The following is a 115,343-nucleotide window of genomic DNA, read 5'->3' as shown; positions in this document are numbered from 1 at the left end:
GCGTGCGCTTTGTGTTAGAGGTTAATGGGAAGAGTGCTCATTCTTCTACACCGTGGGAAGGTGATAATGCGATTGAGAAAATGACGGATATTATTACCATAATTAAGGAACATGTAAAACCAAGTGTTGAAAATAATTGTCATCCACTATGTGGAAAGAGTTCATTAAGTATTACCTTAATTTCCGGAGGAGAGCAGGTAAATATCATTCCTAGTAATTGTTCGATACATATTGATCGTCGACTAAATCCCCAGGAAAATTGGCAGGATGCAATAGAAGATATTAAAGAAAGAGTCCAAAAAGCTATAAGCCCTAATCTCTGGGAAGATATCATTTGGAATGAGCCGTATCTTATCGATCCTCCGTTAGAAAATAATTTAAATACAAAGGAATTATTAGCTTTAACCGAGGTTCTAAAAAAACTAAATCCGAACATTGAATATAGTGGCTTACAGTTCGGGTGCGATGCAAGCAAAATTCAACCTAAGGGGATCCCTACAGTGGTGTTTGGTCCAGGAAGTATTCAGGAAGCTCATACAGAAGACGAGTGGATAGCAGCCGAACAAATGGTACAGGCTATTAACATGTACTCATTTATCTTTACAGAGATTCATAAATCAGGTCATTGGAGTAGTAATAGTGATGAATAATCTTATTTATGGAAAGTAGTTGAGTGTAAATGAATAAACAAGAAATTGAAAAGTTTAGAAAAGAGATTCCACTTCTAAGCGAAAAAATTTATTTAGATAATGCAGCCATGGGGGCATTGCATAATACAGTCGTAAATCGCATTCAAAACTTCCACATAGAGAGACAGATAAAAGGTTCCAATTTCCCAGCCTGGTGGGGTGTAGTTGAAGAAACTCGTAAGTTTATTGCAAATTGGATTAATGCGAAGCCTGAAGAAATTACCTACTTATGGAATACCACTGCTGGAATCAATGTAGCTTCACAAGGTTTAGAACTCACAGATGGGGATGAGGTAATAATTCCCGATAAAGAATTCCCCGCGAACATATATCCTTGGTTGGCATTAAAAGAAAAAGGAGTCAAAACAAAGATTGTGCCTTTTGAGAATAATGAATTGACCGCGGAACATATAATCGCTATGGTAACAGAAAGAACAAAAGTCATCAGTGTTAGTTGGGTTAGTGCAACTAATGGTAATAAAATTGATATTCAGACGCTAGGGAGATACTGTAAAGAGAATAATATCTTTTTTGTAGTTGACGCAATTCAGGGATTTGCTATGACTGAGTTAGATCTAGCGAAATGTTATGTTGATCTTTTGGTAAGCGGATTTTACAAATGGGCAATGGGTCCTGATGGAGTTTCATTTGTCTATATTAATGAAAAATCAATGGATAAATTAAAGATGCCTTGGATAGGGTGGGCAAGTATGGAAAATCCCTTTGAATATGAGAGGGTAGAATACCTCCTAAGCAAAAGTGCAAGACGGTACGAGACTGGTAATATGAATTTTTCTGCTATTTCAGGTGTGAATGAAACATTAAGTTTACTACAACCTATGCAAAAGGAAATTTATCATAGGGTAGCCAGATTAACTCAGCGATTAAGAAAAGGAATCGATGCTATTCCAAGTCTAACCTTGTTATCTCCAACTTCTAATGAATCTGGAATTACATTATTCTCAGGAAGAGGAATAGAAACCTTTGAAAGAAATAATTTTAAAGTTAACTTTAGATCGGGGATACGGGTTTCGCCTCATTTTTATAATACAGAAGAGGAAATTGATAGATTTCTGAATCATTTGTAAATTTGTGTGCCAGGTCTACAAAAAATTCGGATTTGTATATATCCTAGTGAACAGGTAACTATACTGAAAAGTTGTCTGTTCGCTGTTTAATAAACAACAGTTATTGAAGGATCCTAAGTTTTATAATAGCTTCAAAGCGATTCTGAATTGTTCTGAATTTGTGTTTGGACCTGTTACTTTCCTATTTCACTGTATTAATGCTCCAAGCTTAGTTTCCTTCCCGAAAATTATCCCTATAAATTTTGAAACTTACTTTACAATCTCCGTCTATACACTGCAGCTACTGTTAAGGCTGTCTAGAGATAATCAAATGAAGAAGAAAATATCACGGCGCTTGGCGCTATTATTAATGTGCGGGTGAGCGGGTCTATGATGCCGGATCATTAAGAACTATTTGCGGACTATCCAGGATGGTTTTGCGATTAAAAACCTATATAACTAATGCTTCTGTGCTGAAGGCGTTCACCTTGTATAAGCTGCGGCTTTTAAAACGAAGTGGATGGCTTTAGGATCAGAAGCATTTATTTGTTTCATAGATGATAGAGAGAATTTGCAATGATACAAGCAAGGGTAGGTAATGTTAGAGTCAAGGATACCTATTTGACAAACATCCATGAGTGTTTAAATAAACGCAAAAATTTCATGTACATGAACACTTCAATGAGTGAGTGCCTATAGCACAATATCTTCTACATAAATTTCCGGGGGCTATTGAATCATTTTTAAATAATACTCTTTCTTTAATGAGTCTGAAATGACTCATTAATGATGTTGTTTTGAGTGTGCAATGGTAGAAGTGTTTAATTTATCGGTTCATTATGAGTATTACGTCAAATTCAAGGTACCTGTGTGGCAAACATTCATGATTGTTTGATTAAACGCAAAAGTTTTATCGAACGTAATAGTTTCATGCACAGGTACCTTACACATGTTTTTTAACGTTTTCCCACTGTGATATTTCCATTTTTCGAAGAAAGATTGATAGGGATTTCACCTTTTCCAAATACAGCATGTGATTTTTTTTCATTGAAAATCGTGCTATTCCCATTAGCGGCTTCTGCAATGATTGTCGCATTTGTAGGCGTGTTTGCCGTTTGAATATCGATGCGTCCATTGTCTGTAATCAATTCAGTTGGGTCATCGAGTGAATCTGTCTTTACCTCAATTCGCCCGTTATTCGCTTGTACAGTAAGTTTCCCTTTTACGTCTTCCAGCTTCGTCTTTCCGTTATCCGAGCGAACTGAAATCGAATCGGCTGACGTGTCTTTAAGCGCAATCAGACCATTATTTGATTGTACCTTGAGTGTAGTATTTGTTAAACTTGTCGCTTTTACTTTTCCGTTATCTGATTCCAACGTCATATAATCTGCGTTTACGTCTCTCACGTCAACGGTTCCATTATCGCTTTGAATTCGTAGCGAGTCATAATCCTTGTGAGGTATGTGTACTTTCAGGATAGTTGGCTTTAACCCGAAATTGACTGAGATCAGCTTCTGTTTCTTCTTTTTAAGTACAATGACCAAACTAGAATCCTTTACCATAGCGGATACATCGTTCTTTATATCGTGTCCCGAAGCTTCGATAAAAGCCTTTGATCCGTCTGTTGGAACTAGTTCAACTTGACCGTCATCGGCGTTGATATCGATGCTTGTAAAGTTATCATCTTGAATAGTGAATTCCTGGGTAACCGCCTTTGGCTTTTGGATAAGCTGATAGGTGATGAGACTCCCTACGATACCAACTAGCAGAAGAAGAGAAGCAATTATCGATAGTCCTTTAATGTTCAACATGCGTTAAGCCCCCTTTGACGAGTTTCCCATTAAATTTCATATAGCGTATAAACCCATTCATAAAGTACTTCGTGGCGTATAACATTCCGATTGAGATAAAGAGACCGAGTCCGCACAAGGCGAGTGAGTTAAATAAGTCGAACAACTCAAATGTACCAGGAGCTAGAATGGGGTTTAGCAAAATAAGAAGAGGTGCCGCAGTGAATCCAATGCCTGTGACCCAACCAGACACAATCAAGGCGACCAATGCGATAAATGGTCCAAGTACAATAATCAGGTTAAAGAAACCTAAACCAATAACTGCCCATATAGCTCGCAATAGATTTCCCGTGCTGCCGGTTGTTTCTGCTTTTTCAAGGTGGTACGCAGCAGATAACTCTTTTCCTATTGTTTTTGGAGAACCAAGGGAGGTTGCAATTTGCTCTTCAGATTTTCCGTCTAACTGCCCAATTGCAAAGTATTCTTCGTAGTCCTGCAAAATTTCTTGTCGTTCTTCGTGTGGGAGTTTTGTTAAATTATTCTTTAGATGAGTAAAAAATTTTTTCTTATTCATTTTACTACTCCTTTCTTTTCGTTTGCTAACCGACTATGGTCATATGATTGAAATCCGTTCATTCTCCAGTTTTCAGTCATTCCTGTACACCCTCCTTGATTAATGCATTCACTCCATCCGTGAAAGTCCGCCACTCGGCCAATTGTTCATGAAGATACGCACGACCTGCATCTGTCAATTTGTAATATTTGCGAGGAGGGCCTTCTGACGATTCTTGTAAATACGTCGTAAAATAGCCTTCCTTCGTTAAACGACGGAGCAGGGGGTAAACCGATCCTTCCGAAATGGAAATTTGATCCGAAATCTTCTGCACAAGCTCATAACCATAGCGATCCTGCTTATCAAGTAAGACAAGCACACATAAATTTAGGACACCTTTTTTGAATTGTACATTCATTCCAATTAATCTCCTTCCGCTAGTGATCAATGAATAGTACTGTCTTTTGCTAAGTACTTGGTAACAGTAATATATCATATGGTATTGTTCATAGCAAGGTACCGATTAAGAAAGTATATGAATGTCTGTTAACATAAATTCTGAACTAATCAAAAAGGGAGTTATCTTTTTCTGTAAGTATCATTTATCCATAAAAACATGTTTGGTTTTCGCAGATCTTTTGTTGTGTCAAAAAAGTTTTCACAACATGAAACTATTACTGAAAAACTCCGTCTATACGATACTTACATAGTAAAAGTAGGAGGGATCCCAATGAATAAAAACAAGCTATTCCATCTTATATTAGCCGCAACAGTTGCTGTTCCTACCATCTTGGTACCGATACAGGCAGAAGCAGAAGTGGTTAGTCCGTTTAAGGATGTATCCAAAAACAGTCCGTATCTTGAGATCATTCATGAAATGCGCGATCAGCAAATTATCAGTGGTTATGCTAATGGGGAATTCAGGCCGAGTGAGGTTATCTCCCGAAAACATGCGGCTGCGCTCGTTAACCGTACAGTGAACTTGCCTGTCGTCGAAAAGTTTGTTCCATTTAAGGATGTATCTACAAAGAATACTTTTTTTTATGATATAAAAAAATTGCAGCAAGCAGGGATTTTTGAACCGGACGCAAAAGGCAATTTTTATCCGAATCAACCAATCACCCGTGCAGAGATGGCGAAGGTGTTGACCGCGGCGTTTGATCTAAAAGTGAAAGTGGATTTGGATTTCGTGGATGTGCCGAGAACCCATCCTGCGAGCAAGTATATTAAGGCGCTTTATTCGAATGGCATCACAACAGGTGATTTCGGAACGTTCAGTCCTGACCGACCGGTTACCAGAGTACATTATGCCGTATTTCTGCATCGTCTGCTGCATATGAACGATCCTGTTGATCCGAATGAACCGGCGCAGAAAATCCGCGGACAGTTTGCGAGGATTACTGAGCAGGAACTGAGAGAGCCCAATTTAATGGCTTTAACGATGCTTGGTATGCTTGAGCAGAAAATTACACACGACCCATCCGATTATCTGATTACAGAACCTACGAAAGATGGGTGGGCGACAGTTCAGATGTACATGGCAGGCCATTCACTTGGACAAATGGCGAAAGAAAATATTCTTTATCTCAAGCGTTTTGTAAAGAATGGCTCTGAGCTGGAAGCGATTTTGGACGGATGGCTGCAAGGGGATTTTTCAAAAATCAAAGAAGAATTTTTTACATTAAAAGCGATAGGAGATCCGGATTTCTTTAATTGCGCTGTATGTGAGCAAAAATTTGCCATGAATATCCGGACAAAACGTGCAGAAGAAGACTTTGTGCGTGCCCTCTATGGTGAGGAAGGATTACAGAGGCACCGGACGCAATGGGAATAAAATAAGAATGAGCAGGGAACCGCATGCAGCCGGTTCTCTTTTTGGCTGGAGTTATCTGCGCATAAAACTCCCTGCAACGCTTCTTCAGGTAAGGATGAAGTGCAAAAACACTCATGTTCGTTTGAATAAACTTTACAACTGTTGGGGTGAAGCAAGGATTGATCAAACGACAGATTGCTTTTTCTGCAAACCTGCTAAAAATAAAGTCTGTACGTCATGCACTTCAACTTCAACTTCAACTTCAACTCGGATCTGATATTGAATTATGTCTCACACATTAACATGGTTTATTCAGATTTCAAGCTGATTAGAATGAGAACAATTCCGGAAAACAGGCAAACCATCCGGGTCAATGAAATTTTCTCCGTCAGGCCGAATAAGGCGATTCCCGTTGTGATGATCAGTACGGTAGGACCGACGAGCGCCAGTAACGTGTTGATGTAAAAGGCTTTCTCTAAATCATTGAACTTGTACATAAAAAAGGCAGCCGTAATATCTATGCTTCCTGAGAAAATCCGTAGCAAAATAATCATAAGGAGAGATGTTTCGATCACATTATGAACCCCTTCCGTATTAGATAAAACTTACCTAAGTGTATGTGGGCACATTGCTCTTTATCATCATAATCTCACAGTGACATTGGGTTTGAATTTAAAATTTGGACATCTTCATGAGCATGTTCAAAAGCTGGTACGGTCAATGATTTTGAAGCGGAAGTTCAGGCTGGAAATTTGTCTAATTCAGTGGAAATGAAACAGGTTCGTTTACATCAAGGGATAGACTTTGAATTGGAGATGGGGGACCAGTTACTTTATCCAAGTTACAAGGAAGGTGTAATAGGTACATTAGAAAAAAAACATACTATTTGCTATTTTATCACATACATGTTATTCTTAAGAAGAATTATTTTTGTTCTTCTTTCAACCGAGAATATATTTTGTTTTTCGTCTAAGACATTTGAGCAAGGATAGTAACATATTGTGTGGATATCCGCACTAGGAGGCAACAACAATGGAACAAGGTAACGTTAAGTGGTTTAATGCAGAAAAAGGTTTTGGATTTATCGAGCGTGAAGCAGGAGAGGACGTATTCGTACATTTCTCAGCTATCCAAAGCGAAGGTTTCAAATCTTTAGACGAAGGTCAAAGTGTAACATTTGAAATTGAACAAGGACAACGTGGCTTACAAGCTACAAACGTTCAAAAAGCTTAATAATAGCTTTAAAAAGGCCCTACATGTAGGGTCTTTTTTTTATGTCCTTAAATTTGTTTTTATAAGTAGTTAACTATGTCACTTCGGCCGTTAGCCTTCGGGAAAAGCCTTCATAATTGTTTGGGGAAAAGTGAATTTATAAACAAACAGAGTTGTTTCATGCCTAGGCATGCATTTCAAATGTCATCCGTTCTGTTGTTATACCAAAACCTTACTTAAAAATGCTTTTGTCCGTTCATTTTGCGGATTGTTAAATAATTGTAAGGGTTCATTTTCTTCTACAATTAACCCCTCGTCAATATAGATTACACGATCTGCAACTTCCTTGGCGAACCCCATTTCGTGAGTAACGACGACCATCGTCATTCCTTCTTTCGCTAATTGCTTCATGACTTGCAATACTTCTCCAACCATTTCTGGGTCGAGTGCTGAAGTTGGTTCGTCAAATAGCATAATCTTTGGATTCATTGCTAGCGACCGGGCGATGGCGACTCGTTGTTTTTGTCCGCCCGAAAGGGAAGCGGGATAGACCTTTTCTTTCTCACTCAATCCGACTTTTCCAAGTAGTTCACGTGCCTGTTGCTCTGCTTCAATTTTGGGAACTCCTCTTGCTTTCATTGGACCGAGAATGATGTTTTCAATTACTGACTTATGGGGAAATAGGTTGAAATGCTGGAACACCATTCCGACTTCTTGCCGCACTTTATTAATATTTGTTTTTTTACTAGTAATATCTACATTTTGAATGAGCACATGGCCAGATGTAATATCCTCTAAACGATTTAAACATCTTAGAAAGGTACTCTTTCCTGAACCCGAAGCCCCAATGATACACACTACCTCTTTTTCAGCGATGTCGATCGAAATATCTTTAAGCACATGATTCTCTCCAAAACTCTTCATTAATTTTCTTACTTGAATCATCGTCATGAAAGTTTAAATCTCCTTTCCAAAAAGCTCGAAAGTAAGGACAATAAATAAATAATGATAAAGTATAGAACGCCGACAACAATCCAGATTTCAAACGCCTTGAAGGTAGCCGCAATTTGCACTTGTCCGCGTTGAGTTAAATCGGCAATCCCTATAACGGACAATAAAGATGTATCTTTCAAACTAATGATGGCCTGATTGGTGAAAGTAGGTAACATTCTTCTGAAAGCTTGTGGTAAAATGACGAATTTCATGCTTTGTATGTTGGTTAATCCAAGGGATCGTGCCGCTTCGTCTTGTCCGCGATCAATGGACTGGATGCCGGCTCTCATGATTTCGGCATAATAAGCGCCCGCATTGATGGCAATTGTTAATATACCTGCATTCATTCGATCTAAGGAAATGAATTCTAACGTGTTTAATCCAAAATAAATAAAAAATAGTTGCACTAAGATTGGCGTTCCTCTTATCGCATCTACAAAGAATTTAGCAATCCAACGTAGTATGAAAAACGGAGATAATCTCAGCAATGCAACAATTAAACCGAGAAAAAATCCAATTATAATAGCAATGACAAATACCTTGAGTGTCACTTGAAGCCCATCAAATAAATACGGAAGTGATTTCATTATAACTTCCACTCACATTTGCCTCCTTTGAAAAAAATTAAGTGCGAAACATATCGCACTTAATTTTCATGAGAATTAATCTAAATATTCATTTAAAATCTCATCATACTTACCGTTCTCTTTTAAGTTTGTTAATCCCTTATCAATCATTTCCAATAACTCATCGTTTTTGCCTTTTAAGACGGAGATGCCATAGTTGTCTCCAGTTAAGCGGTCACCTACAATTTTAAATTTCAGATCACTCACTGCAATCGCATAACTAATTACAGGATAATCCTCCATTAAAGCATCAACTGTTCCATTCGTCACTTCCTGGAACATTGACGTGCTATCATTCACTTGGACAATTTCATAGTTATATTTGTCTTTATTCTCTTCAGCAAACTTTGCGCTGACTGTGCCATTTTTTATAACTACTTTTTTTCCGGCTAAATCTTCGAGACTATTGATTTCTGTATTATTATCAGCGATTACAAGAGAAATTCCGGCCTCGAAATAAGGATCGGAAAAATCGACTGTTTCTTTACGTTCATCCGTGATACTCATCCCGCCCATACCAATGTCCAATTCACCGGCTTGCATCGATGGTATTATTCCTGAAAAGTCCATTTGCTCGATTTTGATTTTGAAACCCTGATCTTCTGCAATGGCATTAATCAAGTCAATGTCAATACCGACTAATTCTCCATCTGCTTCAAATTCAAAGGGAGGGTATGTGTTATCAACACCTACAACATACGTTTTGTCTTCTACATTTTCTTTTTCCGAAGAAGTTTTATCGTCACTTCCTCCACATGCTACTAATAAAATTGAGATGATCGATAAAACCATTATTAAAATGAACTTCTTCATTCTCTCAGCTCCCCTAAACATATATTTTGTAAATTAAGTGAAAACGTATATCGATAGTAGTATATTTTTAGACTGCGCGTAATATTACAAATGTAGTGTGGTAAATTACTTTTGGCACCTTTTTGCGATGCGGGTCACAGAAATGAAATCAGTACAGTGAGGGTCTGGAACTCAATAGCGGTCCTGTCTGTTGTAACCATTCACCAGCTTATCCGTCTACTGGAATAGATTGGAGGGAGTGGTATGAAAAAGAGAATCTTTTTTGTCCTTATAGGTGCCGCTTTTTTGATAGGCGGATGCGGGACGGCAGGATTGGATAGTACTGAGCAAAACAGCTCTGCTAATCAAGAAGGATGGCAGACGGTGAAGAAAGTAGATGGGCGTGAAATCATCGCAGAATTAGAGCAGAGCGTAAAGGATTTTCCGCTCCGGGAGAAGGCGGTGGCCGAACAAATTGATAATCCGGACTATAAAGCTGGATTTTTTGGCGAACCATCGAAGGAATTGGAAGAAGATATGGCCGTGCAGGCGATTGAAGTGCCGATTGCAATCGAAGTTGTGGAAGAAGTGTATGGGGGCAATGAAGGTTTTGAAAAAGAGGGCGTTCTCTTTATTGAAAATCAAGCAGACGGTGCTGCTCAATCAGGCATTTGGATCGGCGTGAAGGATCCCGATGAGCGTGTACAGCAAGTCATTGATCTCTTGCAGCCGATAGTGGACGAGGGCAAAATTTTGGCTAAACCGATTTATATTTTCAGGAGCTCGCATACCCAGCATGAACTGTATACGATGCAGGATGAAGTGGCAGAAGTGCTGAAAGAGATGAAGCAAGAGCGCGGATCATTCGCATTATCGGTCAATACGATAACAGGAGTTGTTGAAATAGGACATGATTTCCTAAAGCCCGAGCAACAAAAAGAGCTAGAGGAGCAGTTTTTGGATTATACGTTCCACTTCAAGCAAGAGGGGAACATAGTCGCGGAACCCGGAGAATCAGCTATTATTAAGCCGAATCAGATAATGACTGAAACACCTGTCAAAGATGGCGGATTCATCATGGGCGTGTCGGAAGGCAGTATTTTCGTCTCAGGCGGTACGGAAGGTGCCACCAACTATTCATTTCCTGAAGCTGATCTGCTGACGGTCGGCCAACGTGTGAAAGTGGAGGCAACAGGCGGAATTGCGGAGTCGTATCCGGCACAGGGAACAGCGAAGTTTGTAGAAATCCTGCCTGATTATAAACCTGCCGACGCAACACTTTCCGAATCGCAAGCCGTGGCGAAAGCAATTAAAGAGAAAAAGAAGGAATTTTTTAATTTTAATGTAATTACCGAAGTGCAGTATGATGGGAATCGCAAGGTATGGATACTGGAAATAAGCGATGACAGTAGGGTGGAGGTGGAAGGTTGATAATTGAAGATGTCTGTGTATGGATTGAAGTACCTGAGTAAAAAAACATGATTGCTTGATTGAACGTGAATGTACAAACAAGCGGAATAGTTGCCTGCACAGATAGTCCGAAACTCATCACAAATTAGTTAGTAAAAAGCCGATCCGCAGTAGATAGCCTTTTTACGTATGTCTTTTTGCCTTTTCCAATTGCGGTCAGATGAAGTAGGAGAGTGAAACGGTGACAATACGGAATATCGCGGAAGTGGCGGGGCTCTCGCTTGGAGCGCTCCGCCATTATTATTCGCCAAGACGACTTGCTTGTCTATGCAGTGACGCCCGTGCAGGAAAGGGCTACAGGCCGGATTGAAGCAGTTACAAGAAAGATGTTGTCGCCATTTTATGAGATTGTCCCGTTGAATGAAAAAACCCGAGCCCAGATGGAAGTCTAGTTCGCGTTCATTGTACATGTGGACTACCGGAAAGATGAGCTGCCTATCCTCGACGTTGGAGTTCGGGAGGGGGTTCACACTCCACGCCTTGCTTGAGCCAGATCGATTGGATTCAGAAAGAGTACGGAACACAATTCGCTATCATATCGACTCGATATGTTGTTAAGCGCGGAAGTAGATGATAGCTCGTGCAGTAGGAATAAAGGTATTCCGAAAACGAAATGTGGATTCCTCGAAGCTTAAATCATAAGAGCAAGCATGATTTATAATAATGAAGATTGTGTTTGAGCGCATAATTTAAAGGTTCACGATGAAGACACAATTATGTATAATCGTGATAGGAGATGATACGATGTCAATCAGCAGAAAAGATTATCTACAACAAATCATTAAATTACACGAACGGTTAATTATAGCGTCCGAGGAATATGAAGGGATATCTGAAGAATTCATTCTCAAGCAAAATCCAGACATTTCATCCATGAAAGAACAATGGCTGGTGAAAGTGAAAGACTTCAAGCAGATTTTGGCTGACATGGACAATCTGGAAATCCCAAATGCGTTTGAAAAAGAAGGTAACGAACTCAAATATGTCTATGAGAACTATGTCAGCTGTGTAGAGGAAAAGACCCGAAAGTTCAGTATAGAAACGATGGCAAATGGGGAACTGGAAGCCATTCAAGCGTCGGAAGTACAAGCTGCAGAGTATATTGAAGACCTGATTGAAGCGTTATTTGATAAGTAAATCCTTTTCATCCTAAGTACCTGATCTTCATACAAACTTCAAATAATTCAAAGTTACTTCTATAGATGCCGGGTCCTGTCACAATCCGCAAGAAGCATGCAGATGGGGGCGGGAGTCAGGCACCCTTGCGGGAAAAGCGTTCTTAAAAACATTGCGGACCGAGCGGAAGTCTGGTCGGTCCGCACTAAAATTGCAAAGAAGCGAACGAATGCCGTTTCGGAACGCACCAAACTAAGCTGGTACCGAGCGAAAGTTGGTTAGAACCGCACCAAACGGGCGCCATATGGTTGAGTCTAGGATTGCTATGAAGTTGTACGCGGGCACGGCAGCTTCCAATCTATCAATACCATCACTTCATATGATTCCCAATCAAATAAAAAGTCCGATCTTCCGTCAGATTGGCGAGATAATCCATTCCGGCGGCTCTGGCGGAAGCTGTTTCATCTGGCATTTCAGCAAAGCCTTTTTCTTTATTGTTCACCCACCATATTTGATCTGCCTTAATCTCTTTAAATTCCTCTTTTGATGCAGTATTTTTCAACACGCCCCACACTTCGTTCAGCAAATCATCCCATTCATTGTAGTATTGACCAAAGAAACCGGGTGGTGGATTATTTGCGTATAGGTCGCTCGCTTCTTTTGCTATTCTGTGCTCAAGCTCTTGTGCTTGTTGCATGTATTTATTTTTCAAATTTTTCTCTTCAGCTGTTCGTTGCTTTGCTTCCTTTTCCAACCGTTCTTTCTCGGCGATACGTTTTTCCGCTGCTCCTAATTCAATATATAAATTATCTATTTCACTATTCAACGCATCGGACTTTATATTGCTTTTTAATTCACTCAACTTAGAGGCAGCTTCTTCAACCTCATCGCTACTGATCAGCTTTTCGATAACTTTCAGATCGTTTGCGTTCTGCTTTTCTTTTTCCTTTTCCTCTTCAATCGTTACAAGTAGTGTCTTCACTTCGTTTTGCAACGACGGTACAATATCTTCATTTTTCAGCAAAGTGTTCGCTAAATCAGCCGCTTCTGTCCAATTAAAGAGCTCCATTTTTTCCTTCACTTCTTCATATTCATTTAATAAAACAACCCGTTCTTTTGCTTCGGAACTATCCGGCTTTTCTTCTAGAGCAGTGTTATATAATTTAAGTGCGTTTTCATATTCTCCGCTTTCCAATGCAGCCTCTGCTTCTTCAAAAGACTGTTTATATGCAGAACTGCAGCCGGTCAATACTGAAATAATTGCAAGTAATAAAAAGATTCGTTTCATCTGCTTGCTCCTCACTTTCACATATTGGTGCCCAAATCGTTAAATAGGCTAGGTGTTAAAGGCCTTTCATTAATCAAAGAAATACTTAGCCGGTTTAAGGTACATAACTAACGAATCACTCATTTTCCATTTCAAAACACTGGCCTCTGGATATAGTGCCTTTTTAATATACTTTTAATACATGTGTAGCATTTCCACCCACTCACCAATCTGGCACACCAACATGATCTTCCACCCACTCATCGGTATACCTAATCACATGGTTGGCATTTCGCAGCGGCACCACTTTAAAACGATTCTGTTCATCCTTGATGACTGCAGTGGGGAATAAACGGGGATCATCAATCGAAACTGTTGTTGTATCGCCTGTCTTCTCCTTTTTTACCGTAAGCCGGGCAATGCCTCCAAAGTTTGTGTATTCAAAAGGCTGTGCGGAATAGAAGTTGCCGAGCGAGAAAAAGACTTTCGCATTTCCGACTTCTCCGTATCGTTGTAAAACATGCGGGTGATGACCGAAAATAATATCAGCTCCGTTTTTCGCTACAAACTCCGCAAGTTCTTCTTGTGTGTCCGAGGTGTTCAACACATATTCCGGTCCCCAGTGCAGAGAGACTACAGTGACATCCACAGAAGGTTTAAGCCTTTGTATATCTTCTGCAATCTTCACACGCTCCACCATGTTGACCAAATACTCTTTTCCATAGGGAGCCAATCCGACATTCGTTCCGTATGTATACGCCAACACGCCGATTCGGATCCCATTCACTTCAACAATCCTTTGATTCTCTTGGTCCTCGATAGACTGATAGGCACCGACATATGGCATCGCATACTCTTTCGCATGTTGAATGGATTTCAGGACGCCGATTTCTCCTTTGTCCAATGTATGATTATTGGCTAATGAAATCATATCAACGCCTGCGCTTTGAAGATCTTGAATGATATGTTTTGGGCTGTTGAACTTCGGATAGGTGGACAGACCCAGCTCAACACCCCCCGGCATGGATTCTTGATTGGCGATTAAGAAATCAATACCCATCATCTTCTCTTTCACTTCTTGAAATGCAAAATCGTAACTTGGATACGTGTTGATTGGGTAATGCAACAGCACATCTCCAATCATGCCGATCGTTGCAATGTTTACTGCTATTTGTTCTAGTTTTTCTTCAGTTTCTTCTTCATGCACTGTAACAGGGAGCGCCTGATCTCTTTCCTTCCAATCTTCCCATAAAATATAGCCGCATATTATCCAGACTGAAACCATGATAGCGAACATCCATTTTGTCTTCACGTTAACCTCTCCATATCAAAGTACCAGGTCTGCACACAAGTTGGAAATGAACACACCACAAAACAATCCTTCCGACGAGATACGTAATCGGAAGGATTAATTGTATATTTGGGGCCAAACCGCCACCTGTTTTGTGATTATTCACTCAATTGGGTAGAGACCTAGTACTCACTTCTTCATTTTTAGGAATTTTCATTCTGTAAAGCAGAAAACAAATCTACTACTAATAACTAACTTTACCTTGCTAAAACCATCTAATTATACCATATAAATTTTATAGAAAAGCAACTTTCTATTGTTTGTGACTGAAACTTATTAGGTTACATAAGAACTACATCTTCACGAGAAGAATTGAAGAAGTGAGGATAACCTGGAAATCGGTTGGAGGGCGTCATTGTTACTTCCGCTATCACTTAACAATCAACACATCCTTCTCCGGTGTCAGCAGCCCATTCTGTTCATAATAACTAACCCCTGTTCTTGAAAGCACTGCTGTTTTAACCGCATGATCCCCTTTAGCAAATACAAGCAGAAACATATCCTCCCTAATATCTAGACCATTGATGTTGCCCTTAAACTTAACATTCAAAGAATCCTCTATGACATCTACGGTCGTATAGGGCCCATAGACCAATGCCCGATCCCAGTCGAAATCAGTTAAAGTGGACAGGGGGATTTCTGTTGTACCACTTTTTGCTTGTTCTACAATCTTCATAGCAAGCACCGGATCTTCACTCGCTCTATTAACAAAGAACAAGCTTACCATTGCAATAATTAGCACACCCCCGCCAATCCAAAAACTCCATTTTTTTAACATAAATCACACCTCTAGTAATCTGTAGCTTTCACATTAATTGCTTGCAGGTCAAATAACGATCCAGCATTCATTTCGACCGGTATTTATAAGATCAAACCATCAAAAATCCACCACTGACGCTAATGCATTCACCGGTAACAAAACTCGAATCATCCGATGACAAGAAGGAGACAACCGATGCCACTTCAGATGGATCTCCCATCCGGCCCACCGGTGTTAATAACGTAGCCATCCTCTTAACATCTTCCGGTAGATTTTTTGTCATGTCGGTATTTATCTGTCCGGGTGCGACCGCATTTACAGTAATTCTCTTGCTGCCGTTTTCTTTAGCCAATGTCCGCGTCAAGCCAATCACTCCAGCTTTAGACGCGCTGTAATTCGCCTGTCCCAAATTGCCCCAGCTGGAGGTGGAAGAAACATTGACGATTTTTCCGTACTGCTGTGCCCGCATGCTTGGAATGACGGCTTGGCATGTATAAAACATGCTATTTAGGTTGATATCCATGACGGACTGCCATTGCTCTGGCGTCATTTTATGAAAGAATGCGTCTCTTGTGATACCTGCATTGTTGATCAGAATATCAATCTTGCCAAGCTTCTCGTAAATGGTTGTGAATGTATCTTTTACATCTGTTTGATCCGCTACATTGCATTTCAGCGTAAGAACACGTTCTCCTGAAGCATCCAGCTTGTTGGCTGTCTGTTCGAGAGTATTGAAGTTGGTATCCAACATCGCTACAGTAGCCCCCTCTTCCAATAGTCTTTCTGCGATTTTAGCACCAATCCCTTGAGCTCCTCCAGTTACGACCGCCACTTTATTTAATAATTTCCCCATCCTATTCACTCCTTAGTTTTTAATAGAATATTAGGATAACTTTAACATAACTGAGTAGTGAATCATACAAGCAAAGTGACAGGGGACTGCCCGTTACTGAGCCCCTTTCCTAAACAGCTCCGCCAATTGCCGCTAGAACAATTTGAAAAATAGTTTCATGTATGTGTATCTCTTTTGGCCCTCCTTTCTATATAGAAAGAAAAAGGGGTTTTTCTCATGACACATTATCTTTCTCAGTACGCGAAATTCCAGAACAAAATCGAAATGGACGCTGCGGCACGCCAGCATATAGACCTTCATTGGAATGCGATAAACAAGACCGACCGCGCTGTCCTTGAAATGATTCGATGTTATTCAGTGATTTACTTGGCTGCCCACTTGAAACACCAGACGATTGAAACGAAACTCAGCTTGTCGAATTCCACGGTCAGACGGACTCTCCGCAAACTGGAGAAACTGCAGATTATCGAGCGGATTCATTATGTCAGGCCTGTTATGAGCGGCTTGGGAGCAAATATTTATGTTATTTTGCCCATCAATGACCAGAGGAATTTGGACAGGGGCGTTGAGGTGACCGAGCCTAATTAGGACGTGGTTTCTGAGGCGGTTTTGGAAAAAGAACCTTCTTTCTATAAATCTCAAAACACTAAAGACTTTATAAAGACGTCTCACCCTGCTGGTGAAAAGTTATCCACAACTCTTTTTACGAAGATGAAAGATATATTGTCGTTGACTGGAGATAGTGCCAAAACACGTGAGTTCTTTGGGATTTATAGGGCGCTCACGGGACGCATGTTGAAGTTCGGAATTTATAAAGGCAAGGAGGAAGTATTCGAGGATTTGGCTTATCGTGCAATGCGGATCAGTGTAATGGCGACAAAAACAAAGCGTATCCGCAATTTACCGGGCTATTTCAGCGGTGTTTTGCGTGAGTTGATTGATGAGACGTTTTTTAGTGATATTTATCAGGAGTATACAGTTTCGGTTGAGGAGATTGAATGGAACGGGAGAGCGCAATCAAACACCTTTTCATGAAATCCAGCCATTCTCCAAAATCTTTTTAAAAACATTTGAAACTTTTTCTGAAAATCTCCGTCTGTAGGTTGCTTAGATGACAGTGGAGGTATAGGTATGAAGAAAATGGTTTTTATTGGGCTGTTACTTATTGGCTTGATTTTATTTATAATGGGGGGTGGCGCAAAATGGAATATGGCTGTGGCTTCATTTGTTGATGAGCAGTCTGGAAGAGTGTTTGCGCAACTTATTCAAAAAGAAGAGACAGTTGAAGAGATAGAATTTGAGCGGGTACTGACACTTGTAGAGCGCCAGCCGATATATATGAAGGGAGCGACTTTCATTCGAATTGGCGAGTTGGAGGCGAATCAGCCGGTTGCCATTACAGGTGAAGATGAGGAGTATTATGAGCTTCGGTTAGGAAAAATGCCGGTATTTGTTCGTAAGGGTCAGGGGACGATTGAAAAAAAGAAGCTGCCGGTATTTGTACAAACGGAGCGGTTGGCTGCGGTAAAAACGCTTCGAAAGACGGCGGTTTATAATGATAAGGACTTACAGAGTACCGTCTTGGCCCAGTTGGAAGAAGGTTATCGCTATCCAATCGTACAGGAGGAAGAAGATTGGTATATCGTAAAAATCGGTGAACGGCCGGGATATATTGACAAGCGCTCCGTTGTGTTGGACGAAGGGTTGCCGGTTCTTGTCTACCATCATATCGTGCCCCGTGATTGGATGAAAACAATGGCAAGTACCGTTTCTTTAGAAAATTTTGAGCAGCAGATGGGGTATTTGGCGGAGCGTCAATTTGAGACGCTGACGGCACAGCAGCTTTATGATTATTTGGAAGGACGTCTCGTTGTCCCTGGCAAGGCGGTGCTCATTACTTTCGATGATGGCTTATTATCATCAAAAGAATATGCGTATCCGATTTTGAAGCAATATGGGTTTACCGCGCTTCAGCACATTATCTCTTCTCGTACATACAGAGCGCAAGGCATACAACGTTATGACGCGGAAGGTCCGATACAGTTTTTGACAGCTGAAGAAATGAAAGAGATAACAGATGTTTTCCAACTCGAAGCGCATACATATGGACTGCATAATCTTAATAAAGAATTGGGTACTGGAATTGCGCTAGAACATGTAAAAGAAGAGATTTTTGCGGACTTGCAGCGGAATATGGAACAAGTGCCGGCGGCCGTATCATTAGCCTATCCATATGGACATTATAATGAAGAATTTATCGCGGCGGCTAAAGAGGCAGGGCTATTAATTGGCTTTACAACCACCGAAGGCTATGCAACTATAGACGTTTCGAATTATGAAGTAAGTCGATTTGGAATGACAGAAAAAAGGTCATTTGAGCAGTTTGCGGCGTATGTGGATGGGGACATGACGTGGCAATAGAAAAGGGTGAGGTTTCGTAAATGAATGAAATTGATCAATTAATCAATGAGCATTCGCGTTATTTAATACGCATCGCTTATTTGTACGTTAAAAATTGGTCGACAGCTGAGGATATTGTACAAGAAGTATTTGTAACGTATTTTCAAAAGAGTGACCAGTTTCGCAATGAAGCTTCACTGAAAACATATTTGACTAAAATGACAGCCAATCGTGCGAAAGATTATTTGCGTTCTTGGAAGCATAAAAAAGATGTGCTGTTCGAAACGATTAGTACTTCGGTAAAAGGTGCAGAAGAGGTAGTGCTTGAGCAAGAGCGACTGGCCTCACTTGAAAAAAATCTTTTCCAACTTCCATTAAAATACCGCGAGCCCTTAATATTATTTTATTATGATGAGCAATCCATAACGGAAATCGCAACTTATTTGCAACTGAATGAAAATACGGTGAAAACACGACTGCGAAGGGCAAAGCAGCAACTAAAGGAATTTTTTGATGAAGAGGACGGGGAGGTAGTGAAGAATTGAGCGATTTCAAAGAGAAGCTAGATCAAATGATGGGCGATACGTCGGAGCAGGAAAGGCGGGTAAAACAGCGTGTACATGAGAAACTACGGCCGTCGGCTAAGAGGTTTTCATGGCAAGTGCTGTTTGTCACAGCAGCGCTTCCTATAGTTGCAATACTCCTTATGGTCACTTTGAACCCTTCTGATTTGCTTTCTTCTGATGAGGGGCCCGGTATTCCGTATGATCCGTTAAATGACTTGGCACAAATTTCTGCATTGCAGAAAAAACAGCAACTGTCAGTGATTGATTATGAAGAATTTGCCGAACTGCCCCATTTTGATCAAGTCGACGATCTGCATTATATAAATAAAGAGACATTTTTATTAGACGGGAGTACAGATACTTTTCATACAGTGATGGAGCGTAAAACAAATCTGTTTGATGATATTGTGTATCAGGCCGGTGATATTGTGCGCACGATGACAAATACGACAAGCCATTTACCAACCTATGATGATGTCTATTACGAGGTCATTGCGGTCCCGGGTGATCGTGTCGTGCTTGAAAAAGGACAGCTGAAAGTAAATGGGAAACCGCTGCGATCTGAAATTATGGAGCGTTATCAAGACCAAGAGATCACGATTGCAGGGGGTTACGATCAGCTGTTGAATGCGCGGGAGTATTTTTTATTGAACCATTTTCCGGCAAGGGAAACGGTTCAAGGTGGGACGATTACGCCGGTGCACAAAATTTACGGGCAAGTGGTAGGCATTGCGACAGAGGAGCGCACAAATTCGATGTATTTGGATTATTTGGCCGGAGAGCTTAGCGAGGAATATACACCGGAACAATATTTCGATTTGTATTTATACGACTCGCTTTTAGGCTTGGATAATTTGTCGAAAACACCGGCATTTACTCAAATCAACCGATTAGGTGAGCTATTTTTGGAAGCCTCCTATCGGAAAGTGTACCCTGTTTCCGAAAATGAAGTAGAAATTCGCTATCAATATGGACGCGAAGGCGTCGCAGAGCATGTGTTTACGATGAAGCGTGATGCGGATTCGGGACGCTGGCTGATAGCAGATTAACTAAAACGATGTTTGCTGAGGAAAATCAGGTTGGCAATTGTTCAAAAATAGAAGCCGTCAACCAACCGCTCGCCATTTTGGCACGCCAACTTGGTTTTCCACACATTCACCGTGATTAAATGGAGATATCCGTGCGAAATTCAATCTTTATACGTTTTTGTGCAAATAACTTTAAAAGGAGACTATCAAATGAAAAGTAAATTTATTGCTGCATTGATGACTTTGTTACTCGTTACCTCAGCTGCTCCAATCCAAGCGCGTGCAGCTGCTCAATTTTCAGATGTAGATACGCATTGGGCAAAGAAAGAAATCCTATATTTATCCGACCGCAATATTATTGGCGGCTATCCGGACGGCACGTTCAAACCAAATCAGCCGATCACGCGGGTACAGGCAGCCTCCATGCTTGCCAAAGCACTGAAGCTTTCGCTGTCGGAGGATACGTCTACTGAATTTAAGGATGTGGCGAAAACATCTCCTCACTATCAGGTCTTAGCGACAATGAATGAGCTAGGAATTTTACGCGGCGATAACGGCTATATACGTCCCGGAGAGAAAACTTCACGTGCACAGATGGCCGCGATTCTGCGTCGGTCATTTAATATGCCGCTCGATAAACAGGCAACATTTATTGACGTAACTCCGGCTCACTGGGCTTATCAGGATATTAATGGAATCGCGAAACAGCGGGTTGCTGGTGGTTCGAAAGGTAAATATATGCCGGCAGATTACGTTACACGCGCCCAATTCTCAGCATTTCTCGTACGAGCGCTCGATGATTCGCAGAAACTCAGCGCCTATCATTCATATGTCGGCGTAAAAGGCAAGACGGTTGAACAGAATGGATTCTCGTACACTATTGCTAAAGAAGGGTATAATTCCAAGTTGTTTAAGGAGAATTTAAAGACAGGCAAACGCGAAGCCATTGTAATTCCAGAAAATATCCCAAGCGATGATACATTCCAAGTGCACTTGCTGAAAGGTTTCCAACTCATCGTATACAATGACGAAATCTTCATTCCTTATTGGTCAGCGGTCGGAGAGATGAGCGAACTACCTATCGCGTACGGGTTGATGAAAGTGAAAACAGACGGTCAGAATCTAGTGTTGATGAATCAGCCGTATGGCTATACATTCCGCAATATGTTCATTTGGAATGACCGGATTTATTATACAAATGAGAAGAATGAAGAGCGCTATTTTGATTATACATTTAACCCCGATAAACCCGTTATAGATGATCCGCTCGTCCTTTATTCGACAGCGATGGACGGCAGCGGCAAGAAGAAAGAATATGGCTTTGATGCGCGTGTAATCTTTGATAATGTGGCATTTACACCTAATCATGTACAGGTAAACCAAAACAATAAATCTGTGCTGTTCGATCATTCAACAATGTACTACTTCAATAAAAAAGGAGTCTATAAGTATAGTCTGCTTGATAAAAAGACTAGCAAACTTTCGAATGTCATTGGGAAAGACATGCGGGTTACGGAAATGCAGCTGATCGTGACAGACACGAAAGGAAAGACACATACGCTGAAGAAATAACTTCGAATGCCAGGTCTCGCTATAATTCGAGGAAAGCATGCGGACTTTAGCGGGAGCCAGGCACCAACGAAAGGAAGAGTTCGAATGAGAAAGAAACTACTTATGATAATCGGAGCGTTATTGCTCCTATGCAGCTTGCCTTTATCGGGCACATTCGCAACAAGTACAAAACAATTTTCAGATGTACCGCCGTCAAAACACTTTGCGGAAGCAGTTTATGACCTGGCAGAACGTAATATAATCGGAGGTTATCCGGATGGTACATTCAAACCCGGAAACTCTATCACGCGAGGACAGGCAGCTGCCATTATTGCAAAGCTTATTAAATTAGATACTTCGAAATTGAAGGATCCAGGATTTAAAGACGTTCCGAAAGCGAATGGCTACTACAAAGCAATTGCAGCCATGGCAGAAAAAAGCATCATCAGCGGCTATGGAGATGGACGTTTTGGTCCGAACGATCCCATCACACGGGCGCAGATGGCTTCGATTCTTGTCAAAGCGTTCGATTTGCCGCGCTATAACTTCAATTCATATAAAAGTCCATTCGAAGATGTACACCGAGGAGTAGGCCACGACCCGAACATTCTGACGATCTATAGACTTGGTATCACTACAGGAACATCTCCTGACAGATTCAGCCCGAACACATCTATCACAAGAGGACAAGCGGCCAAAATGATGAAAGCAACGGAAGAAGCGAAGTCACAGATTGTTACGGTGAAGGCTAGCGACTTCGGTTGGGATCAATTTAAAATGTATGATTCCAATCATAAGGATACCGGTATCTACCAAGCCGTGGAAGGAAAAAACAAACCAACCGGTGGTGTAACAGATAGAATCCATTTAGTCCCACTTAAAGAAGGGGACGGTACATTCAAGGCCGCATTGGTGTATTCAGGAAATCCGGATAAGAAATTTTATCGGAAATATTATGTACATGTCAAAGAAGTAAACGGAAAACTGAAGCTGACGTTAGAGCGAACAGAAGATTTTCTTCCTTCGCCGGTTGCGATCGGTGTGGAGAATAAAGGACCTGTCCAAAACATTTCCCTTTCCACGATGGACGGAAAGAAGATTACCGATAATATGAAGTTCACGAAATGTCTTTCGTTCAGTCCCTCAGATTGCGTCGACAACGATGACGATAGTGAAGGGAAGTATCGCAACGTCCATATTGTGATTGATCAGCCGGGTCGATACATCGCTACTATCCGTTTTGAAGACGGAAAGGAAGTACGGTACGGATTAGAAGCGGTAAGTTCAGCTCCAAGTTTTAAATTCAGTTTTAAAGTATTGGAGGAAAGACCGAACGCGTCATTGGATTTGGGAGCAAACTACGATATAGGAAAGCATATACTGCCGAAAGGCTCCGAGCAGATCGCTGAAATCACTAGAGACGAGGGCACTAATATGTTCCATGTTGTAGGGAAGAAAGCAGGAGCGGTTGAAATTAAGCTGCCCGATCATAAAAAACTTGATCTGATGGGACTCCATGTTCGCGTTCAAGAAATGGGTCCCATTATTCAAGTCGAGATCTATGAATTGATGGACACACATATGTAATAGAAGGGGAAACAAAATAGTATCTAGTCTGCACAATTGCGTAAAATCTATGTTGGTCTATGAAATGCCAAGCGTCACATTCTTTTTTCAAGCAAATGAAACAGGTTCATTTATGAGTGTATGCATTTTAGAATAGTGTTTGACTAGCGCAGGGGCTAGGTATCAGAGTTAATAGGATGGAGAAAGCGTATGACAGATTTAAAATTGACCAAAAAAAGATTTCGACCAGAGATTGAAGGCGTACGGACCATCGCGACTCTGCTCATCGCTGTTTATCATATATGGCTAGGCAGAGTATCCGGTGGAGTCGATATATTTTTCATCATTTCGGGTTATCTCATCACTTTATCCCTTTTGTCCAGGATCGAGAAAACCGGATCCGTAAAATTTTTCGATTTCATACTAGGCATTACGAGAAGGTTGTTCCCTCAAGCAATGTTCGTCTCGATCGTCATCGGATTTATGTGTCTCGTATTTTTGCCGAAAATTGAATGGAGCGAAATCATCGCGCATATGGCGGCCTCAACATTTTATTATGAAAATTGGCGGCTGGCATTTGATTCGGTGGATTATCTGGCGCGCGAGAATTCCGCAAGTCCATTTCAACATTATTGGTCACTTGGTATTCAGGGGCAAATTTATATTATTTGGCCGCTCTTTATCTGTCTCGTCTTTTTTATCGCGAAAAAAGTCTTGAAAACACCTGTGCGTAAAACGTTTCTAACTGCGCAGCTTGTCGTTTTCGCTGGTTCACTGGCTTATTCTGTTTACCAAACACATATCAATCAACCATGGGCATACTTCGATACGTTCGCACGGATGTGGGAATTTAGCATAGGTGGGATCTTCGCCTTAATTTCACCTTATCTGATTTTCAATAAAAGGTTCAACACCGTCCTCGGATGGGGCGGGCTGGCGATTATTTGTCTAACAGGCATCTTATTACCTGTGTCGACTGTGTTTCCTGGCTATTTGGCTTTGGTTCCAATTAGCGGTGTATTGTTCATTTTGATTTCAGCTGAAAATAGCACGAAGCTCGGTGTGGATCGTCTGCTGAGCATAAAGCCTTTCACCTATTTAGGCGGTCTTACGTATGGGATTTATTTATGGCATTGGCCGCTGTTGATTTTCTACCATGCTTTTATGAAAACGACGACTGTTCCAATCATAGATGGAATTATCATCCTGTTGTTCACGTTATTATTGTCCATCATTTCCACTAAGCAGCTAGAAATCCCCTTTTTGATGATGAAATGGGATAAGAAGAAAGGGAATTTCGTGACAGTGCTAGGCATCTTGCTAGTCTTCGCGGCTAGCTCGATATTTTCCATTTCCATGTATATACAGAAAACACAGGCGAGCATGCTCAATTTGACCCAGAACGATAAAGATTATCCAGGAGCCAAATCGATTCTGTATAATGTTAAACCACCGGAAGGACTTGATTTGATTCCTTCTCCGTTGGCAATTAAGACGGATATTCCGAGTTTCTATGAGGATACGGAATGTCTCGGTCAAGATCGTACTGAGGTGAGAAAATGTTCGTATGGTGTTTTAGACAAACCTGACTATGTTCTTGCCTTAGTAGGCGGCTCCCATTCAGGACACTGGTTTCCAGCGCTTGAAATAGTGGCGGAAGAGCTGAATTTTCGGATCGATCTGTACAATCATGACGGTTGCCGATTTACCGATGAAGATCCTGAAAATCATTTAACCAAAACGTGTCTAGAGTGGAATGAAAATTTGATCAAGGAATTAAAAGAGGAACCACCTGATTTGATATTCACTACAGCGACTTTAAATAAACGCGACAAAGTGCCGCTTGGTTATATCAATCAATGGAAAGAACTCGAAGGGATTACGAAGATTTTTGCGGTGCGCGACAATCCCCGCATGAAAAAGAAAATACCAGCCTGTTTAGAAAGTGCGAGAAGCCCATTGGATTGTGCAATCGACAGGTCAGAAGGCGTATCAGAGGTCGTGCCATGGGAAAACACAGAAGGTATACCTTCCAATGTCATTTTTGCCGACCTGACGGATTACTTCTGTGATGATAAGACATGCTATCCAGTCATTGGGAATATTATTGTATATCGAGATAATAACCATATTACAGCGGAGTATTCGAAGTCGTTGGCCCCCGCTTTGAGGGATCCTTTGGAGCAGGCGTTTAAAAAGGTACATCTATCAATGTAGAGATAACTGATACTTTAGTTAACAGAATAAGGATAAATCAAAAAGCAGGCATGCCTGCTTTTTGATTTGCATGGAATTCGTCGCGGAGAAATTCAACAAAATTGTTTAGATGTATCTCATTCTACAGAATAATCTTGTTTCCGGTTCCTTGCGATTAAAAATATACTTAACACAACAAAAAACAAAACCGATGCGGAAAGTACGCCGTATTGAAATCGGATGCTTCCCTGGTTTGCCATTTTACCGATGCCGTCCAGGATAACCGGCGATAAAAACTGACCTAAAAATGTCATGCTGGATGTCCAGGCGATTACGCGGTCTGCCAGGTACGGCTTTACCTGGTTGAGTGCTTGTAAGATAATAGTCGGAAATATAGCACCCTGGCCGAATCCAATCAAACAAACGCTTACTATGATAAGCGGGATGCTGTGCGTGAAAGATAGAAATAAAAAAGCGGCAGCCATCCCAAAGAGCATAACAGGGATGACAAATTTATTGAAAATAACTTCAATTTGAACGAGAAGTAAACTCGTAATCATTCCGCCGACAGTTGTGAATGATACAATCGTTCCCGCTAAAGCGGCATCACCCAAATCACTCTGCTCTAAATAGAGCGCAATATTGGTGGCGATTGAATAGTAAGCAAGCATCACACCGCCCATTGCGAGCGCATAGCCGTATACCGCAAGAGGAAGTTTTACCTTCTTTTCGTGTGATTGCGGTTTTTGAATTTCCCCTTTCGGTAAAAAGAAGAATATTAAAATGATAATGAAAAGCCCTAGCCAATAGACATTAAATGGAACACGCCAGCTGAAAGTAGCGAGCCATCCTGCCAGCAACATCGTGATAATCCCACCGAAATTACTGAAGGCGGAATTAAACCCCATCATCTTCGTTCGTTCTCTGCCGATGAAATAATCATTAATCAATGTCATCGACAACGGCATGACGAGTCCGACACCTGCCCCTAAAATTAACCGCAGCATTAATATGGATTCGATAGTTGAGACAAATTGCGGGCCGATCCCGCCGATTAAATAAATCAACAGACCAATCAAAATAATCATCCGTTTTGTTATTTTGGATGTTAAATAACTCGATAGAAATGAAAAAGGGATGATCATGATTGACGGAGCCGTTAAGATGAGCTTAATCATCGTTGGACTTGCTTCAGGGAAGGCTTGAGCAATCAGGCCGAGCGCAGGGGAGATGGCTGCGCCCGCCATGACAGTAGCCATGGAGATCGATAAAATGGTCGGTTTCAACATTTTGGTTCTTGTCATATACATCACTTCCTTTGAAACTGGGGATCCTGCATAGAGTCTATGTTGGCGGAGGCTTGTTTAAAAGCGGCAAGCATATTTTTTAGCTCTTCATCTGACAGGTCTTTGAATACAAGTTTCATCATCTCTTTTCCTGTCTCCCGCAGTTCATTTAATTTCCTTCTCCCATTTTCCGTTAAATCTAAATGGACGACACGCCGATCCTCTTCATTTCGAATCCGCATAATATACTCATTTTTAATAAGGATATTGGAAGCGGTCGTGACAGCACCTGCAGTAATATGTAATTCGTTTGCCAGGTCGGACATTCGCAATGGCCCGTTTTGTTCAAGTAAGTACATTATGCGAGATTGTGAGCCAGGAAAGGTTTTTGTATAAATGTCTTTCCATACGTTCTCCATTTTCCTGGATAATTGCCAAAACCATTTTTCAAAGTCTTGAAAATGAATATGCCGTTCCATATATATGCTCCTTCTACTTACTTTAATTATTATATTGTTTAATCATTAAAGTAAATGTGTTGTAAACAGTTAATATACTACGGGGTTGTTTGAGGGAAGTCAATTAAAAAAGGTACTTGCCCCGTACAATTCAAGATTGTTTACGGGGCAAGTACCTTCGCTGCTTAATTCATTCTTCCTCTATTTCTAAAAACGGTCTCACTAAACGGCGTACCTCATCCGTCGTTCTGGTTACCATCAATTGGTTTCTTAATTCGCCTGCTCCTTTGAATCCGCGTATATAGATTTTGAAGAAGCGTAGAAGCGGTTTAAATGGTCGCGGTCCGATTTCATTTGAATATTTGTCATGAAGCTCCAATTGCAGGAGCAATAAGTCCAGATGTTCTTTCACGCTGTGTTCTCTCGGTTCTTTTTCAAAAGCAAATGGATTTGTGAACACACCGCGGCCGATCATGACACCGTCGACTCCGTATTGTTCTACTAATTTTAATCCTGTTGCGCGGTCTGGAATATCTCCATTAATCGTCAACAATGTATTTGGTGCAATCTCATCTCGCATTTTTTTGATTTCAGGAATCAATTCCCAATGTGCATCGACCTTACTCATTTCTTTTCTCGTACGAAGGTGAATGGAAAGGTTCGCGATATCCTGTTTTAACACATGTCCCAACCAATCGCGCCACTCGTCCACTTCGATATAACCTAATCTTGTTTTTACACTGACCGGTAACCCGCCGGCTTTTGCAGCTTGAATGATTTCTGCCGCTAGTTCAGGACGCCGTATTAAACCGGCTCCTCTTCCGTTTGCCGCAACGTTCTGTACCGGGCATCCCATATTTAAATCAATGCCACGGAAACCGAGTTTTTTCATATCGATGCTCATTTGCTTAAAATACTCTGGCTTGTCTCCCCAGATATGCGCTACAATCGGCTGTTCGTCTTCCGTGAAGGTCAACCGGCCCCGCACACTGTCTCTTCCGTCAGGGTGGCAATAACTTTCCGTATTCGTAAATTCCGTGAAAAATACATCAGGTTTTCCTGCTTCACTGACGACGTGGCGGAACACCACGTCCGTGACGTCTTCCATTGGTGCCAATATAAAAAACGGCTTCGGCAAATCAAGCCAGAAATTATCCTCGTTACTCATTTGTTATCCTCCTAAATTCATTCATTTCATTCCAATCCGGATTCCGGAAGGTTCTAATCGTGTAGGATCAGCGTGACTACTCGATTGGCGACCCTGAATGAACTATTATACTACGTTCAAGCATGTTTAAGCGATATAGCAACAGGCAGTATTTCATGTTTTTTATGTGACGACAGTAAGAAGTTGGGAAAACCATTGATGCGTATAGTCTTTGGACAGAAGATGATCAACCTTATATTATGTGAAGGCCATTAAAAAATCATCTACTAGGAGAAACGACTCGGCGCATGAATTAGGACATTTGCTATTGCACTATAAAGTGAAATTCAGTATGCAAGATAGAAAATCGTATAGAGCTTTAGAGGACGATGCTTGTTAGATAATTTCTTCTGTGACAGGCAAGTTGTAGAAACCTGTAAAGACCGTCTGATGTGAAGACATCGACGGTCTTTTTATCTTGTTTAGATTAGTTTGCTCAAGAAAACAAACATTACAATTTAAACATTCGTGTTTGATGTTGCGCAGGCGTTTAAATCATATTTATCGGCTTGCTAACCTGTTTGACCATTGTGTAATTGAAATAAGTTTAAAGGGGTCGTCAGGGTTGTTGCATCATTTTTCGTGCGCCGATAAAAATCGATGTGCTTAGAGCGAATGGCATGGTCAAAGCCGGCAATCCGAACGGTAAAAGAGCGGTATCGATACTTGCAATGAATAGCACTGTCAAAATGGAACCAATGATAGCAGTGTAAGGCGCCAGCCGGTTTGTCCCTTCACGGAATACGACGCCGACCGCGAGTGCTGTCAAAATAGCATTGTAGCCGTACAGCCCGGCATCGATGAGCAAATGTTCTGCTCCAAGGAGGTATGCAGCGCATATGCCGATTATATTACCAGCGACTGCGTATAGCCCTAACTTCCATCCCGCAATAAAAATTCCAATAAAGATCAGTAATCCGGCAGCCATACCTTGCAAGAAGAAAATCTGACCGGCTCCATCAAGGAAAGCGCTCGGCCAATGGATTTTCCCGGCGATTTCCAGCTTCCAATGCGATAAATCCTGTGGCACTGTTTCATCGGTCAATTTGAACGTATCCAGCCTATACGAAGATAATAATAATAGCCAGGTCGTCACGATATAAGGAAAGGTTAATGTCGGCATGCCGGTGGGCTGCAAAAGTGTCATCATTGAAGCGGTAAACGCGGCTGCAATAACGGCCCCGAATAAAGCAATCCCCCAGCTTGCGGGACCTTCCAGGAATAGAAGGAGCGCCATTCCTGTCAACATGGGATTATATCCATACAGGCCTTTTTCTACGCTCTCCCGATTTCCTCCCCCGAGCCGTCCGGTAAGTGTGCCGATTGCTGCTGAAAGAAATGCAATCACGCCGAGCTCCAGTGAGGTGATCGTGATTGCAGTCAATATGAGCAAACCTGTCAACCAATTTTCGATGAGGATTACTTGTGAGATACCTTTCATCGTCGCCAAGAGAAAAGGAAATCTCTTTCCGCTTTCTATTGTTCCTTCATTTTTCATGTTGAATAATTCCCCTTTTCCCCACATTTACCCTACAACGAGCTATGATAATCATCTTATCAGTATTTCCAATGTCAGTTAATGTTTATGTTTTTCTGCAATGGAATTTGTAAGTGATATTATAAACAATTTTTAGTCATGTTATTTGCAGTTCGGGTTGTTTAAAATGGAGAGGAAGAGATTTAGTTGCCTATGCACTGACAATCGTGATCGTTCAAACAAACGTGAATGTTGGGGGATTCCTGTTTGTTTCATGAATCAGGCGTAGGAATTCATATTTCAGGAGCCAAATAAATCGAAACAGCGTGCGCTCGATTCTTCGCACCCAATTTAACGAAAGCTGATTTAATATATTGTTTAATCGTCGCTTCACTCAACGATAATAGATCTGTTAGTTCCTTTGTTGAGAAGCCATTGGCAAGGGCTCGTAAAATTTCGTTTTCACGCGGGCTTAGTTTGGGATGAGAAATCTTTTGAGGTTGGATCAGTACTCTGCCAGCTAGACTGCCGAAATGTGTCAGTAACTCTAGGGTTTGTCCATCCGTTGGGGGAACGCGATTCATATATTCGCTGACGATATAAGCAATGGTCAGATTGTTTACGTGAATGGGGACGACAGTCAATGCGTGCAAGGGTACGTCACGATTATAGCGGCTTGAAATGAGTGTAATGATGTCTTGTCCAGAATAGTAGTGAGCCTTTCGCTCTGTCACTGCTTTTTTCACGACGGGCAATGAACGAATATCATCTCGTATATAGGAGATCGATTGAAGATCTCCATTTTCGAGCTGTGCTACGCCTTCTCCCACATAACCAATCGGGCTAAATCGATAGAATGAGATTCTTTCAGCGACAAAGATCTCTCCAAAACTCATGAGAATATGGCATATTTGCTCTTCTTGCGATGGTAGTACCAAAGCTTTTTGTAATTTTTCTTCAACAGTCCAAGTAGTGATTTGCATCGTATCATCCCCCTTATCCAAAGATATGTTTCATCATAGAAAAGTAGTAGCGCAGCCCAAAAAGTAACCGATAGTATGAAGTAGTATAACTAAAAGGCGGAATATTCTCAATAGTGTAATTTGGTTATACTAGGATTGCATACAAACCGATGCAAATAAATATAGGGAAGGAAGTTGGCGAAATGGGATTATCAAACAATGCAAAACAATATTTGGAGGCATTTTATAGTGGTCCAACTCTTCAAAGCTTAACTGCTCAACAAGTTCGCGATGCAATGGGCGCAGTCCCTGCTCCGCAAGGAATCGAGGTACCCCCTGTAGCAAAGGTTGAAAATCGAAAAATACCAGTACACGATGGAGAAATCGGTGTACGTATTTATACACCGGTCGGACAAGGTCCTTTCCCGCTACTCATGTATTACCATGGTGGCGGCTGGGTGATTGGTGACTTGGAGACATCTGATGCAGGTTGTCGTTTGTTGGCGGAACAAACAGGTCGTGTTGTCGTTTCGGTTGATTATCGATTAGCGCCGGAATACCGCTTTCCTGTGCCGGTTGAAGATAGTTATGCAGCGCTATGCTGGGCAAATGATCATGCTTCTGAATTAAATGCAATCGCGGATGATATCGTTGTTAGTGGGGATTCTGCGGGCGGGAACCTTGCAGCGGTTATGGCGATCCTCAGTCAAGAAAATAATGGTCCTGCCATTACAGCGCAAGCTTTGATTTACCCTGTAACCAACTTAGATTTTACAACTCCATCATATGAAAAATTTGCAGAAGGGTTTGGTCTGGATAAAGACTTAATGATTTGGTTTGGTGAGTACTATATAAACAATGAAGAAGAGTTTAAACATCCGAAAATTTCCCCATTGCTACATGAAAATTTAAGCAATTTACCACCAACGATTATTATAGCGGCTGAGAATGATGTGTTAGTAGATGAAGGGGTTCAATATCGTGACAAATTACAAGAGGCGGGTGTCACAGTAGAATATCTTCAATTAGATGGCAGTATTCATGGCTACTTCAGTAACATGGCGGTTTTCGCAGAAGAAACAAAAACAACAGTAGATACAATTGCTAAATTTTTAAGCTTAGTACCTTCGAAATAAATTATTCGGGATGGAGGTTTAAGAATGGAAGCTAAACAATATGATGCAATAGTTGTAGGAGCCGGTTTTGCTGGGCTGTATATGCTGCACAAGCTGAGAGAACGTGGACTATCTGTCCTTGTAATAGAGGCTGCAGATGGAGTCGGCGGAGTGTGGTATTGGAGCCGTTACCCTGGAGCAAAATGCGATTCTGATTCTATTTTTTATAATTTTACATTTTCCGAAGAGTTGTATAAGAAATGGAGCTGGAAGGATCGGTATGCCTCTCAACCAGAAATCTTGGAGTATTTGAATTTTGTCACAGACGAGCTTGATTTACGACCTGATATTCAATTTAAAACGCGCGTGATGGAAGCATCCTTTAATGACGAGACGAAAAGTTGGGAAGTTAAGACTGACACAGATGAAAAATTTGAAGCTAAGTATTTCATCAGCGGGGTTGGATGTTTATCCACGACAAATATACCGCCGTTTAAAGGTGTCGATACATTTCGCGGTGAAAAGTATCATACAGGGCGTTGGCCGCATTCAAAAGTCGACTTCACCGGTAAACGAGTTGTAGTCATTGGTAATGGCTCAAGCGGAGTTCAGACCATGCAAGAAATAGCAAAGGAAGCAAAAGAGCTCACGCTATTGATGCGCACTCCTCATTATGTGGCTGAGGCGCGTAATCATCCATTAAGTAAAGAACAACAAGAAGATGCATTTAACAATTATCCTAAGATTCGAGATGCTTTCTTTACAACCCCTGGTGGCATACACTTGTCCACGACAGGAAAATCAGCAATAGAATTTTCAGCAGAAAAACAAAAAGAAACATTAGATCATGTGTGGAAAACAGGAGGACTTGCGTTAGGGGCTGTATATCCGGACGTTGGCGTCAATAAGGAAACAAATTTTGTAGTCTCGCAGTTTGTCCGAAATAAAATTGATGAAATTATAAAAGATGAACATACAGCAAAGCAGTTACATCCGGATTATTATATTACAACAAAGCGTTTAATTATTGGAACAAATTTTTATGAGATGTTTAACGAAGAGCATGTTCATCTAGTTCCTTTAAAAGACAATCCGATAGAATGTGTTGTAGAAAATGGCGTAAAACTTCGCAATGAAACGATTGAATGTGATGTCATAGTTTTTGCGACTGGATATGAAGCGATGACGGGCTCTCTTTTAAAATTAAATATACAGGGTCGTAATGGACAAACGATACAAGAAAAATGGGGAGAAGGACGAGAAGTTAAAACATATCTTGGATTGACGATGGAAAATTTCCCGAACTTCTTTATGATAACAGGGCCGCAAAGTCCATCGGTTCTTACGAACATGCCATCTGCAATTGAACAGCATGTTGATTGGATAGATCAGTGTATAGGCTATATTGAGTCCAATGGTTTACAAACGATTGAAGCGCAAAGACAAGCAGAAATAACATGGGGGAAGCAATGTGATGATATAGCAAACAGCACATTATTCCCACATACGAATTCATGGTATACAGGAGCCAATATCGATGGAACTCAAAGAGGATTTGTGATCTATGTTGGGGGGCTTGATAATTACCGTAAAATTTGTGATGAAGTGGCCGCCAATCAATATGATGGGTTTGAATTTGAAAAGGTCTATGACACAGTATAATATCGTGAAAATATTTAAATCCATCATAAAGATAAGAGTCCGCAATTAGTCCAGAATGACTTCTACAATCTCCATAAAACACACAAAGAAACCTTCCAGAATAATAGATGACTGGAGGGTTTTTGGTTTGTTGTCCGAAAATCAAAAACAGAGCATAAAAAAGGGAACTCCTGGAACCAGGAAATTCCCTTTTCATTTATGAGAATGTAGTATATAAAACAAAGGAATAGTAAAGGTTTGTTGTTTGTTTCAACTGATCCTCGTTTAAATCAATTAACCAATATAAACGCTCTCACATGTTCCCGGTGCTGGCTCATAAAAACAATGGCTTTTAAATTGGCCAGTAAACGGTTGACCATACCATGTTGGAGGACAGGGAGCGTATGGATTAAAGTACCAAAGGGCGAAGTGCGCTGGATGTTCTCTCCAATAGTCTAGATTCTGCTTCGCTAATTTTTTTTCAGAAGATCTTGCTCGTTGATAAAACAAGTTTCCTTTTTGAACTGCTTCAAATGAATAATTTCCTCCTTGTATTTGAAAAATGACATCGTTTATTGATCGGACGTCGTTAAAGTCTAAACAATCTGCTATAGCCCGATTCACAATTACATTTCCAACGTACAACATGCCTTGTTTACCTTCACCTTCAGCCTCTGCCCTCATCATCCTGGCCATTAAATCAATGTCTGAATCTCGGTATTTTACTCTTGGCATTTTTTCACCCCAAATATAGTGTATGAAAAAAAGCTTTCCGTTATGTCATATCACATCATTTTATTAAAATGAAATAGGGTAAGCTGCCGAATTAAAAACCTGATAATATATTTTATCTAATTATCGTTATTTGTATAGTTCAATCGAAAGGTGGAACTCTATTTCTATAGGAGAGTGAAACAAATGAATTCATTCTGTCCCGAAATATGGCCTGAAGAACCAACGCCAAAGAGTCAGATTGATTGCCAAGAATGCGGTCTTTATTGCCAAGGATCAAGAATGGTTTGGGGTGAAGGGAATTCGAATGCACCCATCATGATCGTTCTCGATAATCCGGGTGCTCGCGAAGGTCGGGAAGGGAGCCCGATGGTTTGCGGAACACGGCAAACTTTACAGAAAGCGGTTTATGAAGCTGGCCTACATCAAGATCAGCTGTATGTAACCTATATTCTAAAAAGAAGACCGCTACGAAAGTATGATAAAGAGCGAACTCGAACTATCTGTATGCAACATTTAGAAGAACAATTAATCAAACAAAAGCCAGCACTTATATTATGTTTGGGAAATGTTGCCGTACAATCTTTTTTCGGAAATCCAGAAGTTGAAGTAAAAGGATTACGTGGTACTTGGCATGAAGTAAGAGGATATCAAACAGCCGTGGCCTACCATCCGCTCGCTGTGAGACGCCGGCCGAATCTATATCCGTTGCTTGCGGAAGATGTAGCGTTGGTTGCGAACAAGCTTCATGAAATACAGTAGGAAGAACGATGCAGCAAATAATCGTATATGCTGCATAGTCTACATAACAATTTGTCTTTTTTTGACGGATAATAATATTATATAAGTTGAATAAATGATTTTATACTTTGTAATTCTCAGTCGCTTGGAGTGTAAAGCGTCGGCCTGGAACGAAAAGCAACGCGCAGTTGATATTGACCCATTCTTTAGCTTATCTTGTATAGTTGGTACATATCGAAGAACGTTATCAAATTTTGGTACTTACAAATAATGAAATCAAAGTATAGGAGAGTTCCAATGCAAAATACGATCCGAAAACAAATACATGAGTGCATCGACACGGATTACCAAAAGTTTGCCTCAGCACTTATCCCGAATATCGACAATGTATTAGGTGTGCGAATGCCGGAACTTCGCAAACTCGCAAAACGGATAGTGAAAGATGACTGGCGTACATATCTTGAAACGGCAGAAGACGAATATTTCGAAGAAGTCATGCTGCAGGGACTGGTCATTGGTTATGTGAATGCTGATATTGAAGAAGTACTTTCATATGTAGCGGCTTTTATTCCTAAAATCGATAATTGGTCAGTATGCGATAGTTTTTGTACAACACTTAAAGTTACAAAGAACCATAAAGAACGTGTTTGGACATTTTTGCAATCTTATCTGACTTCGGATAAAGACTATGAGCTTCGGTTTGGAGTTGTTATGCTTCTAAACAATTATATTGAACCGCTTTATATAGGGAAGGTGCTCGCTTTACTGGATCATATAGAACATGACGGCTATTACGTCAAAATGGCAGTTGCTTGGGCGCTTTCTATGTGTTACGTGAAGCTTCCTGAACCGACAATGGAATATCTGGGGAGTAACAATTCATTAGATAAGTTCACTTATAACAAAGCCTTGCAAAAAATCATCGAATCGTATCGCGTAGACAAGGAATCAAAAAGTATAATCCGCAGCATGAAACGGCGGTAGAACGATTAAATGGATCAATGACAATTAAACATTTCATTTTTGTTTAGTCGCATGAAATTAAAGCATAATCTTGGCTGCCTTCCCATATAAACATAAAGACAAACGACAAAAGGATGGTTTATTGGTACCTATCTGGTTGATTGGTTTTCTATCAACAGTTGCTGGTGTTAATGTAGGCGGTGTTATTGTAGCGTTAATTAATAGATTTCAGAGAAGTGTGGGTGCAATTTATGCTGTGTGTGTGGGATTATTGCTATCCTTACTTAGTGTGGAAATCACGCCGGAAGCCATAGAGCTAGGAAATTTTCTCGTTTTTGTATTTGGTTTCTTAGTAGGTGTACTTCTGTTTGAGATCATTCATCTAGCGTTTTATCGGAATAGGGTACATTCAAAGGAGAATGATCACCGTCAAAGTCTTCGTATGGGTGTATTTTTGGTGTTGATCCTTTCAATGCATAATTTGCCGATGGGTATGGTTTTGGCAACTAGTGAGCATTTTCCCTTTGGTCTAGCGTTGTTGCAGGCATTAATTTTGCATAATATTCCTGAAGGTATGATATTATTTACACCTTTGTTTGTTGCAGGGGTGCGACTTTATAAGTTGTTTCTTCTATCTGTTTTCATTGCAGCCCCTGTTGCGTTAGGGGCATTCATCGGCAATTGGATGGGCATGCAAAGCAATTTACTGGCAGCTTTTTTATTAAGTGTAACGGTCGGCTCGATCTATATGGTGACGATGAAGGAAATTCTGCCTGCTTCTATTAAGCATTCCTCCAATATGTATAGTGCGGTCATTGTCTGTATTGCGTTTGGCTTACTCACTGCCTATCTTCTATTTTTACACTAGATGTGCTCACATCTAATCAAAAAAACCTGGCGAAGTTCCGCCAGGTTTTCTTCAAGTACAACGAAAAGTATCTACATGTTTCAAATCCATACCATAATATTCCCATCGATAATGACGCGGGTCCCAGCGATAACCGGCGATCGAGGTTCTGCCGACAAAGGTTGGATAATACCAGAATCCTTTGTTTCTAGAAGTCCAAATGTACGTGTAGCGGTATAGACATCCTGCTATGCCGCCCGGGTCGACTGCACGTAATTGTGCGTCGGGATAGTTCGGTGTCTGGCTCGGCGGTGGTGATGTTGGTGGACCTTGTTGATTTTGACCACCGTGTTGCCCGTGCTGTCCAGGAAAACCTGGATAATTAGGTTGGGAAGGATATCCAGGAAAAGCGGGTTGATTTGGAAATCCATGTTGTTGACCGGGATAACCAGGTTGCCAAGGCGGATACGACTGTCCGGGAGGTGGATAACCTGGTACACCTCCACCGGGATAACCGCCACCTGGCCATCCTTGTTGATGAGGTGGAAATTGTGAGGGACGATTCGTATGATGATATGCTTCATATTGCTGACCTGGATACCCTTCAGGCAATTGCGGATACCACATATGTCCATCTGACTGATTCAAAACATCACTCCTTCTTTTTTAAAACACTGCCAAACATTTCGTTGTATCTTCTTCACGTACATCGGAATGAATCGATGCGTTGTAAATCGATCCCGAAGAATTCCCAGCGCCTTCTGCGTGAGTCCCAACGGAAGCCTGCGACAGATGTTCTGCCGACGAAGGTTGGATAGAACCAGAACCCTCTAAATCTCGAAGTCCAAACATAGGTGAATCGGAACAGACAGCCTGAGATGGCTCCTGGATCTACTGCAAATAATTGAACGTCTGGATAACTGGGTATTTGGTTTGGCGGTGGTGTGGTGGGTGCCGTTGCCTGGCCTCCTTGTCCGGGCGGTCCAGGTTGATTTGGAAAACTTGGCTGTCCCGGAAATCCCGGTTGAGATGGAAACCCTGGAAAGCTCGGGAAATTTGGCTGTCCTGGGAATCCAGGTTGCCAAGGCGGAAATGACGGACCAAAAGGCGGAGAATTCCATCCCGGGAACCCGGTAAAGCTATTGCCAGACCAATTTTGCTGCGGATACCACATATATTCATCTTGTGGATTCAAAACATCACTCCTTTTCTGCTCGCTCTATCATATGCAGCAATCGGGGCTTTTGACTTTCTCTTTATTAACAGACGTGCTGTGATAGACTAGAGGAAAGGAAGTGGACAAGAATGAATGAAACAAAACCTCATATTTTACTGATCGACGGAATGGCTTTGTTGTTTCGTTCGTTTTTTGCGACGGCACATAGCGGCCAATTTTTTCGCAATGCGAATGATATTCCAACAAACGGAGTACAAGGATTTGCACGCCATACAATGAGCGCGATTTCGATATTTCAGCCGACGCATATGGCGGTTTGCTGGGATATGGGAGCAAAAACTTTTCGTAATGAACTATTTGCGGATTATAAAGCGCATCGACCAGCACCTGCGCCTGAGTTGGTTCCCCAATTTGATATGGCAAGGGAAGTATCGGAAACGTTAGGATGGAAAAATTACGGCATTCCGAATATGGAAGCGGATGATTTAATCGGGTCGATGATTAAAACGTGGAAAAATGAGGCGAAACTGACAATCGTTTCGGGAGATAAGGATTTATTGCAGTTATTGGGACCTGATGTGTCCATCGCGTTCACGAAAAAGGGATATACGCAGTATGATGAATACAATGAAGCGCGTTTTATAGAAGAGTATGGGATTACTCCAGCTCAGTTTATTGATATGAAAGCATTTACTGGGGATTCGAGTGATGGTTATCCAGGAGTGAAGGGGATTGGCCCGAAGACTGCATTGAAGTTAATTCAGCAATATGGGTCTGTAGACGGGGTGCTCGCCGCGCGGGAAGAATTGACTGCAGGGGTGCGAAAGAAGATCGATGCGGATGAAGAGATGCTCATGCTTTCAAGAGAGTTGGCAACGATTCATTGTGAATTGACACTTGATGATCCACTTGAGCAATTGATCATTCCGGAATTCACGGAAGACCGTGCGAGGTTGATGGATCAGCAAGGTTATTCATTGATTGCACGGCAAGGGCTTTCCGTTTCACCGTTTTGACGGTTCGATTTTGACAAAAGTCAGGATTTTTTTATTCGGCTCATAAGGGATGGTTTGAACGATGCTCGGTCGATTTCTGCCTCCGTTGTCATGGACGAGCAGATGCAAGATACCTTCTATATAGTCATAGCCGACTAGTACAACCCAATGATAGTCATATGAAAAACGACCTCGCCATTTTAATCGGAACCATTTATCGAACTTCAATGCGACAGGACGGCCTTCTTCAAGTTGATGCATCGCTTCTTTCACATCACACACTTTTACGTGCCAGTCTGGACCAAGCATTCGATCAAGGTTTCGGATGAAACGCCATGTGGGCAACCCGATTTTTGTTCCGCCGAGTTGACGATACAATTCGTTGATGTCAGGAAGTTGACGGGAAGGAAAAAGATGCCGCAATAACACGAAGGCTGTGACAGGACCGCAAGCGGAAGCGCGATAGGGCGGTTTAATATCTATGTCGTGTTGGGATTTACCTTGTACTTCAATAAATTTAGACAAAATGATCGCCTCCTATAGGCAGAAACAGCGCTGACAGAAGTCAGCGCTGTTTATCATTAAATTTTCACTTCATCAAGAAATTCAGTTACTTGTTGAGGTGATTTTGCATTTGCACTGTGTAAATGTGCGTGCTTTTCTCCGTTTTTGAAAATCAATAAACTCGGGATGCCCATCACTTCATATTTTTCTGCGATTTCTGGTAACACATCACGGTCTGCTTCATACCATGTGTATGTATCATACTTTTCTATGATTGGATCAATGAACATATCCATCCGTTTACAGTCCGGGCACCAATCTGCTTCAAATTTTACAAGGACCGGATTGTCACTAGCTATAATGTTATTGAATTCTTCTGTCGATTTTATTTCTTTCATGTATGCTCGCCTCCATTCATATGATAGTGTACAATGTTTTGAAGTAGTTGGGTATTTTATTGCTTCTTTCAATACATTTTAAAAAGTCTGATTAAATACGATTTAAATATTGCGAAATAGTTTCAAATGATTTACACTAGTATTTATAAGCAACGCGTATTTTTTTTACGCTATAAATGAATGAGTGTTCATTCAAAGATAAAGGGAGGATTGCACGTGACTTATCAAATTAGAAAAGCGGCAGTTTTGGGATCTGGTGTTATGGGTTCTGGTATTGCAGCACATTTAGCCAATATTGGGATTCCTGTTCTTTTGCTGGATATCGTACCACCGAAATTGGGTGCCGATGACGAAGCGAAAGGGTTAACGTACGAAGATCCGAAATTCCGTAATAAGTTTGCAGCTACGGCATTGGACAAATTGTTGAAACAAAAACCAGCTCCTCTGACAACAAAGAGAAATCTATCATTAATTACTCCAGGGAACTTTGAGGACGACTTGGAACGACTGCAAGAAGTAGATTGGGTTATTGAAGTAGTCGTTGAAAACTTGGATATTAAAAAGAGTTTATATGAAAAGATCGAAAAAGTAAGAAAGCCAGGCACGATTATTTCTTCTAATACATCGGGGATTAGTATTGAAGCAATGGCAGAAGGACGTTCGGAAGATTTCCAAAAGCACTTCCTTGGTACACATTTCTTTAATCCACCAAGATACTTAAAATTACTAGAGATTATTCCAACGCAAACTACAGCGCCTGAAGTTGTAGATTTCATGACGACATTCGGTGAAAATCGTCTCGGTAAAGGCGTAGTTATTGCAAAAGACACTCCGAACTTCATTGGGAATCGCATTGGGACCTACGGTTTGCAAGTGACATTGCATGAAATGCTGGAACGCGGTTATTCGATCGGTGAGATTGATTCTGTTACGGGGGCATTGATTGGACGCCCAAAATCGGCAACATTCCGTACATTGGACGTAGTTGGACTAGACACATACGCGCATGTTGCGAAAAATGTCTATGATCAAACGACAGGTGAAGAGCAACGAATTTTTGAACTGCCCGACGTTGTCACGAAAATGGTCGAAAATGGTTGGATCGGTGCAAAAGCGAAACAAGGTTTCTATGTAAAAGAGGGGCGCGAAATTTTAGAACTGGACCTCAAAAACTTCGAATATGTACCTACGCAGAAAATGAAAGCGTCTTCAATTGAAATGGCGAAACAGCAAAAAGGGCTTGCCAATAAAGTGAAGACATTGATCTACGCAAAAGACCGTGCAGGTGAAATTTTGTGGCACACATTGACACCTGCGATGCTGTATGCCGCTGAACTTCATGGTGAAATCGCAGACGACATTGTAGCGATTGATAATGCGATGAAGTGGGGCTTCGGCTGGTCACAAGGTCCATTTGAAATTTGGGATGCAATCGGTGTCCGTAAATCCGTAGAACTGTTGAAAGAACAGGGGAAAGAGATTCCTACTTTTGTTCAGTCATTACTAGACAAAGGCTATGAAACTTTCTATAAGGAAGAAGACGGAGATCTCTACTATTTCGATGGCGCAGAGTACACACCAGTTCAAATGAATGAAAAGGCGATTGACTTGAAGCGCTATAAAAAGAAACATGGTGTCATCAAGAAGAACTCAGGCGCTAGCTTGATAGACTTGGGGGACGGGGTGGCATTGTTAGAGTTTCACTCCCAATCCAATGCAATCGGACTGGATATCATTCAGATGATCAACTTCGCGGTGGATGAAGTGGAGAAGAGCTACAAGGGACTTGTTATCGGAAATCAGGGGAAAAACTTCTGTGTCGGTGCAAACCTCGGGATGATTTTGATGGAAGCACAAGATGACAATATCTTTGAACTCGATTTCGTTATTCGTTCATTCCAGAACGCAATGATGAAAATTAAATACAGCGGCAAGCCGGTCGTGGCAGCGCCTTTCCAAATGACGCTAGGCGGCGGTGCAGAAGTTTGTTTACCAGCAGCTCATATCCAAGCTTCTATGGAAACATATATGGGGCTTGTGGAAGTCGGAGTCGGTTTGATTCCTGGCGGCGGCGGAAACGTCAACCTATATCAGAAGCATCTGAAAGGGTTGCCGAATGGTGTGCCAATTGATTACCAAAATATTGCTAATAAAGTATTTGAATCCATTGCGATGGCGAAAGTTTCAACGTCTGCTGATGAAGCGCGTGAAAACAACTTCTTGGACTTTGCGGACGGAGTGAGCGTCAATGCGGATCATCAGATTTACGATGCCAAGCAAGCGGCACTTTCATTGTATGAGGCAGGCTATGTGCCACCGAAAAAGACGCAAGTTCCCGTCACGGGCGACTCAGGCTACGCGACATTGCTGTTAGCTGCGGAAGGAATGTATCTATCGGGTTTCATTAGCGACCATGACTTGAAGATTGCCAAGAAGCTGGCATATGTTATTTCGGGCGGCAAGGTTCCATTCGGTACGCGTGTGGATGAGCAGTATTTATTGGATCTCGAGCGCGAAGCATTTTTGAGTTTGGTGGCAGAGCCGAAATCACAGCAGCGTATGCAGCATATGCTTGTGAAGGGCAAACCGTTACGTAACTGATGAGGAAGAGGATAAAGGAGGAAACAGAATGCGCGAAGCAGTAATTGTAGCCGGTGCTCGAACACCGATTGGTAAAGCTGGAAGAGGTTCTTTGGCAACTGTCCGTCCGGATGATCTCGGGGCGTTGACGATAAAGGAAACATTGAAGCGTGCAGGAGGATACGACGGGCCGATTGATGACTTGATCATGGGCTGTGCGATGCCTGAAGCAGAACAAGGAATGAACATAGCGCGTAATATCGGCGCACTTGCAGGGTTGCCAGATACGACACCTGCTGTGACGGTTAACCGTTTCTGTTCATCAGGCCTGCAGTCGATCGCTTATGCAGCGGAACGAATTATGCTTGGTCATTCGGAAGCGATTCTCGCAGGCGGCGTAGAGTCGATGAGTATGGTACCGATGATGGGCAATACGATTCGCCCGAACTTCAAATTAGCAGAAGAAGCGCCGGAGTATTATATGGGAATGGGCCACACAGCGGAACAAGTGGCGCAGAAATACGGTATTTCACGTGAAGATCAAGATGCTTTCGCAGTAGAATCACATAAGCGTGCAGAAGCAGCGATTAAAGAGGGCAAGTTTGTCGATGAAATTGTACCAGTCGAAGTGGTCAAACGTTTTGTTGATGCTGAAGGGAATTATCAGGAAAAGCACGTATTGTTCGAAATGGACGAAGGGGTACGTCCAGGAACGACAACGGAAGTACTAGGCAAGTTGCGTCCAGCATTTAATGCGAAAGGTTCTGTTACAGCGGGGAATGCTTCTCAGACATCTGACGGAGCAGCGACTGTCCTGTTAATGGATTCCGAAGTTGCGGAGCAGCGCGGATTGAAACCGCTAGCAAAATTCCGTTCATTTGCGGTAGGCGGTGTCCCACCTGAAATCATGGGAATCGGGCCGATTGAAGCGGTTCCGAAAGCATTGAAGATTGCGGGTCTGTCTGTTGAAGATATCGATCTTTGGGAATTGAATGAAGCATTCGCATCCCAATCACTCGCGGTCATTCGCCATCTTGGGCTCGATACGAACAAAGTGAATGTCAATGGGGGAGCTATCGCTACGGGTCACCCGCTAGGTGCAACGGGCACGGTGTTGACTTTGAAATTAATCAATGAATTGAAGCGTCAAGGCAAACAGTATGGTGTCGTCACGATGTGTATCGGTGGCGGAATGGGTGCTGCAGGGGTATTTGAAGTTTTATAAACAAAAAAATGGGAGAAACAGGGGGAATATATATGACAAAAGCTATGGAGGGAATTAATATGACAGAATTCGTTAAAGGTGGAGCGTTTTTAACAGAGGACCTGAGTGCAGAACGCGTATTTACACCGGAAGATTTTACAGATGAGCAAAAGATGATTGCAAAGACAACGGAAGAGTACGTTAAAAATGATGTAGCTCCTTTAATTGATAATCTGGAAAATCACGAGTTCGAACATTCTGTGAAACTATTGAAAAAAGCCGGAGACCTTGGACTGCTTGCAGCGGACATCCCAGAAGAGTACGAAGGGTTAGGTTTGGATAAGATTTCATCTGCATTGATCGCTGAAAAAATGTCATTAGCAGGCGGTTTCTCTATCACACACGGCGCTCACGTAGGAATCGGTACATTGCCAATCGTTTTATTCGGTAATGAAGAGCAAAAAAAGAAGTACTTACCAAACTCTGCAACTGGTGCTAAGATTTCCGCATACGCCTTAACAGAGCCAAGCTCAGGATCGGATGCCCTTGGAGCGAAAACAACTGCAAAATTAAACGCAGCGGGTACGCACTACGTCTTGAACGGCGAGAAACAATGGATCACGAACTCTGCATTTGCTGACGTATTCGTTGTATACGCTAAAGTGGATGGCGACAAATTCACAGCATTCATCGTAGAGAAGGAATTCCCAGGCGTTTCAGTAGGTCCGGAAGAGAAAAAAATGGGTATCAAATCATCTTCAACTCGTACGTTAATCTTGGAAGATGCAGAAGTGCCTGTAGAGAACTTGCTGGGTGAAATTGGCAGAGGTCATATTATTGCATTCAACATCTTGAACATTGGTCGCTATAAATTGGGAGTAGGAACAATCGGAGGTTCGAAACGTTCCCTTCAGTTGGCTATTGAGTATGCGAACCAACGTAAACAGTTCAACACACCAATTTCTTCATTTAACTTGACGAAAGAGAAGTTTGGTACGATGGCTTCTATGCTTTATGCAACAGAAAGCTTGATCTACCGTACAGTAGGTTACTTTGAAGAGCGCAATGCTGCAATGAGCCTGGAAGAGCAAAAGGACGGTAAAGCAGTGGCGGCTTCGATTGCAGAGTATGCGATTGAATGTTCCATCAACAAAGTCGTTGGTTCTGAAGTACTTGATTATATCGTGGATGAGGCAGTTCAGCTGCACGGCGGCTATGGCTTCATGCAGGAATATGAAGTAGAACGTATTTACCGCGACTCCCGTATTAACCGTATTTTTGAAGGAACAAATGAAATCAACCGGATGATCGTACCGGGTACGTTCATTAAGAAAGCAATGAAAGGCGAATTGCCATTATTGCAACAAGCACAAGGACTGCAAGAAGAGCTGCTCATGATGATGCCTGAAGAAGTGGGCGACGAAGCGTTGGCTCAAGAGAAAATGCTTGTGAAAAATGCGAAGAAAATCGGTATTTTAGTGGCAGGACTTGCAGCGCAGCGCTTTGGCACAAAGCTTGAGCAAGAGCAGGAAATCCTTGTGAACATCGCGGACATTGCGAATGATCTCTTCGGGATGGAATCTGCCCTGTTACGGACGGAGAAAGCGATTAATAAAAACGGTGAAGAAAAAGAAAACCAAAAATTACTTTACACACAAATCTTCTGTCAGGAAGCGTTCGCACGCATCGAAGCAGCAGCGAAGGAGACACTACTTGCAGCTGTGGAAGGCGACAACCAACGTATGATGCTGTCTGCATTACGTAAGCTGACACGTAATAATCCGTATAACTTGATTGCGAAGAAACGTGAAGCTGCTGAGAGATTAATCGAGGCAGAGAAGTATATCGTTTGATAGTTGAACGATGAAAGAGCCCTGTCCGGAAATGATCTTCCGGGCAGCTTTTTCAATTTATCGCCGAAATAGTTTTCCGACGATCATAAACGAATCGTAGGCGCTCATAAATTCTGGCTGTCTATCATACAAAGTGTTCGGCCGCTCATACACAGCCTTCATGCGCTCATAACATCACTGAACTTGATCATAAAGCTAATCAAAGCGCTCATAGAGTGATTAAATCCAGGGTAGATCAAACTCTGTTCTCTGCTCAACGCCTCCTGTCGGTTCATGATTTATCGGAAAACCTTTTTGCAATGGGCGAGGACCAAGCAATTCAGACATCTTTTTGCTATACTGACCAAAAAGGGGGCACAAAAATGACAGTTACATATTATGGCTATCCGAAATGCGGGACGTGCCGCAAAGCAAAGAAATGGTTGGAGAATGAAGGGATTTCATTTGAAGAAGTAAATATTGCTGACCAACCGCCAAGTGAAGAGGAACTGCGCATGATGATCGCAAACTCCGGATTGGAATTGAAAAAGTTCTTCAATACGAGTGGCATGAAGTACCGTGAGCTTCAATTGAAGGATAAACTGCCTAACATGACAGAAGATGAAAAGGTTGTTTTACTCGCGTCAGATGGCATGCTGATCAAGCGTCCGATCGTTACAGATGGCCAGCGAGTGACGGTAGGTTTTAATGAAGCAATATTCGCAGAAACGTGGCAAGGGTGAACATAGAATCTTGTCTTTCATACGGAACTATGGCAAACTAAATAGAGACAAACTATTACAAATGTTGGGGGTTAAGACATGAGCACACCAAAAGATTTGCGTTATTCAGAAGAGCACGAATGGGTAAAAGAAGAAGACGGTAAATACCGTATCGGGATCACACATTTCGCACAGTCTGAACTAGGGGATATCGTATTCGTTGAGCTTCCGCAAGTTGGCGATGAAGTGAAATCAGACGAGCCTTTCGGTAGTGTTGAATCAGTGAAAACTGTTTCTGAATTGTATGCTCCATTGACTGGTAAAGTCGTAGCAGTAAACGAAGAGCTGGAAGATAGCCCCGAGCTTGTGAACGAGTCTCCGTATGAAGGCGCTTGGATGATCGTTGTTGAAGTTGCTGACAAAGCAGAGCTTGATGAATTAATGACAGCTGAACAGTATGAAAAAATGACAGCTGGGGAATAAAAAGTAAAAGCGCTGGGAACATTCCAGCGCTTTTTTACACTATGAGGAGGAACGTGGATGAATCCGAAAGTACTTATTGTGGAAGGCAGTACCGACCGCAACCGGCTAAGACCAATGCTTGCGGAGCCGGTAGATATCATTTGTACAAACGGCACGATCAGTTCCTATCATATTGAAGAACTTCTGGCGCCATACGAAGAGCAGGAACTTTTCATCTTTGTGGATGCGGATGTTTCAGGTGATACGATCCGCAAGTTGTTCAAGCAGCTCTATCCAGAAGCAAAACACTTATATACAGATCGACTATACCGGGAAGTGGCGACAACGCCGATCAAAGTGTTAGCGGGCATTTTAGTCGCAGCTAATTTCAAGATACATTCCAACTATTTGGCAGGTGGGGCATATGGATAATTGGACGATTGAAGATTGGGAACGCGAACAGGCGGCGGAGCAATTGGCCGCTTTTTATTTATTTACTCCGATGTGCGGGACGTGTGCAGTTGCATCTAAAATGCTGACGGTGATTGAAACACTGCGTCCGGAGCTGACAATTGGTAAAGCAGATTTAAACTACGTCGTGCAATTAGCGGAAGACTATAAGATCGAAAGTGTACCTTGCTTGCTTATTCATCGGTCCGGGCAACCGATGGAAAAGATTTACGCATTTCATTCCGTTCCTTATTTACTGGAAAAGCTGAGTTGACAATGGAAGCGGAAGTATGGTATAAGTAGTACAATCAATTGAATATCAAGACTCTTATAAAGAGTGGTGGAGGGAAGTGCCCTATGAAGCCCGGCAACCGTCACATATGTGAAATGGTGCCAAGTCACTCAAAGCGAATTGCTTTGACAGATGAGAGAATGGAAACGTACATAACGATTCATACGTTCTGCCTTTCTGCTTATCTGCAGAAGGGTTTTTTTATGATCAAAAGCGGAAAGCGTCGTTAAGCCTCGGCAGGCGTTGACGGACGGAAACGAGTATAATGGATTTATTGAAGGTGGTGCAGGAAATGATTCAACTAACAAACGTTCAAAAGACATTCCAATTGAGCGGTTCAGAAATTGTAGCAGTGGATGATGTAACATTCACGATTAAAGAAGGAGAAATTTTCGGCATCATTGGTTATAGTGGTGCCGGGAAAAGTACATTGATCCGGTTGTTGAATGGTTTGGAACAACCGACTTCAGGAAGCATTGTGATCAATGGGCAAGAAATGACGACGCTGAAGGGCGCGAAAATGCGAAATGCGCGTCAGAAGATCAGTATGATATTCCAGCATTTCAACTTGCTGTGGTCAAGAACTGTTGAAGAAAATATTGCGTTCCCTTTGGAAATTGCAGGCGTGAAGAAACCAGAACGTCAGCGCAAAGTGAAGGAACTGATTGATCTGGTCGGTTTGACAGGACGGGAGAAGGCGTATCCCGCGCAATTATCCGGTGGACAGAAGCAGCGTGTCGGTATTGCACGAGCGCTTGCTAATGACCCTGAAGTGTTGCTTTGTGACGAAGCGACTTCTGCACTGGATCCTGAAACGACCAACGCGATTTTGGATCTGTTGACGAATATCAATGAACGTCTCGGTTTGACGATCGTCTTGATTACACATGAAATGCACGTTATTCGTAAGATTTGCCATCGTGTAGCGGTCATGGAAGCAGGGAAAGTCGTAGAAATCGGCAGTGTCCTGGATGTCTTCCAATCCCCGCAAGCGGATATTACGAAGCGTTTTATATCTCAGGTGACGGATACAGGAGACACGGACGCAGCGGTGGCACATCTTCAACAAGAGACACCTCTTGGAAAACTCGTGAAATTGGCGTTTATCGGGGAACGTACGGAACAGCCGGTGCTTGCAGAGTTGATTCGAAAGTTTCCGGTCGATGTCAATATTGTTCAAGGAAATATCTCGACAACGCGTGACGGCGCATACGGTACACTCGTCTTGCAGCTTGTAGGTGACGTGGCGGTCATTGATGAAGCCATCGCCTACTTACATGCCAATGAAGTAAAGACGGAGGTGCTGGCAAATGATTGAACAGTGGTTTCCAAATGTTAATTGGGAGAAAATGTGGACGGCTACTGGAGAAACGCTGTACATGTCAGCGTACTCTACCTTATTTACATTTGTGCTCGGCATCGGTCTTGGTCTGCTGTTGTTCCTGACAAGTCCGGGACAGTTGTGGGCGAATAAAATTACGAATGTCATCACAGGTGCTTTCGTTAATATCTTCCGTTCCGTGCCATTTATCATTTTAATTATTCTATTGCTTCCATTAACCAATTTATTGATCGGAACGATGCGCGGTCCTGATGCTGCGCTGCCGGCTTTGATTATTGGAGCTGCACCGTTTTACGGACGGATGGTACTTATCGCGTTACAGGAAATCGATAAGGGAGTCATTGAAGCCGCACGTTCGATGGGTGCGCGTACTTCTACGATCATCTTCAAAGTTCTGTTGCCTGAATCGATGCCCGCGCTCGTGTCAGGAATTACGGTTACTTCCATTGCACTTGTTGGCTATACTGCGATGGCAGGAGTAATCGGTGCGGGTGGACTCGGGACACTTGCTTATTTGGAAGGTTTCCAGCGTAACCGAGGAGACGTGACGTTGATGGCAACAATCTTAGTGCTCGTCATAGTATTTGTCATCCAATTTATCGGTGACTTCATCGTGAATCGTTTGGACAAGAGGTAAAGGGATTGCCGGAGGCTTCCTTTTTGGGAGCCCCTGTTAACCATATAAAATTTATAATGGAAAGGGAGAAATGTGAATATGAAGAAGTTTTTATTCGGTCTATTCGCGGCAGCTTTAGTTTTAGCACTTGCAGCATGCGGAACAAAAGACGATAACAAGACAGGCGGCAATGCAGCAGATGGGGATGCTGATAAAGAAAAAGAAGAGAAAACGACGTTAGTAGTCGGTGCATCCAATACGCCACATGCTGTTATTCTGGAAAAAGCACAGCCTCTATTAGAAGAAAAAGGCTATGAGTTAAAGATTGAAAGTTATACAGATTATGTACTTCCGAATAAAGATTTGGAGGAAGAAGTACTGGATGCAAAATACTTCCAGCACATTCCTTACTTAGAGGGCCAAATTGCTGATTTTAATTATGATTTCGTCAATGCAGGTGCAATTCATATTGAGCCGATTGGAGTCTACTCTAAAAAGTACAAGACTCTGGAAGAACTTCCTGACGGTGCAACCATTCTGATCAGTAACTCTGTAGCGGATCATGGTCGTGTACTTGCAATGCTTGAAGAAAAAGGTTTGATCAAGCTGGCTGAAGACGTAGAAAAAGTTAAGGCTGAAGTGGAAGATATCGTTGAAAATCCTAAAAATCTAAACTTCGATGCAAACTATGAAGCAGCTTTAATGCCTCAGCTTTATAATAATGATGAAGGCGATGCTTTGTTGATCAACTCAAACTTTGCGATCGACGCTGGCTTGAATCCATTAGAAGATGCGATTGCTTTGGAAGATAAAGAATCTCCATACGTCAATATTGTTGCAACGAGAAATGGCGATGAAAACAGCGATGCGATTAAAGCGCTGATCGAAGTACTGACATCCCAAGAAATTCAAGACTTTATTTTGGAAGAATGGAAAGGCTCAGTTGTTCCTGTGAAGTAAGGTTGTGAAAGCCGATAGCGAGTGTAGCTATCGGCTTTTTTTGTACAAAAAAAACAAACAAACTCTTCTTTATTGATTCGAATTGTGGTAAAGTTATTTTGTTTCAGTAATACAGATGTGTATTTGAGGAGGACGTATTGTGAAGTTTAAATTAGGGCTCATATGGCGAATTTTGATTGCCATAGTGCTGGCGATCGGGCTCGGCTTGTTGCTGCCTGCGATTCATGAAGGGTTTGCGCATTGGTTCGTTCGTCTGGCGGCCACGTTTAATATGTTATTTGGTGGGTTTTTGAACTTTATCGTACCATTAATTATTATTGCGTTCATTGCACCAAGTATCGCGAAGCTCGGGAAAGGTTCTGGGAAATTATTGGGCTTATCCGCAGCGTTTGCATATGGATCTACGATTATCGCAGGTCTGCTAGCTTATTTTACAGCTACGGCACTCTTGCCGAATTTCATTCATCAGTCTACAGATACGTCCGTTGCAGAAGGCGCACGAGCTGCAGGAGTAGCTTTTTTTGAAATGGAAATGGACCCGATTATGGGAGTCATGTCTGCTCTTCTCATCGCGTTCGTATTGGGGATTGGTATGGCGTCCATCAATGGGAAGACGATGCTGTCTTTCTTCGATGAATTAAATCTCATTGTCGAAAAAGTCATTTCAGTCATTATCATTCCATTATTGCCGTTTCATATTTTCGGAATCTTTCTCAATATGACATATACCGGAGAAGTCGCCAATGTTTTGTCTGTGTTTGTCTTGGTCTTCGTGATGATTATTTTGCTTCACTTGGTCATGTTGACATTACAGTATACGACTGCCGGTACATTAACTGGGCGTAATCCGTTCGTCTTGATGAAAACGATGGCACCCGCCTATATGACAGCGATCGGCACACAGTCTTCTGCAGCAACCATTCCGGTTACACTGCGGCAGTCAAAAGAAACAGGTACATCTGAACGTGTGGCGAACTTCACTGTTCCGTTATTTGCGACAATCCATTTATCCGGCAGTACGATCACAATTGTTTCTTGCTCGATCGGCGTTATGCTGATGAATGGAATGGATATCAGTTTCGGTAGTTATTTACAATTCATTTTCATGTTAGGTGTTACGATGATCGCGGCTCCGGGTGTTCCAGGAGGCGCAGTAGTGGCGGCAACTGGACTGCTCAGTACGATGCTCGGTTTTTCCGATGCGATGGTGGCACTCATGATTGCTTTGTATATGGCGCAGGACAGTTTCGGAACGGCTACCAACGTAACAGGCGATGGTGCACTGGCTATGATTGTTGACCGTTTTACGAAAAAAGTATAAAAAACAAGAAAAGTCGGCGATATTTGCCGACTTTTTTCTGTCTAATTCTTAGAGACTATTCTCTCGTTGATTCTCATTCAATACTAGTCAATTGAAAAATAGGTGAATTCCAAATAGTCTTCATCCGCATTAAACCGCTGAATTGCTCTTTAAATTATAATGATTCTTAATGATTTGCAACCCACCCGAATATGGGGTAAGATTAGAATGATACTAAATAGAGAATGGCTAACCATTCAACGCGATCATACTGGAGGTATTGGAATGGCAACTTTGGAAATTAAAGATCTTCATGTCGAAATTGATGGCAAGGAAATCTTAAAAGGTGTTACCTTAACAATTAATACAAATGAGATCCATGCAATAATGGGACCGAATGGTACAGGGAAATCTACACTTGCTTCTGCGATCATGGGTCACCCAAAATATGAAGTTACATCAGGAAGCGTCACAATTGACGGTGAAGACGTTCTTGAAATGGAAGTGGACGAGCGTGCAAAAGCTGGTCTATTCCTAGCAATGCAATACCCAAGTGAAATCACAGGCGTAACAAATGCAGATTTCCTTCGTTCAGGAATCAACGCTCGCCGTGAAGAAGGCGATGAAATCTCCCTGATGAAATTCATCCGTGAACTTGACAGTAAAATGGAGTTCCTAGAAATGGATGAAGATATGGCAACTCGTTATTTGAACGAGGGCTTCTCAGGCGGAGAGAAAAAGCGTAATGAAATTCTTCAACTGATGATGTTAAAACCAAAATTCGCAATTCTTGATGAGATTGACTCTGGCCTGGATATCGACGCATTGAAAGTTGTTTCAAATGGAATCAACGAAATGCGCGGTGAAGGCTTCGGCTGCTTGATCATCACACACTACCAGCGTCTACTGAATTACATCGAGCCGGATCATGTACACGTCATGATGCAAGGTAAGGTTGTAAAATCCGGTGGTCCTGAATTGGCAGCTAAACTTGAAAGCCAAGGATATGACTGGATCAAAGAAGAACTAGGAATTGATGACGAGACGGTTGGACAAGAAGCATAAGAAAGGGGACGACTTTAAAATGACGGTTGAAACAACTTTGGCATTGACCGAACAGGACGTCCGCTCTTATTCCGCAAACGTGGAGGAAGCTGCTTGGATGGCAGATTTTCGTGCGAACGCTCTAGCGAAAGCGGAAGTGCTCGCAATGCCGAAACCAGATAAAACTAAAATCACTAATTGGAATTTCACACAATTCCCTTCACATACAGTTGAAAGCTCGATCTTTGCAACATTGGAAGAATTGCCTTCTGAAGCGAAAGCATTGATCGATGGAGAGCAACAACAAAATATTTACGTGCAACACAATAACACTCCGGCATTCACTTCATTGTCAGAAGATCTGAAGTCACAAGGCGTGATCTTGACAGATATCTTCACAGCTACTCGCGAACACAGTGATTTGATGCAAAAGTATTTAATGACGGATGGTGTCAAAGTAGATGAGCACAAGCTTACAGCTCTTCACGCGGCACTGATCAACGGCGGCGCATTTGTCTATGTACCGAAAAACGTTGTCATCGAAGATCCGCTTCAAGTACTCTTCATTCATGACAATGAAAAGGCATCTTTGTTCAACCACGTATTGGTTGTGGCGGAAGCGAATAGTTCGGTCACATATGTGGAAAACTACCTCTCTACTATGGAGCATGCAGAAGGACAGGCAAACATCGTTTCTGAAGTATTTGCGATGGATAATGCAAAAGTCGTCTATGGTGCAGTAGATGTATTAGCGGAAGGATTGACGACGTATGTCAATCGCCGTGGAATTACAGGTCGGGATGCAAGAATTGAATGGGCACTTGGCTTAATGAACGACAGCAATACAATTTCCGAAAACATTACGCACCTAGTCGGAAACGGCTCATCAAGTGATATGAAATCCGTTGTCGTTGGACGCGGTAGCCAGAAGCAGAACTTCACTTCTGAAATTGTTCACTGGGGACTTGATACGGATGCTTTCATCTTGAAACACGGTGTCATGAAAGAATCCTCTACTGCGATTTTCAATGGAATCGGTCGGATCGCAAAAGGCGCAACACGTGCGAACGCTGTCCAAGAGTCACGTATGCTGATGTTGAGCGAAAGAGGGCGCGGTGACGCGAACCCAATTTTGTTGATCGATGAAGACGATGTAACAGCAGGCCACGCAGCTTCTGTAGGACGTGTAGATCCATTGCAAATGTTCTACTTAATGAGTCGTGGTATTTCTAAGGAAGAAGCAGAACGCCTCATCATTCATGGATTTTTAGCTCCAGTGGTCAGCAAATTGCCGATCGAAGGAGTTAGAAAGCAATTGACGGAGGTTATTGAAAGGAAAGTGCGCTAATGCTCAATAAAGAGATCCGCAATCATTTCCCTATATTAAATCAAGAAATCAACGGACATCCGCTCGTTTATTTGGACAGTGCTGCGACATCGCAAAAGCCTGTCCAAGTCATCGAAGCGTTGGAACACTATTACCGCTTTGACAATGCCAATGTTCACCGCGGAGTGCATACACTTGGTAATCGTGCAACAGATGGTTATGAAGGCGCGCGTGAGAAGGTCCGTAAGTTCATCAATGCAAAATCCACGGAAGAAATCATTTTCATGCGTGGTACTACGACTGCCTTAAATACAGTCGCTCAAAGCTACGGCCGTGCAAATGTCTCGGAAGGTGATGAAATTATCATCACGCATATGGAGCACCACTCCAATATCATTCCATGGCAGCAATTGGCCAAAGAAAAAGGCGCTGTATTGAAATATATTGATCTGGAAGAAGACGGCACGTTATCAATAGATAAAGTACGCGAAACTATAACAGATCGTACGAAAATTGTGTCGATCATGTATGTTTCCAACGTCCTCGGAACGATGAATCCTATAGAAGAAATTACGAAAATCGCCCACCAACATGGCGCGGTCATGTGTGTAGATGCTGCGCAGGCAGCTCCGCACTTGAAAATTGATGTACAGAAACTAGATTGTGATTTCCTTGCATTTTCCGGACATAAAATGTGCGGACCTACTGGAATCGGAGTCCTCTACGGTAAGAAAGATCTGCTTAATGCTATGGAGCCTGTAGAATTCGGCGGCGAGATGATTGATTTTGTTGGCCTGTATGAATCTACTTGGAAAGAGCTGCCTTGGAAGTTTGAAGGCGGTACTCCGATTATCGCAGGTGCAATAGGGCTGGGAGCAGCTATCGATTTTCTTGAGGAAATCGGAATGGATGCAATTGAACAGCATGAGCATGAATTAGCTGGCTATGCGATGGAGAAGATGTCCGAGGTTGACGGATTGGCTATTTATGGGCCAACTGATCCTGGAAAGCGTGCAGGTTTGGTGACATTTAATTTGAATGATGTTCATCCACACGATCTTGCGACGGTGCTCGACATGAATGGAATTGCTGTCCGTGCAGGTCATCACTGTGCACAGCCTTTAATGAAATGGCTTGAATGCTCAGCGACCGCGCGTGCTAGTTTTTATTTATACAACACGACGGAAGATGTAGACCGCCTCGTGGAAGGACTTCGCACAGCAAAGGAGTATTTTACTGATGTCTACTAATAAACTTGATCAGCTTTACCGATCTGTCATCATGGATCATTATAAAAATCCTAAGAATAAAGGCGTTTTGGAAGATGGGAATGTCACGATTGACATGAACAATCCAACATGCGGCGATGTAATTCATTTAACGATGAATGTTGAAGGTGATGTCGTCAAAGACGTAAAATTCGAAGGAGAAGGCTGCTCTATCTCGATGGCGTCAGCCTCCATGATGACCCAGTTGATTAAAGGGAAATCTACAGAAGATGCAACGAAGTTGGCGCATACCTTTTCTGATATGATGTTAGGCAAAGATTTGGACGATTCCATTGAACTCGATGATTTAGAAGCACTGTCGGGTGTCGCACAATTCCCTGCCCGCATTAAATGTGCAACATTGAGCTGGAAAGCGATGGAAAAGGGAGTCTCCGGTGAGTCGCAGTGACCTTGGCCAAAGTACGAGCAATTATGGAACGGAGGAATAAATAATGGCGAAACAAATGCCAGAAATCGGCGATTATAAATATGGTTTCCATGACAAAGACGTTTCTGTATTCCGTTCAGAACGTGGATTGACACGTGAAATAGTGGAAGAGATCTCCAACATGAAGGAAGAACCTCAGTGGATGCTGGATTACCGCCTGAAGTCTTTGGAGATTTTCTACAGCAAACCGATGCCACAATGGGGCGGAGACTTGAATTCATTGAACTTTGATGAGATCACGTACTACGTTAAACCATCTGAAGCAACGGAACGTTCGTGGGATGAAGTACCTGAAGAAATCAAGCGTACGTTTGATAAATTAGGTATTCCTGAAGCGGAGCAAAAATACTTGGCAGGTGTTTCTGCACAGTATGAATCCGAAGTGGTCTACCACAATATGAAAGAAGATCTTGAAGATCTAGGAATCGTCTTTAAAGACACAGATTCCGCACTTCGTGAAAACGAAGAACTATTTAAGCAATATTGGGGAACAATCATTCCGAACACGGATAATAAATTCTCAGCGTTGAACTCTGCGGTATGGTCTGGTGGTTCGTTCATCTATGTACCACCTGGCGTAAAAGTGGATACACCGCTGCAAGCCTATTTCCGAATCAACTCGGAAAACATGGGACAGTTCGAGCGTACATTAATCATCGTAGATGAAGGCGCAAGCGTTCACTACGTAGAAGGTTGTACAGCACCTGTCTACACAACAAACTCACTTCACAGTGCAGTTGTTGAGATCATCATCAAAAAAGATGCGTATTGCCGTTATACGACAATCCAAAACTGGGCGAACAACGTCTACAACTTGGTAACGAAGCGTGCAGTATGTGAAGAAAATGCAACAATGGAATGGATTGATGGCAACATCGGTTCTAAATTGACGATGAAGTATCCAGCAGTCATCCTAAAAGGCGAAGGCGCACGCGGTATGACATTATCGATTGCACTTGCCGGTAAAGGACAGCACCAAGATGCAGGCGCAAAAATGATGCACTTGGCTCCAAACACATCGTCTACCATCGTATCCAAGTCAATTTCTCAACACGGCGGAAAAGTAACGTATCGCGGAATTGTCCACTTCGGACGCAAAGCGGACGGCGCTCGTGCGAACATTGAGTGTGATACATTGATCATGGATAAGAAATCCACTTCCGATACGATTCCATACAATGAAATCTTGAATGACAATATTTCATTGGAACACGAAGCAAAAGTATCGAAAGTATCTGAAGAGCAGCTCTTCTACTTGATGAGCCGCGGCATTCCTGAATTGGAAGCAACGGAAATGATCGTTATGGGCTTCATCGAGCCATTCACGAAAGAACTGCCGATGGAATATGCGGTAGAGATGAATCGCTTGATTAAATTCGAGATGGAAGGTTCCATCGGTTAATACATTTTAACCCCTATCACAACTAGGTTGTGATAGGGGTTTTTTCGTACGTTCAAACACATTCAGATAGATACGTTCTTTCACGACATTAATAATTCTTTACATGCCCTTTAAACGCCATTAACAATCAAGAGTTATACTCATAAGTGAATAGGAAATAAACAATCGTCGAAACTACTACTAGTTTGTGAGGTGAGTAGAAAAGTATATAAGATAGTTCTGTGATGATGAAAGTTCCAAATCTTAAGATCAGCTATGGATGTACATACGGTGAATAACCTTCCAAGATGAAACACACAAACTGTGAACAGTAAAGGAGAAAAATCATGAAACGATGGTTACTAGCGACATTATGTATCGGATTTACAATATTTCTTGCAGCATGTAATAACGAAGCTTCGAGTGAGAGTAGCGGAAATGATGGAAAGACAGTCATCGAGTACTGGCATGTGAATGCAGAAACTCAAGGGGGACAAACGGTTACTCAATTGGTAGACGATTTTAATAAACAAAGTGATACCGTTGAAGTGGTAGCCAAATACAATCCCGATATGTACAAAGGGCTGATGCAGAATATGCAAGCCGAGGCTGCGGCTGGTAATTCACCTGCAGTAGTTCAGATCGGTTGGGCATTTTTAAACTACTTTTCCGAGAACTTTGAGTACGTGTCACCACAAACGGTAATTGATAAACATTTCCCTGAAGATAAGACATTTCTTAAAGATCATTTTCTACCCAATGTAATGGATTTGGCAAAGAACGCGAAAGGCGATCAGGTGGGTATTCCGTATTCTTTAAGTTCGCCAGTTTTGTATATTAACAGAGACATGTTAAAAGAAGCGGGTCTTGATGAAAATGGACCGCAAACATGGGAAGAAGTAAAAAGTTTTTCAAAAGAGATTAAAGAACGTACAGGAAAATACGGATTCTATTTCCAAGAACCGGCTGATAACTGGGCTACTCAAGCCTTGCTTGAAAGTAATGGTGCATCCTTCCTAACGGATGGAAAAGCAACATTTGCATCGGATGAAGGCATTGAAGCTTATCAATTATTAACAGATATGATAGTAAAGGATAAAACCGCATTGCATATAGGGTGGGATCAAGGAGTACAAAGCTTTATTGATGGTAGTGTAGCGATGGCCTATACGACGATTGCGCAACGTTCCAATATTCAAGACAATGCACAATTTGATGTGGCTGCAGTGAGATCCCCTATATGGGAAGGAAAAGATGCGAAGCTTCCGGCAGGAGGAGCGATGCTTGCGATCACAGCACAAGAGGAAGAAAAACAGAAGGCTGCATGGGAATTTATGAGCTATTTGTATAGTGTGGAAGCAATGGCTGAATGGACGAAAGGAACGGGCTATGTACCACCGCGTCATGATGTTGCAGATGCGGAAAATGGCTTGAAAGAGTATCTGAAAGAAAATGAGATGATGACGGCTGCTATTGAGCAGATGGATGGAGTAGTTCCATGGGCTTCTTTCCCAGGGGATGCAGGATTGCAGGCTGAACAGTTGTTACTTGATCTTCGTGATCAGCTGCTAAAAGGAAGTGTTTCTCCTAAAGAGGGGCTGGAAGCTACAGAAGATGAGGTTAATGAGCTACTACAATAATAATTTACAAGATCTGTTCGGGAGGTTGTTCCACCTCCCGTCAATCTAAAAAATGAACTAAGTGGAGGAATCGTGACATGAGTTCGTTAACAGCCGCAAGAAGAATGTTGCAAATTAATAGAGAGAATGCGATTGGTTACTTATTGCTCGTCCCTTCGATCATCATCTTTGCGGTTTTTACATTTTGGCCCATTATATATACAGTATATTTAAGCTTTTTTGACTGGAATATGATCAGTCCGACAAAAGAGTATGTTGGATTGAAAAATTACATAGAAGTACTTTCTGATCCGAAAACCTATAGAATACTCGGCAATACGTTTCTTTATATCGCGTTATTACTAGTTATTAATTGTGCAATCCCATATATTTTTGCTTTTGTTATTGATATTGTGTTAAAAAAGTACAAAAACTTTTATAAAAGTGCCCTGTTTTTACCAGCATTTATTTCTCTGGTTGTCGGTTCGATCTTATTTACTTGGATGTTAAATCCGGTTTCGGGTCCTTTGGCTATTGTGTTTGGATGGATAGGGTTGGAGATACCCAATTGGTCAAAAGCAGAAGGATGGATTATCGTCGTGTTAAGTTTGATTACATCCTGGAAGATTTTTGGCTATAATTTCATTCTTCTTTATGCTTCGATTAACGGAATCTCTAGGGAAATCATTGAAGCGGCGAAGTTAGACAATATTCCACTTTGGCGTATTTTCTTCCAAATCATTTTGCCGATGAGTAGTGCAACGGGGATTTATGTATTTATCATCACAATTGTTCAGAGTTTACAATATGTATTTACACCCGTAAAAGTAGTTTCGCAAGGCGGACCCGATTATGCCAGTTCCAATCTGATTTATCATGCGTATCATGAAGCATTTGTTGTATACCGTACAGGACACTCAGCAACCTTATCGATTATCACGATGGCGTTGTTTTTATTGCTGCTATTTCTTGAATTCAAGTTTGTAGAGCGTGGGGTTTATTATGAGAATTAGTAGACATGCGGAGACGATCTGGCATTTTATTTTCATGGTTACTGTCCTAGTCATGGTATTTCCCATTATCTATGCTTTCGGAATGTCTTTTAAGCCATTAGAGGATGCATATAATAATGTACTGAACATCCTTCCGATTAACGCTAGTTTGGAAAATTATCGAACATTATTTGCTTCATTGCCTGTTTTGAAAATTACTATGAACACATTTGTTGTAGCTTCTGTTGCCACAGTATTTAAGTTGGTGACCTCCTTTTTAGCGGCCTATGCGTTTGTCTATTTTAAATTTAAAGGGAAAGAAGTAATCTATTTTCTTTTAATCGGTACAATTTTCATTCCTTTTACCGTCACGATGATCCCCAACTATCTGATTATCTCGGAAATTGGAATGCTTGATAGTGTGTGGGGAGTGATTCTGCCGCAATTGGCGGACGCTGTAGGTATATTCCTGATTCATCAGGCAATGAAAAACATTCCGGGCTCTTTGATTGAAGTAGCTCGTTTGGATAATATGGGGCATGGCCGAATCATGAAGGATATTGTGTTGCCCCTTGTACGACCCGCGGTAACTTCTGTAGGAATATGGTTTTTTATTGGTACTTGGAATGAGTTTGTATGGCCGGTGCTTGTGTTGAAAACAACTGAAAATTATACATTGCCCTTGGCGCTTCAGATGTTTATCAGCTCGGAAGGCGGCACGAATTTTACTGTTGCGATGGCTGTATCGGTCATTACGATGATCATCCCACTCATTTTATACCTATCATTCCAAAAGTATATTATAGGGACATTCACTTCATCAGGTATTAAATAATGGAGGGTGCATAATGAAAGAAATCAAATTTGAGCATGTCAAGAAATCCTATGGCGACACTGAAGTTGTAAAGGACCTTAACTTTACGATAAAAGAAGGAGAACGTTTGATATTGCTAGGTCCGTCCGGATGTGGTAAGTCGACGATCTTGCGGATGATTGCCGGGCTTGAAGATATTACGGCAGGAAACTTATTCATGAATGGTCAAAAGGTGAATGATATTCCGAGTGGAAAACGGAATGTTTCGATGGTTTTCCAAAATTATGCGTTATACCCGCATATGACAGTGAAACAAAATATCATATACGGTTTGAAGGTTAAAAAGGTAGACAAAGAAGAAATTGAAAAGCGGCTTGAGTTTGTTTTGGAGATGCTGCAGTTAAAAGGATACGAGGATCGTCTTCCAAAACAGCTATCTGGTGGGCAACGTCAGCGCGTGGCACTGGCTCGGGCAACGGTCAAACGAAGTGACTTCTTTCTGCTAGATGAACCTTTATCCAATCTGGATGCCCAGCTGCGGGTTTCTGCCCGAAAGGAATTGAAGAAAATTCACGAAATGTTAGGTCAGACGATCGTCTATGTAACCCATGATCAAATTGAAGCGATGACGTTTGCCGATCGAATTGTCTTGATGTATAACGGAGAGTTGCAAATGATTGATACACCGGAGAATGTGTATCATCGACCTGCAAATGTATTTACGGCAAAGTTTATCGGTTCTCCTCCGACAAATATATTGGAGATGGAGTTGGGTGACGGCTCAGTGAAAATAGGGAAACAGAGCTTTTTATTGAATGATCTATGGAAACAGCAGATTTCACAGATAGGAGCGGAAGAGCTATTGTTCGGTATCCGACCGGAACATACAGAGTTGTCTGCCATTCCTTTGCCAAATGGATTACGTGGGCAAGTAAAATATGTTGAAAATCAAGGGGATAATTATGGAGTCTATTTAGACGTGGATGGACAAGAGCTGATTGCAATGAGTGAAAATGGAAACTGGCACGATGGGCAGGATGCTTATGTTCGACCATTCATGGAGAAATTTCATTTTTTCTTTAAAAATACAGAAAAGAATATAGGCTATCCACAACAGATGAAAGTGGTAGAAGAGCTGCATTATCTTGAAGAAGGAAAGGTGACTGTATAATGAATAAATCAGTAGCTTATTCGGATTTGCTACTATTGAACAATGATGTCCTTACAAATATTCATCAGCTAATAGAGTACGGAGCGGATAAAATTGAAATTATGATGGATGGCGGACCATGGAATGAGATGGAGGAGTTGTTTGAGACACTCTCCATTGAGCTGAAGAAATTTCCAGTTTCTTTTAGTATTCATCCTCCCGCATGGGATATAAATTTGACAAGCGAAAATAAAGCAATTCGTGAAGTTTCATTTACTGAATACAAAAAAGCGATTGAATTTGCAGGGATGATTCATGCCGACCATGTGGTAATTCATCCAGGGTTCTGCTTTTCTCCAAGTTTTAATAAAAAGCAAGCACAACTTCGAGCCGCTGAATATATTAAGCGATTATGTGAAGTTGCGCGACCTTTAGGGGTCCGGCTCGCTATTGAAAATGTTGGATACAAGGGGAATGCTCTTTTTAATGAAAGAGAATTTGCAAGTTTTTTAGACGAGATCGATGAGACAGCCGGTTATTTACTTGATGTTGGACATGCCCAGCTGGATGGTTGGGACATACCTGAAGTAATACGAATGGTGAAAGACAGGTTAATCGCGCTTCATATCCATGATAATTTAGGAGAAGCGGATGAACATCTACCAATTGGAACAGGAAAAATGGATTGGAGTAAAATTATCAATACGCTAAATGAAAATGAGATTGATTGTGAATTGATTCTAGAATATGCGCCTGGTACTTCTTTGGATGAGCTGCGTATAGGAAAAGAATTTTTAAATCAAAGAGTCTTTGCGTGCTAGTATGAGGGGGAGCAGAGTGATCTTACCTAATGATTTTGATGCGTATTGTTTCGATTTGGATGGCACGATTTATCTAGGTGATAAATTGCTTCCTGGAGTTAAGGAAACGATACATATCATTCGCAAGACAGGGAAAAAAGTGCTCTTTATTACAAACTCTCCTACATTAACACGTGAGGAAGGGAAAATCCGGCTAGAACAAATGGGTATTGCTACGGAACTAGAAGAAATTCTTACTGCCCCGTATCTGGCAGGATCTTATTTTTCCGTGTTTGAGCCTGATGCAACTGTTTTTATTATTGGAGAAGAGGCAATCAGAACGGAACTTAGAAACTTTTCCATTCAAACAACAGAGGACCCGATGAAAGCAACCCATGTCCTTACGGGGATGGACAGATCATTTACTTATGATGATTTACAGTTTGCGATGGACGCGGTCAGAAACTGCAGAAACTTCATTATCACCAATCCGGATCCCTCTTGTCCAGTACCGAGCGGTTTCATCCCAGATACGTTATCCCTTGCGAAAGCGATAGAGGTGGCTTCGGGACAGAAAATTAATAAAGTGCTTGGTAAACCTGATAAGTTTTATAGTGATCAGATGGTTGAGCTGCTAGGTGTTGAGCGACAAAAAATATTGGTGATTGGTGACCGTTTAGATACGGACATTCAGTTGGGAATAGCACAGGGATTTGCTACATGCTTAGTCCTGACAGGGATTTCAAAGGAGGCAGATATGGAAAACACCGGGATACGACCTGATTATGTAATAGAAAATATGAAATATCTTTTTCGTGGCATAGATGAAGAGGCTATGGTTAAAGTATAAGATGGCGGTTTGGTTGAATATTTGATTACGACAGCTAGACCTTCTAGATGAAGCGTTACTAGGTTTGTATGAAAATAGATATGAAAGAAATTCGTTTGGTGTACCTCCTAGTAGGCATTTACAAGCTGCATAGAAACTAAAAAAACTGAGTGTGCCGGTTTTGTGCCAACTCAGTTTTTTATTTGAAAGTGAACTATCGACTCAATACTTCGGGTGATAGTGTATAACATCAACTCCTATCTGCTTTTGTAGATTCTCCTCATAAATGATTAATTCACATATTTGAAGGGAAAAGGATAGTAGAGCATTAGAGATAGGAGAGGATCGTATGGAATATATCAATTTGGGAAAATCGGGTCTGAGAGTGCCTAAATATATTTTAGGTACCATTCCTTTCAGTGGAACAAACGGATTTGAAGCTGCGGGAAACGTTCAGGGCGAGCAAGCCAGAAAAATGGTGGATATTTGCTTGGAAGCTGGAATCAATATGTTTGATACCGCAAACCTGTATTCAAAAGGAGATGCAGAAAAAGTTCTTGGCGAAGCTATAGTTGGCCGCAGGGATCAAGTACTTTTAACATCGAAAACCGGTTTCCCATTAGGGGATAATCCGAATTCCGTTGGTGCGTCTCGCATTAATATCGAGCAATCCATTGACCAGACGCTCAAGCGCTTAGGAACCGATTATCTGGATCTATACTTTGTCCATCTGTGGGACGGGCGTACGCCGGTAGAGGAAACGGTTGCAGCGATGACGGATTTGGTTAAATCAGGAAAGATCCGTTATTGGGGCGTTTCCAATTACAGCGGATGGGCGCTTGCCAGAACCTTTACGATTGCAGAGCAACCCGGCTACATACCGCCGATTTGCCAACAGATCTATTATACACCGGAGGCCCGGGAAGCAGAATATGAACTGCTGCCTGCCGGGAGTGAATTAGGGATTGGTTCGATGATCTGGAGTCCGCTCGGTGAGGGCTTGTTTAACGGAAAAATCAGCCGCGATAAACGCGCGCCAAAAAATACTCGTCAGGGCGGAGGTTGGTCAGAGCCTTGGGTGAAGAATGAAGAAAGGCTTTATAGAGTCATTGATGCACTTCAGGAAGTAGCGGATAACCGTGGCTTGACGGTTCCGCAGATTGCGCTTGCCTGGGTGAAAGATCGTCCAAATGTCGGCCCGGTCGTTATTGCTGCCCGAAATGAGGAGCAGCTTCGCGAAAATATTGATTCGTACGAAATTGAACTATCAAAGGATGAGCATGATAAAATTGAATCGGTTGCACGTCCGGAACCGTACTATCCGTTATGGCACCGTGCAATGAATTCAATTGCTAACAGTTCACCGTCTGAAATAACGTACCTTCAGCGATATAGAAAATCCCTGGAGCTGGATTAAGGAAATGTTTCAAAAAAGAGACTGGGACAAAAGGATTCAAAACGATAAAAAGCCGTACGTTTACAAAACATTCAAACATAGTTTTGTAAAATAGTTCGGTTTTTTCTATGCAAAGAAACTGCAAACTTGGAGCTGCTTAAGGGATTTCCGCTGCGGACAGGGACGCTTTCCGCGAGGCGCAGGTGAGCCTCCTCGTCCGCTTCGCTTCCTACGGGGTCTCACCATTTGCGCTACATCCCGCAGGAAAAGCCGTGACGAAGAAAGGCTTTTGCGAGCATAAGCGAAGCGTTGGGAGCATATCTTTGCCTTTCGCCCTGCCCTCCGCTCCAATCCCAATTTATTGTTTACAAGGCAGTTTGATGGCAATCTTACATAATTGAAAACCCAAAAATACGGAGTAAGCACCGAGTTTCTATGCTTCAAAATTGAACATAGGTAAACTTTCTGTATTCAGGGCCAAGACAACTGTCCTACCGAACAAAATGTAGGATTTGCCCGGAAGGCAGGGCGACTCCGGGAGGATTAGCGTGTGTCTTGAGACCCTGGACTGAGCGAAAGCCGTAGTGAAGGACGGCTTTTGCGAGTAAAAGCGAATCGTTAGGAGCACGTGCTGTATAATTTCTGCAAAGAAGCGCAGAAATTATACAAATCGAACCCTTCGCTGTTCGATTGGCTCAAGCCACGCCCTGTCCCGGCCTGGAGGGCAAATCCCTAACCGCACACTAAGTAACCCGAACCTTTTTGGGTTTTTTATGATCGTTCGTCTTTCATTATGAACAAATTAGATTTGTCCCAGCCTCTTTTGATATGTTTATAAAACGTCTAGCAAGGTGGTAGTGGATAGACAAATCAATATCAATAAAGCGTCGAAGTTTTTATCCGGCTGTTAAAGGAGCAAAGTAAACTAAAAATAAGCGCTGAATAGGAAGTATGTCGTAATAATAAGAGATAACAGTAATTGTAATCAAAAAGAAAAGTGGTAAGTAATATGTTTGATTTATAGAATGATGATACAATTAAGGCATCATAAGATCGGCGGTATCTGAGCTTCATTATAAGGAGGAAATATGTCTGAACTGTATGACACACGTGTAATGCTCTTAAACCGATTATATAGATAAATTGATTTGTAAGGAAGGAGTACACCTCATGAAACATAACCTCGATCAAACTAAAGCAGATCATATCATCCAAATTTGTGCCTGTGCGAACCTTCGAATGGTTTCGGGATCTCTTACGCAGCTGTACAATAAGCTTTTGAAGCCTACGGGATTAAAAATCACTCAATACTACATGCTTGGAAATATTTATCGTTATCCATATATTTCAATAAGTAAGTTGGGGGAAATCATGTTGCTGGATCAAACTACAGTGACTCGCAACTTGAATATTTTAAAGGAGTCTGCTTATGTGGACATCAAGAGGGCCGAGCATGATTCCAGAACAAAAGTTGTTGCGATAACAGAATTAGGTTATGAAAAATTAAATAATGCTACTCCCATATGGTCACAAGTACAAGGTGAAATTGAAGACTCTATCGGTAAAGATGAGTATAGGGATTTATTAAGCAAACTAGAGGAATTGCAGCAAGTAATAGATCAGTATGAAAGCTGAAACAGCGAGAATAGAAGGGAACATCGTAAGAGTTATTTTATAAATTGATTGACAATTCGTGATAAACAGTTACAATACATGTATATACATGCATTGTAAGATTGCTTATACAACGTAGTTGTTTTCAAGGAAATGTACATACGCTGATAAGAGTCAGAGTAAATTGTGAAGAACTCCTGTCATCTTGAAAACAGCTACTATAAAGTTGTTTGAAAGCGCTTACGTGAAAAGGAGAGTTAATATGATGAATTTACAAGAATTGAAGAAAAGTATGAGAATCCCCGTAATTGGATCGCCTATGTTTATTATTAGTAATCCGAAGCTTGTGATTGAGCAATGTAAAGCTGGAATTATCGGCTCTATGCCGGCTCTAAATGCAAGGCCATCCTCTCAATTTGATGAGTGGCTTGCAGAAATCACGGAAAAATTAGCAGAATATAATACGAAAAATCCTGATCGTCCGGCAGCACCTTTTGCAATCAACCAAATTGTTCATCGGTCCAATGAGAGACTGGAAGAGGATATGGAAACTTGTAAAAAGTATAAAGTGCCGATCATTATTACATCGCTCGGTGCAAGAGAAGATGTATACCAGGCAGCACATAGTTACGGTGGTGTCGTGTTACATGATGTGATCAATAATATGTTTGCGAAAAAAGCGATTGAAAAAGGGGCAGATGGTTTAATTGCAGTAGCGGCAGGCGCAGGAGGGCATGCGGGACCAAAAAGTCCATTTGCACTTATTCAAGAAATTCGTGATTGGTTCGATGGTCCGCTGGCACTTGCAGGTTCAATTGCAACCGGAGGCAGCATTTTAGCGGCAGAAGCGATGGGTGCTGATTTTGCATACATCGGCTCACCATTTATTGCTACTGAAGAAGCGAGAGCTGTTGAAGAATATAAGCAAGCGATTGTAAAGGCGAATTCCGATGACATTGTTTACAGCAACTATTTCACAGGAGTGCACGGGAATTATTTAGCACCGTCCATTCGAGCTTCAGGATTGGATCCAGATAACTTGCCTGAAAGTGACCCGACCAAGATGAATTTTGGAGGAGACGCTGGACAAAAAGCATGGAAAGATATTTGGGGCTGCGGACAAGGAATCGGTGTGATTGACCAAGTGCAGTCGACAAAGGATTATGTTGCACAATTAGAAGAACAATATAACGAAGCCAAAGAAAGGCTAGTAAGATAATAGATTAAAAAGAAAGTACTAAAATCATAGAGGAGTGAAACAATGCAACCTATGTTATTTAGTGATCCAATTAAATTGAATGCAGCGCGGTACCAAGACAGAGAAGCTATAACATTTAAAGGACTGCAATTTACTTACCGGGATTTCAACGAGAGAATTAATCAACTGGCTCATGCACTGCAAGATATCGGAGTTGATAAAGGAGATAAAGTGGCATTCATGCTGATGAATTGCCACCAATTATTTGAAGTGATATTTGCTTGCGGGAAAATAGGCGCTGTTTATGTACCGATCAACTCTCGATTTGTCGGTCCAGAAATTCAACATGTCCTGGATGACTCTGAATCTGTCGTCCTAGTAGTAGACTCACGCTTTATTAATGAAGTAGTCCCTTTCATTGAAAAGTATAGAACAGCAAAACAATTTATCACGGTAGGAATAGATGAACAAGCTGAGTTTTTGAACTATGAAAATTGGATCTCTGCATTCTCGAAGGAGGAACCTGTACCTTCGTCACCCCTTAATGAATTAGATACTCTCTCCATCATGTATACGGGCGGGACAACCGGTTATCCGAAGGGAGCAGTGCGTTCTCATCGCACCATGTACTTAGTCAGTTTATTGTTCAGTATTGAATTTAACATAGGTAGACTTGGAAAAGGGTTAGCAACTGGCCCTTTATATGGCGCGGCCGCTTTAAGTATTTCGCTACCTAATCTATTCGTAGGAAACAGCGTTCACATTTTGGAGAAATTCCATCCGGTGGAAGTATTGAAGGCTATTGAGCAAGAGAAGACGACTACTATATTTTTAGCACCACCTATGTTAGAAGCAATCTTTTCATTGCCTGAAGAGATCTTGCATCAATTTGACGTCACTTCATTAAAATCATTAATTTCAGTTGGCGCACCTTTACATACGAGCACGAAGGAAAAGGTGTTTGAGTATTTTCGTACAGTTGAATTGAATGAATTTTATGGAGCCACCGAGTTAGGCGGTGCCGCTAATTTATTCCCGGAAATGCAGATGGAAAAGGATCGATCGGTTGGAGTGCCGATGTTAGGAATGGAAATTGAATTACTTAATGACGAGGGGGAACAGGTGCAAGTGAATGAAGCAGGGGAATTCTTTGTCAAAGGAATTACTTTATGCGATGAATACTATCAAAGACCAGAAGCGAACAAAGAGTCGTTTAAGGGTGAGTGGCTCAGTTTAGGCGATGTAGGGCTTCAAGACGAAGATGGATATTACTATATCGTGGACCGAAAACAAGATATGATCTTATCCGGTGCAATCAATGTCTATCCCGCGGAGATTGAAGGTGTACTGCATGAACATCCTAAAGTGGAAGACGCTGCAGTGATCGGGATTCCGGATGAAAAATGGGGAGAAGTACCATTGGCAGCAATTGTGCTGCGCAAGGGTGAACAAGCCGAGAAAGAAGAAATTATTGAATTTTGTAATGGCAGATTAGCGAAGTTTAAAATACCGTATCACATTGATTTTGTAGAGGAATTACCGCGAAGTTTGCAAGGGAAATTATTAAAGTTCCAAATACGGAAAAAGTATGAGTGAAACAGAGCCACTCATACAGAAATATGCAAACAAAAAGAAGGCTATTTCGTACTCTGGTTTTCATACGTCTTAACTAGTTTTTTAAAGGTCTAAATAAAGTGAAAAAACTGAGTTTGCCGATAATGTGCAAACTCAGTTTTTTATTAGAGAAGCCATTCTTCGAGATATAATAGATGGTATTTATATGCCTGTGCTCATGAAGGGAGAATTTTGGGGATTTTTTATAAAGAAAAAGATAGAATCGTATTACTGAATAATGAAATAATGATATGATGTTAATAGAACAGGACGGTAAATGATAGTGGTCGGTGATTAGAATATTATCCTCGGCTCAATTCGTTAATTCAAAGTGTTTTCATCTTGTATTGAATTAAAGATGGGTCCATTTCGGGATTAATTGGCACTATCTTATCATAGAAGGAGAGGAATCAGATGTCTGTAGTTATCAATGAATGTACAATTGAGGATATACATACTCTTCAAGAAATCAGTTATAACACCTTTTATGAGACTTTTTCTCATATGAACTCGGAAAAAAACATGAAAACCTATTTGGAAAAAGCCTTTAATACAAAGAGGTTAGAAAAAGAAGTTTTAACTCCCTTTTCAAAATTTTATTTTCTATATTGGGATGAGAAGCTCGCAGGTTATTTGAAAATAAATGTCAATGAAGCTCAAACAGAAGAAATGGGTAAAGAAGCGTTGGAAATTGAACGGATTTATATTAATAAAGAATTTCAAAAAAAGGGACTTGGAAAATTTCTTTTAAATAAGGGAATTGAACTTGCGAAGGACCAAGGTAAAAAGAATGTATGGTTAGGTGTGTGGGAAAACAATCTAGGGGCAATTCAGTTTTATCAAAAGATGGGGTTTGTTAAAACAGGCGCTCACTCTTTCTATATGGGAGATGAACAACAAACAGACTTTATTATGATGAAAACAATTGAGTGACCAACGCGAATGATGCGGTCTGGCTAGTATGTTTTTCTTGAAAATTAATAAACGATTGCTGTGCGAAAATAATGCTTAGTGTAAAATTTGGTAAAAGAGTAAGTATGGAACAAAGCTTATTTTCTTACCGGAATTATTTCAATCTAAATACGAGCGACATACAAATGATTACAGTTGAAATGGTAAAGCGAATCAAACAAGTTACCATGGAACTGAATAACCTTCGCATGTATTCCTTCCAGTGACTCCACAAGAGAATACGATAAAAGAGCAAACCAATATGAATTGGTTTGCTCTTTTAAAGTTACATCTGAACTTAACAGCGTATTTGGAACAAGTCTTGTAAAACAAACGCCTTTTCTTTGGCTGAAAACGTCGAGGTTCTTCGGTTTCCATCTGCCATAACAATAGGTCGCGCCCACATCAGATTGCTATGTGTCCCGCATTAGTCCTTCACGTTTTTCACATAACTCCACTTTTCATTGTCGGTTAATATGTTCATTTTCACTTCTAGATTGCCACCTAAATAAACATTCTGCCCTTTTATGGAAACAACCATTGCTTGCATGACAGGATCACTATCATTTCTTTGATATACATCGCCGATTTTAGGTATATATGTTTCCGGTAAATCGGTTTCTGCCTGTTGTGATTCCTGGTTCTCAATCATTTCGCTATCTGGATTTTGAAAGTCGATAATCGTCGCGCCCTCCTCAAGTCCAGGCACCATTACCCAGTATTCATCATGTCTGATTCCATTTGACTGATTACTAATCACGCCATTTCTTTCAACTGACGATACGATTTCGATGGCGTTGAGATAGTGATGATCCATCGAATCAGGTTTTGGATTGATCACTAAAATGTAATCACCCACTTTCGCTTTGACATTTTTATCTAGTGTATAACGTTTATGAGTGTAAACGAAACTATCTAAGTGTTTAGGTTTATAAAAATCAATATCTTTCGCTGTAGAAAGTTGTTGTTCAAAATCTTGCAGGCGAATGAGGTGAATGGACCGTTTGAAAAATGTCTTTACAGAATACACTTTATGCAATTGATTTTGATAATAAACAAATTGGCCTTTACGAACGTTTACTAACTTCATTTATAATCCCGCCTTACTAAAAGTATTGTTAAGCCGTTCCCAATCACTCGGTACGTTTGATTGTTTTGTAAAACGATATGACCATTAGAATGAGAATAATGGAAAAAGGGAGTGCTGCAATAATGAGCATGTTTTGAAAACCGTCAAGTCCGCCAGAGTACATGACAATTGCAGCCATCGCAGAAAGTATCAGTCCCCAAATAATTTTCACAAAATTTGATGGGTTAAGTTGTCCACCTGTACTAAACATACCGAGTACAAATGTAGCTGAATCGGCAGATGTAATAAAAAATATCGCAATTACAATTATCGTCAAAAAAGATAGTATCATGCCTATTGGATAATATTCAAACATTCCGAATGTCACGGTTTCCGTAGCCAATTTGGAGAGTTTAGCAATGCCGTGTTGTTCTAAATTTAATGCGGACCCACCAAAAACAGCGAAAAAAATAAATGTTACGAGGGTAGGGGCGATTAATACACCAACAATAAATTGTTTGATTGTACGCCCTTTTGATACACGTGCAATAAACATTCCGACAAATGGTGCCCATGATATCCACCATGCCCAATAAAAGATAGTCCAGTTGTTAATCCACGCTCTCTGATCTTCGTTTATTGGTTTTAATTCGAAACTCATTTGAATGAAGTTACTTATATAATTTCCAATTGTTGTTACAAATATGTTTATAATATACATTGTTGGTCCTACGATAAATAATGCGCACAATAGTATGATCGCGAGCCACATATTAATCGAACTTAAGTATTTGATGCCGTTTCCAATACCTGACCATGCAGATATGATGAAGATGACAGTGGCTACAACTAATATAATGAGTTGAAACCAAAAAGCTTTTGGCGCGTTAAATAAAAAAGTTAACCCACTGTTGATTTGAGCCGAGCCAAAACCAAGCGTGGATGCAACGCCAACAACTGTTGCAAAAATAGCAAGTGTATCGACTAATTGTCCGGTTGAACCACGCATCACTTTTTTTCCGAATAACGGTTCCAGTGTTGCGCTAATTAACCCAGGAGCACCGACACGAAATTTAAAATAAGCGAAGACAAGTGCGACTACAGCATATAAACCCCAACCGTGGAATCCCCAATGTAGGGAAGTATATTGAAGGGATTCTAAAACTGCTTGTTCTGAACCTGGTACCGCATTTGGTGATTTAATGAAAGCATGTGAGATGGTTTCTGCTGTCGAAAAGAACATAAGCCCAATTCCCATGCCAGCACTAAATAACATCGCAAACCAAGCAGGCAAACTGAAATCGGGTTCATCATCATCTTTCCCCAGCTTAATATTGCCAAAACGTGAGAACATCATATAAATACAAAAACTAATCATTGCAATGATGACAACCATATAAAACCAACCAAATTGATTGTAAATAAAACCAGTAACAGACGCGGTTAATTCATTTAAATGGTCAGGGGCAAGAGATCCCCAAAGTACAATTGCAATACATATGACAACGGCATACCAAAATACGTTTGTAATATGCAATAAGATCCCCCCATTCTTTCCTATGAAATAGGATGGGCATTTTTATCGGTGGCCATTCATTTAGATTTAAATGAACTTGTCCACGTATTCTTAAGTGTTGCAACTGCCACATTTATATAAATCGACAAACTCAAAAAAAATCGGCTTACCTGTCAAACTGTTTAAAGTGAATTTCTCGGTTACAATTGCAGAGTGATCCTCTGTATGAAGTATGTCCTAATCATATAAAAAGTCTGTGAAAGTTGAGTTAATTATATAGGTTAGGAAGACAAAATCGATCAAAAAGAAAATAAGGTCCACGAATTTAGTTAAGTAGTTTTTCAATCAATTTTACATCTCCATCTGAAGGAACATATTAATAACACAAAAAATCCGAAGCGCTTGATAAAAGCACTTCGGATTTTCTTCCTTACATTATCTTTCAGTTTCATCAGTCGCCGCAATTTCACTCGTTTTCGATTCAATAGGGTCTGGCTTTGTACGAATCACTTCATTCGTCAGCTCCTCAATACTTGAACGAATATTTCCTTTGCCTGAATAATTTTCCAGCATCTCTTTCACGTCGATACCAGAAGAAGCTTTAAGTGTCTCTTGCAACGTAGACATTAGATCTGTCGCATAGGAAGTGACTTTATTGGCACCGCCGCCTTCACCGCCACCTGTATCCACAACAGTGATTTTGTCGATATTGCCTAGTGGACTTGCGACTTCTCTTGCGTATTCAGGCAGCATTCTGACAATCATATCAAGCACAGCAGCTTGCCCGTACTGTTCAAAGGCTTCTGCAATTTTGCGTTTTGCTTCGGCTTCTGCAAGACCTTTCAGTCGGATGATGTCGGCTTCTGATTCACCTTGCGCACGTTGGGAATCTGCTTTAGCTATACCATCGAGTCGAACTTTTTCGGCATCGGCTTTGGCACGTGCTTCAATACGGTACTTTTCTGCATCTGCCTCCGCTAATTGTCTTGATTTTTCAGCTTCGGCATTTTGCTCGATTGCGTAGCGGTCCGCGTCCGCTTTTTTCTTCACTTCGGAGTCATATTGCTTCTCACGACGTAAAATTTCTTTTTCTTCCAATTCGATTTGTTTCTGACGTTCAATAATTTGAATTTGCATTTCTTGCTCCGTTACTTCTTGTTTGGAGCGAGCGGTTTGCAATTCATACGCTTGGTCAGCACGTGCTTTTGCGACGTCTTGCTCACGGCGATATTCAGCAACTTTTAATTGGTTTTCTTTTTCAGCTTCGGCAATTTCCGTCGCACGTTCAATTTCCGCTTTTTGTGCTTCTTTAGATGCTTCAGCGTTTTTAATGCGTGTTTCCTTTTCTGCTTCAACCGTTGCAATGTCTGCATCACGTCTGACTTGCGCAATACGCGGCTTACCGAGTGAATCAAGATAGCCGTTTTTATCACGCACGTCTTTAATGGTGAAGGAAACAATAACAAGGCCCATCTTGGCAAGGTCTTGAGAAGCGACACGTTGAACTTCTTGTGAGAACTTATCGCGATTCTTGTAAATTTCCTCTACTGTCATAGAACCTAAGATGGAACGAAGATGACCTTCCAATACTTCCTTTGCTTCATTCTCACGATCGGCTTTTGATTTTCCTAAAAACTGCTCTGCAGCCGTCGCGATTTCAGATATGGAACCACCGATTTTAATAATTGCCGTTCCGTCTGCCATAACCGGAACGCCTTGTTCGGTATAGACTTCAGGTGTGGTGACTTCCAGCTTGCTTGATAATAAACTAAGCGGTTCGGCTTGTTGGAAAACCGGGAAGACAAATGTACCTCCACCCCGAATAATCTTAATCCGATTTCCTGATTCATCTGTATGCACATTTTTCGAACCTAAATAACTTCCTGTCACAATCAATGCTTCGTCTGGTCCAACTGTACGGTATTTCAGAACATATACACCAATGACAGCTAGTAACACAAACGCTACGATTCCTATTGCAATTAATCCAAAACCCATTCTGATTTCCCCCTTTACTTATTTGAAGCGGAATGGCTCATACTCTTTTACGAAAAATGTTCCATTTTCCACTTCGATTAATAATACTTCTTTTCCATACTCAATGGCTTCATTCTCATAGCCGGCAGCACGTTTCGCTAAATTGCCATTCACCGTTTCGATAATGATCTCGCCATATCCGTCTACTGGGATCGGAACAATGACTTTGCCAACAAGACCTGTAAGTGATTGATCTGTGTAGGCAAGCGAAACTTCGGCGGATCTGAGCGGAACTAAAACGAAGAAATAGAGTAAGAAGTCTAAAACAATAGCAACGACTGCCGCAATGAGTAAGATGCTCCCACTATTTAATGATGTCATAAGTTCTAATAGATATGCGGTAGCCGAAGTAAATGTTATGAACGCAAGAATGACAGCTGGATCGAGAAATGGGCTTAGTTCACCAACTCCATCAGCTAAATCACTGATCAATACATACACAAGGCTTATGATACCTGCGATGATTAAGATATATAAATATAGCTGTTGAACTTCGATTCCGAACAGCTCCATATCCATCCCTCCATTTCTATATTCTTTCGTTTCTTATTCTACGGATAGGTAAATGAAAGGTTTCAATTTTATCAAATTGGTGACTGATAAATTCTATGGCAGGACCTGAAGGGAAGTGGGAGAGGTGAAACGTGCATAAACAAAAACAGACTTTCTCTTACAGCGCAGTTCTTTGATACGTACATTCTACACCGGCAGCCCTAAAAATATGAAAACCGATTAGTTGACCGTATACGGCTAGGGGTATATACTATAGATATTAACAAATGAAAAGGGGTTTTTAATTATGACTGCAAAAGCAACGGTTTATGTTTCGTCGACTTGTCCTTACTGTACGATGATGACAAATTATTTAGATGAAATTCATGTGCCTTATGAAACGATCAATGTGACGATAGATCCGGCAGCTGGTCAGCGCCTGGTGGAAATGACAGGGCAAATGGGTGTGCCGCAAACGCAGTTAAACGGTAAATGGATATTAGGGTATGATCCGGCAAGTGTTCATGCTGCATTAGACGCATGAAACGAATGAAGCAACTCTTCACATGCAAAACATGTACGGTTCAAACAGCGGAAGAAATGGAAAAGAAATTTTTTCCTCGATTTTGCATTGGTCATGTAGCGTTCGTCGTGATGGGTGTAATTCTAGTCATTGTGGAATTGACCAACTAAGCAGTGGGGGGAGGAAATTATATTGGGATGGATCATCGCCGTCGCAATTGTCGTATTTTTCATTTGGCGAATGAAGCCCGCTAAAGATATCAGCACCATTTCGACAGATGAATTGAAAGTAATCTTGGGAGATAAAAAAATTCAGTTCATTGACGTGCGCACACCGGCAGAATATAAAGGTAAACATATTAAGGAATTTCAAAATATTCCACTGCACGTATTAAATAGTAAGGTCGCCAGTTTGAAAAAAGAACAGGAAGTTGTAGTCATTTGTCAAAGCGGAATGCGCAGCTCAAAAGCAGCCAGTCAATTGAAAAAGGCAGGATTCACCGTCACCAACGTACGTGGCGGAATGAGCGCATGGCGTGGCTAACTATAACAAACGTTTCGGGCATAAAACCCGGAACGTTTTTTTATGGTTAGAAAATTGCATATGAGCGCTTGCTGCATGTGAAGACCGATAGATTCAAAGTAACGTTTTTTCCGAAAATACATAAGGTATGATACACTATTCTAAAGATTGAAGGAGGGGACTTTCCATGATACACATCGGCTTGACGGGATGGGGAGATCACCCGAGCCTATATAATGAAAAGACGGCAGCAAATAAAAAGCTCCTTGATTATAGTCAACATTTTCCGATTGTGGAGTTGGATTCGACGTTTTATGCAATCCAGTCTGAAAAGATGATGCGAAAGTGGACGGATGAAACGCCCGCTGATTTTCAGTTTATCGTCAAAGCCTATCAAGGGATCACAGGTCATCAGCGTGGTAAGATTCCTTATGATTCAGAAGAAGAGATGTTCTCGTTATTCAAACTATCGATGAGTGCGTTTGTGGAAGCAGGGAAGCTCGCAATGGTGCTCGTACAATTTCCACCTTGGTTTGATTGTCAAAAAGAAAATGTAGAGCGGATTCGCTTCGTGCATGAGCAGTTGCAACCTTTACCGATAGCGGTGGAGTTTCGCCATCAATCTTGGTATTCACCAGCCTATCGCGAGAAGACTCTAGAATTTCTGCGTGGTCTGAATATTATCCATGGCGTCTGCGATGAGCCGCAAGTAGGTGATGGCAGTGTGCCGCTCGTTCCGGTTGCGACGGACTCCAAGGTATTATTGCGTCTTCACGGACGTAACGACAAAGGATGGGTCAATACAACGGGAGACAGCAAGGCGTGGAGGAAGGTTCGTTATTTATACGACTATAATGAAGCAGAGCTAGAGGAGTTGCGAAAAGTTGTCCAGACATTGGAGCAGCAAGCGCAAGATGTATATATCATTTTTAATAACAACTCGGGTCAGCATGCAGCAAAGAACGCGAAACAGTTCGCAAACCTTTTCAACATAGAGTATGGTCAGCCGCTCACCAAGCAGTTGGATTTGTTTGAGGAGGATCACTAATGGAATATGCAATCCTGGCATTAATCGGCTTGGCTTCAGGTGTCATCGGCTCCATAGCGGGTCTAGGCGGCGGTACGATTCTTGTGCCTATCACATTGTTCGTCGGTCTGAATCTCGGAATGATTCCAGACATCACACCGCAAAGCGTAGTTGGTTTGTCCGTCATTATGATGATCGCGAACGGGCTTGGTTCGACGCTTTCTTATATGAAAGTGAAAACGATTGACTATCGCAGTGCCTTTTTATTTTTCATAGCGAGTATACCCGGCATCGTAGTAGGGGCTTGGATCAACAAGAGCTTAAGCATTCAATCATTTAATTTATATTTCGGTATTTTACTGATCGTATTGTCCACCCTGCTACTGACTAGGAAGTACTTGAAGCCAATTCGTTGGTTTGTCGATAACGGCAAAAAGATTTCATTTACCGATCCGCAAGGTGAGACACATCTGTATGGCTATCCAATTTGGTTTGCTGTCTTATTGTCGCTGTTCATCGGTCTGACATCTGGTTTATTCGGAATCGGCGGAGGTACGATGATCGTACCTGCAATGATATTATTGTTCTTATTCCCGCCGCATGTAGCGGTAGCAACGTCGATGCTGATGGTGTTCTTGTCGGCAGTCGTCAATTCGATTTCGCATATTTCACTTGGAAATGTGCCGTGGCTTTACACCATACCAGTTGTCCCGGGAGCATATCTCGGTGGAATGCTAGGCGCTTATTTAAATGGCAAAATGAAATCAGATACATTGGTTTTAGTCATACGTATCATTTTACTCGTCTTTGGATTGCATTCAATCTATGAGGGGATTTGGGGATGACCTATATGAAAGAAACGGTAGCTACGATTCACATTTATCATACCAACGACATACATAGCCATTTCGAAAATTGGCCGCAGATCAGACGTTTTCTGAAGCAACGTAAAGAGCAGGCGGAAGAGGCAGGCGAGGCTTGTTTCATTTTTGATATTGGTGATCATGTTGACCGATCCCATCCTTTTACAGAAGGAACGGACGGCAAGGGCAACGTGAAGTTATTGAATGAAGTAGGATATGATGCCGTGACAATCGGCAATAATGAAGGGATCACCATGTCTAAACAGACGCTTGAAACGTTATATGAAGATGCTCTGTTTGATGTATTGATCTGTAATTTGAAAGAGCTAAATGGAGAGCAGCCAGTTTGGGCAAAGTCTTCTGAAATATTTGAAACGACAGATGGCGTGAGGGTTGGAGTGATCGGAGCCACTGCACCGTACTATGCTTTTTATCGACAGCTTGGCTGGAAAGTGACAGAGCCGCGTAAAGAAATCCGGGAACAGTTAGTTCGTATTCGACAACAAGCAGATCTCGTGGTTTGCTTATCACATTTAGGCATCAATGAAGATCGCCTTCTGGCTGCGGAATATCCGGCATTAGATATTATTTTAGGAGGACATACCCACCATTTATTGAAGGACGGAGAATGGATTGAGGATACATTGCTTGGTGCGGCAGAGAAGTTTGGTCATTACATCGGCCATATCCAAGTCGAGATCGATCGCATGACGAATCAGGTTGTCCATATGGAGGCCGGTGTGTTTCCTACCAATACGATGGAGCAAACAGCAGAAGATGTTGAACAGGTGAATGCCTATCTTTCTGAAGGAGAGGAAGCTTTGCAAGTGCCTGTCTTCTATAACCCTTCCCCGCTGGCTCAGAAGCTGACAGCAGAAAGCCCGCTTTCATCCTTTTTCGGACGTGCGCTTTTAGCTTATACGCATGCGGAATGTGCACTTTTTAACGCCGGGATTTTCCTTGGAAGTCTAGACGAGGGTTGGGTGACAAGAGGTGATTTACATTCGTTGTTGCCGCATCCGATCAATCCTTGCATCGTACACTTGGACGGTTCGGAATTACTTCAGGTTTATGAACAATCACTTGATCCGAAGTGGACGGAATTGGAAATCAAAGGTTTGGGATTCCGGGGAACATTCATGGGAAGCATGGTTCATGAAAGATTATTCCGCAATCAGGACGGACAATTATTTGCAGGCAACCGGGCAGTGGAGCCTGGCGAAACGTATAGGCTCGCTACATTGGATATGTTTACATTCGGATTTTTCTTTCCTCTATTAAAGGATGTTCCTAAAGAATATATCATGCCTGAGATGATTCGCGATGTCCTAGGCTGGTATGGAAAAAAATATTTTAATGAGAGCTAGTATGTCCGCCTCCTGATTCGCATAATGTGAAGCAGGAGGCGTCGTTTTGCGGTTTTATACGAATCAAAAAAGACCGAGAAAAAGAAGTTATGCGAGAAATTGGCTGAGGTTGATCATTCCGACGATTTTCATAGCAGTCGCCTTATTTTTTTACTCAGTCAATAAACAGCTGACCCCAATCTATACGCAATATGCTGAAAAACAAACGCAGAAAATAGCCAGCCATGTAATCAGCCAAGCGATCAATGCACGATCTACGAGCGTGTATGATATCAATGAAATAATTGAAAATGTGCCGGATGAGACACGAGATACCGTCACGACGAAATTTAATACGGAAATCATCAGTCAGGTTATGGCGGAAGTTCATCAATTGGTTGAAGATCACCTCGAACGTGCAGAAGGTGGCGATCTAGACATGCTGCCGCCGTTAGGTGATTTGGAGTATAATCCTGAAATGATGGCGAAAGAGCAAGGCGTCGTTTTCTTTGTCCCGCTCGGGCAAGCGACCAATATTCCGTTGCTCGGCAACTTGGGTCCGAAAATTCCGATCCGTTTTCATGTCATGGGAAACGTCCACACCGATGTGGAAACGGATATACAGGAATTCGGGATAAATAATGCCTATGTAGAAGTGACCTTGCTGGTGAACGTGAATGTTCAGATTATCGTTCCGCTTGCAACGAGTAAGAGCGTAGTAACGCAGAGAATGCCTGTCGCGATGGGCTTGATCAGAGGAAAAGTTCCGCAAATTTATTCGAAAGGAGAGCAGACGCCGGCACAAATAGAGGTTCCGTTGCAAGAACCGGAATAAAAGGCTATTGTGAACAATGTCGATTATTGCTACACTGTTAAAAGAAGAATATCGAGACTTACGTAGAGGTTGCATTGTTTATAAGTATTTTGCGAGAGAGTGACGTCGATGACCGCAATTGAAAGGAGACAATGCCGAAGTTTGAGAAGGGTCAACTTCTCAGGTTGGGGTCATTTCGAAGAGGAATGATCTTGTCATACAGCGGTAATGTATGGAGCGCTACAACAGCCGGATGATCCGTATCCATTTATCTTGTACATGATGATTGATTCGCAGATGAACTGTTAAGCCGACTCCTACACGTTTGTAACATGTTGGAGTCGGCTTTTTCTCTGTAATAGGCTTTCCCTTCTTCGACTGACCATCTACTTTTCGATACAATCTACCGACTAGAAAGAGGAGGAATTAATATGATTGGAACATGGGTATCCATTTTGCCTCCTGTTATCGCTATCGTGATGGTATTGGTGACGAGGAGAGTATTACTATCGTTAGGAGCTGGGATTGTCACAGCCGCTTTACTCATCGCGGAATTTTCCCCAATGGAAACATTGAAAAATGTTTGGACAGCTATGACGATTTCATTTTGGGATGACGGATTGAATACGTATAATATATTTATTATGTTGTTTTTATTATTGCTTGGTGTCATTACGGCATTTGTCAGCCTGTCCGGCGGCAGTGCGGCCTTTGCGAGATGGGCGGTCACACGAATTCGTACGCAGCGTGGAGCGAAACTGTTGACGATGATTTTGGGAATCGCAATTTTTGTAGATGACTACTTTAACTCTTTAGCGGTTGGACAAATTGCAAGACCGATTACGGATCAGCATAAAATATCTCGTGCAAAACTAGCTTATTTCATTGATTCTACGTCTGCACCGATTTGCGTAGTATCTCCAATTTCAAGTTGGGGGGCATTCTTGATCGGGCAGCTTGCTCTTATACTTGGGACGACAGCCGCTGTTAGCTATTCGCCGTTAACTGCCTTTATTCTGATGGCGCCGATGAATTTCTATGTAATCGCCACATTGTCCATGGTCTTTTTCTTCGCTTGGACGAATAATGATTTCTTTGAAATGAAGAAACATGAAGATCGGGCAGTAAATGAAGGTTTGCTGTATGATCCGGAAAAAGAGATACCAGGTGAGCTGAAAGAAGAGTTTCCTGAACACTCTTATGGGAAAGTTCGCGATCTGGTTGCACCTATCGTGACGTTAATTGTCGTGACGCTTGGAATGATGGTCTATACTGGCTATCAAGAAGCGGGTGTCTTCGATATTTGGGCTATATTCGAAAATACAGATGTGCCGAAATCATTAGTAGTTGGTGGCGTTACAGCTACACTGTTGGCTATGTTCTTATATGTTCTGCAAATGAAAGTGAATAAAACAGCAAGTGTTTCTTGGATGGGCCGTGCATTCATCAGCGGTTTGAAAGCGATGATGCCAGCGATTCTGATTTTGATTTTCGCTTGGGGCTTAACTGAGTTAATTGCTACACTTGATACAGGTCTTTTCCTGTCAACAATGGTAGATCAATTGAATATTCCAGTAGCTTTCTTGCCGGTATTGATATTCATTCTGGCGGGACTGATGGCATTTTCAACGGGAACTTCATGGGGATCGTTTGGAATTCTATTGCCGATCGCCGGCACAATTATGGTCAACGCAGAACCCGAATTATTATTGCCAGCGTTATCTGCAGTTCTTGCTGGGGCGGTTTTCGGAGATCACTGTTCGCCGATTTCCGATACGACAATCCTTTCTTCAACGGGTGCAGGCTGTAATCATATGGATCACGTAGCAACACAATTACCGTACGCATTGGTGGCTGCTGGCGTGTCAGCACTTGGTTATTTTGTTCTAGGCATGACTGGTTCCGTTTGGATTGGTTTAGTAGTTGTTATTATAGCATTGATAGTATTATTCACGTACTGGACGGCTAGAGGTAAAAAGCGTCAAGCGCAAGTGGCTTAAAAACTTTAGACTAAGAGTGTCAGCAAGATTCACACTCTTAGTCTAAAATTGTTTTGACATCTTTTACTGTCCTGTTTATACTAAATATACAAAACTTAAATTATCGGAAAATAGTGAATGGTGGTAAGTTTTGAACAACAATACACTAAAAGGAGGAAGTAGTATGGAAAATCGTTCGCAGTGGGGAACGAGAGCTGGTTTTATATTAGCGGCAGTGGGTTCGGCAGTCGGGCTTGGTAATATTTGGCGCTTTCCTTATGTCGCATATGAAAATGGCGGCGGGGCATTTTTTATCCCCTATTTGTTCGCGCTATTGACCGCCGGTATTCCGATTTTAATCTTGGAATTCACGATCGGTCATAAATATCGTGGATCGGCACCATTATCTTTTTTCCGTTTGAATGGAAAAAAGACAGAATTTCTAGGTTGGTGGGGGATATTTGTATCCTTTGTCATATCCACTTATTACGCCGTGATTATTGCATGGGCCATGAAGTATACGATTTATTCGTTTAGTTTATCTTGGGGAAAAGACCCTGAGGCTTTCTTCTTTGGGGACGTCTTAAAAATAGCGGATAACCCGGGAGAAGTTGGAGGTTTGGTTGGAGGAGTAGCATTGCCGCTGTTGCTCGTCTGGGCGATTTGTTTTATCATCTTGCTGGGCGGAGTCAAGAAAGGGATCGAGTTGGCGAATCGGATATTTATTCCTGTCCTATTTATACTCTTTTTATTCGTCGTCATTCGTGCGATTACTCTTGACGGAGCGATGGTAGGTTTGGATGCTTTCTTCAAACCGGATATTGATAAGTTATTAAGTCCGCGTGTGTGGGTCGCGGCATATGGACATATTTTCTTTAGTTTATCGATTGCGTTCGCCATCATGATAACGTACTCCAGTTATTTGCCGAAGAAATCGGATATTACAAATAACGCATTCATCACGGGGTTTGCAAACTCTTCAGTTGAATTGCTTGCAGGAATCGGGGTCTTCGCAGTGCTGGGATTCATGGCGACTTCACAGGGTGTGGATGTGGGAGACGTTGCTTCGGCTGGAGTAGGTCTCGCCTTCGTCGTGTTCCCGGAAATCATCAATCAAATGCCAGGAATGAACGGGATATTCGGTGCATTCTTCTTCCTGTCACTTGTGCTCGCCGGTCTGACCTCTCTCATTTCGATATGTGAAACATATATCGCAGGAATGGCGGATAAATTCAATATTTCGAGAAGACGTTCTGTGTTCATTGGTGTCGGACTTTCGGGATTAATCTCTATGCTATATGCGACGAAAGGCGGTTTATACTTCCTCGATGTAGCAGACTACTTTATCAACCAATTCGGAATTGCAGTCATCGGACTTGTAGAAGTCATCTTGCTAGCTTGGGTTTTCAGAAAACTCGGCATTTTCGAACAACATGCCAATGCGGTGTCTGATATTCGTTTGGGCTGGTGGTGGAAAGTTTCATTGACATTCATTACACCGGTTGTACTTGGAACGATGCTGTTCTTCCTGATTAAAGACAATATCGCTGAAAACTATGAAGGCTATCCTACTTCATTCTTATGGACAATGGGTTGGCCGGTTGCTATCGGTGCATTCGTGATGTCGATTGTTTTCACTTCACTGAAATGGAAAAACAACACGCGTGTTGCTACTGATTACGAAGAAGACAAAGGAGGGCTTTAAATGGATACAGGAATGAGCGGCTCTGCTATTCTTATGATGTTAGTCGGTGTGATCATCATCTGGGGTGGTCTGTTTTTAAGCATCTTCTATGCCTCTGTTCTGACTAAATTCAAGAAAAAGTTTAAGGTTGAATAAAAAATACGAAACGTCTGCAGCCAAAATTGCTGCAGACGTTTTTTGGTCTGGCGCGCTTCTTGCCAAACTGTCAGGAGGGCAATCCCAATTGAAGATTTTCAGAATTTATGTTACATTGGCATGAGTAGAATCTATGATCAGAATGGAGTCGGTAGCGTTGTCCTGTAGACCTGAAACCGGAAGAAAATCAGAGCATATTAAGAAGCCCGATTGGCTGAAGATTAAGCTGAACACCAATGAGAACTATACAGGTTTAAAGAAGTTAATGCGCGAGAAAAATCTACATACAGTTTGCGAAGAAGCTCGTTGTCCGAATATTCATGAGTGTTGGGGCGAGCGTCGAACTGCTACATTTATGATTTTGGGCGCTGTATGTACAAGGGCTTGTCGTTTCTGTGCAGTTAAAACAGGCTTGCCAAATGAATTGGACACTGCCGAGCCAGAGCGCGTGGCAGATTCAGTTGAGTTGATGAATTTGAAACATGTTGTCGTTACTGCAGTTGCACGTGATGATTTGAAAGATGGCGGTTCTGCTATTTTTGCAGAGACGATCCGTGCCATTCGCCGTAAAAATCCATTCACAACAATCGAAGTCCTGCCATCTGATATGGGAGGAGATCGTGATAATTTACAGCGTCTGATGGATGCGAAGCCAGATATATTAAATCACAATATTGAAACCGTGCGCCGGTTAACGCCTAGAATCCGAGCGCGTGCCACGTATGATCGCTCATTGGAACTATTGGCTCGTGCTAAAGAGATGTACCCAGTAATTCCAACTAAGTCGTCATTAATGGTGGGACTCGGTGAGACTGTTGAAGAGATTATTGAAACAATGGATGATCTCCGCGCACATGATGTGGATATCATGACAATCGGTCAATATTTGCAGCCGACCAAAAAGCATGCGAAAGTGGTAAAATACTATTCACCAGACGAGTTTGGTGAATTACGCAAAATTGCAATGGAAAAAGGGTTCTCCCATTGTGAGGCAGGACCACTTGTGCGCTCAAGCTATCATGCGGATGAGCAGGTCAATGCTGCTGCTAAAGAAAAGCAACGTCAAGGTGACAAGCAGCTTGAGTTAGAACAGCAAGCGAGCAGTTAATATGGAAGTGAAGAATCGAATGGTTATTTTAGAGAATGTACAATATGAGCTAGCAGAAGAGTTTCGGGACGGCTTTGATGAAGAGGCACTGAACGAACGATTCAGTGAAGTATTGTTGAAGTATGATTACATCCTTGGCGATTGGGGATACGGTCAATTGCGATTGAAAGGTTTTTTTGAAGACCGCAATGCAAAATCGACTTATGAAACAAAGATCAGCACCGTTCAGGATTATATTTATGAATACTGCAATTTTGGCTGTGCGTATTTCATTTTGAAGAAGATTGGTAAAGTAAAAACCGAACCACAAGAAACTGAGTAAAATAAAGTGAGAGCTGCGAGCAATTGCCCGCAGCTTTTATTTGTTTGGATGAAAATATGATAAGATAGAAAGAGAAAAATGATGAGGAGGAATACAGATCATGTATTTTGTCGATCAAAAACAAATCAGAAAGACACTTGCTTATATGGAACAATTAATTCAACTTTTCGAAAAGGAAAACAGCTGGCAACAAAGCGAAATAAATAAACTTGCACTTGAGCGTATTGCGCACGGTTTAATAGAAGGAATTATAGATGTAGGGAACTCGATGATTGATGGATTCATTATGAGAGATCCGGGAAGTTACGATGACATCATCGATATTTTAGAGGATGAAAAAGTGATTAAGCCGGAACAAGCGGATCCTTTGAAAGCATTAATTTCCTTACGACCTATGATTGTACGTCAATTTGTTGAAGTAGAAACAGCAGAAGTAGAAACGGCTATCCGAGAAACGTCAAACGAACTAAAACAATTTCCGAAGCAAGTACGGGATTATTTGACGAATGAACTAGGACCAGTTTCTGCGTTTCTGCCGACGGAGTAATGGGTATGGGAGAGTATAAGGCATATTGTCTCGATTTGGATGGCACAATGTATCGTGGTAAAGAACCTATTGTTGAGGCGGTCGATTTCGTAACTGACTGTCAGGCAGAAGGCGCAGAAACATATTTCATTACGAATAATGCGGCTTTGACACGGGCCGCACAGCAAAAGAAATTAGCTGAATTTGGTGTGCTGACAGATATTGATCATATTATGAATTCAGCCATAGCACTTGCTAGATATTGTAAACAATATTATGCAGGGGCAAGTGTCATGATGATAGGCGAGGAAGGGCTGGAAGAGGCATTAGAGGCGGAACAAATTACGCTTACAACGAAAAACCCAGACGTTGTAATGATGGGGCTTGACCGTCAAATTACTTACAGCAAATTAGCGGAAGCTTGTCTTGCGATTCGAAATGGCGCTCGCTTTTTAGGGACCAATCAAGACGTGAAATTTCCGACTGAAAAAGGTCTCGTACCAGGAAATGGTTCGTTTCTTCATTTGATGGAGGTCGCTAGCGGCGAAAAACCTATCGTTGTAGGAAAACCAGAGCCGCATATGCTGCAGTTTATTCAGCAGCAAGGTGCATATGAAAAGGAAGAAATGGTAATGATCGGGGATAATTACGATACGGACATTTTAGCAGGGATACGCTATGGAATAGACACGGCGTATGTAGCGACAGGTGTGACTCCGCTGGAAGAGGTGCTGATAAAAGAGTTGCTGCCGACCTATGTACTGTCTTCACTAGGGGATTGGCCAAAAAAATAAGCATAGTGCCCGTAGAGAACTATGCTATTTGCTATATGATTAAAAAAGCGGATTTTCTTCAATGAATTGATAAATGCGTGCTGTCAATTCGTCAGCAGTATCCGCTTCGACAAGTTCGCCGTTGACGATTGCGTATAAAGTATCTGTACATTTAGTACAGTAGCTCAAGCATCCGTATTCTAGTACATCAATGTTCGGGTCTCTTTCTAATGTCTCAAATACCGGATAAGAACCACTCGCCAAATTACTGATGCAAAACTCTACGATAGGGTTCATCATTCTCACCTCGCTACTAGAAATGGTACTCTTTTTTTAGAGAGGCGTCAATGAACATGGCATATTGTGAAAAGTATCACAAACTGCTATAATAACAAATGAGCTTTGAGCGGAAAATAGACATAGAAGGAGAACATTATGAGGAAATTATTGTTACTAGGTGCCGGTTATGGAAATATGCGAATTCTACTTCGTCTCCTAAATAAGGATTTGCCGAAAGATATAGAAATCACACTTGTCGACAGGACACCATTTCATAGTTTGAAAACGGAATTTTATGCGTTGGCTGCAGGTACAGTGCCTGATTCTGAAATTCGGGTAGCTATTCCTAACCATGAACAATTGAAAGTAGTAGAGGGCGAGATTAAAGAAATTAAGCCTGGTGAAAAAGAAGTGTTGCTAGTTGACGGCCAAACACTTACGTATGACGATTTAGTGATCGGCTTAGGTTGCGTAGATAACTTCCACAACGTCCCTGGCGCGGAAGAAAATACGCTGAGCATTCAGACAATCGGCAAGTCAAGAACAACGTATCAAACGCTTCTAGGTTTAAGTGGTGGAGCAACTGTAGGTATTGTAGGGGCAGGTTTAAGCGGAATCGAGCTGGCGAGCGAATTGCGTGAGAGTCGTCCTGATCTGAAGATTAAACTATTTGACCGTAGCCCTCGGATTCTGCGCGATTTTCCAGAACGTTTGAGTAAATATGTAAAGGATTGGTTTGACAAGCACGAAGTAGAAGTGGTCGCCAATTCGAATATCACGAAGGTAGATCAAACCGTCCTTTATAATCATGAAGAGACGATTGACGTGGATGCGGTCGTTTGGACTGCAGGTATTAAACCGAGTCAAATAATTGAAGCAATGGACGTTCAAAAGGATCGTTCAGGACGAGTTGTACTCAACCAATATCACCAGATACCAAACCACACGAACGTTTATGTCGTTGGTGATGTTGCTGCTCTTCCTCATGCACCAAGTGCACAGTTGGCCGAGGTTCAAGCAGAGCAGATAGTACAAGTGTTGCGTCTACTCTGGAAAAATGAGCCGCTCATGGAGGAAATGCCGGAGTTGAAATTAAAAGGGTTCATGGGTTCATTAGGAAAGAAACAAGGATTTGCATACTTGGCCGATCGTACAGTCACGGGTCGAATTGCTCGTCTTATGAAATCAGGTTTACTGTGGATGTATAAGTGGCACAATGGATAATACTAAAAAGGTCACTCATGGAGCGTAAAACTCTGTCGGTGGCTTTTTTATTATCTTGAATCGCGGAGGAAATAGCGTTGTTTTTTTGCTTGAAGAAAAAGAGTGGAGAAGTAATGACAGGGCCGCCTTTGGTAGATAATTATCTATATCGTTTGTGGGGAAGAACGTTTCATAACAGAGGAAGCTACAGGACAAGCTGCCGAAATGTTGCGAGAGAAATATGGCTGGACTATCTATGTCAGAGTGGCATGAAGTATGAAGGAGCTGCTCAGACAGCTCCCTTTTGCTATTTGATTTGGCGCGTTTTTAAAGTCAGTCTACATTGTATAGATCGTGTAGCAGATCGAAACATTCTCGTAATGGTTCTCAATTATTCAGTCCCATTATCAATTTATCCTGCATGATAACCGTGCGTTTCCATTGCTTTAAAAACTGGTTTTAACTGGATATATCCTTCGCCGATCACCTCGTCTTCAATTAGGACGAGTGGATAAAAATACTCGTCATCTCGGACTTTTTCTGCAATTTCTCTCTGCCGGTCATCAGATAGTTCATTGTCGATATCAATGTACGTGATGGTAAAAGGTTGGTCAGGATACTTCCTTGCAATTGCGGCTTCAAGCCATTCGTACGTGTCTTTTGAAGAAGGAGCGTTCACACAGCTGGCACAGATTATATCTGCACCAAACACTTCAATTGTAACGGGTGTTTGTGACATATTCATCAATCCTCCGAATCATTATTGGATTTTTTCTGCTCGGCAGTTTATAATAAGTATTATAAGGAAAGGAGAGAGTGATTACAATGACAACAGATACTCAACTATACGAACCGGTTAAAGAAGTTTTAGATAAATTACGCCCATTCCTCTTGAGAGATGGAGGAGACTGTGAACTTGTAGATATCGATGAAGGAATCGTCAAGCTGCGCTTACTAGGTGCATGTGGTACGTGCCCAAGTTCTACAATCACACTTAAAGCAGGCATCGAGCGCGCTTTGCTTGAAGAAGTGCCAGGCGTCGTGGAAGTCGAACAGGTCTTTTAAATTAATTATGAAAGCCGTGCAGGGAAGTCAATACTTCTCTGCACGGCTTTTTTAGCTAATCAATCATTGCTTTCAGATTCTTCCCCGCGAATTTCCTGCCACCGATCCTTCGCGAGCTCGATAAGATGGGGCTCGGTCGATCTTTTCTGACTCTCGATTACACGTGAGAAATTGCGAATTGCTTCTTCCCAATCGCGTATACGCCAAGATAATTCGGCTATCATATACTGTACGCGTGTCTCCGACATTTGTGTGCCAACATGATCGCCTTCTGAAAATGCTTGTATATAGAGGTCACGTGAAATTCTTAAATAGCGTTTTTCGTTGGCATCATCTTCTGCTTCTCGATAGATCCAGGCAATTCTCAACATCATACCAGCCATTGTCAAATACTTTTCTTTCTTAAAGTTCGCACTTAAATACGCAAGTTTATACGACTCGATGGCTTCTTCTTTAGTACGGATACTGCCGAATGAACGACTATGCCATTTCGACGTAATGTTTTTTTCAATCAACTCTTTTGTGCCTGGAGCAAAATAAGGGGAAAAGTCTTCAGTAGATGCAAAGCCGCAGTGAGGACAAACGGCAACATTATATAAAAGAGGATTAATTTCCTCATTGACGTATATAGGTCTAAAATCACTATCATGCTCTGCTACCCTAACTTGACGCGAACGGATTCTAGTAGTTGGAAAATGCTCTTTGCACAATAAACACTGCATTTTCTTTTCGTAAAAAGGGCTAACTTCCAATATACTCATTCCTTTCATTCATAAGTCTTAGTATACAGCAAAATAGACCTATAGCGGGGACTATTTGTTTGCATTCTAATGAAAAAGATTGATATGATAGAACAAAACGTGGAAAGTGAGTGTGAATAATGAATAATCCAGTTGAAATTACAGAAGCAGCAGCATTTCACGTGAAGAAGATGATGACTCATAATGAAGAAGAAGGCTCTTATCTGCGCGTTTCCGTCAATGGCGGAGGGTGCAGCGGATTAACATACGGTCTAGGCTTTGCGCAGGAAAAGGAAGAAGATGACGTGTCGTATACACAGCACGAAATCCCAGTTCTTGTAAAAGGTGAAGATGCAGCGATTTTAGAAGGAACTAAAGTGGACTACAAAGAATCCCTAATGGGCGGCGGTTTCACCATCGATAACCCGAACGCCATTGCAAACTGTGGATGTGGTACGTCTTTCCGAACAGCTAAGAAAGCAGGAACTCCTGCTGAATGTGATTGATGAACCGTTTTGTAAATGTTGGGTGCGGATTGTAATTGGCGGTTAGAATTGATGTGTACACAATCCCGGAAAAGTGTAAACACAACCCTAAAGTAATGTGTTTAGGGTTGTGAATATCGAGCCTTTTTGATTTGTATGTTGCTAAAACAATACAAATTAAGGAGGCTTTTTTATGTCGTTGAATAAAGGTATCCAAGTATTAACTTTGAGCAAGTGATTGACCTTGTCATATCTGCTAAGAGTGCAGAGGGTCTTAGACCATGGATATTGAAGGATTATAAAATGTATTTAAATTTAATTTGGTCTTTTTGACTACAAACCCCACTTTACTATATAAACTTATTTTTTTTAGACTAAATACCGAAAGTACATTTTTGATTTAAAATAAGGGGTTAAAAACTATATTCCAAGATGCAGAAAACGAGTTATGGAAAGTTATTCAAAATGTAAATGATGAGATGAAATATTAATGTTATAAAAATGTGGTAAATTTCCTTTATGAGAAATCTTAGAATGAATAGAGAAAAATTTATATAATTCTTGTTTTGAAACGAAAAAAATAAAAAACGGGGTTGTGAAGGTTAATGGATGTGGATAAAAGTCAATACATTGATCAATGTATTATAAAATATGAATCAATTATAAATAATGCAAAAGAAGGAACGGCACAAGATAATGAAGTATTAACAGCAATTACCAAATCGATGTCATTTGGTCTGTTAAAAACCAACTACGATATATGGTTAGATGAGTGCTTTTTACATCAAGACTGGCAAAAGTGGAATAATTTAATTTTCCAGCAAATGCGTTATCAATTACTTCCGGGATGTAGCGGAGGGTATGACCATTGTCAAAATTCCTTACATATTTTAGAGGCATTCGCTTGCGGGGATAACAAAATAATGGAGCGCATTCTTCCATCCGAACTGGGGTTAACTAAAAATGGTTACCCGTTTTATGTTGTGATGAGCAATCTCTTGAGGGCAATTTGGTATAGGGATGAAATACTTTTGCTAAAAGCGCTCTATGCTGCCGAAAAATTTGTTGGCACAAAGAAACCACAATGGGAGCGTTCAGTAGTTGCATTTCTGCTTTCATTACATAAAGAAAATGTCGAGGCAATGGGGAATCATTTACAAAATTTGTGTTCAGGATACATGCGTGCAGATTTCAGTAAAGCGATGAAACAACTATGTGTGCCTGCACATGGTCTTTATTGTTTGGCACAAAACTTATTGCCCGCAGAAATATTTCAACAGATAAAAATGCCTGAACACAAGAACTTTTCTCAAGGATTTGCAAAATGGAGAAATGAAAATCCGCACCCTGTATTAAATTTATACTTTGAATATCCAGCGCCTCTGGAAATCCTCAATCAAATTTATGTGGCCCCAGTTGCTAAAAGCATTATTTCACAACCATATCTTCATAGCGATAATCCTTATCATTCTCTGCAATTAAAGAAAAAATGGTTTCTTGATGAGGAGGCAATGCTAATAGCCTTTGTTGAAAATGTGTAAACTTTCTTTTTTAACTCATGTTATAGAATTATGTGAAATTGTCTGTTTTAGGTATATTAAATAAAATAACTGCAGAAAAATGGAAATGACCTGTTGTACTCACATGAATTGAAAATTTCAACGAAGCGTCTAAACATCCTCAAGAATGGCTTTTCCACATTAGTTAGGCTACAATAGAATCAAATCATACAGGCAAGGAATACACAATCCGGACTGTGATTGAAACCTATAAATTGTTTATAATAGCCTGAAAATGCATGTGGCTCACTAGTCGAAATTGATTATTTGCACAATAAGAATCCTATTGAAAAGCATGCGCAAAAAGGCTACTATAAATAGGGAAAGCAAAATCATATCAAATCTAAATGCCAGCACTTCGTAAAACTATGTATTGCCTATTTTACACGTACTCGGCATTTAATAAATTTAAAGGTGGTTTCGATTTACGTGAAAAGACCGACAATCTTAGTTTTGGGTGCAGGATACGGTGGTTTGATGACCGTTGTCAATTTACAAAAATCATTAGGTGCAGATGAAGCTGATGTCATCCTCATCAATAAAAACGACTATCACTACGAGTCTACTTGGTTGCATGAAGCGGCTGCAGGAACGTTGGCTCCTGAGCAAGTGCGTTACGATATTGCAAGCGTCATTAATAGCAACAAAGTGCAGTTCGTCAAAGCTGAAGTGACGGGAATTGACGTAAAGAACAAGAATGTGACGACAAACATCGGTTCGCATACATATGATTATCTTGTGATTGCACTTGGTTTCGAGGGTGAAACGTTTGGTATTCCAGGGCTTGATAAATATGCTCTATCGATTGCGAACGTAAAAGCAGCTCGCCAAATCCGTGATCATATGGAATACCAATTTGCGACTTGGTCTCTTGAAGAAGAGAAAGACGACAGCCGTCTAACGATTGTTGTGGGTGGGGCTGGCTTCACAGGTATTGAATATCTTGGTGAATTAGGTAACCGTGTCCCTGAATTATGTAAAGAATACGATGTGCCTGCTGAGAAGGTACGCATTCTATGTGTCGAGGCTGCGCCAATGGTCTTACCGGGCTTTGATCCGGAACTTGTTGAATATGCAGTACGTCAATTAGAATCTAAAGGGGTAGAATTCTCTATCGGAACTCCGGTTGTGGAAGCGACTCCTGAAGGCGTTAAGATAAAAAAAGGCGAAGATGAATTTGAATTCATCAAAGCTGGTACAGTTGTATGGGCTGCAGGTGTTCGCGGAAACCGTATGATTGAAGAATCGGGTATTGAAAACATGCGTGCTCGAGTAAAAGTAGACAAAGATTTGCGGGCACCTGGCTTCGAAGACGTCTTCGTAATCGGCGACTGTTCTCTAATGATCAATGAAGCGATTAATCGTCCATATCCACCGACTGCTCAAATTGCGATGCAGCAAGGTGATATGTGTGCGAATAATATCATCGCTTTGATTCAAGGCAAGCAAACCGCTGAATTCGTACCGGATCTTAAGGGAAGCGTGTGTTCACTTGGTGATTCTGATGCAATCGGTGTTGTGTTCGATAAGAAAATCACAGGCACAAAAGCATCATTCATGAAGAAAATGATTGATAACCGCGCGCTCTTTATGGTCGGTGGAGTCGGCTTGACGATAAAAAAAGGGAAGTTCAACTTCCTAAAATAAAAAAACGGAAAAGCACTCGCAGCTGCGGGTGCTTTTGACTTGTAGAGGAAAATACTATTAAGCGGTAAAGATACCGTTGACCTACGTTCCAGGCGGACGCCTTGCGGTGAGCTAATCCCGCTGGAAAAGCGAAGCGTTACGAGTATTTCTAAGCTCTAAATTCCGGAACCCTAAACCCTGTATATCATTCCTGCATTATAAAACACACGCTTTTAAAAGTGCTTTTTTATAAGTACGATATAAAGTCAACTCTGATGAGTGATTTGGCAATCAAAACATTTTGTTGTTTTTTAAGATTTAATGACAACTGAAAAAATTGTCTCCATACTCTGTCTCATTCTATTGAAAGCATTCATCCTATCCTGTAAAATGTGGAGTGATGAACTGGAGGTAAACGACAATGCAAACGATATCTATAGCACAAGTGATGCTATCGATCTTGATATTTATTGTTATGTTTTTCGGCATCGGCTTTTTGTTGAATATGCTGTTGCGCATGACATGGCTTATGGCAATCATTTATCCGATCGTGGTCATTTTCATTATTGATGATGTACCGATGTATCAATACATCACGAAACCTGGCTTTGCGTTTGGTGAGCTGGGAAGTAATATTATGTCCCTTCATGTGGTAGATATCGTGATTCTATCAAGCGGACTGGTAGGGGCGATCATTGCGGGATTCGTCATTAAAATATTACGCAAGCAAGGGTATCAGATGTTTTGATGGATGAATCGTTACATATCTAAAACCCCCAAACCTATAATGGTTTGGGGGTTTTTATGATGATTGACACTCATAAAATCACGGTATACGTGAAAATTGAAATCGCGATACCTGTTAAGGCGCCAAAGAACACTTCGCTCGGTTTATGGCCGAGTAAGGTCTTCAACTCTTTCATTTTTGTCTCATTGTCCTTCTTAGGCCAGTCTTTTATATCCTCTACAAATATTTGAAAATCAGCCCGCATTTGATTGATAATAATGGCCTGCTGCCCCGCTTGATAGCGGATTCCCGTCGCATCAAACATGACAATGACTGCGAAAATTGCGGACACAGCAAACAATGGAGATTCGAGACCAGCTTCAAACGCAATGGCAGTGGTCAAGGCAGTGACCGCGGCGGAGTGAGAGCTGGGCATCCCTCCTGTAGACGTCATTAAGCCGATATCGAGTTTACGTGTTAATAAAAAATGAATGGGGATTTTTACAAATTGAGCAAAAAGAATGGCGAATAACGCTGCGAGGAGCGGTATGTTTTCAAAAATGGCCAAATGATTCCACTCCCTTTCGGTCGGTATATTGAGAACAAGTATACCATAATCTTTCTGAATCGATGCAAAAAACAATAAACCTTGTCATTGGTACAGTGAATCTGACTAGTCTATACTAATAAAGTGTAGCTGTATAAAGAGAGGGGATATCATCATATGATTACAGTTGAAACCGCATTAACAATTGACCAGCAAGAGGTTGATGTACTGATTATTGGAGTGCCCGACCACCCGGAAAATATAGAAGGCTGGGATGCATTCGTGAAAGCGTTTCATCCATCTGTACCGGATTGGATAAAATCACATGATATTCAACAAGATTTTAAGCAACTAACGAAAATGCCTGCTCTTTCTGAGAAGAAATACAAGCGTGTATATTTTATGGGAGTCGGCAAGCAGAAAGAATTGGCGGAACAACCGCTTCGTGAATTATTCGCTGCCGTAGGAAAGCAGTTGCGCAAGGACCGAGTAAAAACAGCAGCAGTGTGGACGGCTCCTTTTTGTAATGACGACATCACCTGTGAAGATGTTGCCTACTTGGCATCTGAAGGTATTAGCCTAGGTGCATATGAATATGAAGGTTTTCAAACGACATCCAACGAAATCGATGTGGTACTCTCTGCCTTAACATTCATCACGACAGCGGATGAACAAAGTGTTAAAGCAGCGGGCGAAGTGGGCATGATTTATGCGAATGCTGTGAATGAAGCGCGAACACTTGTCAATGTCCCGCCTAATTTATTGACACCGACTAAAATGGCCGACTATGCCCGCGAATTGGCAGATAGCTATGACCTGGAGATTGATGTCCTTGGCAAAGCGGAGATGGAGGAGCTTGGTATGGGTGCAATACTGGCCGTTAACCAGGGATCCGTAGAAGAACCCCAGCTTATCGTCTTAAAATATCAGGCGACCGAACAATGGGAGGATGTCATTGGATTGGTCGGTAAAGGCATCACATACGACACGGGCGGATATTCGTTGAAGCCCCGTGAAGGCATGGTAGGTATGAAAGGGGATATGGGCGGCGCTGCAGCTGTTCTTGGTGCAATGTGCATCATTGGGGAGTCGCGACCGAAGAAAAACGTCATCGCGGTCATCGCATCGACTGATAATATGATTTCTGGTGCTGCATTTAAACCGGATGACGTTATTACTTCATTGAGCGGTAAAACGATTGAAGTATTGAATACAGATGCAGAAGGCCGTCTCGTGCTTGCGGATGCAGTGACCTATGCCAAGCAAGCCGGTGCTAAATACTTGATTGATGTAGCGACGCTGACAGGCGGTGTTATTGTGGCGCTAGGTAACGACAAGACAGGCACATTGACGAATAACGAAGCCTTTTATACTCAATTTGCCGAAGCGGCAGAAGAGACAGACGAATTCATTTGGCGTCTTCCACTTACGGAAAATGATAAGAAACGTATTCGCAAAAGTAATGTTGCAGATTTGAATAACTCACCTGGTCGCGACGGCCATATGATTTTCGGAGGCGGGTTCGTAGGCGAATTTGCAGAAGAAACGCCGTGGATTCACTTGGATATCGCTGGTACGTCTGACGCAGCAAGTCCTCATGCGTTAGGACCTAAAGGAGCAACAGGTGTCATGGTGCGCACGCTTGCGACCTTTATAGAACGTCTTGCGGCAGAACAAGAGGAATAACTTTAATTAGGCGTTTGACCCAAACCCTTTTTTATCTTGGGCATAGGATACAGGGAAAGGGGGAGCATGTTATGTCAAGAGGTCATTACAGAGGCGGTTATGGATCAGGTGGAGGTGGATTTGGCGGAGGCTATGGATTCGGTGGTCCATTTCTCGGCGGCTTGGTCGGCGGATTTTTAGGAAATGTCATTTCTCCAGGCTATGGATATGGGGGCTATGGCGGTGGCTACGGCGGTTATGGTGGCGGCTATTATCCACAGCCTTATCCTTTTTATCCTCCTTATTATCAGCCATTCTATCCATACTTTTAAAGAAAAAACACGCATGGAGGATCAATCCTCCTGCGTGTTTTTTGCTATTTCCGCTCTTTTCTTTTCAACCTCGTCCTTCAAATCATCTCCAACTGTCAACTCGGTAGGTTTCACGCCTGACATATAGGCAGCGCGTGCCATCAAATGACCGCCGATCGGAGAGGTGATGAACAAAAACGCAATCCCTAATAATAACGAGATACTGAAATGTCCTTCATTCCACCAAAAATGAAAGAAGACACCGAGCAACAGACTCATGACACCGAGCGTGGCGCTTTTCGAAGCAGCATGCGCACGAGTATAAGCATCAGGAAGCCGCAAGACGCCAATGACCGTGACAATCGTAAAGATGATTCCCACAACGACGAGTGACACAATAATAATATCAGCTATCAGATCCACGTTCGATAATCTCTCCTCTCTCAATAAATTTAGAGAAGGACACAGTACCAATAAACGACATGATGGCAATTAATAATATCACGTCGATAAAGAATGGCGTGTCGAATAGGATAGACAATAGCGCGATTGAAGAGATCAGCATGACACCAATCGCATCGAGCGCGATGAGCCGGTCAGGAACAGAAGGGCCCCGCCATACACGGTATAACAACCCGACCATCGATAAGATGACCAATACTAAACAGACTGTATAAAAAATAATCATCCCCGACTCACCTCCATAATCGCTTTCTCAAATGTGTTTTTAATGGAATCAATCGCTTCATCGACATCGTCCACATCAATTGCATGAATATATAGCGTCCGCTGATCATCCGAAACATGAATGACAATCGTTCCAGGTGTTAACGTAATCAGACTGGACAAAAGTGTGATTTCCCAATCTTGCTCCAGTTCAGTAGGCAAGGCAAAAATCATAGGCTGAATCGATGACAAGTCCGGTTTAATGACCAACAGTAAAACCGAGATATTAGACAACACCAATTCCCTTAGGAAGATAGCAGTCAATTTAAGCGCTGACCACAGACGCCAAATATACAGGCGACCTGGGAAAAAGCGTCGAGTCATAATGATGAGAAGCAGACCAATGATATATCCAATAACGAATGTAGAAGGTGTCAATGAACTTGTCATGAACATCCAAACGACTGCAATGAAGAAATTTAAAAGTATCTGAAAAGCCATTGACCTCTACTCCTTTAACACCGCATTTATATAAATGGAAGGATTACGTAATACATCAGACGCATCCGATATATAGGGCATGAGCCATTCCGTACCGACACCATACGCTACCGTAACCAGCACGAGCAATACTGCTGGCGCCATCAATTGGCGGTATGTTCGCTTACTCGTAACAGGCAGCGGATAATCGGGATTTTGAGGACCCCAGAAAGCATATATGAAAATCCGGATGACAGACAGCAAGACAACTAAACTGGAAACCAAGAGAACGATGCTACCAAATGCATTGTCTGCTTCAAAGCCCCCCTTGACGATCAATAACTTCCCAATGAACCCGCTCAGAGGGGGAATACCCGCTAACCCAAACGCTGCAATCAAATAAAACCATCCTAATGCAGCGTGCGACTTAATCAGCCCGCCCATCTCCCGCAAATTCGAAGTACCGGTCACGTAAATGATGATCCCGATTAAGACAAACAAAGCGGCTTTAATCAACATATCGTGAATCAAATAATAGACAGCGCCTTCTAAACCGGATGTATTCATTTGTGCTACACCGAATAAAATGACACCGACTGCTATAATGATGTTGTAAATAATAATTTGTTTTAAATCAAAATAGGCAAGAGCCCCGATACAACCCGCCACAATCGTCAGCAATGACAGGACGAGCAAAAATTGATGCGTAAATCCGATATCATGGACGAAAAACAACGTATATGTACGCGTGATGGCATACACACCGACTTTTGTCAGAAGTGCGCCGAACAATGTCAAAACAGGAATCGGCGGAGCGGCATACGATCCAGGTAACCAGAAATAAAGGGGAAAGATCGCACCTTTGATTCCGAATACAATTAAAAACAAAATTGCGAGGACGGAGATGATCCCCGGCTGGTTTATCTCTGCTATTTTCACCGAAATATCCGCCATGTTCAACGTACCGACAATAGAATATAAATAAGCAACGGCGATGACAAATAGCGCTGAAGATATGACATTAACCAAAATGTATTTAATGGACTCCCGAAGCTGTCTCTTTTCGCCGCCTAATACGATGAGTAAGTAAGAAGCGATGAGCAAGACTTCAAAGAATACAAACATATTGAAAATATCACCTGTCGTAAAAGCACCGTTAATCCCTGTGATCATGAACAATATCGCAGGGTAATAGAAAAAACGTTCTCTCTCGATTCCGATGGATTGGAAACTATACAACACTACAAAGAATGTTATCAAAATCGTAGTGGTAACGAGCAACGCGGAAAACATATCCGAGACCATCGTAATTCCGAACGGTGCAGGCCAGCTTCCAAGTGTCACAGTTTGGATTCCTTCTGCTTTTACTGTTACAAGCAGCCAAATCGAAGCAACGAGACTAAGAGCCAATCCGATCACTGTCAAAACTCTCTGGATGACTACCTGCTCTTTGAAAAACAATAAAATCATCGCGAAAAAGAAAGGAATAATGATCGGAAATAAAAGAAGATTAATCATGTTCATCATTCCCTCTCAATTCATTCATATTATCTGTTTTATGGACCGAATACATCCGGTACGCCATGACGAGGATGACGGCGGTCACACCGAAGCTGATAACAATCGCTGTTAAGATCAGCGCTTGCGGCAAGGGATCTGCAAAATCAGTCACCCCATCAATCAATACAGGAGGCGCTGAGCCGCCGAGTCCTCCCATCGTCAAGATGAGCAAGTGCGCACCATGACTGAGAAGGCTGGTACCTAAAATAACTTTCAATAAACTTCTTGAAAGTATTAAATAGACGGCTGCCGTAAACAAGATACCAATGAGGATTGCAAGCAATAGTTCCATCAGTCGTCGCCTCCAATCGATTGGATAATCGTAATGGCAGACCCGACTACTACTAAATAGACACCGCTATCAAACAACATCGCTGTATGAAGTGACGTTTCACCAAAAAGCGGTAAGGTGAAGTCGTCGAATGCATGTGTGAAAAACGGAACATTGAAGAAAATTGATCCGGCAGCAGTACCTAATGCCAGCAATAAACCGATCCCCGTAACTATAGTGAAGTTGAAAGGCAAAATTTGCTGAATTGTCTTCAAGTCAAATGCCAGAAGCAACAGCACGATAGCACCCGTTGTCAATAGGCCGCCTACGAATCCTCCGCCGGGCGTATAATGTCCCGCGAAGAAAATATGAATAGAGAACAGGAAGATGATGAAAAACACTACTTTGGTTGTGGTCTGCAAAATGACGTCATTTGTTTTCATCTGTTGTCTCCTTTCTCGATACACGCAGGCGAATCATGCCAAGAACCGCAATCCCTGCAATCGCAAGTACTGCGATTTCAAACAATGTATCAAAACCACGGTAATCCACGAGAATGACGTTGACGATATTACCGCCGCCCGCCTCAGTCGCTACCGTATCCTTATAATACTGAGAAATCGAAGGTATCAATTTTTGAGAGTGGCTGGAAAGGGCAACCAACGTCACCATTACACCGACACTTAAAGAAATAATCAAATTGACAACTTTGGTTTTCTTCGTTTCACCATGCTCATTTAAAGCAGGTAAATGTTTGAATGCCAACAAGAATAACGCGACCGAAACGGTTTCGATCACCAGTTGCGTCAATGCCAAGTCTGGTGCTTTGAAAATGACGAAGAATAGCGCAACAGAATAGCCGACACCGCCAAGTGCGATGATCGCAGCCAAGCGTGACTTCGCGAACACAACAAACCCGATAGATAACAAGAGAATGACCGCATTCAACGCACCATATAGCGTGATCGCCGCAAAGCTATTCATATCGACGACAAATGCATCTTTAATGAACAGTACAGCAATGACCGTGACAGATAAAAACGCAAACATATAGAGTAAATACGTGCGTATAAGACCTGTCATAAAGGCACGGGACAAGCGGTTCATCCCTTTTTCGCTGCCGCGCATCAAGGCGTCATAGCCTTCATTCAGAGACAGCTTGGCAGGCTGAATCTTATAGAGCGGCTGCCATTTTGGAATGGTCAAATAAAGTAATGAGCCGACAATGACAATGGCAACTGTCAACCATAGCCCAACCGATCCGAAACCATGCCATGCCAAAACGTGGATATCAATATCAGCAGGACTGCCGTACAAAGTAGGCTGTACTGCCATTACAGCAGGTTTAATGACCCATTTTCCAAGTACATTTGGAATGAAGAAAATAATGATCACCAAGCTTGCTAAAATCATCGGTGCAACGAGCATGCCAATCGGCGCTTCGTGCGGACGTTTCGGCAGCTGATCCACTTTACCTTGACCCAAGAACGTCTTCAAGACGAAGTATAGGCTATATGTAAAGGTGAATACGCTTGCAACCCAAGCGACAATCGGGAACAAAATACCCCACGTATCAAACTGGAACAATTCAAAATGTCGAAGAGCTACCATTGATTCTAAAAACATTTCTTTACTTAGAAACCCATTAAACGGTGGCAATCCAGCCATCGATAATGAACCGATCAAGGCAACGGTAAAACTTAACGGCATAATACTCATCAATCCACCGAGCTTCCGAATATCCCGCGTGCCGGTTTCATGATCGATAATCCCTGCAATCATGAAGAGACCGCCTTTAAACGTCGCATGGTTAATCAAATGGAAAATTGCTGCGTATGTAGCAAAAGCGAACATGGCTTCCGTCGTATGATAGGAGATGGCTCCTGCACCGAGCAACGACATGATCAAACCGAGCTGACTGACCGTCGAAAAGGCTAGAATCGCTTTCAAATCGGTCTGCTTTACAGCGAAAAACGAGCCCCAGAACAACGTCAGTAAACCAATTCCGGTTACGAGCCAAATCCAAGTGGAGGAAGTCCCGAAAATCGGTGTGAAACGCGCCACCAAGTAAATTCCTGCTTTAACCATTGTGGCGGAGTGTAAGTACGCACTGACAGGGGTAGGTGCTTCCATTGCATCGGGTAACCAAATGTAAAAAGGAAATTGTGCTGACTTCGTAAAAGCGCCAAGTAAAATCAGTATCAGAGCCAACGTGAAATACGGATGACTCACTAAGTCAGGTGCTTGTGCTATTAACTCTCGAATAGAGAATGTTTCCCCCATTATACTAAGTAGGATAAAGCCCCCAAGCATCATCAATCCACCAAAAACTGTAATCATCATGGATTTCAATGCACCAAACCGAGATTTATCACGCGTATACCAATAACCGATTAATAAAAATGAGGAAATGGACGTTAATTCCCAAAATAAATAAAGCGTCATCGTGTTGTCTGACTGTACAACCCCCAGCATGGCTGTCATGAAAAGGAGCAAGTAAACATAAAAGCTGCCCAGGTTTTCTTTTTTCTTATCCATATAAAAAATGGAGTACAATACAACTAACGAACCGATGCCAGTAATTAATAATGTGAATAATAAGCTGAGACCATCTATGTATGAAGTAAACGCGATTCCAAGCGTGGGAATCCATTTTATTTCAGAAATAGCATGACCGCCATCCATCGTCAGAGGGATGAAGCTCAAGTAGTATCCGAACAACACTAGAGGAACGAGTAAAACGAACCAACCGGTATGTATACCTTTAATGTATTTGTAAGCAAAAGGAACAAGTATTGCGAATACAAAAGGTAAAAAAATCAATAACACGAATTCCAAGAGAATCCTCCTTCCATCCATATTTTTTAAAGTATAAAAGTCCAGTAACCTATACGTGGACGTAATTGTAAGTATAGCGCAAAACATTTCAAATTGCATAGACAACATCTGACCAATTATTGCTTTATTCGACTTCCTTCTTATATTATTAAGAGGGCAAAAAAAATTTTTGAGGTGTCTAATGAAAAATCCGTATTTGTTTGGTTACTTACCATTTGTAACCGTTGTTCTGTTCAGTTTAACTTTCGGTGTATACAGTGTGGGCGAATCAATTATCTTTTTTAAGGAAATCGGTCTCTACCAAGGAATGCGAGAGTTCTTGTCTGATTTTCAACTCCGTATTTTCTTATTGACGATGTATACATTAGTATTCTTTATGGTATTTGCAGCGCTGAAGTTGATCGCGACGACGATTCACGAGACAGCGTTACTGTTTTTCTTAAAAGAAGAGTCGGAAGGTTCTTACAGTGCGTCGAAATCCGGAGCTGTTATTTATTTTGTTGGGGCTCTTGTTTCCGCGTTTGGCATTCAGTCTTGGAAAGCCTTAGTGTTGGTTTTTATCGTGACATCCTTCGTTTATTTCATATATGTCGTCTATAAATTAAGTCCATTCATGTCGCTGACTCATACTGTCGGCTTAATTTTCTTCCAGATTGTGATTTGGAGTGTCTTATTGGCAGTCCTCATCTACATCGTCATCCGTCTGTACAATGGGTTGCTGGCAAGTATTCCATTATCAAATCCGGTTAAATGAAAAAACAAGGCTGTTAGAAAATCAATGTACTATGATTTTCTAACAGCCTATATTTCATTGTCAGCTACTAATACATCATCTCTAAATGATCATATCCTGCCCTCTAATCTTGCATAGTAGAGGAGAACGCACGCAGATGAAGTTTTTGATCGCGCAGGCGAGGAATAGGGGTTGGTGTGTCATAACCAATCCAAACTGCGGATGTATACCGATCATTCATGCCGATTACCCATAAGTCTTTAAATGAATCGGTCGTTCCTGTTTTTGCCCCCGTGTAACCGGTCGGGTAGGAAATACCTCTCGCTGTACCGTTCAACACTGCTTCCTGCATAAGAGAACGGATGCTCTTGACAGTAGAAGGGGACCATACGACTTTCGAAGATTCCTTCCACTTGTACAGTACATTGCCTTTAATATCCTTTACAGCCCGTATAGCATGGGGGGGTTCGTAAGTGCCGTCCAAAAAGCTGGTCGTCGCCCCGGCCATTTCAAGAGGTGTTACGCCTTTGGAGAATCCGCCAAGAGCAGCAGGGTAGGTATGATCTGCTTCCGTGACATGCTGGAAATGAAAAGGTTCCAGATGGGCGAAAGCATTATCAATCCCGACTCGTTGCAGCAGGCGGACGGCCGTCGTATTATAACTGTTACGGAAAGCTTCCCGAACAGAAGTCGTCCCAAATTGATAGCCTCCGTAATTTCGTGGGCAATAGCCATAAATGCAAATACTGCTACTGTTGACAGGTGTGTCGGCATGATACGGACCGCTCTCGAAAAACGGAGCATAGACGAGCAGCGGCTTGATGGCAGAGCCGGGCTGACGGACCGCTTGGTATGCCCGGTTGAAATCCGTTTTTTTATAGCCTGCTCCTGCATAGAGACTGACGATTTCACGCTGCTCATTGTCTATCACTGCAGCCCCCGCTTGCACGCCTCGGTTCCCAATGAGGGCAGATAATCTATTTTCATCATGCTGTTGTTTCGTTGGATTCAATGCTGTTTCGATCATTAAACCTTGTCGGATGACCTCTCCGGCACGTCGATTGATTTCATTTTGCCAGTGCTGTCGTTCTTCAGGCGTCTTGGCTTTGAGCAATGATGCATCCAGCCCTTCGGAACGAGCAATCAGCTGTTTTAATTCTTCTAGAACATAGGAGCTGTACATTGGAAAGTCCTGTTCTTTTTTCTTTATATTCAGTTGAATAGGGAATTGGCGATAGTCTTCAAATTGTTCTGCTGTGATCACTTGCTGTTTAACGAGAACATCGAGCAATCGTTCTTGCCGCTCTTTTGTCCGATCGAAATGACGCAATGGATCATAGAGTGAAGGATTATTCGGAATCGCCGCTAAAAATGCAATTTCTGCTTCATTTAATTTATCCAGCGGTCTGTTGAAATAGAATGTAGCGGCACCACCGATCCCGTAGACCCGGTTACCGAAATACATTTCATTTAAGTACATTTCTAAAATTTCATCTTTGGATGATTGTTTCTCCAATTCAGCAGCAAGGAACAGTTCCTTGAATTTCCTCTCGTACGTCTTCTCGGTCGTTAAATAGCGCATACGTACGACTTGCTGTGTGATGGTAGAAGCCCCTTGACGCACATCATCAGTAGCGGCATTAATCATGAACGCACGAATGATTGCTGCAATGTCATAACCGCGGTGTTCATAAAACGTGCGGTCTTCACTTTTCAAAAAAACTTGCCGTGTAAAATACGTCATATCTTTTAAATCCACTGGTCGTCGCCACTCCACATACTCCTCCGCAAACATTTGTCCATTCCGATCCTTCATCTGAACCGGGGTTTCAATTACTGGCGCTTCCAATTGCACAGCTTCTTGAATAGACTCTTGCAAAGCTTCAGTCTGTACTGCTTCAGCCTGAATCTGATCTTGTATGAACAGCAACAACGGAATACAAGCCAACGTAATGACCAAACCAACCAACTGCTTCAAACCTTTCAGCCCCTCTACACGTTCGCAAATCGAAACTCACTCTTTAGAAAAATATAACATAAATTAATTGGAAGAGATGGAGTACAGAATAATGCGAACTTAAGTGAAAACACAAAAAGTCTCGTACATCACAAAGGATATACGAGACTGGTACTATATTTTGTCGTTCGCTTCAACTTGTCGATCTTCCAAAAAGTGTTCGAAGTCTTGAGTTGGCCGCCGAATCGCAAATGTCAAAAAGGCATAGCCGATCACAAATAGCACTCCTGTGACAATAAATACAGCTGGAATTCCGATGTAGCCACTGACGATACCGCCAAACATCGGACCGATAATATTACCGAGGAAACGGAAGCTCGTGTTATAGCCCATCACCTCGCCCTGCACTTCAAGAGGGGCTTCCCTTCGGACAAGTGCTGTTGTAATCGGAATCATACCGCCTGTAGAAATCCCGAATAAAAATCGCAGCAAGACCAGTTGCCAAAGGGACGTGACGAACGCTTGCGGGATAATAAACAAAAAGGAAAGGAGCAGTAAGATACCAAGCACTTTTTCGTATCCGATATCATCTCCGATTTTGCCCCACATTCTAGCGAAAAGTAAATTTCCGAGCCCGGTCGCACTGAATGTCAAACCTGCCAAGAATGCCACATTGGTCGCAGCGTGTGTTAAATCCGCCACGTACAGTGAAAGTAAAGGTTGAATACTGAAGTTGCCTACTTGAATCAATGTTGTCACAATCATCACATTAAACATCAAACGGTGCTTGAACAGTCCGCCAATAATGACTTTACGGGAATACGCAACTACTTTACGGGCTTTCACACGGTGTTCTTCTTTAATTCCGAATAAAACGAGCAACGCGGCAATGACGACGGACACTGACGTAATGATGAATGTATAGCTGAAACCGAAACTATCGGCCATCATCCCGCCTAATACCGGGCCGAACAGCATCCCTGCGACACCGCCCATCTGCAGCGTCCCGAGCATCTTACCTGCTTGTTCACGAGGTGTCTGTGACGAGATGAATGCCAAGGAAGTCGGCAGAAAGCCTGTCACTAAACCATTTAGTAACCGCAATAGGAAAAAGACTTCCACGGAATTAACGAATCCCATCAAAAAGACGGAAATCGCAATCCCGAATCCATTGATCAGCAATATAGGCTTAAATCCAAAACGATCGGCAAAACGACCCCAAATAGGAGACATGATCAGCGCAGTAATGAATGTTGCCCCAAAAATCAAGCCTGCCCATTTCTGCACATACTCCTCCGAGTAATCTCCAAATGTTTCAATGTATAACGAAAGAAAAGGCATGATCATCGTCATCGTGCCGGCAACTAGAAAGTTGGTCACCCAGATGATTATAAAATTTTTCTTATGTCTGCTCAAAATTGGACCACCTTTTATGGAAAACTTTATAATATACAGTATAAAACAATTCGGTAGGCGAAGGAAATATCTAGCTTGAAACTACTCAAGAGGCTGGATGGCATCAAATAACAGGTACTGTCAACTAACTGTCACAAGTTCAATTATCGAAATTTCCACCTAACTATGGTAGACTGTTTTCATATACTAAGCAGTACCAGGCAAGCAAATTAGAGGAGGAATTCCATGTACGCACAATTATCCAATGAAGTAGCAGAAAACGAAGCACTTGTTGTCATGAATACAACGATGGGACCAATAAAAATAAAGCTTTTCAAAGAGCAAGTACCTAAAACAGTAGAGAACTTTTTGACACATGCTGAAAATGGCTACTATGACGGAATCATCTTCCACCGTGTAATCCCTGATTTCATGATCCAAGGCGGAGACCCAACCGGCACAGGTATGGGTGGAGAAAGCATCTACGGCGATTCATTTGAAGATGAATTCACAATGGATCTATTTAACTTACGTGGAGCGTTATCCATGGCAAACGCAGGTCCAAATACGAATGGCAGCCAATTCTTTATTGTCCAAGCTTCAGAACTAGCCGGCGCATCTGCGGATCAATTGAAAAAAGGTGGATGGCCTGATGAAATCGCGGAAGCTTACGCAGAAAACGGAGGCACGCCGCATCTAGATCAACGCCACACAGTATTTGGCCAAGTGATTGAAGGAATGGACATTGTCGACAAAATTGCGGGCGTGAAACGTGATCGCCAGGACAAGCCAAAAGAGGAAATCAAAATCGAATCGATTGAAATCGTTCAAAAATAATCTTGATTTACCTATAGGGGGAAACCAGCATGAATTTCGTTTTATTGATGCCGTTCCTTTACTTTCCAGAAGATAAGGCAGAATATATCCCTGCAGCCATTTCATTCTTCATTTTCATGGTCTTGATGCTGTTGACATTCCGCTGGATTTTACGGAAGTCCAAAAGGCAGGAAGAAGAAACGAAAGAACTCGAGCAGCGTATTTTGAAAGAACGCCAACTCAATCAAAACAAAGAACACCCCGTCGATTGATGGGGTGTTTTTAATAGATAAAGAATAGATGGGCTAGTGGGAGCTGCATCGTTGGTCTGCGTTCCAGGCGGAAGATTGCGGGGCACGGATGAACCGCTTCCTCCGATTCGATCTGTCCAGGGTCTCACCATTCGCGTTAAACGCCGTAACGTAGAACGACTTTTGCGAGCATAAGCGAAGCGTTGGGAACACATCTTTGCCTTTCGCCGCCTTCCACTACGAGCAACTGGCATAATGGCCTAACTTTAGTGAGTTGAAGGTCGATTCAGGCGGGAGGGCAAGAACACGGGCTAGCGTCTCAGAAGGAATAGAGACTTCTTTGTTTAAGGAGGCAAACACACTTACTTTATACAGTGAACTCACTATTTACTACAGCGAACAATCCCCGGGCCACAAGTCCATGTTTCTGTTCAGCGCTTTTTTGGTTCTACTCTTAAACTCAAAATGTTAAAGTTTGTCGAAAATGTGGCGTCTCTCTTTTTTCTTTTATGGCGCTATGCTATGATAGGAAGAAAACATAAATAAGGTGACGAATCGTGCAAACCATGGAAATGAACAAACGTGCTGTCGCACTCCTGAAAGAATGGGATCCTTTCTCAGCAGGCGAGGATGCGTATGATTTAGAAATTGCGGATGTCGTGGCGGGACTCCATCATATCGACCATCCGACAGACTTGGCCAAGTGTATTCGTAATGTATATGAGCAATCCTATCAAATTTGGATACCTTTAGAAAAATGCATGGAAATTTCATATAAACTGTTAGCTATCAAATACGAAGCCAAGTGCATTGTTTGATACTTTACAGAGCTTTATCACCGCCTTGCTGAAAGGCGGTTTTTTGTTCAACTCTTCAGAATATGGTATACTATGAGCGGCCGCAATGGCAGACTAGATACTACTATAGATTGGGAGCTGTTTTGCATGTCTCACAAATTTGCAGTAGGAGATGAGCTAACCGGTAAAGTTACCGGAATACAGCCGTACGGTGCGTTTGTCGCGCTAAATGCTTCAACGCAAGGGTTAGTGCATATCTCTGAAATCACCTATGGATTTGTCAAGGATATCCATGAACATTTGGAAGTGGGTCAAGAAGTTCGTGTGAAGGTGTTGGAAGTGGATGACGAGGCTAGCAAAATTAGCTTATCGATTCGCGCACTGCAAGAACCGCCCAGCTCCTATCAGAACCATCCCCGTACTCGTCAATCCTTACAAGAACGTGTGGATCAGCAAGACGCAGATGGATTCAACTCACTTAAAGACAAGTTAAAGGACTGGATCGAACAATCTGGTCATTAAAAAATCATGAAAGCAGCGATCTGCTTTCGTGATTTTTTAAATTATCGAAATTGAGTGATTGCTCTTTGACATCCTCTGAAACTTCTTGCATGATTATATATGTAAGCGTTATCAAGCGCAGGTAGTTGCGTCTTATCTATAAAGGAGGAGTAGACTGATGATTCCATACAAACATGAACCTTTTACAGATTTTACGGTCGAAGAAAATCGCAAAGCGTATGAAGAAGGCCTGAAGACAGTAGAACGCTATGTAGGTAAGGAATATCCCTTGATTATTGGCGGCGAACGGATCATAACGGAAAAAAAATTAGCATCGAACAACCCTTCGAATAAAGACGAAGTCATCGGCAATGTATCGCAAGCTGGCCGTGAACTTGCAGAGAAAGCGATGATAACAGCCAAAGAAACATTTGAGAATTGGAGAAAAGTGAAGCCAGAGTTCCGTGCGGATGTCTTATTCAAGGCAGCAGCAATCATTCGCCGCCGCAAATTTGAGTTTTCTGCGTTGCTGACAAAAGAAGCGGGGAAGCCTTGGAATGAAGCGGATGCTGACGTGGCGGAAGGTATCGATTTTATGGAATACTATGGACGCCAGATGCTGAAGCTAAAGGACGGAATGCCGGTTGAAAGCAGACCTGGCGAATATAATCGTTTTGATTATGTTCCGCTCGGCGTGGGTGTTGTCATATCCCCATGGAACTTCGCTTTTGCGATCATGGCAGGAACAACTGTGGCGGCGCTCGTTACCGGCAATACGGTATTATTGAAGCCGGCATCAACTGCCACAGTAGTCGCCTATAAATTCATTGAAGTATTAGAGAAAGCGGGTATGCCAAAAGGCGTCGTCAACTATATTCCAGGGTCTGGTTCAGACATTGGAGACTTTTTAGTAGATCATCCTGCTACTCGCTTTATCTCATTCACAGGCTCGCGCAAAGTGGGAACGCGTATATTTGAACGCGCGGCGAAAGTTCAGGATGGTCAGATTTGGCTGAAACGCGTCATTGCAGAAATGGGCGGGAAGGATACGATTGTAGTGGACAATGAAGCAGACTTGGAGCTGGCTGCGCAGTCGATCGTCAAATCTGCATTTGGCTTTAGTGGACAAAAATGCTCGGCTTGTTCACGCGCGATCATCCATGAAGAGGTTTACGATGAAGTGGTCACCCGAGTAGAAGCGTTAGCGAAAACGTTCAACTGGGGCGATCCAGTCGATGGGAGAAACTTAGCCGGTCCGGTCATCGATCAAGCCGCATACGATAAAATAATGGAGTATATTGAAATTGGTAAACAAGAAGGACGTCTTGTGGCGGGTGGAACAGGTGACGATTCCAAAGGGTATTTTGTGGCGCCGACGGTCTTTGCAGACGTTACTCCAAACGCACGTATTTCACAGGAAGAAATCTTCGGACCGGTCGTTGCATTATCGAAGGCTTCATCTTTTACGGAAGCGATTCAATTTGCCAATGATACAGACTACGGATTAACAGGCGCCGTTATCACGACGAACCGTCATCATATCGAACAGGCGCGGGAGGATTTCCATGTCGGCAATTTGTATTTTAACCGAGGCTGTACGGGTGCCATCGTAGGATACCAGCCATTTGGCGGATTTAATATGTCAGGCACAGATTCAAAAGCAGGCGGTCCGGATTACCTGCAGCTTCATATGCAAGGAAAGACCACATCGGAAATGCTATGAGTGGGTTATGAGGAGGGTATGGGTATGTCTAAAACAGATCGCATTATAGAACAAACGAAAAAATATGGAGCGAATAATTACCACCCGCTTCCGATTGTCATTGCAGAAGCGGAAGGTGTCTGGGTGAAAGATCCGGAGGGCAATAAATATATGGATATGCTAGCCGCATATTCTGCAGTCAATCAAGGCCATCGCCACCCTAAAATCATTCAGGCACTGAAGGATCAAGCGGACCGTGTCACCCTTACTTCACGTGCGTTCCATAACGATCAATTGGGCCCGTGGTACGAAAAAATGTCTGCTCTTACCGGAAAAAATATGATTCTTCCAATGAACACGGGAGCAGAAGCTGTGGAAACCGCTTTGAAAGCTGCGAGGCGCTGGGCATATGACGTGAAAGGTATAGAAGATAACCAAGCGGAAATTATTGCGTGTGTCGGAAACTTCCATGGCCGAACGTTGGGCGCGATTTCATTGTCGTCTGATGAAGAATACAAAAAGGGATTCGGCCCTTTACTGCCGGGCATTAAGTCGGTGGAATACGGCAATTTGGAAGCGTTGAAAGAAGCGATCACACCGAATACCGCTGCTTTCCTAATCGAGCCGATACAGGGAGAAGCCGGAATCATCATTCCTCCTGAAGGCTTCTTAAAAGAGGTGGCGACTCTCTGCAAGAAAGAAAACATCCTCTTCATTGCGGATGAAATTCAAGCAGGACTTTGCCGTACAGGTAAAATGTTCGCATGCGAATGGGAAGGTGTCACGCCCGATATGTATATTTTAGGAAAAGCGTTAGGAGGTGGCGTATTTCCAATTTCCTGTGTGGTAGCGAACGATGATGTGCTCGGTGTCTTTAATCCAGGCTCGCATGGATCGACGTTTGGTGGGAATCCTATGGCATGTGCTGTATCGATTGCGGCGTTAGAAGTGCTGGAAGAGCAAGAGTTGGCAAAACAAGCGAGAGAGCTTGGCGATTATTTTATGGAGGAACTGAAGAAGATTTCGCATCCGTCCATTCAAGAAATACGCGGACGCGGCCTATTCATCGGGATGGAATTGACGGAAGCTGCCCGCCCGTTTTGTGAGAAATTCAAAGAATTGGGTCTATTGTGTAAAGAAACCCATGACACGGTAATCCGCTTTGCGCCGCCTCTCACCATTTCAAAGGATGAACTGGACTGGGCGCTTGGGAAAATTCGTGCAGTATTTGAGAGCTGATGAGAAGCTCACTTTGGATCGCCATTTATGACGAATGAAATAATTCGAAAAAGGTTTGGATTCCATGGGTGGAAGTTTCATTATCCTCATGTTATAATGTGTCCGTGAAAGACAATACCAAACAAAGAGGCGAACCATACAATGACAGAAAACCTGAATCTATTTACGTCTACGCAAGTCGTGATCAAAGAAGCACTTGAAAAGTTAGGCTATGATGAAGGAATGTATGAACTACTGAAAGAACCACTCCGTATGGTGGAAGTACGAATTCCAGTCCGCATGGATGATGGGAAAGTAAAAGTATTTACGGGTTTCCGCGGTCAGCATAATGACGCGGTCGGACCTACGAAAGGCGGCGTGCGTTACCACCCGGGTGTTACAGCTGATGAAGTGAAAGCACTTTCTATGTGGATGACGTTGAAAGCCGGCATCGTTGACTTGCCGTATGGCGGCGGTAAGGGAGGAATTATCTGTGATCCGCGTGAAATGTCGATGGGCGAACTAGAACGCTTGTCTCGCGGATATGTGCGGGCTCTCAGTCAAGTAATGGGACCGGCAAAAGATATTCCAGCGCCAGACGTCTTTACAAACTCCCAAATTATGGCTTGGATGATGGATGAGTACAGCAAAATTGACGAATTCAACTCACCAGGCTTCATTACGGGTAAGCCAATTGCTCTTGGTGGATCTCACGGACGTGACCGTGCGACTGCTGAAGGTGTAACAATCATTATTAACGAAGCGGCAAAACGTCGCAATATCGATATGAAGGGCGCACGTGTCATCGTGCAAGGTTTCGGTAACGCAGGAAGTTTCCTATCCAAGTTCCTTCATGATGCAGGAGCGAAAGTAATCGGTATCTCTGATGCGTATGGCGCATTGCATGATCCAGATGGTTTAGATATCGACTATCTGCTTGATCGTCGTGATAGCTTCGGAACAGTCACTACGTTATTTGATAACACGCTGACTAATGCTGAATTGCTAGAATTGGATTGCGATATCTTAGTTCCAGCAGCAATCGAGAACCAAATTACTGAAAAGAACGCTCATAACATTAAAGCAAGTATCGTTGTGGAAGCAGCGAATGGTCCAACTACGTCTGAAGCGACTAAAATCCTGACAGACCGTGGAATTCTATTGGTTCCTGACGTATTAGCGAGTGCGGGCGGTGTAACCGTTTCCTACTTCGAGTGGGTTCAGAACAATATGGGTTACTACTGGACAGAAGAAGAAGTACGTGAAAAGATGACTGAAAAAATGGTTACAGCATTCGAAAACGTTTATAATGTTGCGACTACACGTAACATGGATATGCGTCTTGCTGCTTACATGATCGGTGTGCGTAGAACAGCAGAAGCCAGCCGCTTCCGTGGTTGGGTATAAGTTGTAAATCAGTAAAGGCATCTCCTCTTGTTGAGGAGATGCCTTTTATGCATTTTCTGTGGATGGCGCAGGTGTCGGCTCTTCATCTGTCTGTTGCCAATAATTAAATAACACTCCAAGCGTCATCAATCCGGATAATCCGATGACCACGTATAAAAATCTTGCTAACGGCTGATAAGCACCTTCCGTCAATTGTGCAATGACATCAAATCGGAAAATGCCAACGACTCCCCAATTCAAAGCCCCGATAATCGTAATGGCCAGTGCTAATTTTTTTAGTGTTTCCATACGATCGCCTCCTTTAGTAAAGTATATCCCGTTTCGAGAACACTATACTTGCATCCCAAATACATCTTTTTCATAATGGAGAGAGGAAAAAGGAGGCAGAAGAATGAATAAATTTGTTTTTCAAAACCCGACAAAACTGATTTTTGGTAAAGACCAACTTCAAAGATTGCCTAAAGAACTTGCTGGTTACGGAAAAAAAGTACTATTAGTGTATGGTGGCGGTAGTATTAAACGTAACGGCTTATATGATTCATTAATGAAACTTTTAAATGAAAATGATTTTGAAGTAGTGGAAATGGGGGGAGTCGAACCCAATCCACGTTTATCTACTGCTAAAAGAGGAGCTGATCTCTGCAAACAGCACGATGTCGATGTTATTCTGGCGGCTGGCGGCGGTTCTGTAATCGATTGCACAAAATTGATCGCTTCTGCTGCAAAGTATGATGGAGATCCATGGGACCTCGTAACAGGAAAAGCTAGACCGAAAGAAGCATTGCCTTTTGGCACAATATTGACGCTTACGGCAACCAGCTCTGAGATGAATGCGGGTTCCGTTATCACGAATGAAGAAAATCAAGAGAAGTATGGTTGGGGTGGACCTTTCAATTACCCTAAATTTTCTATACTTGATCCAACTTATACATTAACGGTCCCGATAGATCAAACAGTCTACGGTATCGTGGATACGATGTCACATATTTTCGAGCAATATTTTCATGTAACAGACAATACGCCTTTTCAAGATGAAATGTGTGAAGCGGCCTTACGTTCCGTAATGGATATTGGAGGTAGACTAGTAGAGGATCCTAATAATCTAGAACTTCGAGAATCGATGATGCTGGCAGGAGTATGGGGATTGAATGGTTTCTTGTCGATGGGGACAAGGGGAGATTGGGGAACTCATGATATCGAGCATGCGGTCTCGGCGGTTTACGATATTCCACATGCAGGCGGCTTGGCGATATTATTCCCGCACTGGATGAAGCAGACATTCCCGCGCAACCCAAAACGCTATGTACGTTTGGCGACCAACGTCTTTGGCGTGGATCCAACCGATAAGTCGGACGAGGAGATTGCAATGGAAGGTATTGATCGATTGAGTGCTTTTTGGAAACAAATCGGTGCGCCGGTT

116 protein-coding genes and 2 riboswitches (2 of these 118 only partly in view) are annotated in these 115,343 nt (G+C 42.0%); of the genes, 78 read left to right on the top strand and 38 right to left on the bottom strand.

Translation table 11 applies throughout. The features are described 5' to 3' along the window. Together MKX97_RS12970 and MKX97_RS12965 are read left to right on the top strand one after the other, a co-directional pair. On the top strand, positions 1-650 hold the 3' portion of the coding sequence (locus MKX97_RS12970) for a M20/M25/M40 family metallo-hydrolase (protein WP_340759884.1). The gene continues 556 nt to the left of window position 1, outside the view; the window shows 650 of its 1,206 coding nt (coding positions 557-1,206); its start codon lies off the left edge, out of view; it ends in the stop codon at positions 648-650. A gap of 29 nt (positions 651-679) precedes the next feature. Beyond that, positions 680-1,777 carry an aminotransferase class V-fold PLP-dependent enzyme gene (locus tag MKX97_RS12965; RefSeq protein WP_342536140.1) on the top strand — a complete coding sequence of 366 codons (1,098 nt, stop codon included), beginning with the start codon at positions 680-682 and terminating at the stop codon, positions 1,775-1,777. A 935-nt stretch (positions 1,778-2,712) separates the two neighbouring features. Here MKX97_RS12965 and MKX97_RS12960 read toward each other — a convergent pair. From MKX97_RS12960 to MKX97_RS12950, 3 genes are all read right to left on the bottom strand, one after another. Then, positions 2,713-3,567, bottom strand: coding sequence for a DUF4097 family beta strand repeat-containing protein (locus MKX97_RS12960; RefSeq protein ID WP_221835775.1), 855 nt, complete (start codon positions 3,565-3,567; stop codon positions 2,713-2,715). Continuing rightward, complete coding sequence (locus tag MKX97_RS12955) at positions 3,554-4,120, bottom strand: DUF1700 domain-containing protein (protein ID WP_340759879.1); 567 nt, start codon at positions 4,118-4,120, stop codon at positions 3,554-3,556. The genes MKX97_RS12960 and MKX97_RS12955 overlap by 14 nt, the downstream gene beginning before the upstream one ends. A 76-nt stretch (positions 4,121-4,196) precedes the next feature. Next, entirely contained in the window at positions 4,197-4,517 is a 321-nt protein-coding gene (locus tag MKX97_RS12950; protein ID WP_078817990.1) for a PadR family transcriptional regulator, read from the bottom strand. A gap of 312 nt (positions 4,518-4,829) precedes the next feature. On the opposite strand from MKX97_RS12950, the gene MKX97_RS12945 reads away from it, so the two are divergent. Further along, complete coding sequence (locus tag MKX97_RS12945) at positions 4,830-5,933, top strand: S-layer homology domain-containing protein (protein WP_342536139.1); 1,104 nt, start codon at positions 4,830-4,832, stop codon at positions 5,931-5,933. A 287-nt stretch (positions 5,934-6,220) separates the two neighbouring features. On the opposite strand, the gene MKX97_RS12940 is transcribed toward MKX97_RS12945, so the two are convergent. Then, entirely contained in the window at positions 6,221-6,466 is a 246-nt protein-coding gene (locus tag MKX97_RS12940; RefSeq protein ID WP_078818075.1) for a YqhV family protein, read from the bottom strand. A 478-nt stretch (positions 6,467-6,944) separates the two neighbouring features. Here MKX97_RS12940 and MKX97_RS12935 point away from each other — a divergent pair, with 478 nt between their 5' ends. Next, complete coding sequence (locus MKX97_RS12935) at positions 6,945-7,145, top strand: cold-shock protein (RefSeq protein ID WP_078817992.1); 201 nt, start codon at positions 6,945-6,947, stop codon at positions 7,143-7,145. A gap of 198 nt (positions 7,146-7,343) precedes the next feature. Here MKX97_RS12935 and MKX97_RS12930 read toward each other — a convergent pair whose 3' ends face one another. From MKX97_RS12930 to MKX97_RS12920, 3 genes are all read right to left on the bottom strand, one after another. Further along, positions 7,344-8,075 carry an amino acid ABC transporter ATP-binding protein gene (locus MKX97_RS12930; RefSeq protein WP_342536138.1) on the bottom strand — a complete coding sequence of 244 codons (732 nt, stop codon included), beginning with the start codon at positions 8,073-8,075 and terminating at the stop codon, positions 7,344-7,346. Next, the gene (locus MKX97_RS12925) at positions 8,072-8,716 is read right to left on the bottom strand and encodes an amino acid ABC transporter permease (protein ID WP_342536137.1); all 645 of its coding nucleotides are present in this window, start codon (positions 8,714-8,716) and stop codon (positions 8,072-8,074) included. The genes MKX97_RS12930 and MKX97_RS12925 overlap by 4 nt, the downstream gene beginning before the upstream one ends. Positions 8,717-8,779: 63 nt before the next feature. Then, positions 8,780-9,556, bottom strand: a complete 777-nt coding sequence (locus tag MKX97_RS12920; RefSeq protein WP_342536136.1) for a transporter substrate-binding domain-containing protein — start codon at positions 9,554-9,556, stop codon at positions 8,780-8,782. Between the two features lie 243 nt (positions 9,557-9,799). On the opposite strand from MKX97_RS12920, the gene MKX97_RS12915 reads away from it, so the two are divergent. The 3 genes from MKX97_RS12915 to MKX97_RS12905 all read left to right on the top strand — a co-directional run bounded on the left by MKX97_RS12915 (position 9,800) and on the right by MKX97_RS12905 (position 12,142). Continuing rightward, entirely contained in the window at positions 9,800-10,966 is a 1,167-nt protein-coding gene (locus MKX97_RS12915; protein WP_342536135.1) for a DUF3221 domain-containing protein, read from the top strand. 260 nt (positions 10,967-11,226) lie between these two features. Then, positions 11,227-11,397 carry a hypothetical protein gene (locus MKX97_RS12910; RefSeq protein ID WP_176132562.1) on the top strand — a complete coding sequence of 57 codons (171 nt, stop codon included), beginning with the start codon at positions 11,227-11,229 and terminating at the stop codon, positions 11,395-11,397. A 352-nt stretch (positions 11,398-11,749) separates the two neighbouring features. Beyond that, positions 11,750-12,142 carry a hypothetical protein gene (locus MKX97_RS12905; protein WP_342536134.1) on the top strand — a complete coding sequence of 131 codons (393 nt, stop codon included), beginning with the start codon at positions 11,750-11,752 and terminating at the stop codon, positions 12,140-12,142. Positions 12,143-12,491: 349 nt separating this feature from the next. On the opposite strand, the gene MKX97_RS12900 is transcribed toward MKX97_RS12905, so the two are convergent. The 4 genes from MKX97_RS12900 to fabG form a co-directional block, all read right to left on the bottom strand. Next, complete coding sequence (locus MKX97_RS12900; protein ID WP_342536133.1) at positions 12,492-13,409, bottom strand: lysozyme inhibitor LprI family protein; 918 nt, start codon at positions 13,407-13,409, stop codon at positions 12,492-12,494. 202 nt (positions 13,410-13,611) lie between these two features. Continuing rightward, positions 13,612-14,700, bottom strand: coding sequence for a CapA family protein (locus MKX97_RS12895; protein WP_340759871.1), 1,089 nt, complete (start codon positions 14,698-14,700; stop codon positions 13,612-13,614). 409 nt (positions 14,701-15,109) lie between these two features. Beyond that, the gene (locus MKX97_RS12890) at positions 15,110-15,517 is read right to left on the bottom strand and encodes a hypothetical protein (protein ID WP_078818000.1); all 408 of its coding nucleotides are present in this window, start codon (positions 15,515-15,517) and stop codon (positions 15,110-15,112) included. A 91-nt stretch (positions 15,518-15,608) separates the two neighbouring features. Continuing rightward, entirely contained in the window at positions 15,609-16,352 is a 744-nt protein-coding gene (gene fabG / locus MKX97_RS12885) for a 3-oxoacyl-ACP reductase FabG (RefSeq protein ID WP_078818001.1), read from the bottom strand. Between the two features lie 216 nt (positions 16,353-16,568). Here fabG and MKX97_RS12880 point away from each other — a divergent pair, with 216 nt between their 5' ends. The 8 genes from MKX97_RS12880 to MKX97_RS12845 all read left to right on the top strand — a co-directional run bounded on the left by MKX97_RS12880 (position 16,569) and on the right by MKX97_RS12845 (position 25,680). Beyond that, entirely contained in the window at positions 16,569-16,940 is a 372-nt protein-coding gene (locus MKX97_RS12880) for a hypothetical protein (protein WP_342536132.1), read from the top strand. Between the two features lie 21 nt (positions 16,941-16,961). Continuing rightward, entirely contained in the window at positions 16,962-17,387 is a 426-nt protein-coding gene (locus tag MKX97_RS12875; RefSeq protein WP_342536131.1) for a hypothetical protein, read from the top strand. Between the two features lie 96 nt (positions 17,388-17,483). After that, complete coding sequence (locus tag MKX97_RS12870; protein WP_221835794.1) at positions 17,484-18,773, top strand: polysaccharide deacetylase family protein; 1,290 nt, start codon at positions 17,484-17,486, stop codon at positions 18,771-18,773. Positions 18,774-18,793: 20 nt separating this feature from the next. After that, positions 18,794-19,297 (top strand): sigma-70 family RNA polymerase sigma factor, encoded by a 504-nt coding sequence (locus MKX97_RS12865; protein WP_340759868.1) that lies wholly within the window; start codon positions 18,794-18,796, stop codon positions 19,295-19,297. After that, a complete protein-coding gene (locus tag MKX97_RS12860) occupies positions 19,294-20,367 on the top strand; it encodes a S26 family signal peptidase (protein ID WP_340759867.1) in 1,074 nt (357 codons plus the stop codon). Before MKX97_RS12865 ends, MKX97_RS12860 begins: the two co-directional genes overlap by 4 nt. Before the next feature lie 189 nt (positions 20,368-20,556). Next, positions 20,557-21,918, top strand: coding sequence for an S-layer homology domain-containing protein (locus MKX97_RS12855; RefSeq protein WP_342536130.1), 1,362 nt, complete (start codon positions 20,557-20,559; stop codon positions 21,916-21,918). 84 nt (positions 21,919-22,002) lie between these two features. Next, positions 22,003-23,484 carry an S-layer homology domain-containing protein gene (locus tag MKX97_RS12850; RefSeq protein WP_340759865.1) on the top strand — a complete coding sequence of 494 codons (1,482 nt, stop codon included), beginning with the start codon at positions 22,003-22,005 and terminating at the stop codon, positions 23,482-23,484. 189 nt (positions 23,485-23,673) lie between these two features. Continuing rightward, a complete protein-coding gene (locus MKX97_RS12845) occupies positions 23,674-25,680 on the top strand; it encodes an acyltransferase family protein (RefSeq protein WP_342536129.1) in 2,007 nt (668 codons plus the stop codon). Positions 25,681-25,796: 116 nt separating this feature from the next. Here MKX97_RS12845 and MKX97_RS12840 read toward each other — a convergent pair whose 3' ends face one another. The 5 genes from MKX97_RS12840 to MKX97_RS12820 all read right to left on the bottom strand — a co-directional run bounded on the left by MKX97_RS12840 (position 25,797) and on the right by MKX97_RS12820 (position 31,070). After that, positions 25,797-26,963: an MFS transporter gene (locus tag MKX97_RS12840; protein ID WP_342536128.1), complete on the bottom strand. Its 1,167-nt coding sequence runs from the start codon at positions 26,961-26,963 to the stop codon at positions 25,797-25,799. A 5-nt stretch (positions 26,964-26,968) separates the two neighbouring features. After that, positions 26,969-27,424 carry a MarR family transcriptional regulator gene (locus MKX97_RS12835; protein WP_078818008.1) on the bottom strand — a complete coding sequence of 152 codons (456 nt, stop codon included), beginning with the start codon at positions 27,422-27,424 and terminating at the stop codon, positions 26,969-26,971. 169 nt (positions 27,425-27,593) lie between these two features. Continuing rightward, positions 27,594-28,571 carry a tRNA-dihydrouridine synthase gene (locus MKX97_RS12830; protein WP_342536127.1) on the bottom strand — a complete coding sequence of 326 codons (978 nt, stop codon included), beginning with the start codon at positions 28,569-28,571 and terminating at the stop codon, positions 27,594-27,596. Positions 28,572-29,169: 598 nt separating this feature from the next. Continuing rightward, positions 29,170-30,108 carry an urea transporter gene (locus MKX97_RS12825; RefSeq protein ID WP_342536126.1) on the bottom strand — a complete coding sequence of 313 codons (939 nt, stop codon included), beginning with the start codon at positions 30,106-30,108 and terminating at the stop codon, positions 29,170-29,172. A gap of 272 nt (positions 30,109-30,380) precedes the next feature. Then, positions 30,381-31,070 carry a helix-turn-helix transcriptional regulator gene (locus tag MKX97_RS12820; protein WP_342536125.1) on the bottom strand — a complete coding sequence of 230 codons (690 nt, stop codon included), beginning with the start codon at positions 31,068-31,070 and terminating at the stop codon, positions 30,381-30,383. Between the two features lie 182 nt (positions 31,071-31,252). Here MKX97_RS12820 and MKX97_RS12815 point away from each other — a divergent pair, with 182 nt between their 5' ends. Both MKX97_RS12815 and MKX97_RS12810 read left to right on the top strand, forming a co-directional pair. Next, on the top strand, positions 31,253-32,185 hold the full coding sequence (locus MKX97_RS12815; protein ID WP_078818012.1) for an alpha/beta hydrolase: 933 nt from the start codon (positions 31,253-31,255) through the stop codon (positions 32,183-32,185). Positions 32,186-32,209: 24 nt separating this feature from the next. Next, positions 32,210-33,826, top strand: coding sequence for an NAD(P)/FAD-dependent oxidoreductase (locus tag MKX97_RS12810; protein ID WP_340759859.1), 1,617 nt, complete (start codon positions 32,210-32,212; stop codon positions 33,824-33,826). A gap of 273 nt (positions 33,827-34,099) precedes the next feature. On the opposite strand, the gene MKX97_RS12805 is transcribed toward MKX97_RS12810, so the two are convergent. Beyond that, complete coding sequence (locus MKX97_RS12805) at positions 34,100-34,540, bottom strand: cell wall hydrolase (protein ID WP_078818014.1); 441 nt, start codon at positions 34,538-34,540, stop codon at positions 34,100-34,102. Positions 34,541-34,723: 183 nt separating this feature from the next. On the opposite strand from MKX97_RS12805, the gene MKX97_RS12800 reads away from it, so the two are divergent. The 3 genes from MKX97_RS12800 to MKX97_RS12790 all read left to right on the top strand — a co-directional run bounded on the left by MKX97_RS12800 (position 34,724) and on the right by MKX97_RS12790 (position 37,109). Next, positions 34,724-35,299, top strand: a complete 576-nt coding sequence (locus MKX97_RS12800) for a uracil-DNA glycosylase (protein ID WP_078818015.1) — start codon at positions 34,724-34,726, stop codon at positions 35,297-35,299. A 276-nt stretch (positions 35,300-35,575) separates the two neighbouring features. Continuing rightward, the gene (locus MKX97_RS12795; RefSeq protein WP_342536124.1) at positions 35,576-36,262 is read left to right on the top strand and encodes a DNA alkylation repair protein; all 687 of its coding nucleotides are present in this window, start codon (positions 35,576-35,578) and stop codon (positions 36,260-36,262) included. A gap of 121 nt (positions 36,263-36,383) precedes the next feature. Then, a complete protein-coding gene (locus MKX97_RS12790) occupies positions 36,384-37,109 on the top strand; it encodes a ZIP family metal transporter (RefSeq protein ID WP_342536123.1) in 726 nt (241 codons plus the stop codon). A gap of 51 nt (positions 37,110-37,160) precedes the next feature. Here MKX97_RS12790 and MKX97_RS12785 read toward each other — a convergent pair whose 3' ends face one another. Then, on the bottom strand, positions 37,161-37,736 hold the full coding sequence (locus tag MKX97_RS12785; RefSeq protein WP_221835810.1) for a hypothetical protein: 576 nt from the start codon (positions 37,734-37,736) through the stop codon (positions 37,161-37,163). A 657-nt stretch (positions 37,737-38,393) separates the two neighbouring features. Here MKX97_RS12785 and MKX97_RS12780 point away from each other — a divergent pair. Next, positions 38,394-39,281: a 5'-3' exonuclease H3TH domain-containing protein gene (locus MKX97_RS12780; protein ID WP_340759850.1), complete on the top strand. Its 888-nt coding sequence runs from the start codon at positions 38,394-38,396 to the stop codon at positions 39,279-39,281. Here MKX97_RS12780 and MKX97_RS12775 read toward each other — a convergent pair. Together MKX97_RS12775 and MKX97_RS12770 are read right to left on the bottom strand one after the other, a co-directional pair. Further along, positions 39,270-39,785, bottom strand: coding sequence for a C39 family peptidase (locus tag MKX97_RS12775; protein WP_009498154.1), 516 nt, complete (start codon positions 39,783-39,785; stop codon positions 39,270-39,272). The two genes, MKX97_RS12780 and MKX97_RS12775, sit on opposite strands and share 12 nt — an antisense overlap. A gap of 56 nt (positions 39,786-39,841) precedes the next feature. Next, complete coding sequence (locus MKX97_RS12770) at positions 39,842-40,162, bottom strand: thioredoxin family protein (protein ID WP_342536122.1); 321 nt, start codon at positions 40,160-40,162, stop codon at positions 39,842-39,844. Between the two features lie 216 nt (positions 40,163-40,378). Here MKX97_RS12770 and MKX97_RS12765 point away from each other — a divergent pair, with 216 nt between their 5' ends. The 27 genes from MKX97_RS12765 (at position 40,379) to MKX97_RS12635 (ending at position 70,349) form a co-directional block, all read left to right on the top strand. After that, positions 40,379-42,763, top strand: coding sequence for a 3-hydroxyacyl-CoA dehydrogenase/enoyl-CoA hydratase family protein (locus MKX97_RS12765; protein WP_342536121.1), 2,385 nt, complete (start codon positions 40,379-40,381; stop codon positions 42,761-42,763). Between the two features lie 28 nt (positions 42,764-42,791). Then, a complete protein-coding gene (locus tag MKX97_RS12760; protein WP_009498151.1) occupies positions 42,792-43,967 on the top strand; it encodes an acetyl-CoA C-acetyltransferase in 1,176 nt (391 codons plus the stop codon). Between the two features lie 32 nt (positions 43,968-43,999). Next, positions 44,000-45,799, top strand: a complete 1,800-nt coding sequence (locus MKX97_RS12755) for an acyl-CoA dehydrogenase family protein (protein WP_281250668.1) — start codon at positions 44,000-44,002, stop codon at positions 45,797-45,799. Between the two features lie 362 nt (positions 45,800-46,161). Next, positions 46,162-46,521 (top strand): arsenate reductase family protein, encoded by a 360-nt coding sequence (locus MKX97_RS12750; RefSeq protein ID WP_342536120.1) that lies wholly within the window; start codon positions 46,162-46,164, stop codon positions 46,519-46,521. Between the two features lie 78 nt (positions 46,522-46,599). Beyond that, complete coding sequence (gene gcvH, locus MKX97_RS12745; RefSeq protein WP_009498148.1) at positions 46,600-46,983, top strand: glycine cleavage system protein GcvH; 384 nt, start codon at positions 46,600-46,602, stop codon at positions 46,981-46,983. Between the two features lie 57 nt (positions 46,984-47,040). Beyond that, positions 47,041-47,394: a hypothetical protein gene (locus tag MKX97_RS12740; protein ID WP_009498147.1), complete on the top strand. Its 354-nt coding sequence runs from the start codon at positions 47,041-47,043 to the stop codon at positions 47,392-47,394. Next, positions 47,387-47,686: a thioredoxin family protein gene (locus tag MKX97_RS12735; RefSeq protein ID WP_078818020.1), complete on the top strand. Its 300-nt coding sequence runs from the start codon at positions 47,387-47,389 to the stop codon at positions 47,684-47,686. Before MKX97_RS12740 ends, MKX97_RS12735 begins: the two co-directional genes overlap by 8 nt. A gap of 51 nt (positions 47,687-47,737) precedes the next feature. Next, a riboswitch (SAM riboswitch) is annotated at positions 47,738-47,843 on the top strand. 153 nt (positions 47,844-47,996) lie between these two features. Further along, complete coding sequence (locus tag MKX97_RS12730; RefSeq protein WP_078818021.1) at positions 47,997-49,022, top strand: methionine ABC transporter ATP-binding protein; 1,026 nt, start codon at positions 47,997-47,999, stop codon at positions 49,020-49,022. Next, positions 49,015-49,683, top strand: coding sequence for a methionine ABC transporter permease (locus MKX97_RS12725; RefSeq protein WP_078818022.1), 669 nt, complete (start codon positions 49,015-49,017; stop codon positions 49,681-49,683). The genes MKX97_RS12730 and MKX97_RS12725 overlap by 8 nt, the downstream gene beginning before the upstream one ends. 78 nt (positions 49,684-49,761) lie before the next feature. Continuing rightward, on the top strand, positions 49,762-50,622 hold the full coding sequence (locus tag MKX97_RS12720; protein WP_342536119.1) for a MetQ/NlpA family ABC transporter substrate-binding protein: 861 nt from the start codon (positions 49,762-49,764) through the stop codon (positions 50,620-50,622). A gap of 139 nt (positions 50,623-50,761) precedes the next feature. After that, positions 50,762-51,943, top strand: coding sequence for a dicarboxylate/amino acid:cation symporter (locus MKX97_RS12715; protein WP_078818024.1), 1,182 nt, complete (start codon positions 50,762-50,764; stop codon positions 51,941-51,943). Positions 51,944-52,201: 258 nt separating this feature from the next. Beyond that, positions 52,202-52,987, top strand: a complete 786-nt coding sequence (gene sufC / locus MKX97_RS12710; protein ID WP_139366007.1) for a Fe-S cluster assembly ATPase SufC — start codon at positions 52,202-52,204, stop codon at positions 52,985-52,987. 19 nt (positions 52,988-53,006) lie between these two features. Then, entirely contained in the window at positions 53,007-54,314 is a 1,308-nt protein-coding gene (gene sufD, locus MKX97_RS12705; RefSeq protein ID WP_078818026.1) for a Fe-S cluster assembly protein SufD, read from the top strand. Then, the gene (locus MKX97_RS12700; protein ID WP_221835819.1) at positions 54,314-55,543 is read left to right on the top strand and encodes a cysteine desulfurase; all 1,230 of its coding nucleotides are present in this window, start codon (positions 54,314-54,316) and stop codon (positions 55,541-55,543) included. Before sufD ends, MKX97_RS12700 begins: the two co-directional genes overlap by 1 nt. Further along, positions 55,533-55,970, top strand: a complete 438-nt coding sequence (gene sufU, locus MKX97_RS12695; protein WP_078818028.1) for a Fe-S cluster assembly sulfur transfer protein SufU — start codon at positions 55,533-55,535, stop codon at positions 55,968-55,970. Before MKX97_RS12700 ends, sufU begins: the two co-directional genes overlap by 11 nt. Positions 55,971-56,013: 43 nt before the next feature. Next, positions 56,014-57,411 (top strand): Fe-S cluster assembly protein SufB, encoded by a 1,398-nt coding sequence (gene sufB, locus MKX97_RS12690; RefSeq protein WP_078818029.1) that lies wholly within the window; start codon positions 56,014-56,016, stop codon positions 57,409-57,411. 326 nt (positions 57,412-57,737) lie between these two features. Next, on the top strand, positions 57,738-59,030 hold the full coding sequence (locus MKX97_RS12685; RefSeq protein ID WP_342536118.1) for an ABC transporter substrate-binding protein: 1,293 nt from the start codon (positions 57,738-57,740) through the stop codon (positions 59,028-59,030). 77 nt (positions 59,031-59,107) lie between these two features. Continuing rightward, the gene (locus tag MKX97_RS12680) at positions 59,108-60,022 is read left to right on the top strand and encodes a sugar ABC transporter permease (protein ID WP_342536117.1); all 915 of its coding nucleotides are present in this window, start codon (positions 59,108-59,110) and stop codon (positions 60,020-60,022) included. Next, positions 60,012-60,836: a carbohydrate ABC transporter permease gene (locus tag MKX97_RS12675; protein ID WP_221835835.1), complete on the top strand. Its 825-nt coding sequence runs from the start codon at positions 60,012-60,014 to the stop codon at positions 60,834-60,836. The genes MKX97_RS12680 and MKX97_RS12675 overlap by 11 nt, the downstream gene beginning before the upstream one ends. Before the next feature lie 13 nt (positions 60,837-60,849). Beyond that, positions 60,850-61,986, top strand: coding sequence for an ABC transporter ATP-binding protein (locus tag MKX97_RS12670; RefSeq protein ID WP_078818033.1), 1,137 nt, complete (start codon positions 60,850-60,852; stop codon positions 61,984-61,986). Then, on the top strand, positions 61,986-62,786 hold the full coding sequence (locus tag MKX97_RS12665) for a sugar phosphate isomerase/epimerase family protein (RefSeq protein WP_342536116.1): 801 nt from the start codon (positions 61,986-61,988) through the stop codon (positions 62,784-62,786). Before MKX97_RS12670 ends, MKX97_RS12665 begins: the two co-directional genes overlap by 1 nt. 16 nt (positions 62,787-62,802) lie before the next feature. Continuing rightward, positions 62,803-63,615, top strand: a complete 813-nt coding sequence (locus MKX97_RS12660) for an HAD-IIA family hydrolase (protein WP_342536115.1) — start codon at positions 62,803-62,805, stop codon at positions 63,613-63,615. 328 nt (positions 63,616-63,943) lie between these two features. Further along, complete coding sequence (locus MKX97_RS12655; RefSeq protein WP_342536114.1) at positions 63,944-65,011, top strand: aldo/keto reductase; 1,068 nt, start codon at positions 63,944-63,946, stop codon at positions 65,009-65,011. A 1,149-nt stretch (positions 65,012-66,160) separates the two neighbouring features. Continuing rightward, on the top strand, positions 66,161-66,625 hold the full coding sequence (locus tag MKX97_RS12650) for a MarR family winged helix-turn-helix transcriptional regulator (protein ID WP_078818037.1): 465 nt from the start codon (positions 66,161-66,163) through the stop codon (positions 66,623-66,625). A gap of 241 nt (positions 66,626-66,866) precedes the next feature. Beyond that, positions 66,867-67,823: a nitronate monooxygenase family protein gene (locus tag MKX97_RS12645; RefSeq protein WP_342536113.1), complete on the top strand. Its 957-nt coding sequence runs from the start codon at positions 66,867-66,869 to the stop codon at positions 67,821-67,823. A 42-nt stretch (positions 67,824-67,865) separates the two neighbouring features. After that, a complete protein-coding gene (locus MKX97_RS12640) occupies positions 67,866-69,398 on the top strand; it encodes an AMP-binding protein (protein ID WP_342536112.1) in 1,533 nt (510 codons plus the stop codon). A gap of 432 nt (positions 69,399-69,830) precedes the next feature. Further along, positions 69,831-70,349: a GNAT family N-acetyltransferase gene (locus MKX97_RS12635; protein ID WP_078818040.1), complete on the top strand. Its 519-nt coding sequence runs from the start codon at positions 69,831-69,833 to the stop codon at positions 70,347-70,349. Between the two features lie 445 nt (positions 70,350-70,794). Here MKX97_RS12635 and MKX97_RS12630 read toward each other — a convergent pair whose 3' ends face one another. The 4 genes from MKX97_RS12630 to MKX97_RS12615 all read right to left on the bottom strand — a co-directional run bounded on the left by MKX97_RS12630 (position 70,795) and on the right by MKX97_RS12615 (position 75,502). Continuing rightward, positions 70,795-71,457 carry a hypothetical protein gene (locus tag MKX97_RS12630; RefSeq protein WP_078818041.1) on the bottom strand — a complete coding sequence of 221 codons (663 nt, stop codon included), beginning with the start codon at positions 71,455-71,457 and terminating at the stop codon, positions 70,795-70,797. A gap of 43 nt (positions 71,458-71,500) precedes the next feature. Then, a complete protein-coding gene (locus tag MKX97_RS12625) occupies positions 71,501-72,973 on the bottom strand; it encodes a BCCT family transporter (protein ID WP_342536111.1) in 1,473 nt (490 codons plus the stop codon). Between the two features lie 414 nt (positions 72,974-73,387). Next, positions 73,388-74,950: a flotillin family protein gene (locus MKX97_RS12620; RefSeq protein ID WP_342536110.1), complete on the bottom strand. Its 1,563-nt coding sequence runs from the start codon at positions 74,948-74,950 to the stop codon at positions 73,388-73,390. An 18-nt stretch (positions 74,951-74,968) separates the two neighbouring features. Further along, positions 74,969-75,502 carry a hypothetical protein gene (locus MKX97_RS12615; protein WP_221835108.1) on the bottom strand — a complete coding sequence of 178 codons (534 nt, stop codon included), beginning with the start codon at positions 75,500-75,502 and terminating at the stop codon, positions 74,969-74,971. Positions 75,503-75,788: 286 nt separating this feature from the next. Here MKX97_RS12615 and MKX97_RS12610 point away from each other — a divergent pair, with 286 nt between their 5' ends. From MKX97_RS12610 to MKX97_RS12550, 13 genes are all read left to right on the top strand, one after another. Next, complete coding sequence (locus MKX97_RS12610; RefSeq protein ID WP_221835107.1) at positions 75,789-76,025, top strand: glutaredoxin domain-containing protein; 237 nt, start codon at positions 75,789-75,791, stop codon at positions 76,023-76,025. A gap of 168 nt (positions 76,026-76,193) precedes the next feature. Continuing rightward, on the top strand, positions 76,194-76,547 hold the full coding sequence (locus tag MKX97_RS12605) for a rhodanese-like domain-containing protein (protein WP_245799511.1): 354 nt from the start codon (positions 76,194-76,196) through the stop codon (positions 76,545-76,547). A 166-nt stretch (positions 76,548-76,713) separates the two neighbouring features. Next, positions 76,714-77,574: a DUF72 domain-containing protein gene (locus tag MKX97_RS12600; protein WP_342536109.1), complete on the top strand. Its 861-nt coding sequence runs from the start codon at positions 76,714-76,716 to the stop codon at positions 77,572-77,574. Beyond that, positions 77,574-78,398: a sulfite exporter TauE/SafE family protein gene (locus MKX97_RS12595; protein ID WP_009498117.1), complete on the top strand. Its 825-nt coding sequence runs from the start codon at positions 77,574-77,576 to the stop codon at positions 78,396-78,398. The genes MKX97_RS12600 and MKX97_RS12595 overlap by 1 nt, the downstream gene beginning before the upstream one ends. Continuing rightward, the gene (locus MKX97_RS12590; RefSeq protein ID WP_221835103.1) at positions 78,395-79,783 is read left to right on the top strand and encodes a bifunctional UDP-sugar hydrolase/5'-nucleotidase; all 1,389 of its coding nucleotides are present in this window, start codon (positions 78,395-78,397) and stop codon (positions 79,781-79,783) included. The genes MKX97_RS12595 and MKX97_RS12590 overlap by 4 nt, the downstream gene beginning before the upstream one ends. A 46-nt stretch (positions 79,784-79,829) precedes the next feature. Further along, complete coding sequence (gene yunB, locus MKX97_RS12585; RefSeq protein WP_009498115.1) at positions 79,830-80,597, top strand: sporulation protein YunB; 768 nt, start codon at positions 79,830-79,832, stop codon at positions 80,595-80,597. 55 nt (positions 80,598-80,652) lie between these two features. After that, a riboswitch (Lysine riboswitch) is annotated at positions 80,653-80,827 on the top strand. Positions 80,828-81,007: 180 nt separating this feature from the next. Then, positions 81,008-82,576 (top strand): Na+/H+ antiporter NhaC family protein, encoded by a 1,569-nt coding sequence (locus MKX97_RS12580; RefSeq protein ID WP_342536108.1) that lies wholly within the window; start codon positions 81,008-81,010, stop codon positions 82,574-82,576. Between the two features lie 163 nt (positions 82,577-82,739). Further along, on the top strand, positions 82,740-84,260 hold the full coding sequence (locus MKX97_RS12575) for a sodium-dependent transporter (RefSeq protein WP_342536107.1): 1,521 nt from the start codon (positions 82,740-82,742) through the stop codon (positions 84,258-84,260). Next, positions 84,261-84,395, top strand: coding sequence for a methionine/alanine import family NSS transporter small subunit (locus MKX97_RS12570; RefSeq protein ID WP_246602399.1), 135 nt, complete (start codon positions 84,261-84,263; stop codon positions 84,393-84,395). It begins immediately after the preceding gene. A gap of 142 nt (positions 84,396-84,537) precedes the next feature. Further along, positions 84,538-85,503, top strand: a complete 966-nt coding sequence (gene lipA / locus MKX97_RS12565) for a lipoyl synthase (RefSeq protein WP_050804709.1) — start codon at positions 84,538-84,540, stop codon at positions 85,501-85,503. Positions 85,504-85,522: 19 nt separating this feature from the next. Beyond that, complete coding sequence (locus tag MKX97_RS12560; protein ID WP_040759712.1) at positions 85,523-85,825, top strand: YutD family protein; 303 nt, start codon at positions 85,523-85,525, stop codon at positions 85,823-85,825. Between the two features lie 100 nt (positions 85,826-85,925). Next, entirely contained in the window at positions 85,926-86,372 is a 447-nt protein-coding gene (locus tag MKX97_RS12555) for a DUF86 domain-containing protein (protein ID WP_009498106.1), read from the top strand. Between the two features lie 5 nt (positions 86,373-86,377). Beyond that, positions 86,378-87,145 (top strand): TIGR01457 family HAD-type hydrolase, encoded by a 768-nt coding sequence (locus MKX97_RS12550; protein ID WP_342536106.1) that lies wholly within the window; start codon positions 86,378-86,380, stop codon positions 87,143-87,145. A gap of 39 nt (positions 87,146-87,184) precedes the next feature. On the opposite strand, the gene MKX97_RS12545 is transcribed toward MKX97_RS12550, so the two are convergent. Further along, the gene (locus MKX97_RS12545; protein ID WP_040759434.1) at positions 87,185-87,421 is read right to left on the bottom strand and encodes a YuzB family protein; all 237 of its coding nucleotides are present in this window, start codon (positions 87,419-87,421) and stop codon (positions 87,185-87,187) included. Positions 87,422-87,559: 138 nt separating this feature from the next. Here MKX97_RS12545 and MKX97_RS12540 point away from each other — a divergent pair, with 138 nt between their 5' ends. Next, on the top strand, positions 87,560-88,627 hold the full coding sequence (locus MKX97_RS12540; protein ID WP_009498103.1) for an NAD(P)/FAD-dependent oxidoreductase: 1,068 nt from the start codon (positions 87,560-87,562) through the stop codon (positions 88,625-88,627). A 391-nt stretch (positions 88,628-89,018) separates the two neighbouring features. Here MKX97_RS12540 and MKX97_RS12535 read toward each other — a convergent pair whose 3' ends face one another. Then, complete coding sequence (locus tag MKX97_RS12535) at positions 89,019-89,345, bottom strand: YuzD family protein (protein ID WP_040759404.1); 327 nt, start codon at positions 89,343-89,345, stop codon at positions 89,019-89,021. A gap of 86 nt (positions 89,346-89,431) precedes the next feature. Between MKX97_RS12535 and MKX97_RS12530 the strand changes: the two genes are divergently transcribed. After that, on the top strand, positions 89,432-89,671 hold the full coding sequence (locus MKX97_RS12530; RefSeq protein ID WP_009498020.1) for a NifU family protein: 240 nt from the start codon (positions 89,432-89,434) through the stop codon (positions 89,669-89,671). Between the two features lie 59 nt (positions 89,672-89,730). On the opposite strand, the gene MKX97_RS12525 is transcribed toward MKX97_RS12530, so the two are convergent. After that, on the bottom strand, positions 89,731-90,432 hold the full coding sequence (locus MKX97_RS12525; RefSeq protein ID WP_342536105.1) for a DUF2225 domain-containing protein: 702 nt from the start codon (positions 90,430-90,432) through the stop codon (positions 89,731-89,733). Between the two features lie 119 nt (positions 90,433-90,551). On the opposite strand from MKX97_RS12525, the gene MKX97_RS12520 reads away from it, so the two are divergent. The 4 genes from MKX97_RS12520 to MKX97_RS12505 all read left to right on the top strand — a co-directional run bounded on the left by MKX97_RS12520 (position 90,552) and on the right by MKX97_RS12505 (position 94,829). After that, entirely contained in the window at positions 90,552-90,917 is a 366-nt protein-coding gene (locus MKX97_RS12520; protein ID WP_221835097.1) for an iron-sulfur cluster assembly accessory protein, read from the top strand. 584 nt (positions 90,918-91,501) lie between these two features. Continuing rightward, on the top strand, positions 91,502-92,437 hold the full coding sequence (locus tag MKX97_RS12515) for a hypothetical protein (RefSeq protein ID WP_342536104.1): 936 nt from the start codon (positions 91,502-91,504) through the stop codon (positions 92,435-92,437). Positions 92,438-92,884: 447 nt separating this feature from the next. After that, the gene (locus MKX97_RS12510; RefSeq protein ID WP_221835093.1) at positions 92,885-94,102 is read left to right on the top strand and encodes an NAD(P)/FAD-dependent oxidoreductase; all 1,218 of its coding nucleotides are present in this window, start codon (positions 92,885-92,887) and stop codon (positions 94,100-94,102) included. A gap of 400 nt (positions 94,103-94,502) precedes the next feature. Next, on the top strand, positions 94,503-94,829 hold the full coding sequence (locus MKX97_RS12505) for a YuiB family protein (RefSeq protein ID WP_078818054.1): 327 nt from the start codon (positions 94,503-94,505) through the stop codon (positions 94,827-94,829). A 70-nt stretch (positions 94,830-94,899) separates the two neighbouring features. Here MKX97_RS12505 and MKX97_RS12500 read toward each other — a convergent pair whose 3' ends face one another. Then, entirely contained in the window at positions 94,900-95,376 is a 477-nt protein-coding gene (locus tag MKX97_RS12500) for a divergent PAP2 family protein (protein WP_078818055.1), read from the bottom strand. A gap of 156 nt (positions 95,377-95,532) precedes the next feature. Between MKX97_RS12500 and MKX97_RS12495 the strand changes: the two genes are divergently transcribed. Continuing rightward, positions 95,533-97,041 carry a leucyl aminopeptidase gene (locus tag MKX97_RS12495; RefSeq protein WP_342536103.1) on the top strand — a complete coding sequence of 503 codons (1,509 nt, stop codon included), beginning with the start codon at positions 95,533-95,535 and terminating at the stop codon, positions 97,039-97,041. A 71-nt stretch (positions 97,042-97,112) separates the two neighbouring features. Then, a complete protein-coding gene (locus MKX97_RS12490; protein ID WP_078818057.1) occupies positions 97,113-97,352 on the top strand; it encodes a hypothetical protein in 240 nt (79 codons plus the stop codon). 21 nt (positions 97,353-97,373) lie between these two features. Here the strand turns inward: MKX97_RS12490 and mnhG are convergent, their stop codons facing one another. From mnhG to MKX97_RS12455, 7 genes are read right to left on the bottom strand one after another with little or no spacing between them, the layout of a single operon-like run. Then, on the bottom strand, positions 97,374-97,754 hold the full coding sequence (gene mnhG, locus MKX97_RS12485) for a monovalent cation/H(+) antiporter subunit G (RefSeq protein ID WP_078818058.1): 381 nt from the start codon (positions 97,752-97,754) through the stop codon (positions 97,374-97,376). Continuing rightward, complete coding sequence (locus tag MKX97_RS12480) at positions 97,738-98,019, bottom strand: Na(+)/H(+) antiporter subunit F1 (protein ID WP_009498012.1); 282 nt, start codon at positions 98,017-98,019, stop codon at positions 97,738-97,740. Before MKX97_RS12480 ends, mnhG begins: the two co-directional genes overlap by 17 nt. Beyond that, positions 98,016-98,498 carry a Na+/H+ antiporter subunit E gene (locus tag MKX97_RS12475; protein ID WP_078818059.1) on the bottom strand — a complete coding sequence of 161 codons (483 nt, stop codon included), beginning with the start codon at positions 98,496-98,498 and terminating at the stop codon, positions 98,016-98,018. Before MKX97_RS12475 ends, MKX97_RS12480 begins: the two co-directional genes overlap by 4 nt. A 6-nt stretch (positions 98,499-98,504) precedes the next feature. Next, on the bottom strand, positions 98,505-99,995 hold the full coding sequence (locus tag MKX97_RS12470) for a Na+/H+ antiporter subunit D (RefSeq protein WP_342536102.1): 1,491 nt from the start codon (positions 99,993-99,995) through the stop codon (positions 98,505-98,507). Continuing rightward, positions 99,988-100,329, bottom strand: coding sequence for a Na(+)/H(+) antiporter subunit C (locus tag MKX97_RS12465; protein ID WP_009498009.1), 342 nt, complete (start codon positions 100,327-100,329; stop codon positions 99,988-99,990). Before MKX97_RS12465 ends, MKX97_RS12470 begins: the two co-directional genes overlap by 8 nt. Then, positions 100,329-100,751 carry a Na(+)/H(+) antiporter subunit B gene (locus MKX97_RS12460; RefSeq protein ID WP_078818061.1) on the bottom strand — a complete coding sequence of 141 codons (423 nt, stop codon included), beginning with the start codon at positions 100,749-100,751 and terminating at the stop codon, positions 100,329-100,331. The genes MKX97_RS12465 and MKX97_RS12460 overlap by 1 nt, the downstream gene beginning before the upstream one ends. Then, a complete protein-coding gene (locus MKX97_RS12455; RefSeq protein ID WP_078818062.1) occupies positions 100,738-103,146 on the bottom strand; it encodes a Na+/H+ antiporter subunit A in 2,409 nt (802 codons plus the stop codon). The genes MKX97_RS12460 and MKX97_RS12455 overlap by 14 nt, the downstream gene beginning before the upstream one ends. 181 nt (positions 103,147-103,327) lie before the next feature. Here MKX97_RS12455 and MKX97_RS12450 point away from each other — a divergent pair, with 181 nt between their 5' ends. Next, positions 103,328-103,900, top strand: coding sequence for a YufK family protein (locus MKX97_RS12450; protein WP_340759594.1), 573 nt, complete (start codon positions 103,328-103,330; stop codon positions 103,898-103,900). A gap of 103 nt (positions 103,901-104,003) precedes the next feature. Here MKX97_RS12450 and MKX97_RS12445 read toward each other — a convergent pair whose 3' ends face one another. Together MKX97_RS12445 and MKX97_RS12440 are read right to left on the bottom strand one after the other, a co-directional pair. Then, the gene (locus MKX97_RS12445; protein ID WP_342536101.1) at positions 104,004-105,857 is read right to left on the bottom strand and encodes a transglycosylase domain-containing protein; all 1,854 of its coding nucleotides are present in this window, start codon (positions 105,855-105,857) and stop codon (positions 104,004-104,006) included. Between the two features lie 153 nt (positions 105,858-106,010). Beyond that, positions 106,011-107,252 (bottom strand): MFS transporter, encoded by a 1,242-nt coding sequence (locus MKX97_RS12440; RefSeq protein WP_078818065.1) that lies wholly within the window; start codon positions 107,250-107,252, stop codon positions 106,011-106,013. Positions 107,253-107,477: 225 nt separating this feature from the next. Between MKX97_RS12440 and MKX97_RS12435 the strand changes: the two genes are divergently transcribed. The 7 genes from MKX97_RS12435 to MKX97_RS12405 all read left to right on the top strand — a co-directional run bounded on the left by MKX97_RS12435 (position 107,478) and on the right by MKX97_RS12405 (position 113,923). Beyond that, positions 107,478-108,068 carry a peptidylprolyl isomerase gene (locus MKX97_RS12435; RefSeq protein WP_342536100.1) on the top strand — a complete coding sequence of 197 codons (591 nt, stop codon included), beginning with the start codon at positions 107,478-107,480 and terminating at the stop codon, positions 108,066-108,068. A 29-nt stretch (positions 108,069-108,097) separates the two neighbouring features. After that, complete coding sequence (locus MKX97_RS12430; protein ID WP_009498002.1) at positions 108,098-108,319, top strand: hypothetical protein; 222 nt, start codon at positions 108,098-108,100, stop codon at positions 108,317-108,319. Between the two features lie 536 nt (positions 108,320-108,855). Beyond that, a complete protein-coding gene (locus MKX97_RS12425) occupies positions 108,856-109,116 on the top strand; it encodes a DUF1871 family protein (protein WP_340759588.1) in 261 nt (86 codons plus the stop codon). 126 nt (positions 109,117-109,242) lie between these two features. Then, on the top strand, positions 109,243-109,617 hold the full coding sequence (gene yugI / locus MKX97_RS12420; protein WP_040759395.1) for a S1 domain-containing post-transcriptional regulator GSP13: 375 nt from the start codon (positions 109,243-109,245) through the stop codon (positions 109,615-109,617). 154 nt (positions 109,618-109,771) lie between these two features. Beyond that, positions 109,772-111,319, top strand: a complete 1,548-nt coding sequence (pruA, locus tag MKX97_RS12415; protein ID WP_342537510.1) for an L-glutamate gamma-semialdehyde dehydrogenase — start codon at positions 109,772-109,774, stop codon at positions 111,317-111,319. 24 nt (positions 111,320-111,343) lie between these two features. Continuing rightward, the gene (locus MKX97_RS12410) at positions 111,344-112,537 is read left to right on the top strand and encodes an ornithine--oxo-acid transaminase (protein ID WP_342536099.1); all 1,194 of its coding nucleotides are present in this window, start codon (positions 111,344-111,346) and stop codon (positions 112,535-112,537) included. Positions 112,538-112,678: 141 nt separating this feature from the next. Next, the gene (locus MKX97_RS12405; protein WP_009497997.1) at positions 112,679-113,923 is read left to right on the top strand and encodes a Glu/Leu/Phe/Val dehydrogenase; all 1,245 of its coding nucleotides are present in this window, start codon (positions 112,679-112,681) and stop codon (positions 113,921-113,923) included. A 45-nt stretch (positions 113,924-113,968) separates the two neighbouring features. Here the strand turns inward: MKX97_RS12405 and MKX97_RS12400 are convergent, their stop codons facing one another. Continuing rightward, positions 113,969-114,211, bottom strand: coding sequence for a DUF378 domain-containing protein (locus tag MKX97_RS12400; protein WP_009497996.1), 243 nt, complete (start codon positions 114,209-114,211; stop codon positions 113,969-113,971). A gap of 103 nt (positions 114,212-114,314) precedes the next feature. Between MKX97_RS12400 and MKX97_RS12395 the strand changes: the two genes are divergently transcribed. Beyond that, a protein-coding gene (locus tag MKX97_RS12395; RefSeq protein WP_342536098.1) for an iron-containing alcohol dehydrogenase crosses the window boundary here: on the top strand, positions 114,315-115,343 show its 5' portion. It continues 135 nt past the right edge of the window; only the first 1,029 of its 1,164 coding nucleotides appear in the window; it begins with the start codon at positions 114,315-114,317; its stop codon lies beyond the right edge, outside the window.

The organism is Sporosarcina sp. FSL K6-3508, assembly GCF_038615825.1.
GTDB lineage: Bacteria > Bacillota > Bacilli > Bacillales_A > Planococcaceae > Sporosarcina > Sporosarcina newyorkensis.
This window is presented reverse-complemented; position numbering and strand designations above follow the sequence as displayed.

Bases quoted from the DNA above. Each gene is read 5' to 3' on its own strand.
- MKX97_RS12965 (WP_342536140.1), top strand. From the start codon at position 680: ATGAATAAACAAGAAATTGAAAAGTTTAGAAAAGAGATTCCACTTCTA.
- MKX97_RS12960 (WP_221835775.1), bottom strand. From the start codon at position 3,567: ATGTTGAACATTAAAGGACTATCGATAATTGCTTCTCTTCTTCTGCTA.
- MKX97_RS12955 (WP_340759879.1), bottom strand. From the start codon at position 4,120: ATGAATAAGAAAAAATTTTTTACTCATCTAAAGAATAATTTAACAAAA.
- MKX97_RS12950 (WP_078817990.1), bottom strand. From the start codon at position 4,517: ATGAATGTACAATTCAAAAAAGGTGTCCTAAATTTATGTGTGCTTGTC.
- MKX97_RS12945 (WP_342536139.1), top strand. From the start codon at position 4,830: ATGAATAAAAACAAGCTATTCCATCTTATATTAGCCGCAACAGTTGCT.
- MKX97_RS12940 (WP_078818075.1), bottom strand. From the start codon at position 6,466: ATGATTATTTTGCTACGGATTTTCTCAGGAAGCATAGATATTACGGCT.
- MKX97_RS12935 (WP_078817992.1), top strand. From the start codon at position 6,945: ATGGAACAAGGTAACGTTAAGTGGTTTAATGCAGAAAAAGGTTTTGGA.
- MKX97_RS12930 (WP_342536138.1), bottom strand. From the start codon at position 8,075: ATGACGATGATTCAAGTAAGAAAATTAATGAAGAGTTTTGGAGAGAAT.
- MKX97_RS12920 (WP_342536136.1), bottom strand. From the start codon at position 9,556: ATGAAGAAGTTCATTTTAATAATGGTTTTATCGATCATCTCAATTTTA.
- MKX97_RS12915 (WP_342536135.1), top strand. From the start codon at position 9,800: ATGAAAAAGAGAATCTTTTTTGTCCTTATAGGTGCCGCTTTTTTGATA.
- MKX97_RS12905 (WP_342536134.1), top strand. From the start codon at position 11,750: ATGTCAATCAGCAGAAAAGATTATCTACAACAAATCATTAAATTACAC.
- MKX97_RS12900 (WP_342536133.1), bottom strand. From the start codon at position 13,409: ATGAAACGAATCTTTTTATTACTTGCAATTATTTCAGTATTGACCGGC.
- MKX97_RS12890 (WP_078818000.1), bottom strand. From the start codon at position 15,517: ATGTTAAAAAAATGGAGTTTTTGGATTGGCGGGGGTGTGCTAATTATT.
- fabG (WP_078818001.1), bottom strand. From the start codon at position 16,352: ATGGGGAAATTATTAAATAAAGTGGCGGTCGTAACTGGAGGAGCTCAA.
- MKX97_RS12880 (WP_342536132.1), top strand. From the start codon at position 16,569: ATGACACATTATCTTTCTCAGTACGCGAAATTCCAGAACAAAATCGAA.
- MKX97_RS12870 (WP_221835794.1), top strand. From the start codon at position 17,484: ATGAAGAAAATGGTTTTTATTGGGCTGTTACTTATTGGCTTGATTTTA.
- MKX97_RS12865 (WP_340759868.1), top strand. From the start codon at position 18,794: ATGAATGAAATTGATCAATTAATCAATGAGCATTCGCGTTATTTAATA.
- MKX97_RS12855 (WP_342536130.1), top strand. From the start codon at position 20,557: ATGAAAAGTAAATTTATTGCTGCATTGATGACTTTGTTACTCGTTACC.
- MKX97_RS12850 (WP_340759865.1), top strand. From the start codon at position 22,003: ATGAGAAAGAAACTACTTATGATAATCGGAGCGTTATTGCTCCTATGC.
- MKX97_RS12845 (WP_342536129.1), top strand. From the start codon at position 23,674: ATGACAGATTTAAAATTGACCAAAAAAAGATTTCGACCAGAGATTGAA.
- MKX97_RS12840 (WP_342536128.1), bottom strand. From the start codon at position 26,963: ATGACAAGAACCAAAATGTTGAAACCGACCATTTTATCGATCTCCATG.
- MKX97_RS12835 (WP_078818008.1), bottom strand. From the start codon at position 27,424: ATGGAACGGCATATTCATTTTCAAGACTTTGAAAAATGGTTTTGGCAA.
- MKX97_RS12830 (WP_342536127.1), bottom strand. From the start codon at position 28,571: ATGAGTAACGAGGATAATTTCTGGCTTGATTTGCCGAAGCCGTTTTTT.
- MKX97_RS12825 (WP_342536126.1), bottom strand. From the start codon at position 30,108: ATGAAAAATGAAGGAACAATAGAAAGCGGAAAGAGATTTCCTTTTCTC.
- MKX97_RS12820 (WP_342536125.1), bottom strand. From the start codon at position 31,070: ATGCAAATCACTACTTGGACTGTTGAAGAAAAATTACAAAAAGCTTTG.
- MKX97_RS12815 (WP_078818012.1), top strand. From the start codon at position 31,253: ATGGGATTATCAAACAATGCAAAACAATATTTGGAGGCATTTTATAGT.
- MKX97_RS12810 (WP_340759859.1), top strand. From the start codon at position 32,210: ATGGAAGCTAAACAATATGATGCAATAGTTGTAGGAGCCGGTTTTGCT.
- MKX97_RS12805 (WP_078818014.1), bottom strand. From the start codon at position 34,540: ATGCCAAGAGTAAAATACCGAGATTCAGACATTGATTTAATGGCCAGG.
- MKX97_RS12800 (WP_078818015.1), top strand. From the start codon at position 34,724: ATGAATTCATTCTGTCCCGAAATATGGCCTGAAGAACCAACGCCAAAG.
- MKX97_RS12795 (WP_342536124.1), top strand. From the start codon at position 35,576: ATGCAAAATACGATCCGAAAACAAATACATGAGTGCATCGACACGGAT.
- MKX97_RS12780 (WP_340759850.1), top strand. From the start codon at position 38,394: ATGAATGAAACAAAACCTCATATTTTACTGATCGACGGAATGGCTTTG.
- MKX97_RS12770 (WP_342536122.1), bottom strand. From the start codon at position 40,162: ATGAAAGAAATAAAATCGACAGAAGAATTCAATAACATTATAGCTAGT.
- MKX97_RS12760 (WP_009498151.1), top strand. From the start codon at position 42,792: ATGCGCGAAGCAGTAATTGTAGCCGGTGCTCGAACACCGATTGGTAAA.
- MKX97_RS12755 (WP_281250668.1), top strand. From the start codon at position 44,000: ATGACAAAAGCTATGGAGGGAATTAATATGACAGAATTCGTTAAAGGT.
- MKX97_RS12750 (WP_342536120.1), top strand. From the start codon at position 46,162: ATGACAGTTACATATTATGGCTATCCGAAATGCGGGACGTGCCGCAAA.
- gcvH (WP_009498148.1), top strand. From the start codon at position 46,600: ATGAGCACACCAAAAGATTTGCGTTATTCAGAAGAGCACGAATGGGTA.
- MKX97_RS12740 (WP_009498147.1), top strand. From the start codon at position 47,041: ATGAATCCGAAAGTACTTATTGTGGAAGGCAGTACCGACCGCAACCGG.
- MKX97_RS12735 (WP_078818020.1), top strand. From the start codon at position 47,387: ATGGATAATTGGACGATTGAAGATTGGGAACGCGAACAGGCGGCGGAG.
- MKX97_RS12730 (WP_078818021.1), top strand. From the start codon at position 47,997: ATGATTCAACTAACAAACGTTCAAAAGACATTCCAATTGAGCGGTTCA.
- MKX97_RS12725 (WP_078818022.1), top strand. From the start codon at position 49,015: ATGATTGAACAGTGGTTTCCAAATGTTAATTGGGAGAAAATGTGGACG.
- MKX97_RS12720 (WP_342536119.1), top strand. From the start codon at position 49,762: ATGAAGAAGTTTTTATTCGGTCTATTCGCGGCAGCTTTAGTTTTAGCA.
- sufD (WP_078818026.1), top strand. From the start codon at position 53,007: ATGACGGTTGAAACAACTTTGGCATTGACCGAACAGGACGTCCGCTCT.
- MKX97_RS12700 (WP_221835819.1), top strand. From the start codon at position 54,314: ATGCTCAATAAAGAGATCCGCAATCATTTCCCTATATTAAATCAAGAA.
- sufU (WP_078818028.1), top strand. From the start codon at position 55,533: ATGTCTACTAATAAACTTGATCAGCTTTACCGATCTGTCATCATGGAT.
- sufB (WP_078818029.1), top strand. From the start codon at position 56,014: ATGGCGAAACAAATGCCAGAAATCGGCGATTATAAATATGGTTTCCAT.
- MKX97_RS12685 (WP_342536118.1), top strand. From the start codon at position 57,738: ATGAAACGATGGTTACTAGCGACATTATGTATCGGATTTACAATATTT.
- MKX97_RS12680 (WP_342536117.1), top strand. From the start codon at position 59,108: ATGAGTTCGTTAACAGCCGCAAGAAGAATGTTGCAAATTAATAGAGAG.
- MKX97_RS12675 (WP_221835835.1), top strand. From the start codon at position 60,012: ATGAGAATTAGTAGACATGCGGAGACGATCTGGCATTTTATTTTCATG.
- MKX97_RS12670 (WP_078818033.1), top strand. From the start codon at position 60,850: ATGAAAGAAATCAAATTTGAGCATGTCAAGAAATCCTATGGCGACACT.
- MKX97_RS12665 (WP_342536116.1), top strand. From the start codon at position 61,986: ATGAATAAATCAGTAGCTTATTCGGATTTGCTACTATTGAACAATGAT.
- MKX97_RS12655 (WP_342536114.1), top strand. From the start codon at position 63,944: ATGGAATATATCAATTTGGGAAAATCGGGTCTGAGAGTGCCTAAATAT.
- MKX97_RS12650 (WP_078818037.1), top strand. From the start codon at position 66,161: ATGAAACATAACCTCGATCAAACTAAAGCAGATCATATCATCCAAATT.
- MKX97_RS12645 (WP_342536113.1), top strand. From the start codon at position 66,867: ATGATGAATTTACAAGAATTGAAGAAAAGTATGAGAATCCCCGTAATT.
- MKX97_RS12640 (WP_342536112.1), top strand. From the start codon at position 67,866: ATGCAACCTATGTTATTTAGTGATCCAATTAAATTGAATGCAGCGCGG.
- MKX97_RS12635 (WP_078818040.1), top strand. From the start codon at position 69,831: ATGTCTGTAGTTATCAATGAATGTACAATTGAGGATATACATACTCTT.
- MKX97_RS12630 (WP_078818041.1), bottom strand. From the start codon at position 71,457: ATGAAGTTAGTAAACGTTCGTAAAGGCCAATTTGTTTATTATCAAAAT.
- MKX97_RS12620 (WP_342536110.1), bottom strand. From the start codon at position 74,950: ATGGGTTTTGGATTAATTGCAATAGGAATCGTAGCGTTTGTGTTACTA.
- MKX97_RS12615 (WP_221835108.1), bottom strand. From the start codon at position 75,502: ATGGAGCTGTTCGGAATCGAAGTTCAACAGCTATATTTATATATCTTA.
- MKX97_RS12610 (WP_221835107.1), top strand. From the start codon at position 75,789: ATGACTGCAAAAGCAACGGTTTATGTTTCGTCGACTTGTCCTTACTGT.
- MKX97_RS12600 (WP_342536109.1), top strand. From the start codon at position 76,714: ATGATACACATCGGCTTGACGGGATGGGGAGATCACCCGAGCCTATAT.
- MKX97_RS12595 (WP_009498117.1), top strand. From the start codon at position 77,574: ATGGAATATGCAATCCTGGCATTAATCGGCTTGGCTTCAGGTGTCATC.
- MKX97_RS12590 (WP_221835103.1), top strand. From the start codon at position 78,395: ATGACCTATATGAAAGAAACGGTAGCTACGATTCACATTTATCATACC.
- MKX97_RS12580 (WP_342536108.1), top strand. From the start codon at position 81,008: ATGATTGGAACATGGGTATCCATTTTGCCTCCTGTTATCGCTATCGTG.
- MKX97_RS12575 (WP_342536107.1), top strand. From the start codon at position 82,740: ATGGAAAATCGTTCGCAGTGGGGAACGAGAGCTGGTTTTATATTAGCG.
- MKX97_RS12570 (WP_246602399.1), top strand. From the start codon at position 84,261: ATGGATACAGGAATGAGCGGCTCTGCTATTCTTATGATGTTAGTCGGT.
- lipA (WP_050804709.1), top strand. From the start codon at position 84,538: ATGGAGTCGGTAGCGTTGTCCTGTAGACCTGAAACCGGAAGAAAATCA.
- MKX97_RS12560 (WP_040759712.1), top strand. From the start codon at position 85,523: ATGGTTATTTTAGAGAATGTACAATATGAGCTAGCAGAAGAGTTTCGG.
- MKX97_RS12555 (WP_009498106.1), top strand. From the start codon at position 85,926: ATGTATTTTGTCGATCAAAAACAAATCAGAAAGACACTTGCTTATATG.
- MKX97_RS12550 (WP_342536106.1), top strand. From the start codon at position 86,378: ATGGGAGAGTATAAGGCATATTGTCTCGATTTGGATGGCACAATGTAT.
- MKX97_RS12545 (WP_040759434.1), bottom strand. From the start codon at position 87,421: ATGAACCCTATCGTAGAGTTTTGCATCAGTAATTTGGCGAGTGGTTCT.
- MKX97_RS12540 (WP_009498103.1), top strand. From the start codon at position 87,560: ATGAGGAAATTATTGTTACTAGGTGCCGGTTATGGAAATATGCGAATT.
- MKX97_RS12535 (WP_040759404.1), bottom strand. From the start codon at position 89,345: ATGTCACAAACACCCGTTACAATTGAAGTGTTTGGTGCAGATATAATC.
- MKX97_RS12530 (WP_009498020.1), top strand. From the start codon at position 89,432: ATGACAACAGATACTCAACTATACGAACCGGTTAAAGAAGTTTTAGAT.
- MKX97_RS12525 (WP_342536105.1), bottom strand. From the start codon at position 90,432: ATGAGTATATTGGAAGTTAGCCCTTTTTACGAAAAGAAAATGCAGTGT.
- MKX97_RS12520 (WP_221835097.1), top strand. From the start codon at position 90,552: ATGAATAATCCAGTTGAAATTACAGAAGCAGCAGCATTTCACGTGAAG.
- MKX97_RS12515 (WP_342536104.1), top strand. From the start codon at position 91,502: ATGGATGTGGATAAAAGTCAATACATTGATCAATGTATTATAAAATAT.
- MKX97_RS12505 (WP_078818054.1), top strand. From the start codon at position 94,503: ATGCAAACGATATCTATAGCACAAGTGATGCTATCGATCTTGATATTT.
- MKX97_RS12495 (WP_342536103.1), top strand. From the start codon at position 95,533: ATGATTACAGTTGAAACCGCATTAACAATTGACCAGCAAGAGGTTGAT.
- MKX97_RS12490 (WP_078818057.1), top strand. From the start codon at position 97,113: ATGTCAAGAGGTCATTACAGAGGCGGTTATGGATCAGGTGGAGGTGGA.
- MKX97_RS12480 (WP_009498012.1), bottom strand. From the start codon at position 98,019: ATGATTATTTTTTATACAGTCTGTTTAGTATTGGTCATCTTATCGATG.
- MKX97_RS12475 (WP_078818059.1), bottom strand. From the start codon at position 98,498: ATGGCTTTTCAGATACTTTTAAATTTCTTCATTGCAGTCGTTTGGATG.
- MKX97_RS12470 (WP_342536102.1), bottom strand. From the start codon at position 99,995: ATGATTAATCTTCTTTTATTTCCGATCATTATTCCTTTCTTTTTCGCG.
- MKX97_RS12465 (WP_009498009.1), bottom strand. From the start codon at position 100,329: ATGGAACTATTGCTTGCAATCCTCATTGGTATCTTGTTTACGGCAGCC.
- MKX97_RS12460 (WP_078818061.1), bottom strand. From the start codon at position 100,751: ATGAAAACAAATGACGTCATTTTGCAGACCACAACCAAAGTAGTGTTT.
- MKX97_RS12450 (WP_340759594.1), top strand. From the start codon at position 103,328: ATGAAAAATCCGTATTTGTTTGGTTACTTACCATTTGTAACCGTTGTT.
- MKX97_RS12435 (WP_342536100.1), top strand. From the start codon at position 107,478: ATGTACGCACAATTATCCAATGAAGTAGCAGAAAACGAAGCACTTGTT.
- MKX97_RS12430 (WP_009498002.1), top strand. From the start codon at position 108,098: ATGAATTTCGTTTTATTGATGCCGTTCCTTTACTTTCCAGAAGATAAG.
- yugI (WP_040759395.1), top strand. From the start codon at position 109,243: ATGTCTCACAAATTTGCAGTAGGAGATGAGCTAACCGGTAAAGTTACC.
- MKX97_RS12410 (WP_342536099.1), top strand. From the start codon at position 111,344: ATGTCTAAAACAGATCGCATTATAGAACAAACGAAAAAATATGGAGCG.
- MKX97_RS12405 (WP_009497997.1), top strand. From the start codon at position 112,679: ATGACAGAAAACCTGAATCTATTTACGTCTACGCAAGTCGTGATCAAA.
- MKX97_RS12400 (WP_009497996.1), bottom strand. From the start codon at position 114,211: ATGGAAACACTAAAAAAATTAGCACTGGCCATTACGATTATCGGGGCT.